Below are 102,194 nucleotides of genomic sequence, written 5' to 3' on the forward strand. Positions count from 1 at the left end.
ACACGTGAATGTGCAAAATACATGCTGAAACGTAAACAAGGATCTATTATTATGATTGGCTCTATGGCTGGATTATTTGGTATTGATAAGGTGGTTGCCTATGGCACATCTAAAACGGCCATAACAGGTATTGTTAATTCATTGGTAACAGAATACTCAAAAAATAATGTCCGTGTAAATGCTATAGCTCCTGGGTGGATTGAATCAAATATGTTTTTGAATGCTATAAATAACGATCCCGAAAGAAAACAACAAATTACCAATAGAATTGCCATGGACCATTTTGGTAAACCAGAAGATATTGGAAACACAGCCGTGTTTTTAAGTTCGGAAGCGGCTCGTTATATTACAGGAGTCGTATTGCCTGTAGATGGTGGTGCAACTGTTAATTTTTAGTATGATTATGAAACCTACATATATTGATGATTATTCTAAAAGTATAGCTTTTAATAATCAAAGTCGTTTAGTTTATGGTACCTCGGCATTAGGTGGTGTCTGGGGATCTGTTAAAGAATCAGAATCTATAGACGCTCTATTGTATGCATTAGAAAACGGTATCTCTGTTTTAGACACCGCACCTTCTTATGCCAATTCAGAATTATATGTTGGCAAAGCTTTAAAACAATGGAAAGGGACACGACCTTTTATTAGCACCAAAGTTGGTCGTCTAAAAGGAGAAGATGCTTACGAGTTTAAGTTAGACTACTCCAAAGAAGCGATGACTAGAAGCTTACACCAAAGTCTGGAAACACTTGGATTAGACTACATCGATCTCCTTTTTTTACATGAACCACAGTTGGTTCCTTTAGAAAACATGGAAACCATTTTAGATACTTTAAAAGGGTTTAAACAAGATGGATTAGTAAAGAAACTTGGCGTTGGCGGCAACCCTTCAGAAACATTTAAGCCATTTATCACCCATAATAATTTTGATGTTGTATCTGGTTTTTTAAGAATGGATGCCTGTAACCTTAGTGCATTTAATGGCGAAATTCAGCAATACAAAAAAGAAGGCATTGCATATTATGCAGCATCAGCATTACATTTTTCTTTATTGGGAAACCGATTTGAACAATACAAAAAAGATGGTGCAGATGGTGAGTGGATCACCCAAAGTGATTTAGATAATGCTATAAAAGTAAAAACCATTGCAGATCGATTAAACATGTCTATCGCTACATTGGCGCAGCGCTATCTGTTTTCGATAGCCGAGGCCGACAGAGTGGTCATGGGCGCAAGAAATTTACAGCAAATCCAATCCACAATCGCCGATTGGAAATTAGGAAAATTACCAGAAGATATATTTAATGAAATTACCGAAACCGTTATAGCATGAAAGTAATTAGACTTAATGAACCAGGAACATGGGAATCATTTCAAGCTTCAGAATTAGACAAAACACTATCAGAAGGTGAAGCACTACTTAAGGTAAGAAAGATAGGCGTTTGTGGTACAGATTTACACGCATTCAAGGGGAGTCAGCCCTTTTTTAATTATCCTAGAATTTTAGGGCATGAACTAGCTGTAGAAGTTGTAGGTATTGGAAAAGGCGTATCCAACGTAAAAATAGGAGATTCGTGCTCGGTAGAGCCCTATTATAACGATATTATTGGTCAAGCAGTTCGAAGAGGTAAATCTAATTGTGGTGAGCATTTACAGGTCTTAGGCGTACATGTGGATGGTGGTATGCAGGAATATTTTAAATATCCAGCAAAGTTTCTTCATCCATCAAATATATTATCAGAAGATCAATTAGCCATGATAGAACCTCTAGCTATAGGGTGTCATGCCGTTGATAGAGCTCAAATATCTCATGAAGATACTGTCTTGGTCATTGGAGCTGGCCCTATAGGGTTAGGAACTATTCAGTTTGCTCAGTTAACAGGAGCCAGAGTCATTGCTATGGACATAGACGATGCCAAATTAGAAAAATGCAAGGAAATCACTAAAATAAGTGATACCATCAATGCACTTGGAGATGTAGAAGCATCATTAACCGAATTATTAGATGGCGATTTACCAACCATTGTACTTGATGCAACGGGCAGTGAAAAATCTATGATGAATACTTTTAAATATGTAGCGGCTGGTGGCACTATCGTTTTTATAGGATTATTTTTAGGGGATGTGGTTTTTAACGACCCCTATTTTCATAAAAAAGAATTAACACTAAAAGCAAGTAGGGCTGCTTTAAGTTCAGATTTTAGTCGTATTATTAGGTTAATAGAATCGGGTAAAATAGATCCAACACCTTTTATTACACATAGAATAAAGTTCGACGATGTGCCATCCGAATTTGAAAAACTATATACTTATAGTGGAGATTTAATTAAAGCAATTATTGAATTTTAAAAAGACTAATATAATTTAACAAAAATACACAGATGAATATTTCTTTTATTGATATAGCCATTATTGCAGTTTACCTTATAGGCATTGTAATTATTGGTATTTGGGCAGCAGGTGGGTTTAAAAAGCAAACGTCCAATAGCTATTTTCTCGCAGGCAGGTCTTTAGGCTGGGGTGTTGTAGGAGCTTCTCTTTTTGCTTCCAATATTTCTACAGTTCATATCGTAGGCTTTGCCGAATCTGGTTTTACCTCGGGGCTTTCCGATGGTATTTTTGAATGGATGGCCATTCCCTGTCTCGTATTCCTCGGAATATTTATTGCGCCTTTCTACTTCAGAAAAAAAATAGCGACTATACCAGAATATTTTGAAAGTAGGTTTGATGGTGCATCCAGAACATTTATGGTCGTATTTGCCATTCTCACCGCCTTGCTTATTCATATTGGTATTAGCTTGTATGCTGGTGCTACCATAATGAAAGAATTTTTTGGTTTAGACCAACTATGGGGTGTTTTAATTATATCTATCCTTACAGCAATTTATACCATTTTTGGAGGATTAAAAGCTGTAGCCGTAACAGAATCTATACAATCTGTGATGCTTCTAGGAGGAAGTATATTAATTACTGTTTTTGGTATATTAATGTTACCTGAAGCAGGAGTTACAGATTTTGAATCCTTTAAAGCTCATATTAAACCAGGAAGTCTTTCTATGCTTAGAACAGATGCTGTAGTGGCAGAAACTGGAGGTATTCCATGGTATGCTGTTTTTCTAGGGTATCCTGTATTGGGAATATGGTATTGGTTTACAGACCAGACTATTGTACAGCGTGTTCTTGGATCTAAATCTGAAAATGATTCTAGAATTGGTCCTATGTTCACAGCCCTTTTAAAATTAGCTCCTGTGTTCTTTATGCTTTTACCTGGTTTATTGGCTTATGTGCTTTTTAAGGATACTATAAATGCCGCAGGAACAGGGCAAACCTATTCTATACTTATAGCAGAAATATTGCCTATTGGATTAGTCGGTATTGTAATTGCCTCACTCCTAGCCGCTTTAATGAGTTCTGTAGCGGCAGCCTTAAATAGCTCTTCTACCTTGGTATCTATAGATATTATACGTAGATTAAAACCTGATACCGAAGATGATAAGCTCGTATGGATAGGAAAAATAACTGCTTTTGTAGTGATGGTTATAGCGATTCTATTTTCATTAGTGGCTGGAGCAAAAGGAGGATCGATTATCACGATTGTAAACTCTATAGGGTCTAGTATAGCCCCTTCTATTTCTGCTGTTTTTATATTAGGATATTTCTGGAAAAGAGGTACAAAAGAAGCTGCCAAATGGACTTTCCTATTTGGTCTTATTTTAGGAGTCCTAATGTTTAGTTTAGATTTTGCGGATGAAAATGGTGTTAAGCTTATTACCGATGAATGGGGAATTATCTTTATGATGCAAGCATGGTGGGGATTTGTAGCATGTTGTATTATTTTTGTAATAGTGAGTTATTTAACCCCAAAACCAACCGAAGCACAAATGGCTTACACCTTTGTACGCTCAGATTATTTTAGAAAAATCAAATCTGTTTTCGACTATAGGATTATAGGTATTTCCATTATGATATTGCTTATTATTTTATGGGGTATTATTGAAAATATAGCATAAATTAATTTTATAAAAAGTAAGATGATGAAAAAACACATAATTTCTTTACTATTATTGCTAATAGCGTTATCAAGTTGTAAAAAACAAGTTAATAACCAAGAAAATAAACCTCAAGAGATCGATGATAAAAGTGAGGTGACTTATTCCGATAATCAATTTAGGCGATTCACCTATTTTTTTCAATCTCAAAATTCTCAGGTTTTGGATGTATTTAAAACCGATGGTTGGAAAAAATGCAAGGAAGCCCTTGTCCATGGAGCTATTTATGATTTTAACCTATATCAAAAAGAAACCGATTTTTTTATAGTGATAGATACAGATCCATCTTACAACAGTAAAAAAATGTATGAAGCTTTAAATCAAGTTCAAGAGTTTAGCACTTTCAAAATAAAATTGGAACAAACTGGGGTTACTTTTCCTAAACATGATAGTGGTTTAGAGCGTATCTACAAACTTGATCAAAAATTAACATATACCTCACAAGAAGGACAACTTAAAACTAAAATTGGTGAGAAAAAGCGTTTTGTTTGGACTTTACTATTGCAAAAAGATCCAGAAATGATGGCGGAATACAAAAGAATTCATGGTATTGGCCAGGCATGGCCAGAGATTACGGCAAATATGAAATCTATAGGCGTAAAAGACATGGAAATATACTTGTTTAACGAACAGGCCATCTTGATTATGGATACCCATTCAGAATTTGATTTAAAGGAAGTCGGTCCCAAGTGGCAAAAACTTCCAAGAGAAACGGAATGGCAAGAATATGTTGCTAAATATCAACGAACCACTCCAGGTAGTTCTATAAGAGAAAAGTGGTTAGATATGGTTGAATTATAAAAAATTGAAAGGCACTCATGGTTGAACGTGACTTGACTGACTGACATATATAAAATTAACGTGAGCTCAACATAAAAAAGTAACTTTCGCAAACCAAACCTATGGACTGAAAGTCTGCTTCGTGACATGTTTGAATATAAAATGATAAGCATTGTGAAACTGAATTCGTGTCAAAATTTTTTAGACCTAGTAAAGCGAAACACTATAAACTTTTGTTAAATTTTATAATGATGAAGTCGTAGAAAAACAAACGAATTGTGTTATTACATAGTTTATTTGGTATTAAAAGACTGAGTTCGATTAATGATATACTGCTTTTTAATTTTCTATTATAATCCTGCAAGGCTAATAAAAGGATATTGGTAAACTCCTAACTTTTAGTGGTCTTTCAATAAATACATTAATCGAGGTTAGAAGAATTTTTCTGTTACTTAAAAAGTTATCTACTATATAAAAAAGAGGCTACCTTATGGGCAGCCTCTTTCTTAAAAACTAAACTAACTCAACTAAAACTTATACGTTTTTTTTATTAATAATATTATTATCAATTGCCTGGAAATCCTTCCCAACGCCATTCATTAATACCGTCTCGGATTCTATTACGAAATGTTAATGTTTCTTCAATCTCAAAATCTTTACCTCCATCACTATACTTATATTTTAAAGTAAATATTCTTTTTACAGGATCCCATAAACTAAAGCCATTTTCTTCTACTTGATAATCAGAAGAAGGGTCTGCAATAATAGTTACTGAATTATCTTCGGGGTTTACTTTAAGCTTCATAGAATAATTATCACCCTGTCTGTTTGCCACACCATTAATTTTAACCGTGTCCATCATAATCGAGCTTAATTCACGTATTTCTATATTATCTGTTAGATCAAAATAATTTCCATAAACATAAGCGGTATCAAGTACTTTAGTAGCTGTAAAAAACTCTTTTAAGCTCCCTACTTGGTAAAAATTCCCCTCATAAGTGTTCATTAACTTTATAGGAATAATCGTTTGTCCTTTGCCTTCTAAAATAGAATCTACAGATGCTGAAACCATTTTGAAAGGAAGTGCATAATTAAAGTCCTTTAATAATTGATCATTTGCCATTTTTAAAGAATCAAACTTTACTGGTAATAAACCTAAATATTCGCCTTTAGGTATGGTAATTTTACTTGAATTTCCCAAAGTATAATAATCACTTGGCAATAACGTATAAGATGTACCATCTAACAACGTTTCGTCAATTTCAAATGTAACGTCTTCATCATTATTATTTTCTCTAACCCCTCCAAGATATGCACCAACCTTAATCTCAAGTCCTTCTCCTGAGACAGCTGATCTTGGCAATTCAGTATACGGAAAATATACTGTTTTATATCCTGCGGTATCAACTATATAATCTTCATAAGGATCACATGATAATAGTATGGATAGCAATAACAAAATCAACACACAACTTTTATATTTCATAATTTTCATATTTTTTTATAATTATTTAGTTAACTATTCCCAACCTGCATTTTGGATAAGTGCATTTGAAGATAATATTTCACCTCTTGGTATTGGGTTATAATACATACGATCAGAGAAATTTCGAGACTCCACTTCTTTAGCTTCATAGATAAATGAATCATCCGCTTGCTTGGTTACATTCACTCCCATAACTGAGGCATTAAGTTCATCTAACGGAAGCATCCATCGTCTTACGTCGTAATAATATTCGCCTTCAAAAGCAAACTCGATACGTCTTTCATTTCGAACAAGATCTCTGTAAGTATTTAAAAAATCGTCTGCTTCGTCTAAATATAGATCACTAGCAAGACCACTCTCTGGTCTATTTCTAATAACTTCAATAGCTTCTCTTGCAGAAAATGCCATACTTGCATCCTTACCATTTACACCATAAGCTTCAATAGCCGCTTCAGCAAAATCCAAATATAAGCCAGCTCTACTAAAAACGGCATACACTTTAAAATCTTTGTTTGGTTCAGACGACTGATCACTGTCTAAATTTATATCGGCACTTAAATATTTCTTTAAATAATAGCCTGTGCGGGTAGCTTGCTTATTAATACCACCATGAATATCCTTCCCTCCTGCAAAAATTTCAATGAAGGCATTTCTATAATCATTTTGTCCATTGTAAAAAATAAAACGTTCAAAACGGGCATCTCTATTATCATAAGGGTTAACTCCATTATAGGTTGAACTTGGGTGATTAATTGGGTAGCCATTACTATCTGGAAACGCATCTACTAAATTTTGGCTCGGATTCCCTACTCCCTTACCAAACATGGATGGTGGATAATGATTATTTTCTAAATTCCCATTGTTACTAAAACTGCGTCTCCATAAATGGTCAATATTATCTGTTTCATCAAAATTACCATAAGCCTGAAGAGATTTAAGCCCGCCTCCATCGATTTCAATAATTGCATCATAAGCGGTTTGCGCAGCTTCTTCCCATGAAATTTGCCCATAAGCTGGACTGGCTGCAAAAAGTGCCATTCTTGCTCTTAAAGCCCAAATCATCTCTCTAGAGACCCTACTAGTAAACAGAACACCATCTACATCTCCATCACCTTGATAACGCAACACATCTATATGCGCATAAGCACTATCCAAATCTTTCTTTATACTATTATAACTCTCAAGATAAGTACTTCTCGATATATTATTAACATTGTCAGTGGTTAACAACTCATCTATAATTGGAATTCCAAGCATGGTACCATCTGTTGCCGAAGGTCCTGCGAAATTTTTAAGTAATAGCCACTTATAATATGCTCTTAAACCAAAAGCCTCTCCTCTTAATCGTTTCTTTAATCCTTCTGCTAAAACATCATTATAGGCATCATACTTGATATCAAACCCATATTTAAAGTATTCATTAATTCTAAAAATATTGTTGATAGCCGTACTCCACTCTACACTTACAGGAGAAGCTTCTGCTGTTAAACCAGAAGCTGCTTCCCTCCTTGCTCCATAAACTTCTACGGCATTATTTGTGTAATATTCTAATTCAATCCAAGGGGTATTTCTTACTCCTGAATATGCAGGATTTAAAAACTCTCTAGCCCTACTTGCATCTCTAAAAACCTCTTCAGACGATAAATTATTACTTGGTACAATTTGAGTAAACTCATCTGAGCAAGAACTACCTATTGCTGAGATAATTACCAAAAAAAGTATTCTATATTTTTTCATTCTTTTAAATTTTTAAAATTAAAACGTCACTTGTATCCCCAACTCAAAAGCCTTTAAAACAGGATGCTCTAAATATCCTTTATTTCTACTTGGCATATATCTATCTTTGTTAGAAGATATGACAAAAGGGTTTTTTGAAGCTGCAGAAAATGAAAAGTCTTTAACACCTATGTTCTTTAAAAACGCCTGCGGTAATGAATACGCCACCATAATACTTCTTACATTAAAGTACCCAGCATTTTTTAACCAGAACGATGAATTTCTATAGTTATTAGAATTAGACAATGTAGTTAATTTTGGTAAACTATTGCTTACTGGCCAACTATTGGCAATTTCTTTTGTATAATTATTAGTACCTCTATTCCAATGTAAAGTTTCAACATAATCACCTCCAAGAACACCATCACCATGTACACTAAAACTCCAATTTTTATATTGCATCATGTAATTAACACCATATGAGAACCTTGGGGCATTACCAATTTCATGAATATCCTTCTCATCAATAACGCCGTCGTTATTAAAGTCTTTATACCTAATATCCCCAGGTTTTACTTCGCCAAATAATTGTGGAATAGCATTGGCAACCTCCGTATCGTTTTGAAAAATGCCGTCTGCTTCGAGTCCTAAAATACGACCGCCTTTATTGCCTGTAATATTTCTTTGTTCTTCACCAGCTGGATAGTTTATATAATCAAATTCTGTTGCATAACTTTCCCCATACATCGCATTGACACCAAATTTGTAACTTAAATTCCCTATCTTATTATTATAGGAAATACTTCCATCAATTCCTCTAAATCTGGTATCGCCTTTATTAACTAACGGTGAAAAATTAGACGGTAAAATAGCATAAAACCCATTAAAGAACCCTATTTGATCATAATTACGAATATTAAAATAGTTTAACTGTCCATTAATCTTAGAGTTAGCCATCTGAAAATCAACACCTATGCTTAAATACTCTTGTTTAGGCGTTCTAATATCACCAGACGCAGTAAACACACGAATATTCCCACCACCACTAGACGTTTTTCCATTGATACCAAATTGACCTGACCCTAAACCTCCATATAAATTTTCCGAAATAAAGAACTGACTAACAGGTCTTGATTGTACACCAAAATTAGCTCTTAGTTTTAAAAAGTTTAACCATGACGTACCAGCAAAGAAGTTTTCTTTATGCATTAACCAAGCAAACCCAGCGTCATAATTTATTTTGCTCCTTTCATCTTGTGACAATTGTCGAATAGGAGAATTCATCAATTTACCCTCTAAAACATATTTTTGCTTTAATAAATAATTAACTCTAAGTCCTAAATTTCTAAAAATAGTGTTTTGAACTAATTGACTTCCTGTTATCTCTTGGTTAGAAAAAATCACATCAGCTATAACTTTATGGTCATCACTAAAATCTCGATTATAATGTAAGTTTGCATTAATAAATTGACTCCTATCAACACGGTCTCCCGCTCTCACCCAATCATTTTCATTATTTCCACGAGTATAATTTCTAAAAGTCGTTGTATAGCTTCCATCATTATTTAACGTAAATACGGGCTCTGCCATATTCACTCTAGGGTCTCTTCGCTTAGACAATATATTTAACGTATACATACCAACTAAGGCTTTAAATGTTAAGCCTTTTGTTAATTCACTTAAATCTAAGTCTAAACCAATACGTGCAAATGCATCTCTGCGTTCGTCCTCTATTATAGATCCATGTGCTAAACCTACCAGCAAATTAGTTCCATATTCTGGTGTTCTGCCATATATAGTATCATTAATTTTATAAGGTAAAGCATTTGCAGGATAATTATACATCGTATTAAAAGCACTATTAGCATTTAAAGCAGGTTCTTTTCTCTTATTAAAACTACCTCCAATACCTAAATTTACAGCACCTTTTTCACTAAATTTAATTTGCACATTATTATTCAATCGTAAGCGTGTTAATTTTCTACCATCTCCAACACTTTCAATACCATTTGTATTATAAAACCCTAAATGCGAAAAATACTGGACATTCTTATTTCCTCCAGAAAAATCACCTGTTACATGACTATAAGTAGATACACCATCAACTAAATCATCATAATAATTATTATTAGGGTTTCTTACCGGATTTTCACCAGTAGTATAATCATTAATATCATTTTGGCTATAAATAGGTGCAAATCCATCATTTACAAGTGCCGTATTATAGTTTTTGGCATAATCTTGCGCATTCATAACATTTGGCAAAAATGTTGGTGTTCTAACACCCGTTCTAGATTTAAATTTAATCGAACGTCCACCCGGCAACCCATGTTTAGAATTTACAATTATAGCGCCTGGTGCTCCTAAAGTACCAAACATGAAGGAAGACCCATAATCTTTTGCTATAACAACATCATCTACTTCTGCAGGGGTAAGTACTATATTTGTAACTGGAACCCCATCAACTAAAATTTGTCCAGCTCCTTGTCTTCGAATGCTATTTCCAAAACCCTCTGCTGTAGGTAATGCATCATTATAATTAGACGTTAAACCTGATAATCTTCCAGCCAAAGCCTCTTGCACAAAAGCGGTAGGAAAATCACTCAACTCATCGCCTGTTATACGCTCTACAGAACCTGTAATACGTTCAAAAGGAAGATTTCCTAAAGAAATATTTATAGCTTCTTCTGGTTGTATAACTCCAAATTGCTTCAATACAATAGTTTCGTTTTCCAAACTTCCATTATCAATGTAAATAACAGATTCTTCATAACCTAAACGAGATATAATGAGAATATCTTCTTCCTGAATTTTTAATCTAAAAACGCCATTTTCATTGGTTAATGTCGTATTTTTAGAATTAGATGCTTGTATAAGAACATCTTTTAGTCCATCGCCTGACTTATTTGTTATTGTTGCCGAAACCTCATTTAATTCATTAACCTCTTGAGCGATACCCGCAAAAGGTTTCATAAAGAAAATGGTAATTAATACTAGATATAATGTTTTTGTTTTTATCATTGTCAAATCATTAATTGTTAACATATATTACCAACCTGGGTTTTGAGTTAAGTTAGGAATCTCATAAACTTGTAAATCAGCTTCTTTTAAAGGGTATCTATAATTTCTATCCTGAAAAACTCTATTCCTCTGAATAGGAAACTTTTCAAATCGAACCCCAGTTGGTTGTGAGGCATCATCTATAATAAGTACACCATGAAAAACTCTTCCATCTAACTCTTCTTTAGCGGTTCTCCAACGTAATAAATCAAACCAAGAATGGTATTCAAAACACAGCTCAATTTTAAATTCATTTCTCACCACTTTCTGAAAGGTTAAGTAATCTGAAGTAAATTCCGGTCGCACATCAACATGTCCTACACGGTTACGAATAATATTTAATGCTTCAACAGCCGTAAGACTCGCACCAGGAGCTGTAGCGTTTGGATTATTATAAGCTTCATTTACAGCCTCCGCATAATTTAAATAGATCTCTGCCATTCTTATATATGGCGCATTAATGTATTTAGTGGTTCTATAAGCCGTTCTATTATACTTTTCCGGCAGACATTTTTTCGCAAAATAACCCGTTATCGAGTTTCCATAACCAGAACTATTTGGGTCTGTACGATCTTTCCCTAAAGGTGTGGTTCTTAAATCCATCCTGTCTGTCTCAGCATTTTTTGGCCATGGAGCGTCATGATACAAGATATCTTTATAAAAACGAGGGTCTCTATTAGTATAAGGATCCTGCTCATTATAATTAGAACTAGTATGTGTTATTGGCCAACCATCAGCAGTTTCAAAGCTATCCACTAATTCTTGCGGGGGTCCATAGCCAGCATCACCTCCAATATTTCTCCAAGCCCAAGCGTGAGTATATATACCACTATAAGCATTTATTTGTGGATTAAACCTAGGCCAAAGTCCCTCAATAGTACCTGGTTCTGTATGAAAAATATGATTGTAGTCTCCTTGATATAAGCCTACTTTATCGGACGTTTGAGACAATTGAATAATATCCCATGCAGCGGTGGCGGCCATCTCCCATAATTCTGTATCTTTTTGATTATTTGCCGTATAATTAGGGCTCGCAGCAGTAGTTAGTGCTCTGGACTTTAAAGCCATCGCGGCTACTTTACCCATACGTCCCATATTGTTTGGGTGGTTTAAATAACTAACCTCAGGTAAAAGCCCTATCGCTATATCAATATCTGTAACAATATCTGTAATTTGTTCACGATATGTTGGTCTAGGAAGGTTTAAATCTGAATCCGGAAAAATTTTAGTTTTAATGTAAGGTAATGGTCCCCAACGTTTAGACAATTCATGATAAGCAAATGCTCTAAACAAATAGGCTTCTCCTTTTATTTGATTTTTTTCATCGGTAGACATAATATCTTCTGTAACATCGTCTATTCTATCCAGGATACTATTAGACACATAAATGGCTTCCCACATGTCATACCAGCAATCCCAAAAATCTGGATTTGCAAAACTATTATTTAATGCACTTATATAATCTCCAGAAGTTACTGCATCGACAACAGCAAGAGGCCTGTTATTATGCATCTCACCAGAGAACGTCATAACACTACCATAGTTCTTTCCTAGATTTGCATTCTGTCTGGCATTAAAATCGTAACGTGTCTCAAACATCCACTCTTGGGTGTCATACAACCTAAAAGCAAAACTGTTAATTTTGTTTTTGTCTTTCCAAACCTCATCTTCTGATACAAGTTCGACTCCTTCATCTATTCTATCCAAGTAATCTTCACAACCTGTCAATAAAAAGACAGATATAATAACTAGTATATATTTACAATTCATCATATTCATATATTTTAAAAATCAATGTTTACACCAAAAATAAATCGTTTTACTAAAGGGTACTGTCCATACCCTCCTGACACACCATTACCTCCTTCTGGGTCTCCAAAAGGTACTTTAGACCAAGTATATAAATTTTGCCCTGTCAAGCTTAATTTTAAGGCATGAATACTTAAAAGCTTTTTTAAATAATCTGACTGGATATTATATCCTAATCTTACATTTTGTAATTTTAAATACGCCGAGTTAACGGTTGTTTTATTACTTCGTTGCTCATATCTTTGTGAGCTTGCCGTGTGTCCGAAAGCAGGAAATGCTGCATTTTGATTTTCGGGACTCCACCGATCCAAATGAACGGTTTTTGCTTCTAATAAGGTTGTATTAAAATTAGGGAACAAATTGCTGGATTGGTAGGTAATACCATCCTTACCAAAAAATCGGACACTTAAGTCAAATCCCTTATAACTTAAACTTCCATTAAAAGCGTACACAATCTCTGGTTGGCTTGTTCCTTCAAGAGGTATTTTATCATTAACCTCTATTTCCCCATTTCCATTAAAATCTGCATACGAATAATATCCAGGAATGTTTCCTCCGCTAACTGCTGGAGCATTAATAGCCTCTTCAAAATTATTTATAAATCCATTACTATAATACCCTTGTAGCCAACCTATAGGTTTTCCTTCATTTTTCTGATAATATGGTGTTCCTACCCTATCTCCTCTGTATACAATTCGGCTATCAGCCAAAGTAAAGTGTCCTCCAAATGAATATTTCAACCCACTAGCGGTAAGATGGCTATAATTGGCCTCAAACTCTACTCCATGGTTTTTAGCTTCTCCTAAATTTACCCTTGGTAATGTAATTCTACCTTCATTATTTTTAGTTCCAAGACTAGCTTGATAATATGAAGGCACTGGGAGATTTATAAGAATCCCTTCTCGTCGTTCTTTATAAAAATTAAGTCCGAGCGAAAGATCGTAATCTAACAAATCTACATCAAAACCTAAATTATGTTTGTAAGACGATTCCCATGTAGCAGTAGGACTAGCAATCTTAGTTTCTGCCCACCTTGCTATTTCATTGTTTATTGGTAATCCAAATTGAGCATACCCAAATTTAAGAGGCAAGGCCTCATATCCTCCTAAAAACAAAAACCGAGGTATATTTTTTTCACTACCAGTTACACCATAATTATATCTTACCTTAAAACTGTTTAACCAAGGCACATTATCCTGTACTATTTTTTCTTTGGCTATATTCCAACCTACAGCAAATCCAGGAAAAAAACCAAAACGCTTACCCGGAGCAAACCTCTCAGACCCATTATAAGCTCCTGATAATTTAAGTAAATACTTTTCTTTAAAATCATAATCTAAAACACCAACCCAATCTTCGCTATAATTAGGAAGCTCCTTAATTTTTTTATCACGCTGTGTTCGGTTAAATACACCTGTGGCTGCTATATTATGAGAACCAAATTTACGTTTATAATTTAGCTTAAATTCATAATATAAATTTCTTAAAGTAGAATCAAAGTTTTCTCCTCCAGATGTGTGAAATTGTGGATTTGAATCATTATAATTTTGATCTGACTGTGGTCTCCATTCTTTTAGGAGCACATCATATAACCATAAATGAGAATTGAGCCCTTCTCGCTTCTGATACTGAAAAGACGTGCTGTAATTAAACTTACCAGATACACTTAAACCTTTTGTAATACCATCTAAATTTTGATTTAAATTTATTTGAATATCAACAACATCTTTTTTAAACTTCCGCATGCCGCCATAATTAATAGCTGAATAGGGATTTGATTGATAAGGGTTCTCTTTATTTGCACCAGATAAACGAATGCCCCCTGGATATAGAGATAGAGGATCTGGATGCGCTGATATGAATTCTTCGGGATAATATACAGGAAAAAAATAAGATGTTGCCTCATCAATAAACTTAAAAAGATTACCAAAATCGTTTTTTCCTAAATCTGTATTAGGGGTTTTTCGAGTTTCAGAACGTCCAGAAATATCAACCGATAATTTTGTTGATTGCGTGATATTAAAATCTAAATTCGTTCTAAAATTAATTTTGTCATAGGTGAATTCTGGACTATAATATCCATTACCAAAATCTTCAGTCTTTAAAATATCTCCTACATGGTTTACACTTAGGGAACTAAAATACTTTACAAATTCAGTACCTCCAGACACATTGACTCTAGCATTCGATTCCCAACCAATATCCCGTATTAAAACATCATACCAATCTACATCCGGGTATAATATTTGGTCTCTATCAGGGTCTAAAAAAGCATCAATATAACTTTGCGGTCTTAGTCCACTATACTGCCCAGAATTTTTTATCGCCTCTTGCCCTAAAGTTAAAACTTCATACGATGATAACTTCTTTGGAATATCGGACATCACCTTAGCAGTAACACCTCCCCCTGCACTTATTCTTGCAGGACCTTCTTGTCCTCTATTCGTAGTAATAATAATTACTCCATCTGCACCACGAGCTCCATAAACAGCTGTAGAAGAAGCATCCTTTAATATAGATATTGAAGCGATTTCACTTGGATCTAACTGTGAAAAACCACCCGTTGCTTCCACACCATCTATAAGTATTAAAGGTGAATTATCGCCATTAAAACTGGAAACACCACGAATAGTAATTTTTGCATCATCTGCTCCTGGTTGTCCTGAGGGTATTTCTGTATATACACCAGGCAATCTATCTTGAATGGCCTGTGACATATTGGTAACTCCAGTATTCAACAAATCCTCTCCCGAAACTGTTGATACGGCTCCAATAATATTTTTCTTTTTGGTTCTGGTGTATCCTAAAATCACTACCTCATCCAAAGCTTCTAAATCCGGAACCATTGACACATTAATTTCACTTTTACCATTAACAGCTATCTCTTGAGTTATGTAGCCTATGTATGTGTAGGTTAGTTTGTTTTTAGCATCAACGGTTATGGTATAGCCGCCATCAAAATCTGTAACGGCTCCATTTATACCACTACCTGTGTTTGAGCTAATAATGTTTACTCCAGTTAATGGTTCCCCATTTTCATCGGTTATTTTTCCAGAGACCTTAATATTTTGTGCCCCTATGGCTTGCCCCAGAAAAATGAAGCAACAACTTAGGAAAAATGTTAATCTATATTTCATATGTTATATTTAGTTATTGGTTTTTAAATAAATTTTATTACTCTACTCATTTTTGACTAAACGTATTCCGAACGACATTTTAGTGGTGTAATTAAAATATCTAAATGTTTTATTATAGGTATTATTAAGCTCCCAACAACCTTCTTTTCCATCATCAACCATCAAAGTAACCCTACCTTTCTCAAGTCCAGTTCTAAACCCATTCTCGTAATCTGAAGTACTTGGATAACGAAAACCAGCAGTAATTAAATCTAGACCATAAGTGTCTAAACCTTCTGCATGCCATTTACCCATTAAATCTCCTGGCGTAGTATCTTTGTAATTCTTTAAAGTATTAATATCTGTAACATTCATAACATGCCAACCTGCTGGAGCAATTAGAGGATTGCTAACAAGGGCACGGCAATACACTCTACCATGAACTTCTAACCAATTAGGCGTAAATCCATCTAAATTTTCAGCATGTTCATCGTAATATTTATCTGTTGGAAGTCCTGGATTATCAATTGTTAATAACGTTAGATCATCACCATTTGTAAGCTTTTTAGTTCTTAAATTTTGAGATAACCAAATTTGAGTTCCAATTCGTACCCAATTATAATTGTTTACTTCTTGGGCTCTAGTATCTGTTATAGTACCTGTCATTTGCGGTGTAAACGCTACTGGGAAAGAATTTGATTCTCCGCCACTACCATCTTTCGCTACCACAAGCGCGTAATACGTTTTTACATCGGTAATATCACTAGGTATTTCGCTGTTTTTAACTAAATATTCTGTTTCAGTAATATCACTTGCTACTTTGTTAACCGGAGGGTTTACCGTATCGATATAAACATCATACGATGTTGCTCCAGTTGCCGCATCCCAAACTAATAATTCATCTAACGATAACACATCTTGAACTGCAAATTCGTGAATACCAGGGAATCCAGGGCTATTACTAATAGCAGTAAAACCAGAAATTCTAGACGGTGTTGAGTTTCCTGCAGCATCTTTAGCTACGACATACCAGTAATACGCCGAGTTTATATCTAACGTTGATGGGGTATACTCACTTGTAGTAACAGTTGCTACTAATGTAGTAGGTGTATTTTGCTTGTCTATATACACATCATAACTTACAGCATCGCCTTCCGGATCGGTTACATCACTCCAATCGAGTATGGCTCCTGGTGCCACGCCTGATTTATTCACAGGAGATACTATTATAGGTTCATCTGGAGCGCCTGGGCTTAACTTTTTAAAAGAACGGATATCACTAGATGAGCTATTAATTAAATCTGTGGCATCTACTTTCCAATAATACACCTCTCCAATCTCTAGTGTTGATGCATCGACAGTAAATGATGTACTACCATCATCAACAGTTCCTACAATTTCTGTAGGAGGGTTTGTCTTTCCTAAAAACACATTATAGCTAATTGTTTCTCCTTCGCCTGCAGAGATTGGTTCCCACTCAAAAGTTAAAACATCACGAATAAAAACATCTGCTTGCGGACTCGCCAATATTGGAGTATCTGGAGCTGGAATGGACATAAATCTCCAAAACTCGCTTTCCTGTTCATGAAGGCCATTTTTCACAACAACCTTCCAATAATACACGACATCTTTACGAAGTTTATAATCAATTAAATTATAACTTGTTTCTTTTAGATTTTCAGCTTGTACAAACAGTTTTGTACTATCTAGTCCTAAATAAAAATCATATTTTAATGGTCTTCCATCTGGATCGGAGGCTTGCCACTCAAACGATGGGGCAATATCGACACCATCTGTTTTATCTGTAGGAGATAGTAACGTAATACTTGGTTTCTTTTCAACAAACACGTCGTCATCTTCACATGATATTAAAGGTATAAATACCATGACCACAATTAACAAAAGAATCTTATTTATGTATTTCATAATATATTGTTTTAAAATTTTTCTTTAACTTAATCTTTAACTAAACGTATTCCCCACATTCTACTGAATGAAGAATTTCCTTGCTTATAAAACCTAAATGTGCCATCGTCAATTACCTGAAGAGAGTTATTATCATCAGTAAGGCTATTAACTTTCAACCAATGTTCAGTCCTACCTTTATCTAATCCATCACTCCAACCATTAGCATAACGTCTACCAGCAGTAACAAGATTCAATCCGTAAACATCAGTACCAGCTGCATAATACGACCCCAATAATGCTGTTCCATTAGATGGTGATATATAGTCCCTTATTATATCAACATCTGCCTTACTCATAATATGCCAACCATTAGGAGCCATGAAAGGATGAATAACGGTAGGTTGACTATATACACGTCCATGACTAGTTTGCCAATCAGTTACACCAGAATAGTCATTATCGTGTTCATCATAATACAACCCTTCGGTAGCCGCACTAAGCGATGCAGGAGCTAATGCCAGATCATCTCCATTGGTTAATTTTTTGGTTCGTAAGTTTAGAGACATCCAAACTTGTGTTCCTATTCGAACCCATGGATACTCTATAGACTCGGTCCCTCTTATATCGGTAAAAGTACCCGTCATTTGAGGCGTAAAAGAGATGACTTGAGATTCTGCTTCACCATCTGCATTTTTAGCAACAACGCGTGCGTAATATGTTTTTACGTCGTTTATATCACTAGGGATATCACTATTTTTAACTACATATTGGATTCCAGTGACATCACTAGCAACCTTAATAACTGGAGGATTTACGGTGTCTATATAAATATCAACAGAAGCTGCTCCTAATACACTGCCCCAAACCAAGGATTCATCTAACGACAAAGTCCCATCTATTACCTCTTCATTTAGTATAGGTGTTGCTGGACCTGTTGCCCCTAAATAGTCAAAACTTAAAGTTTCTGTACTATAGGAATTCCCAGACCCATCTTTAGCCTCAATATTCCAAAAGTATCTTGTATTTGGCACTAATGATGCCGTTGGGTTGTATTCGGAATCACCTGAGAAACTAGTTATTTTATTAACAGGAGGGTTCGCTGTATCAAGATATACATCATATATTACAGTTTCGCCTTCAGGATCTATTGAGTCTGTCCAATCTAGTATAACATCTCCATTAACCGCAAAAATTAATGCTTCATTTAAAGGAGAAACACTTGAAGGCAAATCAGGGTATCCTTCCAATAATTTTAAAAATGTTCCAACTTCACTAGATGCTGTAGTTAGTGAATCGGCTACTTCTACTTTCCAATAGTATGTATCAAGGTGGTCTAACTGTGATGCATCATAATTAAAAGAGCCCGTGTTTTCTACGTTTCCAATTATCTCTGTAGGAGGATTATCTTTACCCAAGTATATATTATATTTTAAAGTTTCACCTACAGCTGACGGTGAGGTTTCCCATTCAAAATTAATAGCATCTCTAGCAAAGACTCCTGGATTTAATAATAAAGGAGAAGAAATGGTAGAAGCTGTTGTAAAACTCCAAATTTCACTCTCATTTTCGTATATCCCATCTTTAGCGACTACCTTCCAATAATAAGTTACATCTCCCTTTATTACTGTATTATTAGTAATTCTATACTCAAGGGTTTTTAAGTTTGCTGCTCTTAATCCTAATTTGGTTTTATCTGTACCAATATAAAAGTCGTATTTTAAATTCTCTGGATTTGTTCCTGAAGCACCCCAAGTAAACGTTGGATTAAATCCTATACCTTCAACCCCGTCTGTTGGTGTTTGTATAGAAATTTCAATGGTCGGAAAAGCAACATTTTTATCATCATCACTCTCACAAGAAGTCATGAAAAAAAACAATGATAACATACTTAATAGAAAAAGATTTCCTATGTATTTCATAATTATTTGGTTTAGTTTATATAGTTTAAATTATTTTAGTTTGTACAATCCTTAAGTCTTTTTACAATTACATTAACGCTCAATTAATATATTTTTAACACTAAGCTATAATTGTTTTACTACATTTGTTATTACAATTTTCGATTGGTCATTTTGCAATATAAATACATCAGATTCAAGTATTCTAGGTCAAATATTGCATTTAATTGCTTTTTACAGCGTGTACAAATATTCCTTTTTACTCTATTTTTTGTTCAGTTCCCCATGAATAGTAATGAAATAGTCATAATTAGGACATAATTTGTTCATTTAAAAAATAACTAATCTATGATATTTTTATTCTTGAAATTTGCGATTTCATAGGTATGACATTTTCAACAGAAATAGAGGCAAAACTTAGAAGTATATACTTCAATGGTTTAGTCTTTGATTTTATATCCGTTTTAATCAAAAGAGATTCCTTCATTCGTTCTCATTACTGGTTGAATTATTCGTCAACATAACTAAGGAGAAACCTTCAAGGGCAAAATCCATGCGCTCATAATTTGGATCTGTACCATTATTTGACTCCAAATTCGTAACCGAGGCCCAATTAACAGCTTCTTAATTAACACCATCCGATAACGTAATTGTTATATCCCCAAATCTAACATTCGACACAACACCATCTCTAGCGTAGTAATCAAGATATTTTAAGGATTTTCCTGTAGGAATAGCCATCTCACATTGCATCCAATTTTCATCTCTATCAGGTTTTGTGAGAAAATGATTTATAGTGTTGCTAACATTACAATCAGGAAGTGTACTTGTGGATCATAAGCAATCCATCATTCAAAATATAATTAGGATTATCACGTTTCACGCAGGGTTATTTGGTGCTCCACCAGTTGCATTTGACAAAGGCACTTCTACCAATTGCCCAAAAGACATTTGAGCCACTAATAAGCTTGTGGCAACTAAAGTTAATTTAAGTAAATTTTTTTTCATAATTTCTGTTTATTTTATGGATTAAAATTCTAACTATAAAAATGTGTTTTATACACTCTTAATTTCGAATTGTAATTTCAAAAATTTACTGTTTACCCATGTCATTAAAAGTGTTCTAAATGGTATTACATACTGTTCATTTTGAATTAATTACAGGATTAGAGCATTTTTAATGACATTAAAACCTACATCTTATTTATCTTAGGCTAAACTAAAGGTGAATCTTGTTTAAGAGTTCAAGATGTCACTTTCGAGAAATTCTGGAAGAATTTAATATTATTATGATATTAAAAAAAAGCTGCATCGTAATGATATGTTAATAGTATTTACCAGGCAGAAACCCTAAATCCTGCAGAGGAGTGGCACTTAGAAACCCATTTTGAACAGGTCGTTCCTTCCTAAATAGATGATTATAAGATTTAAAAAAGGGTTTAAGGTGCTCGTTTAAGAAATAACCATCAGGCAAGCCTTGACCCTTCGTAAGAATAAAGCACAAAAGCTTCGAAACCCAGGAGCATAGCATTGGATGGTGCATTGGCGCGACGTCGAAGTTTTGTGCTTGGTTCTTCTCGAGCATAAGCAAGAGAAGAAATTCCTATCGAAGGGGCGTCTTTTCTTTTGCTACTTTTCTTTGGACGCGCAAAGAAAAGTAAATAATAACATATAAATCTTTTTTAAAAGATGTGGGTACACCGTAGCTGTCAGACAGGCAAATAAATTTTCTTATCCGAGATTCACGTATATTTTAATAAAGTAGGAGCCATATTTTCTATCTCAACTATATAGTTACGAGAAGTGCTTGTAAATAAGTGTAATGATATAGTTAAGATAGAACAGAAGCTGCTGTATCATTCTTTAACAATAACTTCAGCAAGTGTTAAATTCCCAGTACCATTCAATTGAATTTTAACAAAACGGCCTTTAACATGAGGAACGGTTAATGTCTTTGAAGGATTAGGAAATTCTTTTTGAATGGATTTCCAAACCGTATTTCCGGCAGCATCAATTATAGAAACCGTATAATCTTTTAATGAATTCATAGCGTCGTCTGTACGATTAAAAATGGTAATTTCATTAATGCTATGTGTATCACCTAAATCTACACGCCACCAAGGTTTTTCTTCTTCTAAAGTCCATGACGTTTGTTCCATCATAGTGTTTCCTTCGGTGACCCCATCTACGGCAATTTCAGCACGTGGATAAGCTCGTTTATCTCGTACAAACTCATGAGTACTTGATTGCACACAAGGTTTCATGAAAGCCAAATTTTCCTCTACGTTATATTGATAACCCCAATTAGATCCCATTTCTAAATCTACTGGCTTCTCCCAAACATCAGCAACTTCTTTTAAACGAACAAAAACATCATCATCGATACCTCCATCAATGTTGGGAGAAATATTCAGAATGTAAACCGAATTGTGCGAATTATAACTATCCAATTTTCCTAAAATATAATCTACACTTTTATGGACCCCCATGTCGTTATTGTCGTCCCACCACCAATCGATTTGCAAAAAATCGGAAGCTGCTGTTGGTCTTAAATAATCTGGATGATACGGATAGTCTCTCCCAGCAGCATCTGCAAAAGGTACTTCTGCATGTGCTAAATTGGATTCATAAGTATGTGAAACAATTAAACATTCTGGCTGTAATTTTTTGACTAAGGTTAAGATTTCTCCATAATTGATATCATCAAAACTTGGCGTTGTTGGCCATGTGCTCCAACCATCAAAATTTATATAATCTATTTTACCGTAATTGGTTAATAATTCAGTTATTTGATTTTTAATAAATTGTACATCATTCCCAGAAGTGATTCCATTATTAATCGTATGGTGATAATCTAAAATTGAATAATAGAGTCCTATTTTTAGACCTTCTTTACGAAACGCGTCCGTAAACACTTTTACAATGTCTGTGGTATCTTTTGAAGACGCCACATCATAATCAGTAAATTCACTGTCCCATAAACAAAACCCACCATGATGTTTCGTGGTCAACCAACCACCTTCCATACGTGCCACTTTTACAGCTTTCACCCATTCTTCTATCTTTAATCCCGATGGGGCAAACATAGATGCAGGTTCCTCACCTGAAGAACGCCCATGATGTTCTTTAGAAGTAGCATTTTTGAAAGTACACATATTATAGTGGAAATAGGCCTGATAACGGGTGTTAACAAATTCATGCTGAAGTTCGGCAAGACTTTTGACTCGCTCTTTAGTTGCTACTTTATCTATATTTTCTTCTTTTGATTGACACGCAATCAAAAAAACTATAGATATAATAGTAAGATATATATATTTGGGTAAACTTGTAATATTATTGATTTTCATTTTTTAATATTTAAATTATAATTTTATCTCATGTAAACCCAAGGAATATGCACTTCCCCTAGGTTTGATTTTTTTTTTGACAAAATCAGGGTTATTCCTATCCTTGTTATACATATAATTTGCAGAATAATACAACCACATTGTTTGCCTTCATCACTAATGAATTTAGTCGGAATATTCACAAAATAAGCTTATGGACCAAAATCCTTCATGTATGTAATCATATTCCAAGAACCTGTAACATTATCAGACCCAATTATGTAATCATTTTTTTGAAGCCTTTTCATTTTTGGAGGGTAAATTAATATCTTATTCCATATCTAACTTTATCTCATGTAGACTCAAGGAATAGGCACTTCCTTTAGGCTTAATTTTTTTGACAAATTCAGCATCACTTCCGTCCTTACTATACATATAGTTTGCAGAATAACACAGCCACATCGTTTTGCCATCATCACTGATGAATTTAGTCGGAATATTCACAAAATAGGCCTGTGGGCCAAAATCCTTCATGTATGTAACCATATTCCATGGTCCGGTAACATTATCGGATTCAAGTATGTAGGTATCGTACTCTTTACGGCTTGTTATTTCTCTATGTCCATCGGTAACGCACATAAAGTATTTTTTAAGTGGTGCATTATAGGTAATCGTTACAATGCCACTATTGTTGTTCCATTCAAATACAGGTTTTATTTTAGAGAACTTTTTAGACCATTTGGCTTCCCCTTTTTTATTATAGCCACAGAAATATTCATATTTTGAGGCATCATTGATGTTTTCAACCGAAGGGGTTACCCGCGCCATAAAAACTGCGTCCGCACTATTCCATGAATTGTTGCTGATTCGTGGTGCTACATCAGGACTGATCGAACCATGACCGACCAAGTAGGCCTTTCCATCTGGAGAATGTTCCATATTCTTTCCAAAATCAACAAAATGGGGGGCTCCCATTTTTATAAAGGGGCCTTGTTTTCCCTCGTCCAGGTCCAGCTGATCTCGGGAAGGTTCTGGAAACAAGGGATCCGCTGGTGTGTGCGGCGGTTCTGTCCATGTTTTTCCATAGTCCGATGAATAACGGAACCCGACCAAAGGCCCTTGGATATACCAACCGAAATCTTTATTTATAACCTGGTTAGGACAGTCAATTGAATAGGAACCATAGTACCAAACTCCATTATAAAAAAGACTTCCACAGGGATACCTTCCTTTATAAGGCAGGGCAGAAGAAGCATGAATTCCATAGTTTTCGATATGCAGATCCATAGGGTCGTCACCTACAATTTTAGCATGTCCCCTTTTGGAGTTTTCCCCCGCACCAGACCAAACATACTTCATATCGGTTCCAATAGTACCATCTGTCCAAGGGGAATAAAGGTTTCCATCGGAGGCCCAAGTAGGGTACCATGTATCGGCTTTGGTATAGTTGGCAAAACGTCCTGTAAACAAAATTCCTTTAATCGAGGCGGAAGTTTTGAATGGAGATGACTCCGGAGCTTCACTTTCCCATACCTTAGGAGCATCTTGATTAGACAATTCATTACTTTTAAATGTCCAAATTTCATTTTTATCTTGTGCGGTTGTGTGAACAGCAATGATCAAGCAACATATGCATAATAATATTTTTTTCATTTTTTAATATTTAAATTGTAATTTTATTCTTTATTAAATATTCAGTGACTGAAATAACTAGGTAATTACCTTTTATTTACAATTTCAGCATTATATCGTCCACCTTTATCGTTCAAAAACCTATAGTACTTCAATATTCTGGATAAACATATGGTGCTTCAATTTACTAAAATTATTTGTAACACTCTGAAAGAAAACAGCATGTATTTTCACAAAAAAAACATCCTATTGACCAAATCTTTTGTTGTTTTATATGCTTGATTTTAAACATATAAACGATTAAATATCAAACACCTAATCCAAAGGGGCCAGTTCAATTTGCCAGAAACGTTGAATTCCAGGGAAATTATCAAAATCTTGAGCTTTTAATTCTATTTGATATAGACCAGATTTTTTAAAGGTTATCACACCGTAATCCTTTATAACGCTTTCGCCATACTTGGTACGTGGTTCCGTTTCAAATTTCAATGCATCTTCTCCATTCGATAAAACCATTCTTGCAGCTCTAAAACGCGTTGCAAGCTCCCCTCTTACTATATATTTACCAGGAACTTTAACATTCACCAACCAATATGCCTTATCCCACGCATTATGCCAATTTTGAAGGCCATTTTTCTGAATTTTACCATCTACGGGATTCACTATACGTTTTTGAATATGCCCCGTAGTAGTTGCATTATTACCATTTAAGTTTAAAACCTCTAATTTTGAAAACGGATCTGCTTTCAAATCAAAACCTTCAATTTTGAAAACATAAGCATGTTTAAAGGAAAGATCTCCTGCTTTTATTCCAAGCTTTTTAATAGTGAGTTTTTCATCGGCTATAGAATAATCAACTTCACCACTGCCTAATAAAGTAATTTTGGCTTTATTAGATTTTCCTTTAACCTGAATTTTATCAAATGTAAAACCTTCACCAGGCCAATCCAGACAAATAGCATATAAATTGCCATCTTTTTGAGTATAATGCACATTCATGGTATTACTTTGTGGAGCAGAGCAATATTCCATGTAATACCCGTTTTTACCATACATATTTGGTCCTTCTCCAGCCACACGCCAAGGACGGGTTCCGTAAATAGCTTCACCATTAATTTTTAACCAGTCACCAACTTCATATAACATTTCTTTTTGACCTCCCGGAATTGTACCATCTGCAGCAGGACAAACATTTAACAACATAACACCATTTTTACTAACAACTCTAATTAATTCATGTAGCAACCATCGTGAAGATTTGGTTTTTAATCCTTTTCGATAACTCCAATAATGTCCACCTGTTGACTGATCGGTTTGCCATAATTCTGGCAATAAATCTCTTGGGCTACCACTTTCATAATCATGCACACCTACCCCTTTAGGTAATTGATCCAATTTACGAGTAATGATTACCTCTTTGCCCCATTCTTTCTCTTTTGAATAATAGTAGGAAGCAAATTTTTGACGATACTCCATCGGAATAGCTCGCAACCCCCAATCGAACCAAATTTGATCTGGTTGGTAATTGTCAATAACTTCTTTTAACTTTCCAAACCAACGTTCGTAGCTTTGTTCTAAAGGTAATTTACCGTACAAATCTGCATATTTAGGGTCGGCTGTATGAGTCCCTTCTACGGTTTCATAATATCCATCAATATTAAACCCATGGTGAAACGATGTGATGACCTTCATATCATTCTTACGAATTTCACGAACCAATTCGCCAACAACATCTCTTTTTGGTCCCATTTTCTTTGTATTCCAACGGTTAATTTTACTACCCCACATTGAAAAACCATCGTGATGCTCTGCAACTGGACCTGCAAATTTAGCACCTGCACGCTTATATAAATCAGCCCACTCTTTTGGGTTCCAATTTTTTAATTTAAACATCGGTATAAAATCGTGGTAACCAAATTTATCTAAAGAACCGTAAGTTTCGATATGATGTTTTTGTACCTTATGATTGTCTTGATACATATAGCGCGGATACCACTCACCCTCGAAAGCAGGTACACAATACACGCCAAGGTGCGCATAAATACCAAATTTAGCATCTTTAAACCATTCTGGGATGTTATGCTGTTGAAGCGTTTCCCAACTCATTTCAATAGTTTTATCTTTTGTTTGTGCGAATGAACAAACAAAAAACAAAACTAAAAACCATGTCATACCTACTTTTTTCATTTTGTCTATTATTTTATAATATATTATTTAAAAATTTCTACAACTATTGATTCAATCAAAACTACTAAACCTTGACCTTGATTAGGTATAATAAACCATCAGTTTGGTGCATAGATTGTTCATATCTTAAACCCGCTTTGTGCATTGGAAAATCTATTACAGCTCCCAGCTACTGTAAAATATAGCGCTTTGCTACATTTTTAAGTTTTACCGTAGTGGTACTATGCTAAAACTTATAAAATGTCATATTTTATTGCATCTGAAAGCTTCATCACGAAGTTCCAATGCATAAAGCGGGTTAAAACAACATGCCATTAATAATGGATTTTAAAAATTGACATTCTATTCCGTTATATCGAATTGACTTTAATAGCACATAGCGAGCTATTTTTTGAAAACGAGCCGATATGTTTTTGGGATAGTGTCAAAATGGATGAAGCTTTGTAAATGAATACTTGACTTGACTCTAAATGAAGCAACTATTTTGCTGACAATGACAAATCGATAGCTCCTGCTCGTTTCATTTTCTTTTGTGTTAATTGAATTCTATAAACAAAATCTCCCCAAGAATTTTTAAGTAGCGTATCTTCCACATGTATTTCTTCAATAAACACATCAAATCCTTTGGGATACGACATTACAATTTTATTTCGATCTCTCCCCGCTTCAGAAGTAAATAGATACAATTTACTGCCAGCTACTTTTTCAGGCTTAACGTCTGTCATAAAATTTAATACAATAGGCTTAATTTGTTTAGATAATTCATAAGCATCTGTAATATTTACCGATTTTAACTTCTTATCTAAATGAATAGTCCTATCCCATTTAGTTACATGAGCTGCTTCTGGGTAAGCAGAAGAGATATCGAGAGAATATGTAGACTGAGGTAAATTGTAATTTACATCGGTAGCTTTATACTTCATACCTGGAGCTTGCATCTCACCATTAATAGTTGGTAAATTATGGTATTGAGATTGAGTAATCCAAATTTCATAACGTTGGTTGCTAAACGACTTCTGAGTATAGGTTTCCAATCCTAAATCTAATAAAACAGGTTTACCATCGTAATACACAATAAGGTTACCAACATCATTGTGGTTATGACTCTCTTTATTATGACCTCCTTTAGCAGCAACGTAAAACCCTTTTCCTTTTGGAGCATCTTCTCTTACTATCATTATCTGAGATTTAGGAAACCAAAAATCACTAATTACTGGTTTCTTAGCGGTTTCATTTTCAAACTTTTTGTGTGTTTGAATCATTCTTATCTGTCGAGCTATATTACTATTTAGAACACGATTATTTCCATCCAGTTTTTGATTATCAGACTTATCTTCTTTATTCTTATTTACTAACCAGGATGCGAATTGCACCATGGTTTTGTCTTTAATTTTATTTCCATATTCAAAAATTAAAGCTGCATCTGGTTTTACTTTGGCAGTGGCATCTGCAAAGTTCACATAGTAGTCATCTTCGATATGCACTTTGTATATATATTTTCCAATATTCTTAATTAGAGTTTTATCCCATATAGCTACCTCTCCATTTGTAGCTTTCTCTAACAAATCTAAACAGTCAAATAATGACCCTCCCGCTCTATTCCAATAAGCAGGCCCTTCATCACATGCACCATCAATGGGATATGGCTTTAGAAATCTATCTAATAACGTCATGACTTTATAAACAGCAGCCGTTCTTTTTTCGGGGTTTTCTTCTAAAAACATAACACAGGTCAGCCAATTGGAACAAATCCATGGTGTCCAATTATTGAGATTTTGACCATTGTAACCCATCCAATGAAAATCTTCATGTTCTAGATTTGGTTTTAAAATTCTTCTATCTACTTCTAAAGCAATTCTTTTGTTAATCACGGGAGACACACTGTCTAATTCTTTTTTGAGTAGAAAATATGTCCAAGATAAGAGCACTCCAGTTTCTGCAGCAAAAAGGTCTACATATTCAGCCTCAATATTTGGTAACCCAACTTGATTATATTGATAATAATGTGCAGGAAAACCCCACCAGCTTTCTTCACAAATAGCCCATATACCATCTATAATCTCATTTAAAAAACGTCCTTTTCGCTCCATACATTCCGCCAATACAGCATTGGTTAATCTATTTCTCCTTTCGAACCATAGCGCCTGATAATTGGAGCGATTTCCGTTGATTGAATACTCTAAAGTTAAAGTCGCTGACAATAAAGGAATTGGTTTTTCTAAATAGCTTTCCGCTTCAGTTATAACCTTTTTTTTAAACGATTCAGGAACGTTATTCCATTTAATGTCTTTTCCTATAAATGAGGCCCATTCATTAGTATTTATAAGTCTCTTTGATAGTTTTTCACTACTACAATTTTCAGTTAGAAGGTTTCCATTGTCCTGAGCATATATTCCCAAACAAAAAAACAACATGCTTAATGTAAATACCATCAACTTAATTTCTTTTACTATTTCTTTCTGAATATTACCTTTCATATTTAACTCATTTTGATTTTTTCTATTTCCTGAAAAATGCTTAAATGATTACTTTTTATAATTTTTTTTTCTCAGCAACGCCTCCAAAAAATAATAATCTGCGTAATTTATTGGTACATCAATTTCAGAATTTCTTGGCATATTTCCTGTTGAATGGTCAAGTAAAAATCCAGCGTTACTTCCGGTTTTATTTAAATATGCTTCACTTGAAAGAGACTTCATAATAGTATCAGCAAATTTTAAATATTCCATTTTATTTTGAGAATACTCCATAAGCTCATATAATGCTGAAGCTGTAATAGCCGCAGCCGATGCATCTCTGGGTTCATTAGGAATATTTGGTGCATCCATATCCCAATAAGGTATTTTATCATCTGGAAGATTTGAATAAGACATTACCAACTTAGCTATCTTTTCAGCTTGTTCTAAATAACGTATATCTTTAGTATATCTATACATTACTGTAAAACCGTACAACCCCCAAGCTTGTCCTCGAGCCCAAATACTCTCGTCTGCAAACCCTTGATTTGTTATTTTTTTGATGACTTCTCCAGTTTCGGGTGCGTAATCCACCACATGGTACGAACTATTATCTGGTCTAAAATGATTTTTTATTGTGGTATTGGCGTGGTTTATAGCCATATTTTTATATAAACTATCACCCGTTACTTCACTTGCCCAAAGCAACAATTCCATATTCATCATATTATCAATAATCACTGGATAATGATATAAACTTTTACTATGATCCCAGGATTGAATACATTGAACTTTTTCATTATATCTACTGGATAAGGATTTAGCCGTTTGAATTAAAACATTCTTATAATCAGAATTATTTGCAAACTGATAACCATGTCCGTAACTACAATACATCATGAAACCCACATCATGCGTTCTTGTATTATATTGCTCTTTTTCCAGCAACTCAGTATACTTTTTAGCACGTTTCTTCCATAAGGAATTACCTGTTAACTTATACATTAACCATAATTCGCCCGGAAAAAACCCACTAGTCCAATCGCTTGAAGAAACCATAAGAAGTTCATCACCTTCTATGGATCTTGGTACAATTAAATTTCCATCATTTTTTGATTCAACCATTTCAAAACCATATTCCAGTTGTTTTTCGGTTTTAGAAATAATCGCATTTATTTTATCATCTGTTGTTTTAGTCTTTTCATTACAGCCACTAATAAAAAGACAAGCAATTAAAAGTTTTAAGAGTATGTTTTTCAATGGTTTCATCTTTATTATATATTAATTTTATTCAAAGGAAATACCTTCATTTGTTCTTATTACTGGTTGAATAGTGCCATCATCATTAAAATTAAGATAATCAGCACATACTTTTCTAGCCTTTCCATAAATCATGCGTCGATAGATAATATCCATTTCCTCTTAAAATCCACTATTGAAGAATGATTATTTTCTGATCGTATAGAATCCACAATCATAGGCCAGCACACAATACACACCAAGATGTGCAATAAATTCCAAATTTGACATCTTTAAACCATTCTGGAATGTTATGCTGTTGAAGCGTTTCCCAACTCATTCCCATAATTTCATCTTTATTCCCATAAAAAACTCTATAACTATGCAATCAAAACAACTAAACCTTGACCTTGATTAGATGTAATAAACCCATCTTGTTTGGTGCATAGATTGTTCATAGTTTAAAATGATATCAATAATTATGGACTTAAAAATCGACATTCTGTGACGTTATATCACAAATCGACTTTGATAAACTAAAAACTCTTTTCAAAGGTTGGTCTAATATTTAATCCGCATTATATATATTTTATTCACCTAACTCTTTTGATATTTGAATGTCATTTTTTCGATTCTCAGGTAAAACCTGAAGATTTATCAATTTCCCATTTTTTAATTCTGCTTCCACAACCGTATTATTGGGTGCATTCAGTTTAAATTTCACGTCCCATTCTTTTGGCCATGTTGGAAATAAATAAATTTTTTCTCCATCTGTTTGCATGAGCATTTCCTGAAGATTAATCATTCCAGCCCCCCCATGATCTACATCGGGTACCCAATCTGGCCCAGGTCCCCAAAAAGCAGGGAAACGTCTTCCGGAATTAGCCAATTTATCCACAACCAAATGTGCTGCTTCATCAACTAAACCAAGCCTTGCAGCAAATATGCCAACCTGACTCCAACAATTGGTAAATGTCTTTTTGTCTTTAGATTCACCATAATTCCAAGTATTTATAGCTACCTCTAAATCCGGTTTATGCAAGCCATAAATCCCATATGGAAAAACCGTATAAAGTTCAGGAATTTCTTGATTCGCAACATATTCCCAACTTTCGGCTGGTTTAATAACTTTATGCCCTTCTTTTATATCGAATGGAATCTCTGGGATTCTTTTTAGTAAGGATTGGTAATACTCTTTTTCTGTTAAAGAAATATAATTATCAGGAAGTTTTAACATCCTAGAAGAAACTACCTTAAGAGCAGCAATTACATCGGCAGGGTTTCGTGCCATTTTATACATTTCTGCAGCGGTTGACGGATAAAAAACCAGTTTTCCGTTTTCATTCAGAGGTTTTCCTGTTCTGTTTTTCTCACGATACTGGTAATGTTCATCAAAAAATTTAATTGAAGACTTTATAAAAGGCAAATATGAACTGATATCTTTCCCTGAAAAGTAGTAATAATCTAAGATCATAAGTGAAAACTCTAGTTGGTTTACATAGTGATAATTCACATAAGTATTGGTTTGTACTCCAAATTCTGTTTCTGGATTCCGTTTTCTTGAACCAGATTCAAAGCCCCAACCACCAGCAAAAGGTAACCCGAAATTCTCTAGTTGTTCCGTAAAACAAGCCCCTTCATGCCCCCAGTAAACTGAAGTTCTAACCTCTGCAGAGGATAATGCATTTTTATAAAAGTCAAATTGTGGTAACATCATTTCAAAATCACCTGATTTTAGCATAGGCCAATACACCAACCTTTGATTTTGCGCCGTAAAACTTCCACCTCCCCATGCCCTAAAATCTGGGTCTAAATCATATTTTCCTTTACGTAAAAAAACGGGGTCAACTGTAAAAAGGCTTCCATTAAATTTTGACGGGTATTTTCCGTAAGCATTACACCCTAGCATATAACGAAACAACTGATAATTACGCCCCACCTGCCATGCAGGATTTTTTAAATTAGATTCTGACTCATTAATAATTACATATCCCTTTTTCCAAAATTTATCCCACCAAGCTATCGTTTTGGACTCAGCTTCTTTATCCTTTAATCCTAATTGATTGGTTTCAAATAACTTTTGTCTCCAATCTTCTATAGATTTGAACTGACCCGTATTTAATGTTACTAATAGCTCATTACTTGTTACTGGTTTTTTGGTTTGCAATTTCCAACCCGTAAAGTCTGTACTTACATATTTACCTTCTGTGTTCCCTTTTGGCTCCATATCTGAGCCTGTCATCATACCACCAAATGTTCGTCCTATTTGTGTGTTGTTTATGTGTTCGCGAACACTTTCTAATCCTTGCTGCTCAATGCAAAAATCAATCAGTAATTTATCCGCCCTATTTCGATGCATCCAAAGCACCGAATTGGCTTCAAAACCGATGGAATCTTTATATTTTATAACCTCTCCCGGATAACCAGTATAGCTAAAGGTGCCATGTCGAGTTCCTAACGGCAAAATTTCATCTTTAGTTCGCCATGATTCATAAGCTGCAGAAATAGTAATAGGCTGTTTAGAATCTGTTTCAACATGAATAACCGGATTAAAAACATCTACCCAAAGATGTATTGCAACGCTATTTTCTCCATTTTCAGTTTCAATAGTTATATTTCCAGTTTGTAAATTCAATCTTTGTTGAAATGAAGTAGCTCCTTCAAACGGATTTGGATCCATTTTAATTCGAAATCTACCATGTTTCAACATCTGGTTGTTTTCATCAAATGTACCGGATTGAGCTACATAAAATAGTACTTCATTATTTTCAACCCAGACATTTAATCCCACATCGCCACCACCAAGTGGCATAGATTCCGAAGAGTTTTTACTTTGAGAATTCCATGCTACATCATAGTTTTTAGGTAAACTATATCTTTCTGGTTTTTTAATCGATTGGCAAGAAATAAAAGAAGCAAAAAGAATAAGATAAATGATTTGTTTATTAGTTTTCATATTAACTTTTTATTTTAAAATAAGATGTTTAAAAATTTATTGTATCTAACTATATTAAAATAGCATTCCACTCAAGTTTTCGCAATATAAATATATCATTTTCAACATATTAGATAACAAATTCAAAACTAATGAATCTCTTTAATATCTGAATAAGGATTGTAAAAATCAACGTCTGATTTCTCTATATTACAAATCCAACCTTAACCAACTATGGCCTTTTTCAGTAATAGGTTTGATATCTTTTATCTCCTTCCAAAAATCCATCTCAGGATACCCTATTTTTATGGTGTATAGACTTTTAGAAAAGACTTTAGAATCAAATTTATTACCATTTATACGTAAAATATATTCTAGTTCATTGTTATCTTGATTAATAATTTGTAATACTGGATTAGGTTTCCCATTAACTACTATGGTTGGTAACCAAGCAACTGATTTACGGCCATAATTATCTAATTGATTAATGGTACGAGGCCAACCATAATGTTGATCCATATCCTCAGGGTTATCATTACCCAACATTTTCCAAGATTCTATTGTAATATCTCTCGTTTTTTGGTTGAAATTCAGAAAGCCAAAGCCCGATGTTTTGTTGTTTTCAAACTTGTACCTATTTGAGTCCTTTACATAATTTCCAGGATAACCAACCGCATAAACCCGATTATAATTTCCAAAAAAATCAGTATAATCTCCTGTATTTGGCAATCCATGTTTTGGTCTATTTTTGGGTTTGACACCCAGATCGTCTGGACGAAACCAACGGGAGTAACAAATAGAAATAGCAGGTGTACAAAACCCCCAACCAGAATCACCATAATCATCAATACCATACTGCAATAATGAAGGCAAATGCTGATCTCCTGCTATGTGAAATGCAAATCCTTTTCTAACAATTTTAATGGTCTCATCTCGTGCTTTTTTTGGCCAGCCACCCGAATCCATATCACCATACAAGGTTTTGTTGAACTTACCATAATGCGTCGTAGCATTTGCAAGTACTGTTTGACTTAATAGTACCTTCATATCAATACCATTCCAGTCTTTTACCCAATTTTTAAGAAATAATTCTTGTCGCTCACCCATTAATTGTAAACCGGGTTTATCCAAATCTGACGGCGTAATTTTTGGATCTTTAATCTGCTCCAAACGTCCATCCCAATTTGCAACTTCGTCTGGCCCCGACTTAAAAACGCGATCGGTTGTAATGGCAAAACTTACCCGACCATATTTTAACTGGGTATACCATACACTCATGCCATTAGCAATTGGTGTAGCGTCATATGGATCGGGAAGATGTGAACATTGCGTTCGATTTACCATATTTATAGTTCGAATACTCTGATCGAAACCAACATGGTCATGTGTCCCTCTGGTATTGTCATTTTTTAACTTACCACCACCACCCCAAAGGTTGCCCTGGAAAATATCGTGGTCATCTGGTGTACAAATAGTAGGGGTATTTCTCATTAAATCCCTAAATACCCAACCAAACATATACCACTTACCTAAATAACTGTTATTGGCTTTTCCTTCCGGATGTCTTTTAATATTATATCCTCCATTGACTTCATAGATTTGATCCCCTGAAAAGTATAGAATATCTGGTTTTTTTAATTCCAGTTTTTTACGAATTGGAGTATATGGAAAGCCTGTGTAGAACTGACAGGTTAGAGCCCCCATGGCCAACGGCTTATCTACTGGATCCTTTTTTATCACCCCTTGATATTCTTCCACTTTAGGATTTCCATGAACGTCGTAGTATGGGTATACTATCTTATAGTTGCAATTGGCAGTATCATCCCAATTTTTTACTTTAAAACTTGCGCATCTAGCACTGGTATCTATTCTCTCGGTTGTTATTTTTTCCCAGTCACTTCCTTGCTTTTGAATATGCAATTCCGCTATTTGATTGTCTTTTTTAGAAATGGGCGGGAACTGCGCTGTTAGTTTTAGCGTTTTATCACTTAACGTATGCATTGCCCATAGTATAGGACCAAATTTATTATCAGCGGTATGATTTATTTTTTCTCCTATCAACTCTAAATCATCAAACCAAAACTTAGACCCTTTTCCTTTTGATTTTTCAGTTTCGAAATTGTTCACCAACTGAATAATACCAGAAATATCTCCATTAATATGCGATTGAAGCTCTGCTTGGATAGTATTCTCATAATCCAAAACTTTCAATGTTACTGTATATCCTTTTTCAGCAGGGCTTCCTATAATTTGAAGTTTAAAATTACTATAATCAAATGCTTCTTTTAAATCTGTTGTCGATTCGTTAATAAAAGCATATCCTTTTGTGTTAACACCTATATTTATTCCTTTACCAAAATAAATAGCTGCCCGAAAATCACTATCAGTATCATCCTTCGAGCCCATTACAATTCCAGCTGATCCAGGTTGTTTTCCCTTCTGTAGCAATCCCATTTTAACTGAAATTTTAAATGAACTTTTATTCTGATTTAAGGAGTAGGACAAAACTGTTAAGGTAGCTTGTTTAACATCACTTAAACATTCTACCCTACCATTATTAACTCTCCAGTCTTCCAAAGGAACACTCCAAAAATCCTCTCCTACCCATACCCTGTTGTTTATTTTATTAAAGTTATAATCTACCTTAAAACCCTTATTATTACAGGAGTAAAAAAACAACACGAACACAACCAGCAACCATTTATTTTTAAACAAATTCATATCATCAAATTAAATTACTCATTACTTCTTATATAATAATCGCTTCATCTAATACCACGGTTACAGATCATAATTTTTCAATGTAAAGTGAAGCTCCTCCTCCTTTTGCTAACTTTAAATTTATATTATCCCTTTTCTTTCCTGTTAGTTTTCTAATGTTATAGGTTTCTCGTTCATCTAAAAAATGCGTAGTTTCAGCATCTTCATATATGGTTATATTATAATTTTCATCATCTGAAAGAAAGCTTAAATCAACATTTAGCTCACGACTTTCCCTATTAGTAAGTGCTCCAACAAACCAACTATGACCTGCTTGTCTCGCAACCACTATATATTCACCTATTTCGCCATCCATGATCTTAAAACTATCAAATTGTGCAGGCATTTTTCTAATGCAGTCGAATAAATCGTCTTTTTTTAAATATTCTTCAGGGGCATCGGGCATAATGTTCATCCCAGTATAAACAACAATCAGTTTAGCAACTTCGGCAGATACCGTTCCAGGTATTTCTTGAAACACTCTTACTCTTTCTATGCTTTTATTAAAATCAAACCAACCATCGCAATTGTCAATCGCACCAGCCATCATATTAACAAACGTTGTAGTCACGATAGTCTCGGGAAAATACGAACGCAATGCATCTGCTTGGGAATGGCAAAATTCCTTTGTAATTAAATTTGGCCATGTTCTATCATCACCACTAGGAGCAACAGGACCATCATGAAAATTGACCATCAACCTGTATTTTGCACAAAGCGCTACAACGTTTCTGGTATGGCGTACTTTTTCTTCCATGGAACCACTCATAAAACCATATTTAACACCCATTGCTCCCCAATCTGAAAACTGTTTTAAAATACGTTCTAAACCAAACTTTTTAGCGCCAACATCATTAAGGTAAAGTATCACGCCCACATTTTTAGTTTTTGCGTATGCCATACAAGCTTCAATATCGATGCCGTCTCGTGCCTTTGTGGGATCTGATTTTTCCTCAAACTCAGGACCATACCAATCGGCATCTATTAATAGATATTGAATATTATTTTCTGCGGCAAAATCAATAAATCGATAATGAGATTTTGTGTTTAGACCATACTCAAATCCATCAGAAGCTTTGTAGCCCCAAACACGCCAGTCCCAAACTGCACGGCCTGGTTTAATCCATGATGTATCTTCAATTTTACAAGGCTCGTTAAGATTTACCAGCAAGTTAGAATTCACTAAATCTCCTGGTTTTTCGCCTATGATAAAAGTTCGCCAAGACGTTTTAACAGGAAGTTTGTCTTTGGTTTTATCAACTTTTATTCCTACCGAATTATCTTTATCACTCTTCTGAATTTTAAAAGGGGCATACCTAACTATTTCTGCTTCATGGATACCAACATAAGTATGAGGACTACATTTGGTAACTAATGGTATTTTATAAGAAGTATCTTTGCTTTTAGACCAAATTGTTGGACCAATATTATGATGTTCGCCATTATAACCCCAAAACGTAAAATCCGACTTAAAATGTAATCTAGTTGATTCACTATGTATTTGAACCGAATCCCTTTGCTCTTGTTTTGGTATGTTGTAGCGATAAGCGAAGCCATCATTATAACATCTAATAACGACACTGAATTCGGTGGTGTTTTCGCCACGCTTTACACCATACAAGGTTAACTCATTATAATTATTTTCAACTTGTTTTGATTTTCCTATTACTGGACGCCATATTTCTTGAAAATGTCGTTTTTCAATTTTTTTTACCTCGAAATTTTCAAAAATATTCGAATGATCTATAACCAATCCCAAAGGTGACTTGTTAATTATAGTATCTCCCTTAAAAAGCTGTGTAATGAAGAGGGCATTTTTAGATATGTCAAAATGCATCTCCAAATTTCCATCTGGACTAAACATTTTGGGCTGTTCCTTTTTACAAGCCACCAAAAATGTAAAGGATGCTATGAGTATGAAAATATGTTTTGTAAACTTCATAGATAAATTTAATAATTATTAATCTGTCATTTCAATGGCATTTTTCAGTTCAATACGAATTGGATAAGCATAATTGTAAACTGGTTTATTTTTTGGAAGTATAACAGTAAATCCATACTTATCTATTTTCCAATCCAGCTCTTTTTCTACGCCAATCAGAGATACTTTCTGAATACTTCCCTCAGGAATAGTTCGACTATTAATTGATTTTATAGTTATTTCACCAGATATCCAATCCAATAAAGTAGTATATAATACGGTTTTCGCTTTATTTCGGGTAAAACGAACATTTGTCGCTGTTTTCCCATTTCCTTTTTCTCCATAAACGTTCCATGGACGTGTAGCATAAATAGCCTCTCCACAAATATTTAGCCATGATCCCATTTCTTTTATAAGTCTTTTTTGATCTTCGGGAAAAGAACCATCAGCTTTTGGCGCGAACGACAACATTAAAACACCGCGTTTACTAACAATATCTACTAATTCATCAATAATAGTGTTCGTGCTTTTTATTGGGACACCTGACGAATATCCCCAGGTATTGCCATTATAAACACAGTCGTCGGTTTGCCAAACCATGGGAGCTATTTTTCCTTCTCCACCACGTTCATGGTCCTTTACAGCAGCACCATATGGGAATGCCTTATTTTTATAATTAAGTACTACACCTGGATTTCCATATTTTCCAGTACCCCATTCAATAGCTTTATTATAATAGTGTTTCCCAAATTCTCTCCGACGGGTTTCAAACTCTGGAATATTCATGCCCCAGTCGAAATAATACAAATCAGGTTGGTATAAATCACAAAGTTCCTTGGTACGTTCCAACCAACGGTTTAGGTCTCTTTCACTAGGTTTTACAGTTCCCTTTACCCTTTTTAACCACGAATCTCTTCCTTCTCCAGGAATATATCGTATCGTATCCAATACTGGGCTTAAAATGGGGGTTCCATACAAATCCTGGTTTGCAATATCTACTGCATCGTGATTATTTAAATGATTAAATTGAAAAAAAGCATAATTCCAGGCAGAATGATTTGACACACCAAATTTTAAACCACGTGATGTAACCGCCGTTTTCAATTCGCCAACCAAATCGCGTTTTGGTCCCATATCTACCGAATTCCATTTCGTTAGCTTGGTATCCCACATACAAAACGAATCATGATGCGTTCCCATCATGCAAAAATATTTTGCACCGCCCTGAACACATAAATCCGCCCATTCGTTTGCATCAAAATTTTCAGCTTTAAACATGGGAATGAAATCTTTGTAACCAAACTTAGATTGATCTCCATAAGTTGTTTTATGATGCTCAAAAACCAATTCCGGTTTTAAAAAATCACGTTCCTGTCCCTTATGACAATACATCCAACGACCATACCATTCGGCTGCATGTGCTCCCATAAAAGCTGGTACGGAATAAACACCCCAATGTACCCAAAACCCAAGTTTTGCGTCTTCATACCATTCTGGAGCTTCATAATTTTTTAGCGATTGCCAATTTGCTTTATACTCTTTCTGAGCAAAGACCTGTCCAATTAGCATCATTGCAAAAAGTGTAACAATTGTTCTTTTCATTAGTGAATTTTTAATTCGTTTTTATTGTACCTGATACCTATCATGTTTTTATCGTTTTTAAAGACCTTCAATAACGCAATTTTAGCCAATAATTCAGCCTCTACTACACTTCTATTACCATGAAATCTTTTTATTCAACCATCCAAGTCAGTTGATTTTAACGATTCTGAATTTCCACCTATCATTATTTTAAATGTTCACGGTTCGACTTTCCAATCTCCAATATTCCAATTGTTGTTTTCCTATTTCAAACATCACTGTTTTTTGTTTCCCCAGGTTTTAAATAAACCCGTTTAAAATTTCGAAATTCCTTTGCTGGCTTCCAACACGTTCTGAAATCAAATCGCGAACATATAATTGAACAACCTCTTCTTCCGAAAATCACCTGTGTTTTTCACAGACACAGACACTGCGGTTTTTCCATCCACAGAAATGGTATCTGCTACATAGTGCTTAGCTGTAACTATAATATGGTTTTCGTCAAAACATTCTGTTCCCTTTCCCTGCAATCCTTTTATATAAGCCGCTCCAATTTTACCAACTAAATAGGAATCTTCACCATAGCTTTCTTCCGTGTACCCCCAACATACATCCCGAACAACAGCAAGCATTGGCGTATAACATTGATGAATCCCATAAGCTCTAGATTCTTCTGCCCCGATATGCCCCATACGTTCAATTAAATTTTCATCCCATGTTGAAACCATGGCTATGGCTTGTGGAAAAACGATTGCATGATTCATTTTTATGCGATGTAAACATTCATTGGCACTCAAATTTGGAATTTCAAGTCTCATATTAGCGTTTGGATATTGGGTTGCTAATTGATGTACCTTTTCTTCTAAAGTCATTTGAGAAATAAGCCTGTCTATTTTTTCATTATATTTAGTTTGACTATTAACTTTTACATATTTAGTTATGTAACAAATATCGTTAAATTCACTAAAAAAAGTGTAGACAAATTGTTCCTTATACCTCTACAATTGATTCTTTAATAACGTATTCTTGCATTAAGATTCTAAATACCAGTGATAATATAAAATATCACTTCCTTTTTATTAAGGAATAGTAATTAAGTGAAATAATCATTTTAAATATTTTTGATATTCTCATATTTATACTATGAACTCATTTAGACTTTTTCAATTTGCTGAAAAATTGCTGTTTTCAGCTCTGTTTTTGTCTTTTTTTCCTTCCGTAGCTCTGCTATGCAACTCAAAAAACTCTTCAACAGAGGCAAAAACTTCTAATTTTCGCTTAAATCCAAAAAGTCTAAATGAGTTCTATTACCCCTTACTATATCTTTTTGTTATTTTTACAAGGTTTCAAAATTAAATACTCTTATTTACAACTGGTTTTGTTACATCCTCTACCCTCCAACCTTCCATATAATCATTTTTTAAATAGCTTGTTTTTATAAAAATCAATTCGCTTTAGAAACCAAAAGTATTTCAGCATTTTTTTTCATTTTTATCTCCCATAACCCTTCTTCTAAAACCTTCATTTCAGCTTGCCCCTTAACTACCATAGGGTTAACTATGTCCGATTTAAGATAGCAAGGTTCGCCTGCCAAACTTTTGATACCAATTGATATTGTTTTTCCATCTTCTCTTGTAGCGTCTACTAGAAAAGCACCTTGAGTTCGCAAATTTTGAAATGATACATTTTTCCATTCGTCAGGTATTGCAGGGAAAATCCTAATGGTATTTTCCCAGTCTTGTATTAACATGGTTTGAACACCGTTAGCAAATGACAAAGTAGCCTCAATACATGGTGGATAATACCAAAGGCCATTTGGGTAAAGGTCATCAGCCTGCTTTCTTAAACCTTCTAAAGCTAAATCACTCCGACCAATTACAGCAGCTAAAGGTACCGCATGAGTCATTACCATTGCTGGAAGCCCTGGTGTTGCAAAAAAGCGTTCTACAGATGCGTTCAATACTTCTTTAGTATTTGGTTGATCAATATTTACCAAATAGAGCGGATATATCATTAGCAAGTGTGAGCCATGTCTATGATCAATTGGTGAACTAGCATCGGTTCCTAGTCGAAAACCATATTCATCTTTAGGGTAATCTACCAACTTCTCCAAAACAGCTTTCCATTTAGGAATTAGCGGATCATCCATTTCTAGTCTTTTACAACTTTCTAATAAAGCTTTGCAGCCCCATTTAAATAGTGCCAAATCAAAATTATTATTTTGATGTGTTCCCGTTTCCGGATTGTAAGTTGGAGGTAAGCCCAATCTCCCATCTTCTCTTTCCTCTAACATCTTGAAATATAAGTTTATGCTTCTTCTTAATAAAGGAAAAAGCTTATCTCTTAGCATTTCTTCGTCCATACTATACTTATATTGCCACCAGCAGTTGTGCAAAACCCAAGGAAGACATCCAACCAAGTTCCAATAGCGCATATCTTGGTCACGAGGACCAATCATATCTGGTGCAGTTGAAAGTGCTAAAAATGCTGCATCGTCTTGCCATTCTACAGGTCTAACATTTTTAACCAATGTTTCCTGTGCTCGATGTAATGCATCTAGCAACTCACCTGATTGTTCCAATCTATTGGCTGCTGGTAATGCCCAATGAGATGACTGAGTATTATAGTCGTTGGTTATATATGGCCAATTTCCACCCTGAAACCATAATCCTGATGTATTGACTATAGACCGTCCTTGTCTTGCCGTACTACCATAACGATAAATCTGATTCCAATACAACTTTTCCAATGCTGCATCAGGAATAGATATAAAACTCTGTGGGTAGTAATTGTGCCACCATTTTCTATGGCTTTTCGTCAAATCTTTTAAGTTCGATTTCTTAGCTTTTTGAACAGATGCAACTGCATCCGAAGTCGCTGTATTTTCAGGATAGCTATTAGCTATACTTACATATAATGTTCGTTTCGTATCATCAGTTCTTAAATCCGTCCAAGCCGTAGTATATTGCCCTCCGTAGCTTAGGTTTTGTTCCCACAATTCAATTTCCTCATGCTTTTTTTGAATCCCTTCTGGGTTGGGTTCATGTATCTTTAAGGTCTTTTCATAGTGCTCTCCATAGGTTTTTGCAAATTCTTTGATTTCTTCAGGATTACGAGGGTATCCTTTTCGCCCTGTTTCTGCCTTCTTAGAGTGCCACGACCAATTGGCTTTAGACTCACCTTTGGTTGGCCATATTTCAGTTACTATCACCATATCTTCTGCATGTACATAGTGTCTAAAACGAATCTCCCCAAGATCTGTTTTGACTATCCCATTGAGTTCTGCATTCCAAATATCCAAACGCCATTCTCCATCCAAGATATTACCAACTGTATTCAAGTTCAATGAACCAATTTCAAATCGGGTTCTACTGTAGGCTGTCCAACCAAAAGTATTATCTCTATGGTCATTAGTGTTAGCATGAAATAACTGTAATTTAATGGATTTTCCTTCTTGATATAACATAGATCCAATAGATGCATTCCCTAAATGTGGTGCTTCTTTCCATTTTTGAGGCATACTATCCCAAACCATATCATTAGGTCTTAAATATTCACCCCAGTTTATTTCCTGCTTATTAATCGTTTGTTTATTACTAGAATCACAATTATATAAAAAACATGTGACTATTATAAGTATTACAAACTTATAAGAATATAACTCATCCCTATTTTTTTTAAAATAATTAACCAACATATCTTACCTAATTTTATATTAATAACACTTTTACTTCTGTTTTCTGATATTACCCCAAATAAACTAATTTCTAATCTTTAAAACCTACTTCTATCATCTTATATATAGTACATGAAATTACATTAACCTATTACACCAAATAAGCTATATAAATGACATTAAATAATTCGTTTGTTTTCTAAGACTCTATCGCTATAAAATTTAACAATAGTTATACTTCGGCTATGCTCAAAATTCCGCTTCGTTCAGCAGCCAAGGTTATTCTGAAATTTTATGCCTCGGGTTAGTAAAAACCAAGTATTCTTCTTAACTGGGTATGATTTAAATTGTTTTAGTAAAACCCTATAGTTTATTTGGTATTACACAAACCAAAATCTCTTTTTTTAACAAATACAAGTCTCGTTATATTAAAAAATGGGACTCATATAATCTAAGTCCCATTTTTAACTAACTCAAATAAACTAACAACTGAAAATTTTCAATTTAAAATAACTTAATATGACTCCGTTTTTAATTATAGCCTGGGTTTTGTTCTAAAACCGCCTCAGTATTTCTTTCGATTTCCTGATTGGGGATAGGCCATAAGTTTTGATGGTCATTTATACCATTGGATGCGTATTTACCATTGTGCATTGGATCGTATTTTCTTACTCTTTCAACTATTTTATCCATTCGCATTAAAGTTAAAAGCCGTAGTTCCTCTGCAAAAAGTTCTCTTGCCCTTTCATCAAGAATATAATCCATATCTACATCACCAGGTGATACTGGGTCTGCATTCACTCTTGCTCTTACGATGTTTATATCTCCTGCAGCACTAGCAGCATCTCCTTTAAGTAGATAAGCTTCTGCTCTTAGTAAATATGTTTCAGGTAATCGCATCATATAACGATCTCGATACGAACTATTTGCAAAGTTTGTAGTTAATCCAGTTGCAGGGTCTTGTATAACCTCTTCAGGAAAATTACCTAAAGGTGCGCCTTTTGCAATAATCACATTCCACCATCTATTATATGGATCAGGGAAGTCATCATCAATTGCACCACTAGCAATAATTGGTTGTCCAAAAAATGCAGACGCAGGATTATTAGCAACTATATCACGAATAATATTAAACTCAGAATTTCTCATATCAGCATTAGAATTCTGCCAAACATCAATTAACCAATAATCTGTAGGTGCCCACCAACCAATACCACGACCACCAAAATTTTCATTAGGTCCGGTAAAAAGATTTTCACCGTTATCATCTTTTAACTGCCAATATAAAGGCATTAAAAATCTAGGTAAGTTATCTCCCCTACCCCCACCTGGAGTAAGATATTCATATTGACTGACCCAAATACTTTCGGTATTACCTGAGCCTCTATTTTGGTTATCTCTTCTAAAAAGGTCCCAATAGACATCTCCAGGTTCTCCGCTTCTAGAACCAAAACGATTCTGCATCAATGCATAACCAGAATTTTCAATAACCTCAGTAGCTGCAGAAATTGCTTTATCATAATCTTGAACTATAATGTACATTTCTGTCAACAGATGGTTAGCAGCACCCTTGGTTACCCTTCCATCTGCTACATCGTCCGCTCCTGGTAAATCAGGAACAGCTTCTGTTAAATCTTGGATAATTAAATTCCATACATCTTGTCTAGAGGCTCTTACATAATCCCTTACAGGACTAGTTGCTTCTTCTAAAGTCAACGGAACACCTCCAAAAATAATACCCAACCCTCTGTAAGACCAAGCTCTAAAAAATTTCGCTTCAGCGATATGTGCAGCTCGTTCCTCTTCAGAACTATACTCTATCGCACCTATTCTTCCTAAAATAACATTGGCATTAAAGATAATCTTATAAAAACTTCTCCACATCCAATCTACTTCACCAGCTTCAGGGAAAACTCTATCTGCCCATGAATTTAATGCATGTGTAGGGTTTATCGCATCATACGCATAATCCGCAGTATACTGGAAAATAAAACTTCTATCATTATTTTCGAACAACATATTTCTTACGTTTTCGTGCATTTTGGCAATTGCAGATTCTATTTGAGTCGGCGAAGTATATGAATTCTCAGGAGAATAAAAACCGAATGCCTCTTCCTTTAAGAAATCTTGTTCATTACAAGAACCTGCCGTGACCAAAACTAAACCAATCAATATTAATTTTTTTAAACTTTTCATAATCACGATTTTTTAAAATTCTACATTTAACCCTAGTGTATAACTTTTCATTGTAGGCACTCCATTTGCACTTGCTCCAAAGCCGCCACCCGTTTCTGGATCCCATCCTTTCCATTTGGTCCAGGTAACAAGGTTTTTGCCACTAATGAATACTTTTGCCCTACTAAGTCCTAGCATGCTCATAACTTTATTAGGAATATTATAAGATAAAGTAACATCTTGTAGCCTAACAAAACTTCTTGATGAATATGGTTTGGCTCCGTTAGGGTTACCTTCTTGTGCACCAAGTTGCGAAGACGTATCCAATCTTCTATATCGTGCATTCGGATTTTCTGGTGTCCAAAAATCGTAGCCACCACTAGGAACATTAGTAAACGACAATTGATCCCTGTTTGAATGAAAAGCATCATCCCCTAAATAATAATTATCACCCCCTTGAATAGAGTTTAGAAATGCATAAAGAGTGAAATCTTTATAGGTGATTGTATTTGCAAACCCAAATCTATATGACGGGTCTTGATATCCAATAATTTTTCTGTCATTTAAGGAAGAAATATCACCATCATCATTTAGATCCGCAAGCATATATGTACCTGGGAAAAAACCCTCTGGCAAGGTTCCATTGTCCCTGTCAGATAACTGCCACATACCTATAATGTCAAAATTATAGATAGAATTTTGAGGTTCGCCAATAAAGAGACCGTTTCCTACTAAGTCATCTTCTTGTCCGTCATTGTCATTATCATTAGAAGATCCAAAAATAGAGGTTATTTCATTTCTCACCCTGTTGAAATTAAGAGATGCATTCCATTGAAAATCCTTTTTTTTCATAATTGTGCCATTCAAAGTAAGCTCAATCCCATTATTAGCTACTTCGGCAATATTAGAATTAACTTCTGGAATGCCACCTATTCTAGGAAGTGCTATAGCAAATAGAATATTTTCTGTCTTATTGTTATAATATTCAATGCTACCATTTAATCGTGAATTCAACATCTCAAAATCAACCCCAATATTGACACCTGTAGTAGTCTCCCAACCTAAAAAAGGACTTGACAAGGTCGTAATAGACAGTCCTTGAGATGGAGATCCTCCATCTCCAAATACTAGAGATGGTTCTGATGATACTCTGGCAAGAGTTTGTAGTCGATCAACCCCACGTCTACCTGATTGCCCATAAGAGACTCGAAGCTTTAAGAAATCTAACCAAGAAATATCATTGGCAAAATCTTCTTCAGTAATAGCCCAAGCAAATGCCCCAGTAGGAAAAATAGCAATTTTGTCGTTTGCACCAAAACCAGAGAAACCATCACGACGTATAGTACCTGTTAAAAAATATTTATTTTTATAGTTGTACAACACCCTTGCCATCTGGTACAGACTACTTTCCTCTTCTTTGTTCGTTTCTATTATATTAAGTGTAGGATCTCCAGCTTGCAATCTATTAAATCCTAAAATATCTAAACCAAAATTACTAGCTTCTGAATATGTTTCATTAATATGCCTTTTTTCTATACCATACACGAGTGTGACGTCTAAATTATGAACATTGTTAAAAGTTCTTTTAAATGAGATAATATTATCCAAGGTTTGATCCCAACCAATAATATGTTCTTTAAAACCTTCTCCAGTAAAGTTTACTTCATAAGGATTAAAATTAAATTCGTTTCTTGTTCGATAAGCATTTGAATAATTCAATCTATACTTAAGTCCTTTTATAGGTAAATTAATATCGGCATACCAGGTAGTTGATAGATTTAATCGTATATCAGAATTATCTTGTTCTTTAAATAAAAAAGGGTTTAAGCCATCTACCGGATTAACGATAAATTCTCCTTGATCATCTCTTATAGGTGCCCATGGCTGTACACGAAATACATCTCTTGAACTTGGGTTTACCCCAGAATAATCACTAACAATCGCATAGGTTTGAGTTCCTATTTTCAACCAGTTGTTTATTTTAGATTCCAAATTTACCCTAAAATTATACCTGGTATAATCATCGCCTACAAGAAACCCTTTTTGATCTGTAATACCAGCAGATACAAAATAATTAAAGTTTTCTTTTCTTTGTCTGATACTAAGATTATGCATATTTATCGTGCCTTGTCTAGTAAGTTGATCCCACCAATCTACATCTAAACCAGCATTATATCCATCGATCAGAAAATTAGTTTTCAAATTCTGTGCGAAATTGAAATTAGGGTCTCTCTGAAGAAAATCTGGACCTATCCTGGCGCCCTCTTCCCAAAAGATCTCTGGATAAAATTCCTCATACTCAGCTGATCGCATTGGGCGCATTTTATTAGTTGGACTTTGAATAGAATAACTTGAAGTATAATTTATAATAGGCTTTCCACTAGCAGCACCTCCACTCTTAGTTGTTATGACCATAACACCATTAGAAGCCTGAGAGCCATAGATTGCAGCGGAACTTGCATCTTTTAGTATATCTATTGATTGAATATCTGAAGGGTTAATATCAACCAAACTTCCTCTATATATAATCCCATCCAATACAATAAGTGGTAGATTTGAATTTGTTTCATTCTGACTAGTCACATTATTATTATGTAGTGTATTTCGTCCTCGAACAGATAAACTAGGATTAGCACCAGCAGTGGTAACTGCACCTATATTAATACCAGTAATAGATCCTTGCAGCGCTTGAAGTATAGAAACATTAGATGTTTCAAGGGCATTATCGAGGTTTGCACTTGATACTGCCCCTGTCAAATCTTTTTTCCTTACAGTAGATCCATACCCTATTACTACAACCTCATCTAAAGCAGCTGTGTTTTCCTCTAAAATTATATTTAAGTTAGACTGTCCAGCAACGGCTGGTACCTCTTTATCAGAGAAACCAATATAAGTTATTACCAGAATAACATTTCCGCTTGAAACATTTAACGAAAATTTACCATCAAAATCACTAACGACACCATTTGTTGTGCCTTTTTCTAATATATTAGCTCCAGCGAGCGGGACACCACTAGCATCAGTCACCACTCCAGTAATAGTATTATTTTGAGTTGTTTTTACATTTATAAGAGAGGCTTCTATCTTTGTAGAAAAACCATTAGATATTAATCCCAAACCTGATGTGTCTTCTAATTTTCGATGTCCACGTTTTACAAAAACGATCTGCTTATCATGAATAACATATTCAATTTCCTTGTCATTTAATAATAGACTTAAAATGTTACTTATTTTCGCCTTTGTTACATTAATACTTACAATTCTATTTTCATCAATAAGATCTTTATTAATAAGAAAATAAAATTTACTATTTTCCTCAATAGCATCTAGAACTTCTCCCAGTTTGACATTCGTCATATTTAAGGTCAGCTTTTTATTCTGAGAATACGAATCGTTTGCAAAAACACTTGTAACAGTAATAAAAAATAGGAATATTGATATTTTCATAATCCTTAAGATATTTCTAATACGTCGTGATTGAAAATCACCTCGTTCTGAGTTTTTTTTCATAATTTTGTATTTTTTAGTAGTTTTTAATTTGTTAACTCTGCTAATAATTTAGGCAGGGATGTGTCGTAACCACATTCCTGTTTTTTTAAGTCTTGTTATGTCATAGGCAATTTATATTTAGTTGGTTAGTGTATTTTCTATTCAACCGTAATTATTATGTTACGTTTATCGAATTGATTATCTTTATCTTTTTCCCTGGATTCTATTTTATAATCAATTGGGAAACTTATCTTTAACAAGCGTAGCACTTCTTCAACATCTTCATCTACAAAGGTTGCTCTTAACCGTAAATCTTTATTGTGTTTATTCTCTATATTAACCGATACATTATACCACCTGCTCAATCTCTTTGCAACTTCATTAATAGGATCATTTCTAAAAATAAGCTTGCCTTCTTTCCAACTAGAATACCTATACGCTTCTTCCAGTTTTGTTTTATCTACAGTATTATTTTTGGTATTTATAACCACCCTATCTTGTGGATCCATCTCCAATTCTTCACTAGTATTCAATTGTTTTAACTTCACTTTCCCTGTTTCTAAAACAACATCTACTTTTTCATTTTGATACGCCGAAACATTGAATTGTGTCCCTAAAACAGATATATTAACACTAGAGGCATATACATTAAAAGGTTTGCTCGCATCTTTTTTCACATCAAACCAAGCTTCCCCAGTTAATTTAACATCTCTTGTTTTTCCAAACTTTACTGGGTACTTAATTTTAGAGCCACTGTTTAACCAACCTATACTACCATCTGGAAGCTTAAATTGAACTCTAGACCCTAAAGGAGCACTAACTTCTGCATAAGAATCTTCATTTATAAGATCTTTATTTACTTTATTAATATGCATCATATACATTAATGCTATAGGAAGTATTAATATAGCGGCTACACGTGCATAGACTTTCCAAACTTTAGCAAAGATTTTCTTTTGCGAATTGTTATTCTTTTTTTGCTTTATTTCTTCATAAAGCCTAAGTAGAATATGATCTAGGTCATATTCAGGTACATCATGTAAGTTCTGAAATTCATTCCAATTTTCCTCAAGAAACACTTTTAACTCACCCTCCATTTCTGCATTAGAAAACAGTTTTTCTATATACAAACTATCTTTTTGGTCATAATTGCCAGAAAAATAATTTTTAATTCTTTTCTTATCAATGCTTAGTTTCATCAAAAAATATTATTTATACACACAAACAAAAAATGCTTAGTATTAAGTTAATATCCTTAATCTAAGCAATTCCCCTACTGACCTAAATAAATTTTATACTATTTGTGCTTTTCCGTGAGGTTCTTTAAGATCCCAATTGGCTTTAATAAACTTTAGAGCTGAAGTAATTTGACTCTCTACTGTTTTAGGGCTCACATTCATTTCTTTAGCTATTTCTTTAACAGACAAACCATCAAAACGGCTTTTTATAAACGTTTCTCTTCTACGATCTGGCATTTTAGAAACCAATTCCATAACCCTTTCCATCATGAAATGATAATCAATTTGACTTAAAGTGGATTGATCAAAATCAATGACCTTTTCTTTTGAATTCAAATAGGTTCTAATTTTATTTCTTTTTATAAATACTTTTTTTATCAAGTTAAACGCTATAGTAAAGATGTAAGATTTGAAATTATGTTCTGGTTTTAAAGCTCTTCTTTTTTCCCAAACTTTTGAAAAGACATCTTGAACAACGCCTTCTGCTTCGACAGGAGATTTTAAATACCCAAGTGCAAAACCATATAGGTTTTTATTATATTGATTAAACAACTCTTCAAAAGCTTTTATTTTTCCTTCTTTAAGACTTTCTACTAAAGCTCTATCATTATTTAGAATAAACAAGTCTTTTTTCATAAAAAATTAGTCTTAACTATAAACTAAATTTATATTATTTAACGTGAGTTCGATATATTATAATGATAATTAGTTCTTTAAATATTTTAGCAAGGAACCTATGTCATTCCGAACAAGGAGGAATCTCATCCTTATGAGATGTCTCGAAAGTTTATCTTGAGCGAAGTCGAAAGGCTCATGCTTCGCTTAGTCGACATGACAAAACATTGTTTGTCAGTAATATAAAACCATTTGTCTATTGAAATTTATATCGAGTTCACGTTAATTTATAGTTTGATACATCCAAAATTAGTCATTAAACCAAAGAGGTTAAGTGGATAAATTGTTCAAAATGGTCGACAAAATGTTCAAAAAGCCTAGTTTTCCAATACTCCTATATGAGTACAGTCATACTCCAGTATATTCTTAAAACATTCTAAAGATTCTTTTATCATATCTTTTCCTTTATACCCTAATGCCATAAGGTAATGACAATGAATCTTATTTTTCTGAACTAAATCGTCCTCCCAAATCAACAAATCCGGAAGTGAGACAGCAAAATAATCTATTTTCACTTTATCTTCCATGTGTTGCTTTCCAAAATCGATTAATTTATTAAAACGCTTAATCGCTTCTTCTTTTTGTTGAAGTTTTAATAACGCCATACCTTGATAAAATATCGTATCTGGTTGCTGATCGTTATAAAACCATGCTATTGCTGGTTCACTTAACCCTGCAGACGCTTGCTTCCAATTTATTTTGGCTTGATTTAATTCTCCTATACCCTCATAGGCACAACCTAACCAAAAATCAATATCGTTCTCTTGAGCACCTTGTAATTTTCCTTCTCCTAAATTTAAAGGGTAAATCTTCGCTTTATTTAACCAATCTATAGCTTTGGTAAAATCTTTATTTTCAATAGCCTGTTTACCTAAACCAACAAGACAAGAAGTGTATGCTTTTGTTATTTTTCCTTCACCTCCTTCCCAGGGGTGGAAAGTTCTTTCCATAATTAAATTAAAGGCTTTTAAATAATCGCCGTTTAGAATGTTTAAATAAACCCATTCAATATATACATCATCTCGCTGCTTTACCAATTTTAAATGCTCTTCGAGAGTATTTAATCTAAAATCCACAGACTTATTAAGCTTTTTATATAATTGATCTAACTCCATAAGGATTCTAGCATCTTGTTTATCCAAATGAAATGCTGTTTCAAGAGCTTTTAAGGCTTTTTTAGGCTGATCAAACTTATTATAATAGGCTAAGGCTAAATTTCTATAAACCGTAGGAAAATGATCATTATTAGTTGTCGATTTTTCCCAGCATTGTAACGCTTCTTGATACTGACGTGCATTGTACCAGAAATTACCTAAATAATATGGCGCTTTGGCTCCACTAGGATTAACTTCTATGGCGAATTGTAAAGCCAATACAGACTCCAATCTGTTAGGGAAACAATAGTCTGGCAAACATAACTCTGCTTCCTTAACGCCCTCTAAGGCTTCGTGATGTTTTCCTGATTTTTCCAAAAACCAAGCTTTATAATATAAAGCCATTGGGTATTTGGCAGCCTGTTGTTCCACTCCTATTTCTAATAATTCTATAGCTTCAGAATACATCCCTGCCCAGTTATAATCTAAAGCAACTTCAATATAATTTTGAATGTTTCCTCGCATTAATTCTACCATATCATCTTTGGCAGCAGGATCTCCCAATAAAAACTTCTCATAGTACAGCCCGAAATTAAAAGCATCTAATTCTAACGATTCATCGATTAGTTTTTTGGCCTCAACTGCACTACTATTTTTTCTTAGAATTGCTGTTTTTAAATGCCTGGCTTTATGATTATGCCAATTTCTAATCAGTGATTTATTTATAGAGTCTAAACTCAAATGCCACTCATTATTTACAGCTTCTATTTGGGCTATTTGAAAATACCCACTATCCATAAAGTTTGTATTCCAGATAGATTTATAAAACGCTTCATATGCTTGCTCATCTTTTCCTTGATAGCGCAATGATAAACCTAAATTAAAAAGGGGTTCGCCATCATATGGATTTGGATTTCGAAGAATTTGTCGTTGATACCCTTTTAGGAAATGTTTTTCTGATTCAGCAAATTTTCCATTGCGGAAAAGTAATAAGCCCATAGCATTATTACAGCGAATATCCTCTGGGTCTCGACTTAAGGCTTCCTGATAATAATCCATTGGATTATAGGTCGCATGTCTATATTGTTCTAAATGTTGTCCATTTAAAAATAATTCTTCAATAGTTGAAATCTCTTTTGGAGGTTTTGCTGCTTTCGCCGCTTCTGGAATATCGTCTGATTCATTTTTTTCCGGAACCCAATCAACAAGTAACTCACCTGCTTCTGAAATCACCGAAACGTAATAGTTTTTTAAGGGAATGGTTTGGTCTATTTGCAAATCTTTAAAATAGGTCACTCCAGGTTTAAAGTTAAATCTCTCATTTAACAGCTCCTTATTGTCCTGTAAAACTTTTATGGTTACATTTGAATAAATGCCCGTAGCATAAACACTTAATAGTGCTTTATCACCTTCAAATTCAAGGTTTAGCATCGCATTTTTAGAGGCATTCTTTACAACGCCTAAATCTTGATATGGCATGAAATACTGCGTAAAGGTCTTTTCTTCATAAGGCATGATCCATGAAAAATCAGGCTGGTTATCTGTATAGACGCCACACATTAACTCAATATAAGGTCCATTTTTATCTGTTAAGTTTCTATCCCAAGCTTTACCAAAATCGCCATTTCCCCAGGTCCATTGTTTTTTACCTGGTGATACATGATGATTTGCTACGTGAAGTAATCCGCCTTTACTATCATTTTCGTACCCTCCAACAAAGTTGTATTTGGATTTTATTGCCATATAAGAGGTCGGTACAGGAATGTTTTTATATCGTGAAATATCTGTTCCCGGAGCATAATCAAATTTATAATATGTGCCCGTTGCAATGGGGAACTTTGATACATCTCGTTTTCCGTGATCGAATACTGCATTCACATCTGGAGGAAATACCGATTGATAATCGTCATTTACTGCTACCGCAGGGTTAGCCCACCATAAAAATGTTTGAGGCAAAAGCGTTCTATTATATAGCTTAGCATTTATTTCTAAATAGGCTTTATCTGGATATAATCTAAAACCTACCATACCTTTAGTGCCAAACATGCGCTCTATCTCACTACACCAAACTGTTTTACTACCATCTGGATGTGATTCAATTTTATAATCTACCGGGTCGTAAGTACTGGGTCTGTGATGCTGTGGCCAATTAAACTCTATACCTCCGGAAATCCAAGGCCCTGTTAAACCTACCAATGCAGGCTTTATAACCTCATTGTAATACACAAAATGACGTTTCTTGGTTTTATCATAAGCCATTTGTACACGACCTCCCAATTCTGGCAGAATCATTATTTTTAAATAATCATTCTCTAGAAAACATGCCAACCATTCTTTATCAATCTTCTCATCATGAATCTTTTCAATTGCAGGATGTGGATACATTTTTCCACTGCTACCCTGGTACACTCGTTTTTCTAGGAATATTGGATTTTTTTCAGGCTTACCAATTTCATAAGTTGGAATTACAACTTTTTCTGACCAAACTTTTACTTCCATGCTCTAAAATATATTTTTAATTTCTGCTTTTCAGCGAAGGCTTTATTTCAATATTGCACAATTACAATGCTATTATTTGTAAAATTACTACGTATTGTTCTTACTAGAAATAGACAATTTTATGATATTAATGGATTATTTTCTTATTTTTAAAAAAAATACCATGCGGAAAAAGGATACTTTTACTGGAGAAAAAATATTAGTTATCCCTAAAAAATCCACTAAAATTTTAAAAAAAAACCAATTTACTAAGGATTTATATGTGACTGATATTGGTTTTTTCCCTAATGCAAAATATCACTATAGGGAAAGGAATAAAGATTGTTCTGAATATATTCTTATTTTTTGTGTAAAAGGATCTGGCTGGATAGAAGTCAATGGAAAACGAGATTTTCTTTTAAAAAACCACTACCATATTATACCTCGTAATACATCTCATAAATATGCTTCTAACCATGACGACCCTTGGAGTATATATTGGGTACACTTCTCTGGAGAAAACACCAATCATTTTGTCTTACCACAAGATTACCCGCGCATTTTAAATGATAACACTAACTCTAAATTAGAAGACAGAATTCATTTATTTGAAGAAATCTACTATACTTTAGAAGAGGGCTTTTCATTAAACAATTTAGAATACAGTAGTGTACTGATAATTAACTTATTAGGATCGTTAAAATATCTGTCTTTATACAGAAAATCCAGAGAGATATACAAAAAAGATCCCATATCGAAGACCACCGTATACATGAAAGATAATTTAAATAAAAATATTACGGTACATGATCTGGCCGTTCACTGTGGTTTGTCGGTTTCGCATTTCTGTCTACTATTTAAGAAACGAACAGACCATTCGCCTATTGAACATTTAACAATTCTTAGAATACAGAAAGCATGTCACTTATTGGATTTTAGTTCTTTAAGAATTAACGAAATTGCAAGAGCAATTGGTTATGACGACCCTTATTATTTTACAAGGGTTTTTAAAAATATAATGGGGAAATCTCCATCATCCTACAGACTTAAAAAAGATTAAATTTTAAACCAATAAGATCCCAACCGTAAATACTTTTATTCGTAGTGCTTTGATTTTTTCTACTGTTATTATTGAGAGTATTCAATCTAATATAGGTGAGATATTGATCTTTTATGTAAAATCATGTAACAAATTGGTTGGCTTTTCGTTCTAATAGTCAGTCAATCAAAATAAATCGCACCATGTTAAAGCAATTTTTTATTATCTGCTCGGGCTCTGATACCGATATTTTAGACAAATGTTCTACAGGGGAACAAAATAAATATGCAGGTATAGGCGCTACTGTTTTTTTTACTGCAATTATGGCCTTTATAGCAGCTAGTTATGCTCTTTATACTGTCTTCGACAACCTCTTTATCGCTATTGCCTTTGGTTTCATTTGGGGTTTGCTTATTTTTAATTTAGACAGATATATCGTTTCTACTATTAAAAAAACAGGAAGTATAACAGATGAACTTATACAAGCATCTCCTAGAATAATATTAGCTGTTATTATTGCCATTGTTATTTCTAAACCACTTGAATTGAAAATTTTTGAAAAAGAAATCAATCAGGTATTATTAGAACAAAAGAATGAACTAACCTTAGCAAATAAAAATCAAATTGCCGAACAATTCACACCTACCATTGAGAGCTTAAATAACAACATTACAGCTTTACGACAACAAATAAACACCAAAGAAACCGAAGTAAACGCACTATACGATACTTACATAGCTGAAGCAGAGGGAACTGCAGGAACTAAATTATTAGGAAAAGGCCCAGTATATAAAGAGAAAAGAGAAAAGCATGATGCCTTGTTAGCAGAATTGCAACAACTAAAAGCTGAAAATAAAGCCAAAATCACTGCTGCAGAAACTCAAATTGCAACGCTTAAAGGTGATTATGAAACTCAAATTGTGTCTACACAACCCATTATCAATAATTTTGATGGCTTAATGGCCCGTGTAAACGCATTGGGAAAGTTACCTTGGCTACCTTCCTTTTTTATATTCTTGTTGTTCTTAGCAATCGAAACGTCTCCTATTTTAGCAAAGCTATTATCTCCTAAAAGCGCCTATGATTTTAGATTAGAAGATCAGGAAACTGCTATTAAAACTAATGTCCTTCAAAACAAAAACCAAAGAGAGGCTTTATTAAAAACTGATCATGCTATAAACGATCGTATTTATAATGACATAGAAAAAGAAGACGAATTATACACCTACAAGCGCAAAAAAGTGAGAGAACTAATGCAGCTTCAAGCGGATGCTTTTTTCAAACATCAAAAAAACGCCTTCTGATTCTACGCAGCGTTTTCCGCTTTGAAATGATTATATAAGTCTTTACAACCTAGACCAATAATCGATAAGTTTTTATTTTTTTGAATGGCTTCATTATGAAGTGCTGCAAAAGCTTTAACGCCATAACGATCCATACTTTCAACATCTTGGATACTAATGGTAAGATTATTTACCCTTTCAAAAATATTATTAAATTCATTTTGAAACACCTCTAAATTATTTCTATTTAGAATGCCTTTAATTTTGAAAAAATTGTTGCAGTTTGAAATTGTTAAATCCATAATTATAAATTTTTTAAATTGTTGAATGACAGACTTGAGGGGAAGACTAATCAACTGATAACGAATCAAAAGTATAAAAACTGAAAATTAAAATATCATTTTTTCGATCAACCGGTTTCAACCTTAGATAAAAAAATTTTCTGTGTCAATTTTATCGACAAGTAGCTATTAATTTCAAGATTTCGTTACTTTTACCCTTATAAAAACGCTTTAATTGATCAATAATGAAAAAATTAGTATTATTATTTTGTTTAGTTTCTATTTTTAATGGCTATTCTCAAACTTCTGAAGAGAAAGACAAAAAGGCCATCCTTAAAGTATTGAAAAAACAACGCATTGCATGGTCTGATAATAATATTGAAGAGTTCATGGAAAGTTATTGGAAAAGTGATTCTCTTAAATTTTATGGAAGTAATGGTGTAACTCACGGTTGGGAAAACACTTTAGATAGATACAAAAGGGCTTATCCTACAGAAGATCATACAGGGAAATTAAACTTTAAAATAAATGCTATCACTAAAATAGCTGAAGGTGCTTATTATGTTATGGGTGAATATCATTTAAAACGTGAAGTTGGAAACGCTGATGGTATTTTCATGGTTATCTTTAAAAAAATTGACGGTAAGTGGAAAATTATTGCCGACACATCCAGCTAAACGATGTCTGTAATTATAAGAAAAGCTACATTAAATGATCTACCTCTTTTATTAGAATTTGAGCAAGGGATTATTGTTTCAGAACGCCCTTTTGACCCTACAATAAAAGATGGAGGTATTTATTATTATGATATAAATGAATTAATAACAAGCCCGAATTCTGAAGTTTTTGTAGCAGAATCTAATGGAGATATTATTGCTTCTGGGTATGCCGAAATTAAAACGGATAGGCATTATTTAAAACATGTTTATCAGGGGTACTTAGGTTTTATGTTTGTTTCTGAAACACATAGGGGCAAAGGATTAAACAAAATGATTATTGATACCTTATTAGAGTGGTGCAAAGCACGAAATATTTATGAAATTAGGCTAGATGTTTATGAAGATAACGCTCCCGCTATTAAAGCCTATGAAAAAGCAGGATTCAAAAAACATATGATTAATATGCGTCTGGATATCGAAAATTTAGATCTAGAGTAGAGATCCCTTCTTTAGAATTAATACTTTATAGCTTATGCTATTGATTCGGTCTACAATATTTAGACACAAATTACAACCCTCTATTAAAGTTTCTTTACGTATTTGGTAATAATTACTATTTGTTGCGCCCCCACTTTGCCTTCAATAAATTCTGCATTCTCACGATCTAAACGAATATTTCTAACGGCGGTACCTTGTTTTGCTACCATACTAGATCCTTTAACTTTTAAATCTTTTACTAACACCACGGAGTCTCCAGATTCTAAAATAACACCATTTACATCTCTATGAATGACCTTGTTTGCTGCATCTTCATGCTCTCCAGTTACTCTTGCCAAGGCTAAAGCCTCATCATCCAAGTACATCATATCTAACAAATCTTGTGGCCATCCTTCATGACGCAATCTTTGAAGCATTCTCCATGCCATTATTTGCACAGCAACATGCTCACTCCACATACTATCGTTTAAACACCTCCAATGGTTGACATCCATATCTGTCTGGCCTTCAATTTGATCTAAACAGGTTTTACAAACCAGGATATCGTTAGCCACGTTTTCATTTAACGATGGTGGGATAGTATATTGCTTTAAGTCTTCCGTAGAAGTACATAACTCGCAGGCATTGTTGCTTCTTTCCTGTAATGTTTGTAATACACTCATGCTTTACTTTTAGTTTTTGCAATAATACGTTTTAATAAAAGGTTCTACAAATTAGGAGTGTCCATAAACAAAAAAGGGATCTAAAAGTCTTATGCTATCATTGTGAGACTTTGCAAAAGTCGTAATAATCTGTTCAATCTTAGGTTCAATTCAAAGATTACCACGTCGATTTTCTCCTCGTAATGACGAGCCATTTTTTTTAGATCCCTTTTTAATATTACTTATAAAAACTATTTAGAAAGACCGTGTACCCATGTGTATAAATAGTCTCCATGTACACCAGTAAAATAGTTTCTCCAAGCTTTTCCTTTGGTCTTTCTGACTTCTTCATCAGGAAATGCTTCCTTCATAAGCTCCTCATTTCTATCATACATTTTATCTAAATCTGCCATGGAATCTAAGAAGAATGCTTCCAGATACTCTGTTCTGTCTGAGCCCCAAGCATGAACATGCGGATAATATGCTTTTATATGTTCATTTTTATTAATTATGGCATCAAACCCTTCCTTTTTTAACGCCATAAACTCTTTTTGCGTACCATCTTCTGGAAATGAAAAATGATTTTTCCTTACGTAAGTAACCATATCCTTGGTTGGTTTTTCAGCCATAAACTTAGCACCAGGCATCGTTGCATAAATTTCGTCAGAATGCTCATCTGCATAATATGCCATCCGCTTTTTCATAAACGCTTTTCTAGCTGCTTCATCTGGCCATGCTTCTTTAATTAATTCAGTATTTCTGTCACCGAATTTCCCCATGTCTTCCCACGAGGCAAATGTTTGCACATAAACTAGTTCCGTGTTGTCTGCGGTAAATAAATGCAAGTAAGTAGATGATCCCATGATGAATTCATTTTTCATGGTTACTTTGTCTAAAAATTCTTTTTCAATGGCTTTCCATGTTTCCATATCAAAATCTTCCATATCCATGTTCCAATGCATGGTCGTTACGGCTATAAATTCAGGACGTTTTGGAGCTTCTTCTTGAGCAAAAAGAATGGCTGGACTTAACAATAATAATACTGTTAAAACAGCTGTAAAAATTTGGTTGGTTGTTTTCATAATCTGTTAAAAATTTAAAGTTAATATATTTGAATTAGTCAATACAACTTTAAGATTATGGAGCTAAAATGGATTAGGGCAACCTATAAATTTGTGCGTTATTAATAGATAAAATGGAGATCGAGAGTATCTAAATATACAACAAAAAAGATACACTTCTAATAATTAGCTATTTTTCACATGCCTAGCAAGCTATCTCTCATCTTTTTTGTCATCCCTTTGACTACCATATCATAAGAATGGTCTATAAGATGACATACTAATTTAGGTTGTAACTCACCCTCATGAAGGTATAGGGTATTCCAATGTTTTTTACTCATATGAAAACCTGGACGAATACTATTATTTTCGGCGCGAAGTTCTTCGGAATATTCTGGATCTGCCTTTAAATTTATAGATGCTTCACCAGATTCCCAACGTTTTAATGAAGTTAACACGAACATTTTCCCTAGTACTTTAAAAACAAGTGTTTCTTCATCAAAGGGAAACTCTTCTGTCGTGCCTTTTTTACTTAAACAATATTCGCGTAATTGATCTATATGCATTTTTTATTTTTTCTATCTTTCAATAAAGAATTTCTTGAAACGAACTATCCTCGCAGAGCCATAGAGGTATTTCGCTCGCTTCATACCCAATCAAGTTGAGCACAGTCAAAAAGCTCAGGATAAACTACAATAAATATTTTCTTCATCGAAACTATTGGGTTGTTAATAGATTCCTGCTTTTGCAGGAATGATAAGCTACAGCCTATTCAGGCCTCGGTCATTACTGAAGTTTTTTAACAGGTTTCTCTTCAATTTTTAATGCTGAATAGTCTAATTTCCAACCTATTGTTTCTACTATTGTTTCCATAAGCAAAATAGTTTCTAATGCTTCTTTTTGAGCTATCTGAATAAGACCACTTTCTGGAATTTTATCTTCGATATGTAATTTGGCTTCGTTATGCAGATCGGTTAAATCTGTCGCTTCAAATTTATTAAATAAACCATCCGATTTATCATAATAATTTAAATTGGTTTCTATTGATAACACTTCTGGCTGTGGAAAGTGTTGTAATAAAATTTTCTTTTTATTATTATCTGCTACCAATTCAATTTTTGATAAATCATAGCCAACATAGGCTTTTGCATTTACAACTACCAGAGCTTTCTTTTTACTGGAAATCAATTTTAAAAAGCGCTCTTTAACATCTTCATAATGATATATCTCTGCAAAATCACCTTCAACCGTTATAAATTTACAAACTGTTTTTATTTTATTTAAGAGTAATACCGATTGAGATTTTACTAATTGTTTTTTCTTAAATGACTTAAAGTAAGTAACAATTCCTAAAGTAATTAAAACGCCTATTATAATTCCTAAAAATGCTTCCATAAATATTGTTTGCCTATAAGTCCTATGTTTAGCTCATAATTTTATACAAAATGGGTTTACTAGGGGATGCATCATTTTCAAACGGTGCTATATGAAGGTTTAAAAAATACATCCCATCTTCAACAATGTTTGGCACAAAAATGAATTCTGTTATTGTTGCATCCAGCCTTATTTTACCTTTGGTATTCCAGAAGGCATTGTGAGCCAATAGCGTACATTCATCCTTCTCTTTATCTACACTAGGCATATCTATCAATAAATGTTTAACGTCTTTTTCACACAAATAAATAGCTGCATCTTCTAATAAATAAGGTGGGTTTGTATGCGAATATTGAGCTGTTAGTTTCTCTTTGGTGTTAGGAATCGTTCTTATGATAATAGCATCTCTTTTTTTACTTCCAATGGCAAACCGTAATTGTTTTTTAGAAATAACAAAGTCATCGTTTAATTTTTCCGGAGCTACGGTTATGACCTCTGCTAAAAAGAAAAATTGCTTTAAATTCTTATTTACCGAGTGTACTTTTTTAGTAATATGTCCCACGCATTCGGTATGTGTCCCATGGGCATGTGGGTTAAAAGAAATATTATTAAAATTAACACAAGCACCTTCTTCTACACTAACAACCCGCTCACCATCTTTAGCTGGCTCAATAACAGGTGCATCTATGTACCACGCATTTACATTACTTTTTGATGCCCTGAGTGGTATTGAAATATCAATAGGCAATGATAAATCTATTTGAAGTTTTTTTGAGTTATATTGTATTGTTGCAATCATTTATGCTGAATTTATCTCAGCATCTTTTAATTAAGATACTATCTCTTCAAATATAAGTTTTTAATTCTGGATTTTGTTATTGAACTCATCTTGCCTTTTTCTATTTCCTAAAAAATGGCTAAAATTCGCCCATGTTTTGTTGCTTTTTTTATGCTTAGCACTACTATACCTTGCAAACAATGCCTCATCTGAACAAATTTTCTCTCATTTTCGGTTAAAAACAAAAAGTCAAGATGAGTTCATTTAATTAAGACTCTAAAACGAATCTAAGATGAATAATTCCGAAGCGATTCCATCAACCAAAAATTTCCCTTTTTGTGTTGTTTTTAATATGTTTATACGATTTTGATGCGTATCAAAATTACTAGAAATAATAAGTAATCCATTTTTTATATATTTTTCTGATGACGCTTTTAAATGCTGAAAAAAAACTTCTCCAAACTCTTTTTCTATTTTATTTAACGATACGCCCCAAATGGTTCGTAAGCCAGTCATAATGTACTCATTATACTTATCTTTTTTAGAAAGTGTTTCAATTGTATTTGGTAGCACATTATTTTGAATGGATTGTATATACTTAGAATTATTTGACACATTCCAGCTGCGCTGGTTACTATTGAATGAATGCGCAGAAGGTCCTATCCCTATATAAGGCTTCCCTTGCCAATAGCTAGTATTGTGTTTTGAAAAATAATCAGGTTTTCCAAAATTCGAGATTTCATAATGTACAAAACCTTCGGCTTTAGTTTTATCAATTAAATGATTAAAATGCTCTAAAGCCAATGTTTCATCAATGGGAAGGTACTTGCCTTTTTTTATAAAACTATCAAGTGCTGTTTTAGGCTCAACGGTCAGGGCATAACTAGAGATATGGTTAACACCATAACTAAAAGCTATTTCTAGATTCTCATTCCATTTTTCCAAACTCATACTGGGAATACCGTAAATAAGATCAATAGTTATATTATCAAAATATTGCGTTGCAAGTTGCAAACACTTCTTAGCTTCTTCAGAATTATGAGCGCGATTCATACTTTTTAAATCATCTTCAAAAAAAGATTGGATACCAATGCTAAGTCGGTTTATTCCAATAGCTCTATAATTTTCAAAAATACGCTCCTCAATGAGGCCTCTCGACTGCGCTCGAGGTGACACATCGTTATCAATTAAATCATCTGGATTTGCTTCTAATGTGATTTCTGGATTATCAATTACCGAATAGTTTTTATAAACCGAATCTATTAATACTTGTAACTCATCGTTTGCTAACAAACTTGGAGTACCACCTCCAAAATAGATGGTTTCAATAGTTTTATTATCAAGCTCTCCTTTTCTGATTTCTAACTCTTTTACTAAAGCCTGAATGAGTTCTTCTTTCTTTTTTAATGATGTAGAAAAATGAAAATCGCAATAAAAACAAGCCTGTTTACAAAATGGTATGTGAATGTAGAGAGCCCCTCCCAACCTCCCCAAAGGGGAGGAGTTTTCACTCGCGCTTTTAAATTTTGTTGATTGTTTTTTCAAAAAACGAACTAATTTTTCTTTTTACGTAGATTTATAACAGTTGCCATTTTTGCTCCTCCTTTGGGGGCTTGGGGGCTATTTTGTTTCACAAAAGCATCCCACCCAGTATAACTTTTGCCGACGCTTACTTTTCCTGAGTTATAAAAATGACAAACCGCTGCTGCTAGGCCATCTGTTGCATCTAAATTTTTAGGTAACGTTTTTAATCCCAACATACTCTGTAACATTCTAGCAACTTGCTCTTTACTAGCATTTCCGTTACCAGTTATTGACATTTTTATCTTTTTAGGAAGGTATTCTGTAATGGGTATTTCTCTACTTAAACCTGCTGCCATGGCAACACCTTGAGCCCTACCTAGTTTTAGCATACTTTGTACATTTTTCCCAAAAAAAGGTGCCTCAATAGCAATTTCGTCAGGATTATGCGTGTCTATAAGTTCAATGGTGCGTTCAAAAATGAGCTTTAACTTTAAGTAATGATCATCGTACTTTTTTAAATCAAGTTCATTAAGTTGCAAAAACTGCATGGTTTTCCCAACCACCTTAATAAGTCCAAATCCCATAATAGTTGTCCCTGGGTCAATACCTAAAATAATTCTTTCTTTAGTCATTTTGTTCACAATAATAACAACCGCTCAGCGATATTGAAGCGCCTACCGTTAGTGTTAACAGGCTACCATTAAATGCTCCAAACCCATCTGATATTGGTTCAAAATCTTTTGCAAACCCATATATATACGAAACATCTGTATAAACAGAAAGTTTATCTGAAATTCCAAAATGCAATTCCACCCCTGCCATAACATTAACAAATGACGTTTTGTTTTGGGTAAAATTCCCCAAAGGTTTTACTGTTGAGATTCCTGGTCCAGCATGAATAAATACACCTTTATTTTGGGATAAATTAAATATTCTATTAGCATTATAAACTGCTTGTAAATTGATACGAGAGTAGTTAAGTTTAAATTCCTGTGCCTCTTTTTTGTTAGAGATCCTATTAAAGCTATAATCTAACTTTGCCCCAAGAACTGGCTTGAACATATATTGTATACCTAAATTCACAGTTGGAAAGTTAGATGTCTTCCCTTCAAAACCACTAACAAATCCACTTTCTGACGGACTGTTTAAGCCTAATCCAAATTGAGCCTTAAAGGTACTTGTATTACCTTGAGAAGAAGACATAAAATTGCTCATTACAAAAACCATTATGCAAAAGGCTTTCTTATATATTTTAAAATTACAGGTCATAACGTAATAATGATTTAATTTGCATACATAATCAGTATATGATTTTTAAACTAACATACAAAATTAAACAATTCTTTTTTGGGCTTATTAAATTAAGCATTGTTATTGGAGCTTTCTATTTTATATATCAAGAACTAGTAAATAACCCAGAATTAGATTTTCGCACTTTTATTGGTTTTGTATCAAAAAAAGACATTTTTTCACTTAAAAATACCCTTTTATTATTCTTTTTAACGTTTTTTAATTGGTTTTTTGAAATTAAAAAATGGCAAATATTGGTTTCTTCTATAAAAAAAATAAGTTTTAAAAATGCCTTCGAACAAAGCTTAGGGTCTTTAACGGCTTCATTATTTACACCTAATAGGATTGGTGAATATGGAGCTAAAGCAATCTATTACGTTTCTAATTACAGAAAACGCATTCTTCTAATTAATTTATTGGGGAATGTATTACAAATGTTTATCACCACTGTTTTTGGAGTTATTGGCCTTTGTTTCTTTGTATTTAAATATCAAATTAATATAAGTTATTATAAGTTTGTCCAGTTTCTTTTATTAGGGATTCTTATTATTCCTCTAATCATTTATGGAGTACAGAAAACAAAATTTACTATTAAAGGGTTTTCTTTAAAAAAAATTAAACATTTTGTTTTAGAGTTTCCTAAAAAGGCACTGGTTTTTGCTTTGTTTTTATCCATGTTACGTTACCTTATTTTTTCGTTTCAATTTTACTTTATATTACAACTTTTTGGAACTGAAATATCATATTTTGATGCTATGATTGTCATTACCTCCATGTATTTATTGGCTTCAATAATTCCTTCTATTTTTATATTTGATGTTATTATTAAAGGGAGTGTTGCTATTTATTTATTTGGAGTTATGGGTTTCAACGACATCACTATTTTAAGTACAATAACCATTATGTGGTTGTTGAATTTTGTTTTACCAAGTCTTTTTGGAAGCTACTATGTCATTAATTTTAATTTGCCTAAAGAAAACTAACTCATTATGATTTTAGTAAGCATCATTATTACAATAAGCTATCTGTTTTTAATAGGGTGTTTTGTTTTTGGCTTTGATAAAATCAAGTTATTTGAATTAGAAGATATGTCTTCGAGAACCACATTTTCTGTTATTATCCCTTTTAGAAATGAAGCAGAAAATTTACCTAATTTATTAAAATCTATAGAATCGTTAGAATACCCTAGTCATTTATTTGAAATTATTTTTGTTGATGATACCTCTGATGATGATTCCGTTGGCTTAATTATGAGATTTCTCACTAACGTTCGAAATGACATTAAGGTCATCAAGAATAAAAGAATTTCTAATTCACCTAAAAAAGATGCTATAACAACGGCTGTTAAACAGTCGAAAAATAAATGGATTATAACAACCGATGCCGATTGTATGCTACCAAAATATTGGTTAAATAGCTTTGATGCATTTATTCAAAAAACAAACACAAAATGTATTGCAGCCCCAATTACCTATATGAATTCCAGTAGTTTTTTAGATCAATTTCAATTACTGGATATTTTAAGTTTACAGGGAGCTACTATTGGTGGTTTTGGTATTAATAAGCCTTTTTTATGTAATGGTGCTAATTTTGGATATGAAAAGTCATTATTTCTAGAATTAAACGGTTTTGAAGGCAATACGGATATTGCTAGTGGTGATGATATTTTTCTACTTGAAAAAGTAGTTGAAACATATCCCGAAAAACTTCATTATTTAAAATGTGACAAAGCCATAGTAAAAACAAAATCACAACTATCTTGGAAGGATTTAATATCACAACGCATTCGCTGGGCTGCAAAAACAAGTGCTTATAATAATTGGTTTGGTAAATTTACCGGGCTTATTGTTTTGCTTATGAATGCTTTATTAATTTCTACTTTATTACTTGCTATTCTTAATGTTTTTAATGTTTTTAATGTTTTTAATGTTTTTAATGTTTTTAATTTTAAAATCTGGGGTTATATTTTAATACTAAAATTTAGTATCGATTTTTTCTTAATATATAAATCAGCGTATTTTTTTAATCAAAAAGCTGTTTTAAGACGCTATATTTTTGGATTTATTGTTTATCCTTTCTTTAGTTTTTATGTGGCTTTTATATCGCTTTTTAAAACCTATAAATGGAAAGGTAGATCATTTAAAAAATAGTATTATCTAGCACTAATAATTATTGGTAATATAAACTCTGTAGTAACTTGTTGTCCTCGTTTAATTCCTGGAAAAATTTTGGGCAACGTATTTAAACTATTAGCTAACAACACATCAATATTTGGTATTTCTTGTATGGTAAGACTATCTATTTTAGTTTCCAATAAGGTTATTCCTCCTGTATCTGATATTTGAAGTTTCAAATCTATCGTATCATTAACATCTTGGGTTACTACAATAATTTCGTCTTGAAGGTATTTAAATATATGGCCAGTCAAAATACTTGTAAAGCATTGTTTTTTTTCTTGTTTGTTAGACAAGGAATCACACAAAGAAAATGTTGGGTATTTATCAACTTCATTCCAATTGAACGTTTGCAATTCTTCATTTAAAATAGCTTCAGAAGAAGTTTTTTTCACATTGAAATACTCACAGGAAGTAAGTAATATAATTACTAGAAAAACACAAATCTGTTTCATGGATTAAAACTGAGACCGAAATGTACAATTTTATTCTAAAAGTTTGATATTTATAAAGTAGCAATTTGTAACAATCACATGAATACTGCGTCTTACAATTGTAAATCATAAATATTTTCATGGATATTATTTTAATTATTATGGCTGCTTTATTTATAATTTTAGGTATCGTAGGCAGCTTTTTACCTGTATTACCTGGTCCGCTTACAAGTTGGATTGGGTTATTTATACTCTCTTTTGTTGACTCTATATTAATGAGCAACTCTTTTATAATTATTACGCTTATAATTGCTATTCTTATTTGGATGCTGGATTACATTATTCCTGCGATAGGTACCAAACGATTTGGAGGTACCAAATATGGCATGATTGGTACAACGCTAGGTCTTATAGTCGGACTCTTAAGTCCTATTCCAGGCGGTATTATTATCGGCCCTTTTGTTGGAGCTTTAATAGGCGAACTTTTAAACAAAAGCGATTCTAAGACGGCAACAAAAGCAGCTTTTGGCTCATTTATTGGTTTTATAGCCTCCACATTTATCAAGTTTATTGTGGCTATTATTTACTTAGGTTTTTTTATAGGGTTTTTACTGGATACTTAAATAGCATTCTTCGCTATATCGAGTAAGGTACCACATAACTGTTACCTGTTTTTTAATTATATTGATCTCTCATAGTATGAGTATGCTACATAGTTTTTTATATTAACGTTAGTTTGATTTAATTTTTTTATAAAAAATAATATTAAATCAATGATTTTCAAGTGTTTGTCATTTCGACAGAGCGAAGCATGAGTGACGAGAAATCTCATAAGGATGGGATTCCTCCTCAATAGCTACGCTATATACGTTCAAGTAAAATATATTTTACTCTCCGTAGCGTTCGGAATGACATAGTTTCTTTATTAAAACAATTAAACAACTGATTGCTAAGTTTTAATATATCGAACTTACGTTATATTATGTAATCTCTCCTAGCGTCGACATGACAGAGGATATCTAAACAACGAATAGTTTTTAAGAAGCTGGAATGCTAGTAATAGCATAACACCATTTAATCATATCGAGCGAGGTATCACATAGTACAGGTATACTACCAGATTTCTTTTTTATGTGATGTCTCCTGTCGTCGACATTGACAGAGAGAATCTAAAACAACAAATGGTTCCTATCTAGAAATTGGGATACTCTCTTTATCATAACAAGTAAGGTATCTCATAATATGTGTATAGTGCCTAGTTCTTTTTATTATGAGATTCCTGCCTTACTGAAACAAGTTCAGCACAGGTCGCAGGAATTATAAAAAGAAGAAACCCTATGGGTCTCTCACCTCCATAGGGTCTGTAAATTGCTATTATCAACAAAAAAAATTGAGGGATTAATTAATTTTTTGAAGTGTTGATAATGTAAAGATACTTATAAGCCTTGAAATTGAACTGCGGGAAACCCGTAACACCTTTACGGGTTAATGGTACTTTTGAGCTATATCAATGGTTTTCAGAACAAAAAAAAATGCTTTTTTTAGAAAAAAACTCACATTGTATGAGCGTAAGTCTTAAACGAAGCCTTTTTTTCGTGCTTCATTCAATAACGTTTCGTCTTGTCCGTCATTAACATCAAAGACATCTCTAAGGTGTTTCTTCCTTTTTTCAACTGCACTTAAAGAAATATCTAAATGGGATGCTAAATTTTTAGTTTTTACCCCTTGAGATAATAGGTGAAGTATTTTTCTGTTTTTATCATCTATAACGATATCACTTGTAATCGCTTTTCTAATATGACTATTTACAGTACCACTATAAAATGGCGGGTTGTTAAGTACCGCTTGAAAAGCACTAGCCAGTTCGCTAGATGTTAAATCACTTTTAATTAAAAATCCTTCCGGATCTATCGTTTTAATAATATTATGAATTCTAAAAGACTCATTAAACATAGTTAATATGATAATTTTAGCTTTCGGTAAAATTCGGCGTGCATATTCTGCTAAATCTTCTCCAGAACTCATCAATCCATCTGATGAAGGTGGTAAACTAATATCAACGAATAACACATTATAAGGCGCTTCATTTTGAATTGATTTATCCATGTAAGCAATAGCTTCGTCACAATTATTCGCAATATCAATTTCGAGTTCCTGGCTTTCCTTTTTGGTAAAAAGTAATGTGTTTTGATACCCCTCAATAATCATGGGGTGGTCATCAATCATTAATATTTTTATTTTTTCACTCATAATAAATTTTGTTTTAGGTAATTGGGGCGTATATGGTTACTGTAGTTCCTACATCTTTTTTAGAAATTATATTTATACTTCCATTTATATCACTTATCCTGGAATTCATGTTCTTTCGTCCTATACCAGACTTGGCTTTATTAACATCAAACCCAGAACCATCATCACTCATTATTAGGCAAATTACATTATTTTTTAATTTAAAACTAATATTTACTTCTGTTGCATTTGCATGTTTGTGTATATTATGGAGCGCTTCTTGAATAATTCTATATATATGAATTTTATTTTTGTTAGGTACTTCATCCCAATGAATCGTGTCATCATGCTCTAAATTATAACTAAGCTTATAGGCTGCTGTTTGTGTTTCTAAGAATGTTTTTATGATATCTATAAATCCTGATCCAGAAACAAAATCGGTATTTAACTCATGCGACACTTTCCTTATATCCTGCTCTATAATTTTAAGCTCATCTATATATTGCCCTCTGGTTTTTATAGCCTCTTCACTGTTGCTCATATTTAAACTATCCAGGTTTAAACGTGTACCGAATAAACGTCCTAAAACCCCATCATGCAACTCTTCAGAAATACGCTTTTTCTCTAAAGTTCTTGCTTCCTCTATGCTTTCATTTTGAGATAGCATCAAGTTATAAATCTCTTCATTGGTTTCTTGTTGTTTCTGAATAAATTTCAATTCTTTATTTTTATTTCTTTGGGTAATAACCATATATAATAAAAATGTTGAAATTATCAGTACCACAGATATTATTAAAAGCCACATACGTTCTTTAGCAATTCGAATATTTTCTTGTTCTATTTGCTGAGTTTCAAAACGAATTCTGGCAAATTTATCTCGAATTGTCCTTTCATTTTTTTGAAGACTATCATTAAGTTTAATGTATGCATGAGAATGAACTAAAGCCATACTATCATCTTCTATTTTTGAAAGTAAGACAAGCGACTTAAGTAAATCATCGTTGTGATATTCTTCAGAAATTTCTTTTGCTTTATAACCATAATATAAAGCTGAATCTTTATTCTTATGATCATGATAATATTCAGCTAAATGTTGATTTATTATAATAGAATTATATCCCTGACTACTAATACTTTCACTTACCCTTAGCGCTTCAATATATAACTTAGGTAGCTCATCTAATTCTTCAGCTAAATACAAAGTATGTGCATAATTATCCAATACTAAAGAATAGACATATGGGTATTTGTTTATTAAATTCTTATTATTTAAAATTTGTTCGTAATAACTTATTGCCAATTTATATTTACCAGCTTTCTTATATGTATTTGCTAAGTTTATAATAGAACTATTTACGATTAACTCTTTATTCTTTATATCAATTTTCTTTTTTAATTTTAGTGATTCTTTATGATATGTTACAGCCTCATTAAATTCATCTAATTCTTTAAAAACAATTCCAAGATTATTATAAACATATGATTTAAGTTCAAGTACAGCATTATTTTGTTCTAATGATTCCAAAATTGTTAATATTTGAACAGAAATCACTTCACTTTCTGTAAACTCTTTTTCATTTTTTAAAATAACTGAAATACCGTACAATGCTTTAGCTAACTTAAAGTTGTTACCTATCTGTCTGTAGATTTTTTCCGCATTATAGTAATAAATAAACGCACTATCAGTAAATCTGGTTTTTTTTCTATATAAATCTCCTATAGAATAATTGATATCTGCAATTGAAGAAGAATCACTAGGTTTTAAATCTAAGATTGTTCGTTTTAATGAATCTATTCTATATAAATTTTGGTTTTTCTGTCCAAAAGAATAGTACCAAGTGAAAAATATCATTATATATATTATACTTGTTTTCAAAAATATAGAATTATTAAAAATAAATAGATCTCCTCAAATGTATCTATATTTTTGAATAAAAAAAACTCTATACATAATTGTACAGAGTTTTACTTAATTAATTTGTATTATATATTAGTTATCTATATCACCTCCTGTGTAAGGAGTCGGTATACCAGTATTAGTTGCTTCTTCAGTATTTTCATCTGCTCTTAATACATCATCTTCGTTTAGGTCTTGTTTTGTACAAGATACTAAAGTTAACATAAGTAGTGCTACGAATAAAGTAATTTTTAGGGCTTTCATAATATTTGATTTTAAGGTTATTACTATTTATTTTTCTTTATTTTTTAAAAACAAAATACATGTAATTCATTAAAAAACAATGCTTTACATGAGGGAAAAATGGATAATTAACTTAAAATCGAACACATAAAAAAAACGTAACGATTCTATAAAATTTTTAGAGGGAATAAAAAATGAATTAATTAGTCTTTGAATAACTTAGGGATATTTTTGGGGCGCACTCTAAGACACAGTAAAATTGATCAAACTGAGTATACCAGCGAAATAAATTCGATGAAATGCATTATTTTAACGATTAAGTGCTTATTTTTTAAATAAAGCTGTTGATAAGCTGTTAAAAACTATTTAAGTGTTGATTTCGTTTTTACCAGACTTGTTTTAACAATTTTTGTCTTTACATCTTCATTTAAATGTATTTTCTGTAATCTATCAATAAGCATTTGAGCTGCATTAGCTCCAATTATTTTAGCGTGTTGTCTTATTGTAGTTAATCTTGGTAAGGAATGATTTGAATCTGCTTTACTAGCAAAACCCATTACCGACATATCTTTTGGCACCTTAAAGCCTAAATTAACTGCTGTATTAATAGCTATAATACCAGAAGAACTATCTGCAGCTATTACCCCATCAATATTCTTATTCTTTTTTAAAAAAGATTTTATTGTTTTCTGATGATCATCTTTCTTTTTTATTTTCAAAATTAGAGGTTCTTGAGTATGATGTTCCAATATCGCCTTACTATAACCTCTTTCTCTTAATTTACCAATGCTTAGATCACTAACATTACTAACAAAGGCAATGTTTTTGCGATTTTCAAGTAATAAGCCTTTAGTGGCATTGTAAGTAGCATCAAAATCATCTACAATTACTTTATCACATAACACATCATGAGCCACTCTATCAAACATAACAATAGGCAAACCCTGACTAATGGTCTTTTTAAAATGATCTACTTCATTCTTAATTTGAGTTTCTTCTGCTACTGATAATATAAATCCGTCTACACTTCCATTTGCAAGTAATAATAGACTTTCCTTTTCCTTTTCTAAAGATTCGTTAGAGATACAGGTAATTATATTATAACCCAAATTATTTGCCTCTCTTTCGATACCAAAAAGTACTTTAGCCAGAAAATGGTTAAGTATATTAGGAATTATAACTCCGATGGTTTTAGTTTTATTTTGCTTTAAACTTAAAGCAACTTTATTAGGTGTATAGTTATACAACTCGGCAAGTTCTTTAACTCGCTTAACTGTATCTTCTCCAATTTCTTCGCTATTGTTTAATGCTTTTGAAACCGTAGATATAGAAACATTTAACTCTTTTGCTAACTGTTTTAAAGTAACCATACTATTTTACATCTAAATTATAAGTATCGCAATTTACAAAATTACTTCTTTCAAATAGCCTTATCGATAAGATTGGTTGTTTTAAGTACCCGTTATAGTAGAATTACACAAAAATGATGCTGTTACATTTCTTAGAAGAGAAATATAAGATAGGTAATATATATTTAGAATAAAAACATATAATACCTGACTAGCCTGATAGTAGTCAAATATTTAGTTAAGAATTTTGTTCAATTTAGATAGATTAAAAAACTAGAGCATTTATAGGTTTTTACAACTAAGACTTGCCTAATATTCTAAACATACCTGTTCCGCAAGTTGGGCAACTTCCTTTCATTGCTTTTCTTCCATTTTTCATAGTCACTTCACTAGCATTTTTGATTTCTTTTTTGCTTTTACACTTTACACAGTATCCTTCCATAATTTCAGTTTTATCTCGGTTAAATGTTAACTTTATAAATGTAGGTTTTATTCTTGGTGCTCGCAAATAAAAAGTAATACAATTACTACCTTTAAACATGGATTAAAAATTTATAATTTTGATTTACAAATATTTACACATCAATATTGGTATTCAACAAATCTTACTACATAATACTTTGACTTCATAATATTTCAAATAAAAATTTATGTAATTAAAGTCATCATATTAAAAAAACAGCTACTATTTACCAATACGTATAAAATATCTTGGACAAACTAGGAGTGATTTTTATAGAGTATTCTTCTCTCATACCATTTTCTATGAATAGACAATCTCATAAACGTTATACACATTAGTAAACTTTTAACATAACACGATCAAAGCTTTTTAGTCAAAAACAGTAATTTCGCTGTTTAATACAAACAAATAACCCAACAATGAGAAACATTACTCTGCTGTTTATTCTTTTTTTAAGCATAAATTTAATTTCAGCCCAAGACAAGAACATTTCAACAACACCTCAACCAAATTATCGTTTGGCATCACAGTTTTCTCCAACTAATCTTGCAAAATTAGTTCACTCAACAACTGTCAGGCCTCATTGGTTAAAAAGAGGAGATCGTTTTTGGTATCAATATAAAACTACTGAAGGCTCCAATTACTATTTAGTAAATGCGAATACAAAATCGAAATCCAAATTGTTTGACAATGAAAAAATGGCAAAATGGTTAACGGAAATAACAAAAGATCCTTATGATGCAAAACATTTACCTCGTTTCAATTTTAAATTCGTTAAAAATGAAACGGCTATTCGCTTTAGAGTAACTTCTACAGAAGAAGTTGAAGTCATAGAAGAGAAAAAGACTATCGAAAATGATTCTTCTGTTACTAAAAAAGAAAAAAAGAAGGCTCCTAAAATGGAAAAAAAGGTCTACCATCTTGAATATAAATTAGGCGGTAATTCATTAACTATCATTGACAATAAAAAGAAAGAGAAAGAACCATGGAAAAAATGGGCCACGATCTCACCTGATAGTACTATTGTATTGTTTTCCAAGAATTATAATTTGTTTTGGATGGATAAAGCTAATTTTTTGAAAGCTGTTAAAGACGAAAAAGACTCTACAATTGTGGAGAACCAATGGACCAACGATGGTGTAGAGTATTATGGTTATGGAGGTTCTAGCCGTGGAGAAAACAACGAAACCAAAGAAGAAAAGAAAGATGACAGAAAAAAAATTAATGGTATTTGGTCCCATGATTCTGAAAAATTTGTATTCACAAAATCTGACTCTAGACATATTAAAGATTTATGGGTAATCAATTCTGTTGCAAAAAAGCGCCCAACTTTAGAAACCTATAAATACCATATGCCAGGAGAAAAAGAATTCTACAAACAAGAATTATTGGTTTTTGATATGACGTCTAAAAAAGTTGTTAATATTAAACTAGACACAACGAAGCAACAAGGAATTTCTGTTTACAGAGCTCCGAAAAAACAATCGAACAGAGATGATGAATTTCAACCGTCACTATTACTTTCAAAAAAAGGAAAGATTTATTTTAACACCATAAGTAGAGATAGAAAAAAACTAGATATCTGCGTTGCAGATATTAATTCTGGAGATGTCACTGTTTTAATTGAAGAACGGTTTAACACTTATATTGAATCGAGGCCTTTGATTTTATTCAATGATGAACAAGAAATTCTCCATTGGTCTGAACGCGATGGTTGGGCTCATTTTTACTTATACAATTCTAATGGGAAATTAAAACGTCAAGTGACTTTTGGTTCTTATCATGTTAATCAGTTTACTAATTTGGATGAAAAAGAGCGTGTTCTTTATTTTACAGCAAATGGGGTTTCCAAAAACCAAGACCCTTATTACGAACATTTGTATCGCATTAACTTAGATGGCACTGGTTTACGAAATATTAATTCTGGAGATTATAATACGGCAACAAGCATGTCTGATTCTAACAAGTATTTTGTAAGCAATTATTCTAGAGTTAATACAACTCCTATGTCTGAATTGCGAAACAGTAATGGTTCTGTTATTATGACTTTAGAAGAAGCCGATCTATCTCAACTTTTTGCAACAGGATATAAATTTCCTGAACCGTTTAAAGTAAAAGCAGATGATGGCATTACAGACATTTATGGGGTTATGTATAAGCCTTTCAATTTTGACGACTCTAAGAGCTATCCTTTATTAGAGTATGTATATCCAGGCCCTCAAACTGAGGCTGTAAATAAATCTTTTTCAGTTAGAATGGATCGATTAGATCGTATGGCTCAAGTGGGCTTCGTAGTTATTACATTAGGGAACAGAGGCGGACACCCTAATCGTTCAAAATGGTATCATAATTATGGTTATGGCAACCTTAGAGATTATGGTTTAGCGGACAAAAAATATGTCGCCGAGCAATTAACAAAAAAACACCCTTACATTAATATCGACAAGGTTGGTATTTACGGTCATTCTGGTGGTGGCTTTATGTCTACCGCCGCAATGCTAGTATATCCAGACTTTTTTAAAGCAGCCGTTTCTTCTGCTGGTAACCACGATAACTCAATGTATAATAGCTGGTGGAGTGAAACGCATCATGGTGTTAAAGAAAAAAAGGATGCTGATAATAATGTATCTTATGAATATGCTATTGATAAGAATCAATCTTTAGCATCCAACCTAAAGGGTAATCTTATGCTAATTACAGGAGACATAGACAACAATGTACACCCTGGTGGCACCATTAGAATGGCAAACGCTTTAATTAAGGCTAATAAACGATTTGATTTTATGATCATGCCTGGGCAACGTCATGGTTTTGGAAATATGACGGAATATTCCTTTTGGCTAAGAGCAGATCATTTTAGCAAACATTTTTTAGGAAAGGAAGCGACAAGCATTGATATTATGGAAATGAATAGAGATACCCCTAAAAAATAACGGTTTTTCACTAAATAAAAGAGGCTGTCTAAAAAGTGTCATTCTGAATGGAATGAAGAATCTCTTTAAAATATATGACTCTGATTATGAGTGAAATAAGATTCTTCGCGTTGCTCTGAATGACAAGATTAACCACTTTTCAGACAGCCTCTTTTATTTTATAGTCAATGATTGCTCACTCTTTGTTAATTAAAAACCTCAATCTCTTCAATAATTTCTTTGACTTCAATACCAGCTATTTTATAGCTTCCTTTTAAAGCGTCAATATTGGCTTTTACTTCAGATTCATTTCCATTAAAAGTCTCATAACTAATAGATTCTTCATCATTCTCAATAGTCACCGTAGTCACTACTGCTTTAACAGTACCATCTTCATTATTAGTCATATTCACTTTAATTTCTTTAGAAATGGCAACATTTTCAAGCTCATGTCCATCAGAAGTGTAAGCGGTAACAATATCAGAAGACAATGCAATACTAGGCGCTATAACCAGTGCAACAACAGACATTAATTTTAATAAGATATTTAATGAAGGCCCTGAAGTATCTTTAAAAGGATCTCCAACAGTATCACCAACAACAGCCGCTTTATGAGCATCTGTTCCTTTTTTACCTTGCTCTTCAATAGTCTTTTTAGCATTATCCCAAGCACCACCGGCATTAGATTGGAAAATTGCCATAAGCACACCACAAGTAGTAACACCTGCAAGTAAACCACCTAACATTTCTGCGCCACCAATAAACCCAACAGCTACAGGTACTGCAATAGCTAAAAGCCCTGGAAATACCATTTCTTTAATAGATGCTTTTGTTGAAATAGCAACACATTTATCGTATTCTGCAACACCATCTGCCGCATCAAATATTTTTCTATCTTCTTCTGAAGCTTTACTCATATCTGAATCATACTTACGCATCACTTCTAGAGCTGCTTTTAATTGGGGGATGTCTCTAAACTGACGACGAACTTCTTCAATCATAGCCATAGCTGCACGCCCAACGGCATTCATAGATAATGCTGAAAACACAAACGGTAACATGCCCCCAACTAATAACCCTGCCATAATTTGAGGTTGTGACACATCAATAGCGGTTACATTTGCCGTTTTCATAAAAGCTGCAAATAATGCCAATGCTGTTAAGGCTGCAGAAGCAATGGCAAAACCTTTACCAATAGCTGCTGTTGTATTACCTACAGCATCTAACTTATCGGTACGTTCGCGAACTTCACTCGGCAACTCTGCCATTTCAGCAATACCACCAGCATTATCAGAAATTGGTCCGTAAGCATCAACTGCTAACTGTATTCCTGTATTAGCAAGCATTCCTACCGCAGCAATAGCAATACCATATAAGCCAGCAAAATGGTGTGATACCAAAATAGCCGCAGCAATTAATATAATAGGAATTGCAGTAGACATCATTCCAATACCTAAACCAGCAATGATATTTGTTGCAGCACCAGTTTCAGATTGTCTAACAATAGAATTTACAGGCCCTTTTCCAGTTCCAGTATAATATTCGGTTACTTTACCAACGGCTAAACCAGCTACTAAACCAGCTATAGTTGCCCAAAACACACCCATTGCCCCGAAAGGTAAACCCTCAACAGTTTCTGGTATTAAAGCATTAATAATAAAATAAGACGCTATAACCATTAAACCTGCTGAACCAAACTCACCAATATTTAAAGCTGTTTGCGGGTTTCCACCATCTTTTACTTTCACAAAAAACGTTCCTATAATAGACATCACAATACCAACTGCAGCTAATACTAACGGTAAGTATACAGCTCCTAGTCCATTAAAATCTGGTGTTAAAATAAAAGCTCCTAATACCATTGTACCAATAATAGAACCTACATAAGATTCGAATAAATCGGCTCCCATACCAGCAACATCACCTACATTATCACCTACATTATCTGCAATGGTTGCAGGGTTTAAAGGATGATCTTCAGGTATTCCTGCTTCCACTTTACCAACTAAGTCTGCTCCAACATCGGCTGCTTTGGTATAAATACCACCTCCAACACGAGCGAATAAAGCTATAGATGATGCTCCTAAAGAAAAACCTGAAAGCACATTTAGTACTAATGATAAATTCTCAGGACCACCCCACATATTCTGATATATCATAAAAAGACCACTTAAGCCTAAAACACCAAGCCCAACAACACCAAGCCCCATAACAGCACCACCAGCAAAAGCAACTTCTAAAGCTTTTCCTAAAGAAGTTCTTGCTGCACTTGTAGTCCTTACATTGGCTTTGGTAGCAACTTTCATTCCTATAAATCCAGCTAAGGCAGAACAAATAGCTCCAACTATAAAAGATACGGCAACCATACCATTAGATCCCTCTTCTGCATTTCCTTTAAAGTAAAGTAGAACAGCAACAGCAATTACAAATATTGATAAAATTTTATATTCAGCTTTTAGAAAAGACATCGCCCCATCGGCAATATTTTTAGCAATTCGAATCATTTTATCATCTCCTTGATCTTGTTTGGAGACCCACGCACTTTTTATAAATACATAAGCCAAAGCTAAAACTCCAAACACTGGTAAAAATTTCACTATTAATTCCATATTAATAAGTTCTTTTATTAGTTATTAGTTAATTATTTTTAAACGAAGCTAAAAATAGGAAAATATAAGTGATAAAAAAAGCCTCTATTAATTAAAGATAATACATTCAAATCCCTGTTTAAATATATTATCTTTAATACAATGACATATGTTAGTTTTTCCTTGTTTATTTAGATGAAATCACACTTTAATTATGCCCAAAATTTCTCTTGCATCAAAGTTGGAAAACAAAAAACCATCCTAAATTATTAGGATGGTTTTATAAATTTTAAATAAAAATTTTCAACTAAATAGTAAAGGTTCTTTTTTTCTTGTGCTCGCTATTTTCATAACGCAATACACATTCATGATAAATCTTTCTAGCTTCTTCAGCATTTCCCCATCCACCAGTATCAACCTTCTTCTTTTCCAAATCTTTATATACTTGGAAAAAATGCTCTATTTCCTTTAACCTATGAGGGTTTAAATCTGATATGTCTTTATTATTACTCCATATAGGATCAGAAACCGGTACACAAATAATTTTTTCATCGGGGCCTTTTTCGTCAGTCATATGGAATACACCAATTGGTCTAACCTCCATAACTACCATAGGATATGTTGGTTCTGTTCCCATAACCAATACATCTAATGGATCTTGATCTAATGCCAAAGTTTCTGGAATAAATCCATAATCCCCTGGATACATCATAGATGAAAACAACATACGGTCGAAGCGAATTTTGTGTAATGCAAAATCGTATTCATATTTATTTCTACTTCCTTTAGGTATTTCAATTAACACATCAAATGTTAAATCTTTTTTCTTACTCATAGTTTATAAATATTTTAGGGACGCAAATGTACTGAACACTTAGACTTTAACCAACAAAAAACTTGGTTGTTTTAGATTAATAATTCCTATCTTGTCGCTGACTAATTCAAATAATATTCTAGCTGACTATGAGACTTTTATTTTATTTTTTATTTACTCTATTTTCTTTATTATCTATTAAAGCCCAAACAGAGCCCTGGCAAGGTAAATTTGAGCCTATTGACAATATGATTACCCCCCCTAACACCTACAGAACTGCCAGTGGGGCTCCTGGAAGGGATTATTGGCAACAACAAGCTAATTATAAAATTAAGGCAACCCTTGACGAAACTAACAATACCATTTCCGGTAAAGAAACTATTACTTATTATAATAATTCGCCAGATGATTTAAGCTACCTATGGATACAACTTGAACAAAACGTTAATAAAAAAGGAAATGAAGATTTTGGAGGCATAAACAATAATATAAAAGACGGCATGACTTCAAGGCAAATGCAGTTCCTTACTAGAGCTATCGATTTTCCTGCTGGTTATTCTATTAAATATGTTAAAGATTCAAACGGGAAAAACATAAAAACCATGGTTAACAATACCATGATGAAGGTTAAATTGAATACGCTTCTTAAATCGGGGGAATCTACGAGTTTTTCAATAGCGTGGTCTTACCCAATTACCGACAGAAGCATGTATTCATTATCTCGGGAGGGCTATGAGTATTTTCCATCGGATGATAATACTGTTTATCTTATTGCTCACTGGTTTCCGAGAATGGCTGTTTATAATGATACAGAAGGTTGGCAAAATCAGCAATTTCAAAAACTTGGAGAGTTTGCACTGGAATTTGGCGATTATGATGTTGAAATCACTGTACCAGAAGATCATATTGTTGCGTCTACTGGCTTACTTCAAAATAGTGAATCTGTATTAACAAAAGCTCAGCGTAAAAGATTGGATGAAGCTCGAAAGTCTTTTGACAAACCTGTAATGGTTATTACCCAAAAAGAAGCAGAAGCCAATGAAAAACAGAAATCAAAAAAGCAAAAAACATGGAAATTCAGTGCTAAAAATGTTCGTGATTTTGCCTTTGCTTCCTCTCGTAAATTTATGTGGGATGCACAAGCTGTAAAGTTGCCAACCAATACTGTAATGGCTATGTCTTTTTATCCTAAAGAAGGTTTACCTGTATGGCAGGAAGAATCCACTAAAGCTGTGAGGCATGCTTTAGAAGTATATTCTGAAGCGACTTTCGATTACCCATACCCTGTTGCTATTTCTGTAAACACATCTAATATTGGTATGGAATTCCCTATGATTAGCTTTAATGGAGGTCGTCCAAAAAATGGTAAAATAAGCAATAATGCTAAACAAGGAATGATAGGGACTATTATTCATGAAGTGGGTCACAACTGGTTCCCTATGATTGTAAGTTCGGATGAGCGCAAATGGATGTGGATGGACGAAGGTTTAAACACCTTTTTACACCAAAGAACTGTAGCAGAGCGTTATCCTGATTTTAATAGTGTAACACCTAAAAGCATCGTTCCGTTTATGAGTGGTGATAAAAATATTTTACGCCCTATTATGACGACTTCAGATAGTGAACTTATGTCTCAATTTGGTGCTAATTTTTATTTGAAACCAACTGTTGGTTTGCAAATGCTTCGCAATTCGATTATTGGAAAAGAATTATTTGATGAAGCTTTTAAAGAATATGCTAACCGTTGGAAATATAAACACCCCAATCCTGCCGATTTATTTAGAACACTTGAAGATGCGACAGCTACCGACTTAGATTGGTTTTATAGAGGTTGGTTTTTTACAACCGATCATGTAGATATGGAATTAAGTCATGTAAAATGGTTTAAAGTCTATGAGGAGAATTCGAACATAGAAGATCAAAATAATACATCTAAAGTAAAAATTGATGCTTCAGGCAAAAATGTTCAAGCACAAACTAAAGATTTCTCAAGTGGTCCGGAAATGATTACTATGAACGCAACACCTGATGCTGCATACGGTCAATTTTTATCAAGAATTAACGAACCTGAATTGCGCAAACAACTTTCTGGTAAAAACATTTACGAAATCACTATTAAAAATGTAGGAGGGCTTGTTATGCCTGTTACTATTGAGTGGATATTTACTGATGGCTCAAAAGAAATTGATACTATTCCAGCCGAAATCTGGCGTAGAAACGAATACGAAATTCAAAAAACATTTATAAAGGAAAAAGAAGTAAAGGAAGTGAATTTAGATCCTAATTTTGAATATGCTGATACCGACACGAAAAACAATTCGTTTCCTAAAGTTGAAACAGCATCCGAGTTTGATACTTTTAAAAATAATAAAAGAAAGAGTTGATATTAGAAATTCAACCTATTACAATCTTTCTAGAAAATACTAAAGAGGCTGTCTAAAAAGTGGTTAATCTTGTCATTCAGAGCAACGCGAAGAATCTTATTTCACTCATAATCAGAGTCATATATTTTAAAGAGATTCTTCATTCCATTCAGAATGACACTTTTTAGACAGCCTCTTTAGTATTAATCCACATCAAACCGAACCCCAGCTACCGCTAGTTTCTAAAACTAGTGGTTATAAGAGAGAGTAAATACTATAAAAAGGACTCTTTTATGTATCCTGTCTATACATTAACAACCAAATTTAACCATTGTTAAATAAAAAATATAATTATAAGTAAAGTTATGAGTGCTGTGGTTGAAAATTATAAACAGAGGAGCTACTCTATTTCTAAAGTTGCTCCTTTGCTTCTTTTTTTCTTATTCTTACCTGCTGACTCATGACACCACTGGTAAATTACTAGCGGGAGCGATTGAGTTCTAAGTTAAAGCCCAAATCATTCAGTCAAAAATCAAGGTTTAATAATGTCTTCGACTGCGCTCAGGCTGACATTCTACTCTTAACTTAATGACATAGTGGTAGGTAGGCACATTTCATTCTGAATGATAGTTTTTAAACCTCTTTGATCTAGTCCACATCAAACCGAACACCTATTGAGATGTTATTCTGATCGACAATCTGATCTTTAAAAATAGGTGATAAATCGTATTTAACATATAATGCGACATCATCAAAAGCAATATAACCACTTAATCCGTAGACTAAATTACTGGTATTAAAGCCACGCTTTTGTTTGTCTTTGATTTTTTCTCCGTCCAACTCATACTTTAGTTTTTGACGCGTACCAATATTAAAACCTGCATATCCTCCTAAGCCTATTTTGAATTGATTTCGTGTAGAATACCTAAAATAAGTGTCTTTATCAATCTTTTTTGAAGGTCCGAACTCAAAATGAACAGGAAATACTAAATTGGTAACAGACAGTTTAGATTTTTTAAGATCTTCTGGAAATTCTTCCAACACAGTTTGATTACCTTGTTGAACAAAATATTTATTATCATCAGGTTTTAATCCATTTATTTGAAAAGAGTATCCATATTTAAAGCGTAAAAAATTGGTGTTTTTAAACACGCGTGTTTTCCATGCCCAACCTAATTCTAAAAACCGGGACCCTCCAATCTTATACGGGGAATCATCAAGCTTTTGTCCTTCAATAATAGCATTGTTAAGACCAAAAGCCAACACAAAGTCGCTAGAAGTTCGCAAATCATACTTCTTTGGCTTGTTTTTTCCTCTTACAGAAAACACCTCTTCTCCATCTACCGCAAGACCTAATTTAACTTCTTTTTCATCTCTATTCAATCCATAATCATTTCTTTCAAAAAGAGCTATTTTATTATCTATAATTCCTATGCGGTTTTCAATATTCAAGGCTGCTATTTTTGCCACTTCCATTTTCAATTTTTGAGCTTCTTCAAGTGTTATTTCGCCATTGTCCAAACGTTTATTGATAGCTTCTACTTCTATTTTCAGAAAGTCTTTTTCTTCTTTTTCAACAACTGTTTTCAAATGCCTAAGCATTTTAATGTTCTTTTCATTTTTAATAGCTGGAATTGTATCTTGTGCATTGATTAATTGCACACTTACACATAGCACGACAAGTGCTAAATATTTAGTAATGGTTTGCATAACTGTTCGTTTTTTTCTTGCTGAATTTATTTCAGCATCTGTTGATTATTAATAATTGATTTGATGATGTTTAACTTTTTATTCGTAAGATTCCTGCCTTACTGAAACAAGTTCAGCATAAATCGCAGGAACATATTAATCATTACGATGTGCTACAGTTGTTTTTAATGTACCATAACTTGTTTTTATAACTTCAAAAACTTTACTTCTAAAAGATTGATCTAAATCTGCTTCAACATCTTGAAGTAATAAATTAGCATCGACCACTCCTGTAGCTTCATTATGTAATTGATTTAACCTGATTTCCTTTTGAGCTTCTAGTAATAAAGCGTCAATAGCTTCGTCTGTAACTTTGTTATTATCCTTTAAGGCTTGTATTTTATTTGCAACCGCTTGTATCTTTTCTTGTTCAAAAGTTAAAGGTTCTAATATTACTTCAACAGGATTGACAGGATTTTTTTTACGCTTTTCTATGTTGTTTTCCAAAGTATTAGCTATTTGTTCTTTATTAAATTCCGATTTGCTAAGAATTGGCTTTTTTAATGATTCTTCAATAACTTTATCTTTATTTGTCTGAATAGTTTCTGAGGTCTTTACGCTATTAACATTAGTTTCAACTATTACTGCATTATTTTTATTGTCCTCCTTAACTTCTGGAACTGCTATTGTTTTAGGAATATCATCCACGATAATTCCATCATTAGAAAACTGGGAAATTACTAGCATACCCCCAATAATACTCGCTGCCAAACCTATCCATAAAATGGGGCTTTTACCTTTCTTCTTTTCTTGATCACTTAAACGCTCTGAAAGTTTATTCCATGCATTATTAGATGGTTGTAATGTTCTTTTATCAAGTTTATCCTTTATGCTTTCTTCAAATTTAATTGGTGCCATAGCCTGCAGTCTTATTTAATTCTTTAATGCTTTCCTGTAGCAATTTTCGTGCTTTGAATAATTGTGATTTTGATGTTCCTTCTGTAATATTCAGCATCTCTGCTATTTCGTAGTGTTTGTATCCTTCTATAGCATACATAACAAATACCATTTTATAGCCTTCGGGAAGCGCATCAATAAGTTGCTGTATTTCGGCAACTTCTATATCGGTACTAATATTATTTGTATAATCGTTGTTATACTCAAAATCTTCAACAGAAAATTCTATCTGTTTTTTTTGTCTTAAAAATGAAATAGACTCTCTAACCATAATCCGCCGAATCCAACCTTCAAAACTGCCTTCACTTTTAAAACTCTTCAAATTAGAAAACACTTTAAAAAAACCGTTAAGCATCGCTTCTTCGGCTTGTTGTAAATCTTTTATATAATACCTACATACACTTAGCATTTTTGGAGCATGTATTTCAAACAAGACGTGTTGTGCCTCACGATTATTTTTAATCGCTTTTTTTATAAGTGACGATTCGTCTTTATGCAATTGTATTACTTTCAAGAATGATTTCATTTAGCCTTCTATTTTTAAAGACGCAAATTTTGTGCTAATGGTTGCCTAAGCATTTAAATATTTCTATAAATGTAATTGAAAAGAACTAAAGCCTTAAAATTGAAATACTTGGATTTGTAAAAATTTTCGGCTATATTGATTTAACTTTGAATATTATTCATTAAATAAAACGGAATAATATATTAATAATAATATAGACGAAACAAAATGGGAATGTTTTATAATGGGGCAAATTGCGATATTTATATAGGGAAAGGAGCTGGAAAGAAACTCTTAAATGACATCCGTAATGCGAAAAAATCAATTAAAATTGTTTCTCCTTTTCTTTCTCCTTTTTTAATTACTGAATTAATAAACTTTAGAAACAGAAACTTAGAAGTTCAATTAATAACCACCGATAATATTGAAGATTTTTATGGAAATTACGAAAAGAATATACATAAACTGATAATTCAGAATAGAAAAACTGATAAAGAAGCTGTTGAAAAACGTGAAAAATGGAAAGACCTAATAAAAATATTGACTTATATAGGGTTTGGGCTTCTAACAACTTTAATTGGAATCACATATTACCTTAAAGATATAAAGGTGCTCTTTGGATTAATTCCTATTATTATTTTATTTTTAATAATTAAACTATATAAAAAGAAGATCGAAAACAAACAAATTTATTCATATTGGTATTCTCAACTATTTCCCTTTAAAGTTTACATGTCACCTGATACAACTGAAGAAAGTGATACCCGCATTCATAGCAAAATCTATTTAATAGATGACCAAATAGCATATTTAGGTTCTTTAAATTTTACATCCAGTGGAACAAAACATAATTATGAAACTAGAATACGAACAAATGATCTAAATGCCGTTAAAGAAATCAAAGAAGAGATCAATCAGCTAATGAATCATTCTCACTTACCAGAAAGAAACATACAGCTTTGGGGCAGTCAATTATATCCAGAACCAATAAATTAAAGTATTATTCTTAGCAAAGAATTGAGCAAAAAAAAACAAACTACTTCTTCCTATCAATCACATAATTCACCATAAGTTCCAATGAATTTCTATAATCAGATTCTGGATAGGTTTGAAGTATTTGTAAGGCCTCTTCTTGAAATACTTTCATCTTCTTTATAGCGTAATCCAAACCTCCATTATTTTTCACAAAAGCAATAACTTCCTTAACGCGTTTGATATCTTTATTATGGTTTTTTATAGAATTAATGAGCCAGTTCTTGTCTTTTTTTGAAGATTGGTTTAGGACATAAATTAAAGGCAAGGTCATTTTTTGCTCTTTGATATCTATACCTGTAGGTTTTCCTATTTGGGTATCTCCATAGTCAAATAAATCATCCTTTATTTGAAACGCCATACCAATAAGTTCCCCAAACTTTCGCATGGACTCTACATGTTCCGACTCTGGTTTTACAGATGCTGCCCCTAAACTACAACAAGCTGCAATTAGGGTTGCTGTTTTCTGACGAATAATTTCGTAGTAAACATCTTCTGTAATATCAAGTTTTCTGGCTTTTTCGATTTGGAGTAATTCACCCTCACTCATTTCACGAACTGCGATAGAAATGATCTTGAGTAAATCGAAGTCATTATTATCAATACTTAAAAGCAATCCTTTGGATAGTAGATAATCACCAATTAAAACGGCTATTTTATTTTTCCAAAGGGCATTTACAGAGAAAAAACCACGTCTGCGATTGCTATCATCAACCACATCATCATGTACCAAAGTCGCCGTATGTATAAGCTCAATAACTGAAGCGCCTCTATAAGTACGTTCACTAACTTCGCCATTAGACACCATTTTAGAAACTAAAAACACGAACATAGGACGCATTTGCTTCCCTTTGCGGTTTACAATATAGTGTGTAATTCTATTAAGTAATGCAACTTTACTAGACATAGAGAGTTGAAACTTTTGCTCGAAAAGATCCATCTCATAAGCTATTGGTTGCTTTATTTGCTCTACTATTTTCAATATTCAAACTTAATCTCAGCGAAATTACTAATAAAGTTAAGATATTACTACTTTAGATTCTCTAAAATTCCCTTTCTGTAAGTTTACTATTAATCTCTAAAAAAAACGCTTGATCGATAAAATATTCGTTTAAGAAAAATATTACGTAATTTAATTATATAGCTATTCTTAAAAAATAATAATAATAATACTATTCTAACGGAGAAAATGAAAAAGGACTTCGGTTTGAAGTTCTTTTTTATTTTTTATTTGCCAATTGTCCACAAGCCGCATCAATATCTTTTCCTCTACTACGGCGTACATTTACAACGATTCTATTTTTCTCTAAAGTATTGATATAGTTTTCCAAAGCTTCATTCGTAGCTTGCTGAAACTCACCATCGTCAATTGGGTTGTATTCTATTATGTTTACTTTACATGGTACATACTTACAGAACTTCACAAAGGCATCAATATCTTTTTGTGTATCGTTTATGCCTCTCCAAACCACATATTCGTAACTAATTTTTCTATTTGTTTTTTCGTACCAATATTCTAATGCTTCTTTTAAATCTACTAAGGGGAATGTTTCATTAAAGGGCATAATTGACGTACGAACAGAATCAATAGCAGAATGCAGGGATACTGCTAAATTAAATTTCACCTCATCATCTGCCATTTTTTTTATCATTTTTGGCACACCAGATGTAGATACGGTAATTCGCTTTGCAGACATCCCTAAGCCTTCTGAGGAGGTGATTTTATCAATAGCCTTTATGACATTGTTATAATTCATGAGGGGCTCTCCCATACCCATAAATACAATATTACTTAACGGGCGATTATGGTATAAACGACTTTCTTTATCAATAGCAACTACCTGATCGTAAATCTCGTCTGGATTTAAGTTACGCATACGCTTTAAACGTGCCGTTGCACAAAACTTACAATCTAAACTGCATCCTACCTGACTGGATACACAAGCCGTTGTTCTTGTTGCTGTAGGTATTAAAACTGATTCTACTATCAAGCCATCATGCAATCGAACCGCATTTTTCACCGTACCATCTTTGCTTCGTTGCATGGTATCAACCTCAATATGGTTAATAACAAAATTGTCTTCCAGCATTTTACGTGTTTCCTTAGAAACATTGGTCATATCCTTAAAGGTATGTGCCGATTTTTGCCAAAGCCACTCATAAACCTGATTACCACGAAAGGCTTTATCTCCTTGTTTTGCAAAGAATTCTCTTAAATCGTCTTTGGTTAATGAACGAATGTCTTTTTTACTTGCTGCCATAAGTGTTGCAAAAATAGTGAACGATTTTTCAAATTTCGATATTTAAGGAATAGAAACTCATTTTCAAGGGTTGTTAGCAATCGTAGAACGTTTGCTTTTTTTATAAATGCCTTATTGATGAATTCAACACAAGAAAAAAGCCTCTTAAAAGAGGCTAATCACTATTCTTAATACTGAACTAATCCAGTTTTATATAATTAACATAGCATCTCCATAACTGTAAAATTTATACTTTTCTTTTACAGCTTCTTCATATGCTTTTTTGATAAAATCATGTCCAGCAAATGCAGACACCATCATTAACAATGTTGATTTTGGGGTATGAAAATTAGTAATCATACAATTCGCAATACTAAAATCGTATGGAGGGAAAATGAATTTATTAGTCCATCCATCAATTTCATTTAGTTTACCATTTGATGATACAGAGCTTTCTATAGCACGCATAGCTGTAGTCCCTACAGCACAAACACGCTTTTTATTTTCTATACCTTTATTTACAATATTCACTGCTTTTTCATCAATTTTCAGCTCTTCACTATCCATTTTGTGTTTCGATAAATCTTCTACTTCCACTGGATTAAAAGTTCCTAAACCTACATGTAAAGTGACTTCAGCAAAATCAATACCTTTAATTTCTAATCTTTTTAGTAAGTGTTTAGAAAAGTGAAGACCCGCAGTTGGTGCAGCTACAGCACCTTCGTTTTTTGCGTATATGGTTTGGTAACGGTCTTCATCGTCTGGTTCTACATCTCTCTTAATATACTTTGGAAGCGGTGTTTCTCCAAGTTCGTTTAACTTTCTACGAAACTCTGTATAAGACCCATCATATAAAAAACGCAATGTACGCCCTCTGGATGTGGTATTATCTATAACCTCAGCTACTAACGTATCATCATCACCAAAGTATAACTTATTACCAATTCTTATTTTACGTGCAGGATCTACCAAAACATCCCAAAGACGTTGTTCCTCATTTAATTCTCTTAATAAGAATACTTCTATTCTCGCTCCAGTTTTTTCTTTATTACCATATAATCTTGCAGGAAATACTTTGGTATTATTAAGTATTAACACATCTTCTTCGTCAAAATAGTCTATTAAGTCCTTGAACATTTTGTGCTCAATGGTTTGCTCTTTTCTATTTAAAACCATTAAACGAGACTCGTCTCTATTTTCTGCTGGATACTCTGCTAATAGTTCATCTGGGAGATTGAAGCCAAAGTTTGATAATTTCATTTGTTAGTTTTTATTGTTTAATATAAAAATGCCTCTTTCAATACTATAAATCTTAGGCTGAAAAATAACCAACAATATTGAAAAATTTATTTAGTGAGTAATTTTAGTTTTTTTTGAAAGCTGCAAATATACAATCTGCGAATAGGGGTTGTCAAGTAAATGAGTGATTATTATTTAGTTATTTTAAACCCAATGGATTCTAAATCCTTCCAAAAAGCTGGATATGATTTAGAAACAACCATTGCATCTTCAATTTTTATGGCTGCTTTAAGCGCTAAAGGTGCAAATGCCATTGCCATTCTATGATCGTGATAGGTTTCAATAGAAACCAGTTCATTAATCTTATTAGAAGCTGATAGATGCAAAGATTTATCTGTAATTTCTACACGACCTCCTAATTTTTCAATTTCATTTTTTAGAGCAACCAATCTGTCGGTTTCTTTAATTTTAAGGGTATGAAGTCCTGTTAAATCACAAGACATTCCTAAAGCAAAACATGTTACTGCTATAGTTTGTGCAATATCTGGAGCATTTTTTAAATTTAAAGTTAACGGCTCTAAATTCGAAAATTCCTTCTTCAAAATAACGCTACTATTATCGTTAAAAACAGCACTGACTCCAAAGTGTTTATAAATATTTACCAAAACAGAATCACCTTGCAAAGAGTTTTCTTTGTATGACGATAATGTAATTCCTGTTCCTACTTCACTAATAGCAACAATACTAAAATAATAGGATGCTGAGGACCAATCTGACTCTACTGTTAATGTTTTTGGTTGTTGATTATTGGCTGCTGGTTTTACTGTAATAACATTTCCATTAAATGAAGATTCTACTCCAATTTCATCTAACAAACTAAGTGTCATTTGTATGTATGGAACCGATGTTATCTCACCTTCTAGAGTTAGCTCTAATCCGTTTTCAAGCTTAGAAGCAATAAGCAATAAAGCAGAAATGTACTGACTACTTACATTTGCTTTTAACGACACTTTATACTTAGTTAATTTCTTCCCTATTATTTTTATTGGTGGATATCCTTCATTTTCAACATAACTAATATCTGCTCCAAGCTCTTGAAGTGCTTCTACTAAAACTTCAATTGGGCGTTCTTTCATTCGTTTAGACCCTGTAAGTGTAACTTCTCTTCCTTCCTGTATAGAAAAGTAAGCCGTTAAAAAGCGCATGGCTGTTCCTGCATGATTGATATCAACTAAATCTGAATTTGTAGTTAAAGCATTAGTCATTAAATTACTATCATCAGAATTAGACACATTATCAAGACTAATTTTGGGATATAGTGCTTTTAAAAGTAATAATCTATTGGATTCACTTTTAGATCCTGTTATTTGAATTGAAGATTGCTTAGCAATTGTAGATTTTTGAAGTGTAATTTGCATGCCCTATTGATTCTCTTTTAAACAAGCTGCAAATTTACTTTAATTTTTCGTTATTATGGTGCCTATCATGGTCTCGTTTTGCTTTCTTCTCCATTCTTTTGTCAAATGCTTTTTGTAAATCAACACCCGTTTGGTTTGCTAAACATAAGACCACAAATAAAACATCTGCCAACTCTTCTCCTAGGTCTTTATCTTTATCACTTTCTTTTTCACTTTGTTCCCCATAACGCCTTGCAATAATGCGAGCTACTTCGCCTACCTCCTCAGTAAGTTGAGCCATATTAGTAAGTTCATTAAAATAGCGAACACCATGTTTATTTATCCAATTATCAACTATTTTTTGTGCGTTTTTAATATCCATTATATTCTAGTTAATACTATTTGTTCGTTTTCTTTTTCAATAATTTGTTTAAAATACTCTTTTAAAGCATCGTAGTACATAGGTAAAATAATCGATTGATTAATATTTTCATCTACTAACAGCTGAATTGAGGTTCCTCTATTTATTATATTAAATTTAAATAATCCTAAATTATCTGGCATACTATAAGCTACTGATTCTGGAACCGACTCTGCCTTATACCCTTCAGGCAAACTTATTGTAATTTGATATCTGGAAGCGGAAGGATATCCAAAATCAACAGGAAATTCCCTATTTTCTAATTTAAAGGGATTCTCTGCTGTTTTTAAAAAAAACATTGGTGAAAAATATATTTTATCTCCTATAATATCTGCTTGACTTTCTTTTATGAATTTAAAAGACTCCTTGACTGGTTTCGACAAATTTAACTCGTTTGTTACTTTAAATTCTGAAACCTCTAAGCCACCATGTTTGTTTTCTAATTTCTCTATAAAATCTTCTTTATTAACATTATTATAACGTTCTCTGTATCTCAAAGCATTATGACTTGTTTTAATATTTCTACAGCCACCTTTTATACTCCCATCTTCATTTAAAGTGACCATCATAAAAATATTATTCTTTGATTTTTCTTTGGGGTATAAATCTACTAATGTAGATCCTCCTTTATCTGAGATTACCCGCCCCTGCCAATTTAATGTTCTAAATGGTAAAACATTAGGAACACTATATTTATTAGTAGCATCTAGAAGAATATACCCATCTGAAAGTTTAACATAACTAACAACATAATTATAGCCTTCTCTTGTTGGAAATAACGGAATACCATTTCTCCTTGTGCTTACTAAAACCGGATAGGCATTTAAACCTGCATATTTTAACATAGACGTTAACATTAAATTTATCTCTGCAACATTTCCTACTTGATCTTTGAATGCTTTTTTAACGCCTCCACTAGTATATTTACCATAGTACCCATTCCACTTTATCCTAGATTTGACAAAATCAAAAATTAGAGCTACACGTTCCATTGGTCCAGATATAGAGCCAACTATAGCATCTAACTCATCTTTATAGTAGCTTGTTTTATTTAATTCGCCTCCAAAGTTAGAACTCTTATAAATTGTTTTTACCACATCTTCCCAAGTTGTCGAATAGTAATTAACAGTAGACTGCGGAAATTTTGTGTAAGACAACTCATATTTTATAGACGACCTATAATTATTTATACTATTTACATAAGGTTCTTCTTTTAATGCTGGTATATCTTTAAGATGATATGATGATATGCTCTTAGTAAATTCTACATCTGATGAGTTAAATGTTGTTCTTACAGCGCCATTCAGATTGCCACCAGACCTCGTTTTACTTGTAAAAGTAATTTTATCGTTTTCCTTTTCTGTTTTAGGAGTTATTGGCAAAAACCCTTTAACATTCGTTTTAAAAACAAAATACTCAGGTACCTCAAATTTAGCATCTAGTTTTTTTACCGGAATATCATACTGAAAATCAAAATCATCTACATTCCAATAAAAAGGTGATGAAATTCTATATCTAAACTCAACAACACTACCCTCTTTAATATTTGGCATAGTAAATTTTACTTCATCAAAATATTTAGATTTTTCAGTTTTAAAAATACCATCTTTTGTCAGCTTAGTTTCTTCTACTTTGCCTTCTAACAAATTATAAGTATAGGCTTTTATATTATTTACCTCTTCATTATCACTTCCACTTTTGTGTAAATTCACTTGTTCGGTAGCATAATCGAAACCTTCTTGATTATATATTTTTATTCGTTCGTGTATTTCTGTTATTAAACTAAACCCTTCTCCTTGCTTATATTGAAAAAAGGTTCTTCTATTCTTGTACAAATATGTTGCACTTGCCGAAGAATCTAGTGGGTTAAATTTTTCTTCCAACTCTTCTTTAGATATTTTTCCAAATTTATAATCTTGTGCAAATGCTGTTATTGTAAAGCATAAGCTAAATAAAATCGTTGTGATTTTCATTTAATCATTTTTTAATTAATGCTACTTTTGCGTTGTCTTGTTTATTCACTTCTTTGTAAAAAGCCCTAAATGCCTCATAATCTTCTTTAGGGAACTCACCATCGTTTATTGTAAATTCTCTTTTATATACAAGTGTACTTTCGTCTTTAACAGCTACTTCTGATTTATAACTCCCAAATTTATTTTCAATGGTTTTATTATTGGGCTTAGATTCTACTTTATAATCTTGTGGTAATTTAATTTCAACCTCATCAATATCTTTAAATCCTCTTCTTATTTTAAGAGGGTGTTTTCTATTTCTGTAACGGTCTGGTATATCTGTATTTCTATTTAAAGCATTTAGCGTAAGTAACATTCTGTCTCCTATTTTTTTAGAGTAGTTGGTTGCTTGAAAACTAACATCTTCAACAAACTCAATAGTTTCTTTATTATTAGTGATGTGCATACTACTAATTTTAATAGTATTAATATAGCCCCATCGTTTTTTATAATGTTTATCGAGGTCTCTTTCCGTTTCGGTTTCTAACCAATATTTATCATCATATTGTATGCCTTTAGAATTAATATTAACTTTAGCTTCAATAGCCCCGTTATTTGAAATCGAATAATTCCCTTTTATTTGCTGGACACTTTCTTCCGTTTTGTATTTTTTTGTGTGTTGGATTTTGCCTCCTTCTGGTGTTATAACTAATACATCTCTATCGTCTGTAAAATCGCCAATAAAACCAAAAGGTAATTTTTGACTTGTGCATTCCAACCAGATGTCTTCTTTATCTTCTTGTGGAATATTTAGAATAACATGGTTTCCTTGCATAGCAGCAAAATCTTTCTCTAAACTTCTTTGAGATTTACCCGCATATACTACAGTGTAATTAGATTTAACTCCAGCTGCTTTTAAAAGTGACATCGTGTAATTTGTTAAGGCTTTACAATCTCCATAACCTAATTTATCTACTTCTGAAGCATTAAAAGGTTTCCACCCTCCAATTCCCACTTGTACACTTATATAACGTGTTTTATCTTGTACATATTGATATATTTTCTTTGCTTTTGCAACATCATTTGGTTCATCTTTTACTAAGTCCTGTATCATATTAATGGTACTTGCAGGCAGATCATACGTGTTTTTTATTAAATCGTGATACATCCATTTACCAAAATCATTCCAATTTTCGACCTGTGTATGTACACCTTCTAATGTAAATTGTTTTGAAGCGACTAAAACCTTGGGAGACATATTAACATATGCAGGACTATATTCCTCTGGTTTAACAGCTTGGATGTTTTTTACTTCATATTTAATTTTTCCAGGAAGCGTTTCTTTTTGTAAATCTAAAGTTTCAAAGTTCTTTTCTTTTGTTCTAATTATAATATCTTCTGGAAATTCTATAGTATAAGTACTTTTTTCAACACTTACATAATACCCATTAATTGGTATAAAGGAGTGAATAAACGCCGTATTATTATTTACAACTTCACTGGTAAATTCAATTGTATATGGATACTCAATAGGTGTATATTCTAAATATTTAACCCTAGAGTCTGAATATAATGTACCGCCATCAACAGCGCTAACATCTTTAAAACTGTTCTTCTTAATCTTTTTAATTTCATTACCAAAATTATCAAAAACCAGCGCCTCTAAAGTTTTAATTTTAACATTATTATCGTAGTACACGTAAGCATCTACATCATCATTTCCTCCTTTATTAAACACAGTAACAATCCTTTTCTTGGTAATATACATTTCGCTTGATGATTTTAACGAAATATGCACATCATCAGATCGGATAACCGCATTAGCTTTTTCTTTAAGGTTTGCTGGAATTGTGTAACTAGTATATAAATTTTCTTGAGAAGTAACTGATAAAGTAATGAGTAAAATAAGAATACTCATATATATTTTTATAATCATATTTTATATGTCTTTATAAGTCAAAGGTATTTGTATCAGACTGATTATTATATGAGAAAGCTCAGTTTTTATCATCCAAAAAGCCTTTCGTTCGATAAATTAAAAATCTAACAAACAATATAAGAAAAGATGGGATAAAAATATATTTAAACTCGCTAAATAGCACTTTTATTCCCCATTCTGAAAAAAAATCTTTTATACTAAGGGGTGATACTTTTATACCTCGAAAAGAGAAGAAAAAACGACTGTTATCAAATGGAATTAAAAATCCAACACCCATCCCACCTGATGTCATAGCATCTAAAATACCATGTGAAAGGGTTGATAAAAGAATAACCAAAAACCAGACGCCTTTATTTTTTCTACCCAGAGTGATCATTAAAACAAAGGCCCATATAATCGAAAACAATATGGAATGTAAAAATCCCCGATGTCCCATGGGATGCTCGTAAGGTATACCAAATCTAAAACCTATAACATCAAAATCTGGAAGAATGGTTGAAAATACAGCACATACTATAAGCCATTTTGCATTGTGCTTATCAATGATTTTAGCTAATGTAAAACCAACCACACCATGCCCAAATATCGATGCCATTATTCTTTGTTTTTAGAATCGATTATTATTGTTACTGGTCCGTCGTTAAGTAATTCCACTTTCATATCGGCTCCAAATTGTCCTGTTTGTACATTTTTACCTAGGTTATTTTCTAACTGTTTTACAAAACTTTTATAAAGTGGAATAGCAATATCTGGTTTTGCCGCTTTAATATAACTTGGCCTATTGCCTTTTTTTGTAGAAGCATGTAAAGTAAATTGACTTACCACAATAGCATCACCATTAACATCTAATAAAGAGGTATTCATGATATTGTTTTCATCACCAAAAACACGAAGATTCACTATTTTGTTAGTCAACCATTTAATATCCTCTGTTGTATCTTCATTAACAATACCTATAAGAACCATAAGCCCTGTTGAAATAGACGCTACTTTTTTCCCTTCTATAGTGACGCTTGCTTTTGACACTCTTTGAATTACCGCTTTCATATTCCTATCCCTAACCCTTTCCTTTGGAAAGGGAACTATTTGGTTCATATTTATTTTTCCCTTTTGGGGAAATGTCCGAAGGACAATGGTGATTATTCCCAATTATCAGTTCTGTAATGCTCATCTTCTCCTTCAATAATTTGCAAATAACTTCTGTAGCGCGAAAATGCTATCTCATCATTATCCAATGCCTTTTTAACAGCACACTTGGGCTCTTGTAAGTGCAAACAATTATTAAATTTACAGTCTTGTTTCAATTCAAATATTTCTGGGAAATAATCACCAACTTCTTCCTTATCCATATCTACCACTCCAAAACCTTTTATTCCTGGTGTATCAATAATTTTTGCTCCAAAACTTAAGTCGAACATTTCTGCAAAGGTTGTTGTGTGTTGCCCTTGCATGTGCTGTGTTGAAATTTCTTTTGTCTTAATGTTTAAAGCCGGTTCAATGGCATTTACAAGTGTAGATTTACCAACCCCAGAATGTCCGGAAAACATACTAACCTTCCCTCTCATTAGTCCTTTTACCTTATCTACGTTTTTGCCAGTTTTAGCTGAAACACCTATACATTCATATCCTATCTTCCTGTAAACATGTGCAAGGTATTTAACTTCCAGAAGCGTTTCTTCATCATAAGTATCTACTTTATTAAACAACAATACTGTTTTTATAGAATATGCATTAGCTGTTACTAAAAATCGATCGATAAAGCTCGTTAATGTTGGCGGATTGTTAATGGTAATCATTAAAAAAACCTGATCTAAATTAGCAGCAATAATATGCGTCTGCTTCGATAAATTAACCGATTTCCTAACAATATAATTTGATCTATCGTGAATCTTATGTATGATACCGGACTCTTGATTATTATTGCTTTCAAGTTCAAAATCCACCATATCACCAACCGCTATAGGGTTTGTACTTTTAATGCCTTTTATACGGAATTTCCCTTTTATACGACATTCGTAAATGTGGCCTAAATCGGTTTTAACCGTATACCAACTTCCTGTAGATTTGTAAACGAGTCCTGTCATATTTCTCCAAATGTAAAATTAAAAATCTTTTTTTTGGTATAGATATTGTTTAATCTTGTAATTATTAATTTAAAAAACACCTCTATTATGAAAAAATTACTTTTAGTTTTTACTATTGCGTTATTCTCTTTTATAGACACCAATGCTCAAGTAGAGTATAAGGTTGTTACTAGTGTCGAGTCTATTGTTCCTAATGGTTTTGGGCGTTCCAGAATTATCAGTGCTAACGAAGAAAAAGATTATAAAGCATATACTAGCACACAAACTGAAGAAGACAATACTCGTAATAAATCTAAACGTGGAGACATAAGAGTTAAAGATTTTGACGAAACAAAATTGTTAAACTTTTACAACATGGGAGGAATTCGTTTTCAGAACATTGCTGCTAACGATGCCTTAATAACTTCCAAAATCAATACAATGATAGAAGAGGGTTGGGAATTAGCTTTTGTAACCAGTGCAGTAGAAAGTGATGCTGGTAAAAGTGATGGCAAAGGTATTTTTATAACACGTTATATTTTCAAAAGAAACAAGCAATAGTCTTGATATTGAACTAAAAAAGTCAACAATATTTGTTGACTTTTTTAGCAAATAATATTTGATTAAATATAATTATTCTTTTTCAATGTCCATAGTTGCTGTAGCGTTTTGCATTTCTAAATGCACTAAACTTGGTGGGTTTTTACCAGAAACGCTAATATATTCTTGATTTAAATTATTATCACTTACCATCATGGTATTTAACTTAGTTAAGTTCATTAACTCCATTGGTAAGTCTCCAGTAAATTGGTTTGTAGACAATAATAATTCTTCTAAATTCGTTAATTGTGCTATTTCAACTGGAATCTCACCGTCCATTTTATTATCCATAAGGCTTAACTTTTGCAACTTAGATAAAGCAAATATTTCTCTTGGAATGTTACCTGTTAAATAATTACTTCCTAATAAAAGTTCTTTTAAGTTAGTTAAACTCATTAATGAATCTGGAATATTACCAGCAAATTTATTACTGTAAAGCTTTAAAGCTTCTAACTTTTTTAATTCCCCAAGTTCTGGAGGAATTTCTCCTTCAAAATTATTCATAAATAATTCTAAAGATGTTAATTCTTTTAAGTTCTTCAAGCTCGATGGTAACTTTCCTGTTAATTTGTTAAAACCTAAGTTAAGCCTTTTTACATGTATTAAGTTACCTATTTCTTCTGGTAGCTCTCCTTGAAGATTATTGAATTGTAAACTAATTTCAACTACTTTATTATCTTCTACTTTTATACCATACCAAGTATCTATAGGACTTTCTAAATCCCAAGTAGCACTCCACTCAGCTCCCTTGGTCGTGTTGTATATAGCAATTAATGCATCTTTCTCTGTTGAGGAAACATTAGCAAAAGAATAAGCCGTTACAAACAAGCATATTACTAAAAGTTTTAAAGTTTTCATGTTTCGAGTAAATTTGGGATTAATTCACTCACGAAATTAGAATAAATATCGACGAAAAACTATTTTATTCGATGAAATACATTAAATTTTAACAAATATTAGTCTGAAAACTGCTCAATTTCTAACTGAATGCCCTCCCATTTCTCCATAAATTCTTGTAAATCTGTTTTCATTTTTTGATAATCATCAAAAAAACTTGGTTTAGAAGTCACAGCCTCGTAATTAATTTCAAGCTCTAAGTCGATAGCTTTTATATCGCGTTCTAATTGATTGATTTTAGCTTCGACATTACTCAGTCTATTATTTAACGATTTTAATTTTTTCTGGTCTTCGTATGATTGGTGCTTCTTCTCTTTTTCTTTAGGTAGCTCCTTAACAATAGTTCTTTTTTCAACTTCGCGAAGATTTTCAACTTTTCGTTGCTCCAAATAATAATCTATATCACCTAAATACTCCTTTATTTTATGATCTTTAAACTCGTATACCAAGTTGGTTAGATCTTGAAGAAAATCCCTATCGTGTGATACCAAAATTAAAGTCCCTTCAAATCGTTTTAAGGCTTCCTTTAATACGTTTTTAGATTTAATGTCTAGGTGGTTAGTAGGCTCATCCATTATTAAAACATTGAACGGCTGTAACATTAATTTTGCTAATGCTAAACGATTGCGTTCGCCTCCAGAGAGTACACGTACGTATTTTTCAACTTCATCGCCACGAAATAAAAAAGAACCTAAAATATCTCGTACTTTACTTCTATTCGTTTCGTTAGCAGCATCAATCATAGTATCTAAAACGGTTTTATTGCCATTTAAATACTCCGCTTGGTTTTGGGCAAAATATCCTATCTGTACATTGTGTCCCAATTTTAAATGCCCATCATGCTTTATATCTCCTACTATAATCTTCGCTAATGTTGATTTTCCTTGTCCATTTTGCCCAACAAAAGCTGTTTTACTATCTCGCTCTATAAGTAAATTTATGTTCTTAAGAACTTGATTATCTCCATAGTTTTTTGAGACATCTTCGGTTTCTACCACCACTTTTCCTGGTGTTATAGACACTGGAAAATTAAGTGTCATCACACTATTATCATCCTCATCAACTTCTATTCTATCAATTTTATCAAGCTTTTTAATAAGCGATTGTGCCATCGTTGCTTTTGATGCTTTAGCACGAAACTTCTCAATAAGCTTTTCTGTTTGCTCTATTTGTTTTTGTTGATTTTTTTGAGATGCTAATTGTTGTATTCTTAACTCTTCTCGTAGCACTAAGTACTTTGTGTAAGGTTTAGGATAGTCATAAATTCTTCCTAAAGAAATCTCTATTGTTCTATTAGTAACATTATCTAAAAACATCTTATCATGCGATACAATAACTACTGCCCCTGGATAATTCTTTAAAAATCCTTCTAACCAGATAATAGATTCTATATCTAAGTGGTTAGTAGGTTCATCTAATAAAAGAATGTCATTATTTTGAAGTAATAATTTAGCTAATTCTATTCGCATGCGCCAACCTCCTGAAAAGGTATCTGAGAGCTTATTAAAATCTGATCGTTTAAACCCTAATCCCTGTAGAATTTTTTCAGTATCACCTTGATAATTATAACCTCCTAAAATTTCATATTGATGCTGAATCTCATTAATATCGATCATTAACTGGTTATAACCTTCACTTTCGTAATCGGTACGTTCGGCTAACTGGGTGTTAATACCGGCCATTTTAGCCTCTAATTCTTTAATTTCAGTAAAAGCTTGGTAAGCTTCTTCAAGTACCGTTCTTCCTAAAACAAAATCAATATCTTGTTTTAAAAATCCAATTTTCAGTTCTTTATCTGCTGCAATTTGCCCCGTATCTGGTTCCATCTCTTTTGACAAAATTTTAAGCATCGTAGATTTACCTGCTCCATTTTTCCCAATAAGACCTATTCTATCTCCATTACCTAGTTTAAATGTAATATCTTCAAACAGGTATTCCCCTTGAAATGAAATCGATAAATTATGAATGTTCATCATAGATATGTAACTTATATTGCAGCACTTTAATTATTAAAACTTATTTTTGTTCCAGTTTTGCGACTTAAACAATCTAAATAGAAATTCCAATGTATAATCGAGTATTAGATTTTTCCATTCAGCTTGCAAAAATACATTATATATGTTTAAAAAAGGAACAAAATTATATAGCATTCTAACTGGTACTTGTCCGAAGTGCCATGAAGAATCTATGTTTAAAAACAAAAATCCTTATATACTTTCTGAGGCATTAAGTATGCATGAACATTGCAGTAATTGTAAAACAAAATATAAAATAGAACCTTCTTTTTTTTACGGTTCTATGTATGTTAGCTACCCTGTTGGGATTGCATTTGCTACAGTTGCTTTTGTTATTTCATTTTTTGTTTTTAATGCAAGTATTCATATTGTATTTACATCGATTATAGCGACTTTAATTGTGTGCATGCCTATTATTCTTAGGCTTTCCAGGAATATTTGGATTAACTTTTTCATGCATTACGATAAGTCTCTTGCTAAAAAATAATCTGTTTGGGCGCTACCACAAGGGTCGGGCTTTCACTACTCGCTCTCTTCGAGGGGCGATTTCCTATAAAGTGGCAATTTCATTTCTTCCTTGAATTATTTTACAGATAAGCAGGTTGAACAAATCCTTTCCCTTATTGTTGAACTTGAAAGCGATTTCATCTAAATAGCCCTGTAAATG

Annotated in this window: 74 protein-coding genes (1 of these 74 only partly in view); 17 read left to right on the forward strand and 57 right to left on the reverse strand. The window is 33.0% G+C overall.

The window, feature by feature from the left end:
- The 5 genes in view from EM932_RS03345 to EM932_RS03365 are tightly spaced (at most 32 nt apart) and all read left to right on the forward strand, a layout consistent with a single transcriptional unit that may run on beyond the window.
- Window positions 1-396: the 3' portion of an SDR family NAD(P)-dependent oxidoreductase gene (locus EM932_RS03345; RefSeq protein ID WP_135875479.1), read on the forward strand. The gene continues 366 nt to the left of window position 1, outside the view; the window shows 396 of its 762 coding nt (coding positions 367-762); its start codon lies beyond the left edge, outside the window; it ends in the stop codon at window positions 394-396.
- A gap of 7 nt (window positions 397-403) precedes the next feature.
- A complete protein-coding gene (locus EM932_RS03350) occupies window positions 404-1,336 on the forward strand; it encodes an aldo/keto reductase (protein WP_246040869.1) in 933 nt (310 codons plus the stop codon).
- The gene (locus tag EM932_RS03355) at window positions 1,333-2,352 is read left to right on the forward strand and encodes a zinc-binding alcohol dehydrogenase family protein (RefSeq protein ID WP_135875481.1); all 1,020 of its coding nucleotides are present in this window, start codon (window positions 1,333-1,335) and stop codon (window positions 2,350-2,352) included. Before EM932_RS03350 ends, EM932_RS03355 begins: the two co-directional genes overlap by 4 nt.
- A gap of 32 nt (window positions 2,353-2,384) precedes the next feature.
- Entirely contained in the window at window positions 2,385-4,013 is a 1,629-nt protein-coding gene (locus tag EM932_RS03360) for a sodium:solute symporter family transporter (RefSeq protein ID WP_135875483.1), read from the forward strand.
- A 24-nt stretch (window positions 4,014-4,037) separates the two neighbouring features.
- Window positions 4,038-4,853 (forward strand): L-rhamnose mutarotase, encoded by an 816-nt coding sequence (locus tag EM932_RS03365; protein WP_170179705.1) that lies wholly within the window; start codon window positions 4,038-4,040, stop codon window positions 4,851-4,853.
- Window positions 4,854-5,397: 544 nt separating this feature from the next.
- Here the strand turns inward: EM932_RS03365 and EM932_RS03370 are convergent.
- The 25 genes from EM932_RS03370 to EM932_RS03485 all read right to left on the reverse strand — a co-directional run bounded on the left by EM932_RS03370 (window position 5,398) and on the right by EM932_RS03485 (window position 54,708).
- The gene (locus EM932_RS03370) at window positions 5,398-6,318 is read right to left on the reverse strand and encodes a BT_3987 domain-containing protein (protein ID WP_170179706.1); all 921 of its coding nucleotides are present in this window, start codon (window positions 6,316-6,318) and stop codon (window positions 5,398-5,400) included.
- A gap of 33 nt (window positions 6,319-6,351) precedes the next feature.
- Window positions 6,352-8,055, reverse strand: a complete 1,704-nt coding sequence (locus EM932_RS03375) for a RagB/SusD family nutrient uptake outer membrane protein (RefSeq protein ID WP_135875489.1) — start codon at window positions 8,053-8,055, stop codon at window positions 6,352-6,354.
- An 18-nt stretch (window positions 8,056-8,073) separates the two neighbouring features.
- Window positions 8,074-11,055: a SusC/RagA family TonB-linked outer membrane protein gene (locus EM932_RS03380; RefSeq protein WP_170179707.1), complete on the reverse strand. Its 2,982-nt coding sequence runs from the start codon at window positions 11,053-11,055 to the stop codon at window positions 8,074-8,076.
- Between the two features lie 27 nt (window positions 11,056-11,082).
- Window positions 11,083-12,867, reverse strand: coding sequence for a RagB/SusD family nutrient uptake outer membrane protein (locus tag EM932_RS03385; RefSeq protein ID WP_170179708.1), 1,785 nt, complete (start codon window positions 12,865-12,867; stop codon window positions 11,083-11,085).
- A gap of 11 nt (window positions 12,868-12,878) precedes the next feature.
- Entirely contained in the window at window positions 12,879-16,040 is a 3,162-nt protein-coding gene (locus EM932_RS03390) for a SusC/RagA family TonB-linked outer membrane protein (RefSeq protein WP_135875495.1), read from the reverse strand.
- A gap of 42 nt (window positions 16,041-16,082) precedes the next feature.
- On the reverse strand, window positions 16,083-17,945 hold the full coding sequence (locus EM932_RS03395; protein WP_135875497.1) for an FISUMP domain-containing protein: 1,863 nt from the start codon (window positions 17,943-17,945) through the stop codon (window positions 16,083-16,085).
- A 29-nt stretch (window positions 17,946-17,974) separates the two neighbouring features.
- Window positions 17,975-19,846: an FISUMP domain-containing protein gene (locus tag EM932_RS03400; protein ID WP_135875499.1), complete on the reverse strand. Its 1,872-nt coding sequence runs from the start codon at window positions 19,844-19,846 to the stop codon at window positions 17,975-17,977.
- An 858-nt stretch (window positions 19,847-20,704) separates the two neighbouring features.
- Window positions 20,705-20,833, reverse strand: coding sequence for a hypothetical protein (locus EM932_RS21295; protein ID WP_262709937.1), 129 nt, complete (start codon window positions 20,831-20,833; stop codon window positions 20,705-20,707).
- 848 nt (window positions 20,834-21,681) lie between these two features.
- Window positions 21,682-23,172: an alpha-L-fucosidase gene (locus EM932_RS03405; protein WP_135875501.1), complete on the reverse strand. Its 1,491-nt coding sequence runs from the start codon at window positions 23,170-23,172 to the stop codon at window positions 21,682-21,684.
- 309 nt (window positions 23,173-23,481) lie between these two features.
- Window positions 23,482-24,804 (reverse strand): DUF4185 domain-containing protein, encoded by a 1,323-nt coding sequence (locus EM932_RS03410; protein WP_135875503.1) that lies wholly within the window; start codon window positions 24,802-24,804, stop codon window positions 23,482-23,484.
- Between the two features lie 294 nt (window positions 24,805-25,098).
- Window positions 25,099-26,970, reverse strand: a complete 1,872-nt coding sequence (locus EM932_RS03415; protein WP_135875505.1) for an alpha-L-fucosidase — start codon at window positions 26,968-26,970, stop codon at window positions 25,099-25,101.
- Window positions 26,971-27,449: 479 nt separating this feature from the next.
- The gene (locus tag EM932_RS03420) at window positions 27,450-29,447 is read right to left on the reverse strand and encodes a heparinase II/III domain-containing protein (RefSeq protein ID WP_135875508.1); all 1,998 of its coding nucleotides are present in this window, start codon (window positions 29,445-29,447) and stop codon (window positions 27,450-27,452) included.
- Window positions 29,448-29,495: 48 nt separating this feature from the next.
- Entirely contained in the window at window positions 29,496-30,695 is a 1,200-nt protein-coding gene (locus EM932_RS03425; RefSeq protein ID WP_135875509.1) for a glycoside hydrolase family 88 protein, read from the reverse strand.
- Window positions 30,696-30,900: 205 nt separating this feature from the next.
- Entirely contained in the window at window positions 30,901-31,011 is a 111-nt protein-coding gene (locus EM932_RS21395; protein ID WP_369074041.1) for an alpha-L-fucosidase, read from the reverse strand.
- Between the two features lie 243 nt (window positions 31,012-31,254).
- A complete protein-coding gene (locus EM932_RS03435) occupies window positions 31,255-33,621 on the reverse strand; it encodes a DUF5703 domain-containing protein (RefSeq protein WP_135875513.1) in 2,367 nt (788 codons plus the stop codon).
- A gap of 189 nt (window positions 33,622-33,810) precedes the next feature.
- The gene (locus tag EM932_RS03440; RefSeq protein WP_135875515.1) at window positions 33,811-36,321 is read right to left on the reverse strand and encodes an alkaline phosphatase D family protein; all 2,511 of its coding nucleotides are present in this window, start codon (window positions 36,319-36,321) and stop codon (window positions 33,811-33,813) included.
- Between the two features lie 67 nt (window positions 36,322-36,388).
- Entirely contained in the window at window positions 36,389-38,302 is a 1,914-nt protein-coding gene (locus EM932_RS03445) for a glycoside hydrolase family 97 protein (protein WP_135875517.1), read from the reverse strand.
- Between the two features lie 18 nt (window positions 38,303-38,320).
- The gene (locus tag EM932_RS03450; protein WP_135875519.1) at window positions 38,321-39,883 is read right to left on the reverse strand and encodes an alpha-L-fucosidase; all 1,563 of its coding nucleotides are present in this window, start codon (window positions 39,881-39,883) and stop codon (window positions 38,321-38,323) included.
- Window positions 39,884-40,221: 338 nt separating this feature from the next.
- Entirely contained in the window at window positions 40,222-40,734 is a 513-nt protein-coding gene (locus EM932_RS03455; protein ID WP_135875520.1) for a glycoside hydrolase family 3 N-terminal domain-containing protein, read from the reverse strand.
- Between the two features lie 572 nt (window positions 40,735-41,306).
- Window positions 41,307-43,559 (reverse strand): glycosyl hydrolase family 95 catalytic domain-containing protein, encoded by a 2,253-nt coding sequence (locus EM932_RS21160; protein ID WP_246040872.1) that lies wholly within the window; start codon window positions 43,557-43,559, stop codon window positions 41,307-41,309.
- 510 nt (window positions 43,560-44,069) lie between these two features.
- On the reverse strand, window positions 44,070-45,734 hold the full coding sequence (locus tag EM932_RS03465) for a RagB/SusD family nutrient uptake outer membrane protein (RefSeq protein ID WP_135875521.1): 1,665 nt from the start codon (window positions 45,732-45,734) through the stop codon (window positions 44,070-44,072).
- A gap of 12 nt (window positions 45,735-45,746) precedes the next feature.
- The gene (locus tag EM932_RS03470) at window positions 45,747-49,223 is read right to left on the reverse strand and encodes a SusC/RagA family TonB-linked outer membrane protein (protein WP_135875522.1); all 3,477 of its coding nucleotides are present in this window, start codon (window positions 49,221-49,223) and stop codon (window positions 45,747-45,749) included.
- Window positions 49,224-49,360: 137 nt separating this feature from the next.
- Window positions 49,361-50,401, reverse strand: coding sequence for a FecR family protein (locus EM932_RS03475; protein ID WP_135875523.1), 1,041 nt, complete (start codon window positions 50,399-50,401; stop codon window positions 49,361-49,363).
- Window positions 50,402-50,494: 93 nt separating this feature from the next.
- The gene (locus EM932_RS03480) at window positions 50,495-51,076 is read right to left on the reverse strand and encodes an RNA polymerase sigma-70 factor (RefSeq protein ID WP_135875524.1); all 582 of its coding nucleotides are present in this window, start codon (window positions 51,074-51,076) and stop codon (window positions 50,495-50,497) included.
- A gap of 356 nt (window positions 51,077-51,432) precedes the next feature.
- Window positions 51,433-54,708 (reverse strand): DUF5107 domain-containing protein, encoded by a 3,276-nt coding sequence (locus EM932_RS03485; protein ID WP_135875525.1) that lies wholly within the window; start codon window positions 54,706-54,708, stop codon window positions 51,433-51,435.
- Between the two features lie 163 nt (window positions 54,709-54,871).
- Here EM932_RS03485 and EM932_RS03490 point away from each other — a divergent pair, with 163 nt between their 5' ends.
- Entirely contained in the window at window positions 54,872-55,747 is an 876-nt protein-coding gene (locus EM932_RS03490; RefSeq protein ID WP_170179709.1) for an AraC family transcriptional regulator, read from the forward strand.
- A gap of 182 nt (window positions 55,748-55,929) precedes the next feature.
- On the forward strand, window positions 55,930-57,030 hold the full coding sequence (locus tag EM932_RS03495) for a DUF4407 domain-containing protein (protein ID WP_135875536.1): 1,101 nt from the start codon (window positions 55,930-55,932) through the stop codon (window positions 57,028-57,030).
- 2 nt (window positions 57,031-57,032) lie between these two features.
- On the opposite strand, the gene EM932_RS03500 is transcribed toward EM932_RS03495, so the two are convergent.
- Window positions 57,033-57,311, reverse strand: a complete 279-nt coding sequence (locus tag EM932_RS03500; RefSeq protein WP_135875538.1) for a hypothetical protein — start codon at window positions 57,309-57,311, stop codon at window positions 57,033-57,035.
- Between the two features lie 224 nt (window positions 57,312-57,535).
- Between EM932_RS03500 and EM932_RS03505 the strand changes: the two genes are divergently transcribed.
- Complete coding sequence (locus EM932_RS03505) at window positions 57,536-57,967, forward strand: YybH family protein (protein WP_135875540.1); 432 nt, start codon at window positions 57,536-57,538, stop codon at window positions 57,965-57,967.
- 3 nt (window positions 57,968-57,970) lie between these two features.
- Window positions 57,971-58,447, forward strand: coding sequence for a GNAT family N-acetyltransferase (locus EM932_RS03510; protein WP_135875541.1), 477 nt, complete (start codon window positions 57,971-57,973; stop codon window positions 58,445-58,447).
- An 83-nt stretch (window positions 58,448-58,530) separates the two neighbouring features.
- Here the strand turns inward: EM932_RS03510 and EM932_RS03515 are convergent, their stop codons facing one another.
- The 8 genes from EM932_RS03515 to EM932_RS03550 form a co-directional block, all read right to left on the reverse strand.
- Window positions 58,531-59,109: a PhnA domain-containing protein gene (locus tag EM932_RS03515; protein WP_135875543.1), complete on the reverse strand. Its 579-nt coding sequence runs from the start codon at window positions 59,107-59,109 to the stop codon at window positions 58,531-58,533.
- A 230-nt stretch (window positions 59,110-59,339) separates the two neighbouring features.
- The gene (locus EM932_RS03520) at window positions 59,340-60,170 is read right to left on the reverse strand and encodes a hypothetical protein (RefSeq protein WP_135875545.1); all 831 of its coding nucleotides are present in this window, start codon (window positions 60,168-60,170) and stop codon (window positions 59,340-59,342) included.
- Between the two features lie 176 nt (window positions 60,171-60,346).
- Window positions 60,347-60,715 (reverse strand): MmcQ/YjbR family DNA-binding protein, encoded by a 369-nt coding sequence (locus EM932_RS03525; protein WP_135875547.1) that lies wholly within the window; start codon window positions 60,713-60,715, stop codon window positions 60,347-60,349.
- Window positions 60,716-60,935: 220 nt separating this feature from the next.
- Window positions 60,936-61,544 (reverse strand): DUF4230 domain-containing protein, encoded by a 609-nt coding sequence (locus EM932_RS03530; RefSeq protein WP_135875549.1) that lies wholly within the window; start codon window positions 61,542-61,544, stop codon window positions 60,936-60,938.
- 28 nt (window positions 61,545-61,572) lie between these two features.
- The gene (locus tag EM932_RS03535; RefSeq protein WP_135875551.1) at window positions 61,573-62,322 is read right to left on the reverse strand and encodes a cyclase family protein; all 750 of its coding nucleotides are present in this window, start codon (window positions 62,320-62,322) and stop codon (window positions 61,573-61,575) included.
- 255 nt (window positions 62,323-62,577) lie between these two features.
- On the reverse strand, window positions 62,578-63,786 hold the full coding sequence (gene hemW / locus EM932_RS03540) for a radical SAM family heme chaperone HemW (protein WP_135875624.1): 1,209 nt from the start codon (window positions 63,784-63,786) through the stop codon (window positions 62,578-62,580).
- Window positions 63,787-63,854: 68 nt separating this feature from the next.
- Complete coding sequence (gene ruvC, locus EM932_RS03545; RefSeq protein WP_246040873.1) at window positions 63,855-64,457, reverse strand: crossover junction endodeoxyribonuclease RuvC; 603 nt, start codon at window positions 64,455-64,457, stop codon at window positions 63,855-63,857.
- Complete coding sequence (locus EM932_RS03550) at window positions 64,450-65,052, reverse strand: outer membrane beta-barrel protein (protein ID WP_246040875.1); 603 nt, start codon at window positions 65,050-65,052, stop codon at window positions 64,450-64,452. The genes ruvC and EM932_RS03550 overlap by 8 nt, the downstream gene beginning before the upstream one ends.
- 80 nt (window positions 65,053-65,132) lie before the next feature.
- Here EM932_RS03550 and EM932_RS03555 point away from each other — a divergent pair, with 80 nt between their 5' ends.
- Both EM932_RS03555 and EM932_RS03560 read left to right on the forward strand, forming a co-directional pair.
- Entirely contained in the window at window positions 65,133-66,098 is a 966-nt protein-coding gene (locus EM932_RS03555; RefSeq protein ID WP_135875555.1) for a lysylphosphatidylglycerol synthase domain-containing protein, read from the forward strand.
- A 6-nt stretch (window positions 66,099-66,104) separates the two neighbouring features.
- Window positions 66,105-67,265 (forward strand): glycosyltransferase, encoded by a 1,161-nt coding sequence (locus EM932_RS03560; protein ID WP_135875557.1) that lies wholly within the window; start codon window positions 66,105-66,107, stop codon window positions 67,263-67,265.
- A 2-nt stretch (window positions 67,266-67,267) separates the two neighbouring features.
- Here EM932_RS03560 and EM932_RS03565 read toward each other — a convergent pair whose 3' ends face one another.
- Complete coding sequence (locus EM932_RS03565) at window positions 67,268-67,684, reverse strand: hypothetical protein (RefSeq protein ID WP_246040877.1); 417 nt, start codon at window positions 67,682-67,684, stop codon at window positions 67,268-67,270.
- Between the two features lie 179 nt (window positions 67,685-67,863).
- Here EM932_RS03565 and EM932_RS03570 point away from each other — a divergent pair, with 179 nt between their 5' ends.
- Entirely contained in the window at window positions 67,864-68,346 is a 483-nt protein-coding gene (locus EM932_RS03570; protein WP_135875561.1) for a DUF456 domain-containing protein, read from the forward strand.
- Window positions 68,347-69,298: 952 nt separating this feature from the next.
- Here EM932_RS03570 and EM932_RS03575 read toward each other — a convergent pair.
- The 5 genes from EM932_RS03575 to EM932_RS21050 form a co-directional block, all read right to left on the reverse strand.
- Window positions 69,299-69,973 (reverse strand): response regulator, encoded by a 675-nt coding sequence (locus tag EM932_RS03575; protein WP_135875563.1) that lies wholly within the window; start codon window positions 69,971-69,973, stop codon window positions 69,299-69,301.
- Between the two features lie 13 nt (window positions 69,974-69,986).
- Window positions 69,987-71,804 carry a tetratricopeptide repeat-containing sensor histidine kinase gene (locus EM932_RS03580; protein ID WP_135875565.1) on the reverse strand — a complete coding sequence of 606 codons (1,818 nt, stop codon included), beginning with the start codon at window positions 71,802-71,804 and terminating at the stop codon, window positions 69,987-69,989.
- Between the two features lie 138 nt (window positions 71,805-71,942).
- Window positions 71,943-72,113, reverse strand: coding sequence for a hypothetical protein (locus EM932_RS20810; RefSeq protein WP_170179710.1), 171 nt, complete (start codon window positions 72,111-72,113; stop codon window positions 71,943-71,945).
- A gap of 341 nt (window positions 72,114-72,454) precedes the next feature.
- Entirely contained in the window at window positions 72,455-73,462 is a 1,008-nt protein-coding gene (locus EM932_RS03585) for a LacI family DNA-binding transcriptional regulator (RefSeq protein WP_135875567.1), read from the reverse strand.
- Window positions 73,463-73,739: 277 nt separating this feature from the next.
- Complete coding sequence (locus tag EM932_RS21050; protein WP_135875570.1) at window positions 73,740-73,982, reverse strand: DUF5679 domain-containing protein; 243 nt, start codon at window positions 73,980-73,982, stop codon at window positions 73,740-73,742.
- 341 nt (window positions 73,983-74,323) lie between these two features.
- On the opposite strand from EM932_RS21050, the gene EM932_RS03595 reads away from it, so the two are divergent.
- The gene (locus tag EM932_RS03595) at window positions 74,324-76,837 is read left to right on the forward strand and encodes a S9 family peptidase (RefSeq protein ID WP_135875572.1); all 2,514 of its coding nucleotides are present in this window, start codon (window positions 74,324-74,326) and stop codon (window positions 76,835-76,837) included.
- A 185-nt stretch (window positions 76,838-77,022) separates the two neighbouring features.
- Here EM932_RS03595 and EM932_RS03600 read toward each other — a convergent pair whose 3' ends face one another.
- Together EM932_RS03600 and EM932_RS03605 are read right to left on the reverse strand one after the other, a co-directional pair.
- Window positions 77,023-79,425, reverse strand: coding sequence for a sodium-translocating pyrophosphatase (locus EM932_RS03600; RefSeq protein ID WP_135875574.1), 2,403 nt, complete (start codon window positions 79,423-79,425; stop codon window positions 77,023-77,025).
- A 286-nt stretch (window positions 79,426-79,711) separates the two neighbouring features.
- Window positions 79,712-80,239 carry an inorganic diphosphatase gene (locus EM932_RS03605; RefSeq protein ID WP_135875576.1) on the reverse strand — a complete coding sequence of 176 codons (528 nt, stop codon included), beginning with the start codon at window positions 80,237-80,239 and terminating at the stop codon, window positions 79,712-79,714.
- Between the two features lie 128 nt (window positions 80,240-80,367).
- Between EM932_RS03605 and EM932_RS03610 the strand changes: the two genes are divergently transcribed.
- Window positions 80,368-82,602 (forward strand): M1 family metallopeptidase, encoded by a 2,235-nt coding sequence (locus EM932_RS03610; RefSeq protein ID WP_135875578.1) that lies wholly within the window; start codon window positions 80,368-80,370, stop codon window positions 82,600-82,602.
- A 627-nt stretch (window positions 82,603-83,229) separates the two neighbouring features.
- Here the strand turns inward: EM932_RS03610 and EM932_RS03615 are convergent.
- From EM932_RS03615 to EM932_RS03625, 3 genes are all read right to left on the reverse strand, one after another.
- Window positions 83,230-84,291: a hypothetical protein gene (locus tag EM932_RS03615; protein WP_135875580.1), complete on the reverse strand. Its 1,062-nt coding sequence runs from the start codon at window positions 84,289-84,291 to the stop codon at window positions 83,230-83,232.
- Window positions 84,292-84,426: 135 nt separating this feature from the next.
- Window positions 84,427-85,188, reverse strand: a complete 762-nt coding sequence (locus tag EM932_RS03620) for a hypothetical protein (RefSeq protein WP_135875582.1) — start codon at window positions 85,186-85,188, stop codon at window positions 84,427-84,429.
- The gene (locus EM932_RS03625) at window positions 85,175-85,753 is read right to left on the reverse strand and encodes an RNA polymerase sigma factor (RefSeq protein ID WP_246040879.1); all 579 of its coding nucleotides are present in this window, start codon (window positions 85,751-85,753) and stop codon (window positions 85,175-85,177) included. Before EM932_RS03625 ends, EM932_RS03620 begins: the two co-directional genes overlap by 14 nt.
- Before the next feature lie 213 nt (window positions 85,754-85,966).
- Between EM932_RS03625 and EM932_RS03630 the strand changes: the two genes are divergently transcribed.
- Complete coding sequence (locus EM932_RS03630; protein ID WP_170179711.1) at window positions 85,967-86,728, forward strand: phospholipase D-like domain-containing protein; 762 nt, start codon at window positions 85,967-85,969, stop codon at window positions 86,726-86,728.
- Between the two features lie 40 nt (window positions 86,729-86,768).
- Here EM932_RS03630 and EM932_RS03635 read toward each other — a convergent pair whose 3' ends face one another.
- The 10 genes from EM932_RS03635 to rsgA form a co-directional block, all read right to left on the reverse strand.
- On the reverse strand, window positions 86,769-87,746 hold the full coding sequence (locus tag EM932_RS03635; protein WP_135875586.1) for a polyprenyl synthetase family protein: 978 nt from the start codon (window positions 87,744-87,746) through the stop codon (window positions 86,769-86,771).
- Window positions 87,747-87,984: 238 nt separating this feature from the next.
- Complete coding sequence (rlmN, locus tag EM932_RS03640) at window positions 87,985-89,025, reverse strand: 23S rRNA (adenine(2503)-C(2))-methyltransferase RlmN (protein WP_135875588.1); 1,041 nt, start codon at window positions 89,023-89,025, stop codon at window positions 87,985-87,987.
- Between the two features lie 189 nt (window positions 89,026-89,214).
- Window positions 89,215-90,264 carry a tRNA preQ1(34) S-adenosylmethionine ribosyltransferase-isomerase QueA gene (gene queA, locus EM932_RS03645; RefSeq protein WP_135875590.1) on the reverse strand — a complete coding sequence of 350 codons (1,050 nt, stop codon included), beginning with the start codon at window positions 90,262-90,264 and terminating at the stop codon, window positions 89,215-89,217.
- Window positions 90,265-90,434: 170 nt separating this feature from the next.
- Window positions 90,435-91,661, reverse strand: a complete 1,227-nt coding sequence (locus tag EM932_RS03650) for a 3-phosphoshikimate 1-carboxyvinyltransferase (protein WP_135875592.1) — start codon at window positions 91,659-91,661, stop codon at window positions 90,435-90,437.
- Between the two features lie 34 nt (window positions 91,662-91,695).
- On the reverse strand, window positions 91,696-92,022 hold the full coding sequence (locus EM932_RS03655; protein ID WP_135875594.1) for a nucleotide pyrophosphohydrolase: 327 nt from the start codon (window positions 92,020-92,022) through the stop codon (window positions 91,696-91,698).
- Entirely contained in the window at window positions 92,022-94,034 is a 2,013-nt protein-coding gene (locus EM932_RS03660; protein WP_135875596.1) for a DUF3857 domain-containing protein, read from the reverse strand. The genes EM932_RS03655 and EM932_RS03660 overlap by 1 nt, the downstream gene beginning before the upstream one ends.
- A 4-nt stretch (window positions 94,035-94,038) precedes the next feature.
- On the reverse strand, window positions 94,039-95,949 hold the full coding sequence (locus EM932_RS03665) for a DUF3857 domain-containing protein (RefSeq protein WP_135875598.1): 1,911 nt from the start codon (window positions 95,947-95,949) through the stop codon (window positions 94,039-94,041).
- 61 nt (window positions 95,950-96,010) lie between these two features.
- Window positions 96,011-96,547 carry a metal-dependent hydrolase gene (locus EM932_RS03670; protein WP_135875600.1) on the reverse strand — a complete coding sequence of 179 codons (537 nt, stop codon included), beginning with the start codon at window positions 96,545-96,547 and terminating at the stop codon, window positions 96,011-96,013.
- Window positions 96,547-96,999 (reverse strand): D-aminoacyl-tRNA deacylase, encoded by a 453-nt coding sequence (dtd, locus tag EM932_RS03675; RefSeq protein ID WP_135875628.1) that lies wholly within the window; start codon window positions 96,997-96,999, stop codon window positions 96,547-96,549. Before dtd ends, EM932_RS03670 begins: the two co-directional genes overlap by 1 nt.
- A 92-nt stretch (window positions 97,000-97,091) precedes the next feature.
- On the reverse strand, window positions 97,092-98,036 hold the full coding sequence (rsgA, locus tag EM932_RS03680) for a ribosome small subunit-dependent GTPase A (RefSeq protein ID WP_135875602.1): 945 nt from the start codon (window positions 98,034-98,036) through the stop codon (window positions 97,092-97,094).
- Window positions 98,037-98,123: 87 nt separating this feature from the next.
- Between rsgA and EM932_RS03685 the strand changes: the two genes are divergently transcribed.
- Window positions 98,124-98,576, forward strand: coding sequence for a hypothetical protein (locus EM932_RS03685; protein WP_135875604.1), 453 nt, complete (start codon window positions 98,124-98,126; stop codon window positions 98,574-98,576).
- Between the two features lie 72 nt (window positions 98,577-98,648).
- Here EM932_RS03685 and EM932_RS03690 read toward each other — a convergent pair whose 3' ends face one another.
- Both EM932_RS03690 and abc-f read right to left on the reverse strand, forming a co-directional pair.
- Entirely contained in the window at window positions 98,649-99,473 is an 825-nt protein-coding gene (locus EM932_RS03690) for a Two component regulator three Y domain protein (RefSeq protein WP_135875606.1), read from the reverse strand.
- Window positions 99,474-99,571: 98 nt separating this feature from the next.
- Complete coding sequence (gene abc-f, locus EM932_RS03695; protein ID WP_135875608.1) at window positions 99,572-101,488, reverse strand: ribosomal protection-like ABC-F family protein; 1,917 nt, start codon at window positions 101,486-101,488, stop codon at window positions 99,572-99,574.
- Window positions 101,489-101,630: 142 nt separating this feature from the next.
- On the opposite strand from abc-f, the gene EM932_RS03700 reads away from it, so the two are divergent.
- Window positions 101,631-102,014, forward strand: coding sequence for a DUF983 domain-containing protein (locus EM932_RS03700; RefSeq protein ID WP_135875610.1), 384 nt, complete (start codon window positions 101,631-101,633; stop codon window positions 102,012-102,014).
- Window positions 102,015-102,194 lie beyond the last annotated feature (180 nt).

It is taken from the genome of Flavivirga rizhaonensis (assembly GCF_004791695.1).
GTDB classification, from domain to species: Bacteria; Bacteroidota; Bacteroidia; order Flavobacteriales; family Flavobacteriaceae; genus Flavivirga; species Flavivirga rizhaonensis.

Coding starts and splice junctions, on each gene's coding strand:
- EM932_RS03350 (WP_246040869.1), top strand. CDS start 404: ATGAAACCTACATATATTGATGATTATTCTAAAAGTATAGCTTTTAAT.
- EM932_RS03355 (WP_135875481.1), top strand. CDS start 1,333: ATGAAAGTAATTAGACTTAATGAACCAGGAACATGGGAATCATTTCAA.
- EM932_RS03360 (WP_135875483.1), top strand. CDS start 2,385: ATGAATATTTCTTTTATTGATATAGCCATTATTGCAGTTTACCTTATA.
- EM932_RS03365 (WP_170179705.1), top strand. CDS start 4,038: ATGAAAAAACACATAATTTCTTTACTATTATTGCTAATAGCGTTATCA.
- EM932_RS03370 (WP_170179706.1), bottom strand. CDS start 6,318: ATGAAATATAAAAGTTGTGTGTTGATTTTGTTATTGCTATCCATACTA.
- EM932_RS03375 (WP_135875489.1), bottom strand. CDS start 8,055: ATGAAAAAATATAGAATACTTTTTTTGGTAATTATCTCAGCAATAGGT.
- EM932_RS03380 (WP_170179707.1), bottom strand. CDS start 11,055: ATGATAAAAACAAAAACATTATATCTAGTATTAATTACCATTTTCTTT.
- EM932_RS03385 (WP_170179708.1), bottom strand. CDS start 12,867: ATGATGAATTGTAAATATATACTAGTTATTATATCTGTCTTTTTATTG.
- EM932_RS03390 (WP_135875495.1), bottom strand. CDS start 16,040: ATGAAATATAGATTAACATTTTTCCTAAGTTGTTGCTTCATTTTTCTG.
- EM932_RS03395 (WP_135875497.1), bottom strand. CDS start 17,945: ATGAAATACATAAATAAGATTCTTTTGTTAATTGTGGTCATGGTATTT.
- EM932_RS03400 (WP_135875499.1), bottom strand. CDS start 19,846: ATGAAATACATAGGAAATCTTTTTCTATTAAGTATGTTATCATTGTTT.
- EM932_RS21295 (WP_262709937.1), bottom strand. CDS start 20,833: ATGAAAAAAAATTTACTTAAATTAACTTTAGTTGCCACAAGCTTATTA.
- EM932_RS03405 (WP_135875501.1), bottom strand. CDS start 23,172: ATGAAAATCAATAATATTACAAGTTTACCCAAATATATATATCTTACT.
- EM932_RS03410 (WP_135875503.1), bottom strand. CDS start 24,804: ATGAAAAAAATATTATTATGCATATGTTGCTTGATCATTGCTGTTCAC.
- EM932_RS03415 (WP_135875505.1), bottom strand. CDS start 26,970: ATGAAAAAAGTAGGTATGACATGGTTTTTAGTTTTGTTTTTTGTTTGT.
- EM932_RS03420 (WP_135875508.1), bottom strand. CDS start 29,447: ATGAAAGGTAATATTCAGAAAGAAATAGTAAAAGAAATTAAGTTGATG.
- EM932_RS03425 (WP_135875509.1), bottom strand. CDS start 30,695: ATGAAACCATTGAAAAACATACTCTTAAAACTTTTAATTGCTTGTCTT.
- EM932_RS21395 (WP_369074041.1), bottom strand. CDS start 31,011: ATGGGAATGAGTTGGGAAACGCTTCAACAGCATAACATTCCAGAATGG.
- EM932_RS03435 (WP_135875513.1), bottom strand. CDS start 33,621: ATGAAAACTAATAAACAAATCATTTATCTTATTCTTTTTGCTTCTTTT.
- EM932_RS03440 (WP_135875515.1), bottom strand. CDS start 36,321: ATGAATTTGTTTAAAAATAAATGGTTGCTGGTTGTGTTCGTGTTGTTT.
- EM932_RS03445 (WP_135875517.1), bottom strand. CDS start 38,302: ATGAAGTTTACAAAACATATTTTCATACTCATAGCATCCTTTACATTT.
- EM932_RS03450 (WP_135875519.1), bottom strand. CDS start 39,883: ATGAAAAGAACAATTGTTACACTTTTTGCAATGATGCTAATTGGACAG.
- EM932_RS03455 (WP_135875520.1), bottom strand. CDS start 40,734: ATGACTTTAGAAGAAAAGGTACATCAATTAGCAACCCAATATCCAAAC.
- EM932_RS21160 (WP_246040872.1), bottom strand. CDS start 43,559: ATGTTGGTTAATTATTTTAAAAAAAATAGGGATGAGTTATATTCTTAT.
- EM932_RS03465 (WP_135875521.1), bottom strand. CDS start 45,734: ATGAAAAGTTTAAAAAAATTAATATTGATTGGTTTAGTTTTGGTCACG.
- EM932_RS03470 (WP_135875522.1), bottom strand. CDS start 49,223: ATGAAAAAAAACTCAGAACGAGGTGATTTTCAATCACGACGTATTAGA.
- EM932_RS03475 (WP_135875523.1), bottom strand. CDS start 50,401: ATGAAACTAAGCATTGATAAGAAAAGAATTAAAAATTATTTTTCTGGC.
- EM932_RS03480 (WP_135875524.1), bottom strand. CDS start 51,076: ATGAAAAAAGACTTGTTTATTCTAAATAATGATAGAGCTTTAGTAGAA.
- EM932_RS03485 (WP_135875525.1), bottom strand. CDS start 54,708: ATGGAAGTAAAAGTTTGGTCAGAAAAAGTTGTAATTCCAACTTATGAA.
- EM932_RS03490 (WP_170179709.1), top strand. CDS start 54,872: ATGCGGAAAAAGGATACTTTTACTGGAGAAAAAATATTAGTTATCCCT.
- EM932_RS03495 (WP_135875536.1), top strand. CDS start 55,930: ATGTTAAAGCAATTTTTTATTATCTGCTCGGGCTCTGATACCGATATT.
- EM932_RS03500 (WP_135875538.1), bottom strand. CDS start 57,311: ATGGATTTAACAATTTCAAACTGCAACAATTTTTTCAAAATTAAAGGC.
- EM932_RS03505 (WP_135875540.1), top strand. CDS start 57,536: ATGAAAAAATTAGTATTATTATTTTGTTTAGTTTCTATTTTTAATGGC.
- EM932_RS03510 (WP_135875541.1), top strand. CDS start 57,971: ATGTCTGTAATTATAAGAAAAGCTACATTAAATGATCTACCTCTTTTA.
- EM932_RS03515 (WP_135875543.1), bottom strand. CDS start 59,109: ATGAGTGTATTACAAACATTACAGGAAAGAAGCAACAATGCCTGCGAG.
- EM932_RS03520 (WP_135875545.1), bottom strand. CDS start 60,170: ATGAAAACAACCAACCAAATTTTTACAGCTGTTTTAACAGTATTATTA.
- EM932_RS03525 (WP_135875547.1), bottom strand. CDS start 60,715: ATGCATATAGATCAATTACGCGAATATTGTTTAAGTAAAAAAGGCACG.
- EM932_RS03530 (WP_135875549.1), bottom strand. CDS start 61,544: ATGGAAGCATTTTTAGGAATTATAATAGGCGTTTTAATTACTTTAGGA.
- EM932_RS03535 (WP_135875551.1), bottom strand. CDS start 62,322: ATGATTGCAACAATACAATATAACTCAAAAAAACTTCAAATAGATTTA.
- ruvC (WP_246040873.1), bottom strand. CDS start 64,457: ATGACTAAAGAAAGAATTATTTTAGGTATTGACCCAGGGACAACTATT.
- EM932_RS03550 (WP_246040875.1), bottom strand. CDS start 65,052: ATGGTTTTTGTAATGAGCAATTTTATGTCTTCTTCTCAAGGTAATACA.
- EM932_RS03555 (WP_135875555.1), top strand. CDS start 65,133: ATGATTTTTAAACTAACATACAAAATTAAACAATTCTTTTTTGGGCTT.
- EM932_RS03560 (WP_135875557.1), top strand. CDS start 66,105: ATGATTTTAGTAAGCATCATTATTACAATAAGCTATCTGTTTTTAATA.
- EM932_RS03570 (WP_135875561.1), top strand. CDS start 67,864: ATGGATATTATTTTAATTATTATGGCTGCTTTATTTATAATTTTAGGT.
- EM932_RS03575 (WP_135875563.1), bottom strand. CDS start 69,973: ATGAGTGAAAAAATAAAAATATTAATGATTGATGACCACCCCATGATT.
- EM932_RS03580 (WP_135875565.1), bottom strand. CDS start 71,804: ATGATATTTTTCACTTGGTACTATTCTTTTGGACAGAAAAACCAAAAT.
- EM932_RS20810 (WP_170179710.1), bottom strand. CDS start 72,113: ATGAAAGCCCTAAAAATTACTTTATTCGTAGCACTACTTATGTTAACT.
- EM932_RS03585 (WP_135875567.1), bottom strand. CDS start 73,462: ATGGTTACTTTAAAACAGTTAGCAAAAGAGTTAAATGTTTCTATATCT.
- EM932_RS21050 (WP_135875570.1), bottom strand. CDS start 73,982: ATGTTTAAAGGTAGTAATTGTATTACTTTTTATTTGCGAGCACCAAGA.
- EM932_RS03595 (WP_135875572.1), top strand. CDS start 74,324: ATGAGAAACATTACTCTGCTGTTTATTCTTTTTTTAAGCATAAATTTA.
- EM932_RS03600 (WP_135875574.1), bottom strand. CDS start 79,425: ATGGAATTAATAGTGAAATTTTTACCAGTGTTTGGAGTTTTAGCTTTG.
- EM932_RS03605 (WP_135875576.1), bottom strand. CDS start 80,239: ATGAGTAAGAAAAAAGATTTAACATTTGATGTGTTAATTGAAATACCT.
- EM932_RS03610 (WP_135875578.1), top strand. CDS start 80,368: ATGAGACTTTTATTTTATTTTTTATTTACTCTATTTTCTTTATTATCT.
- EM932_RS03615 (WP_135875580.1), bottom strand. CDS start 84,291: ATGCAAACCATTACTAAATATTTAGCACTTGTCGTGCTATGTGTAAGT.
- EM932_RS03620 (WP_135875582.1), bottom strand. CDS start 85,188: ATGGCACCAATTAAATTTGAAGAAAGCATAAAGGATAAACTTGATAAA.
- EM932_RS03625 (WP_246040879.1), bottom strand. CDS start 85,753: ATGAAATCATTCTTGAAAGTAATACAATTGCATAAAGACGAATCGTCA.
- EM932_RS03630 (WP_170179711.1), top strand. CDS start 85,967: ATGTTTTATAATGGGGCAAATTGCGATATTTATATAGGGAAAGGAGCT.
- rlmN (WP_135875588.1), bottom strand. CDS start 89,025: ATGGCAGCAAGTAAAAAAGACATTCGTTCATTAACCAAAGACGATTTA.
- queA (WP_135875590.1), bottom strand. CDS start 90,264: ATGAAATTATCAAACTTTGGCTTCAATCTCCCAGATGAACTATTAGCA.
- EM932_RS03650 (WP_135875592.1), bottom strand. CDS start 91,661: ATGCAAATTACACTTCAAAAATCTACAATTGCTAAGCAATCTTCAATT.
- EM932_RS03655 (WP_135875594.1), bottom strand. CDS start 92,022: ATGGATATTAAAAACGCACAAAAAATAGTTGATAATTGGATAAATAAA.
- EM932_RS03660 (WP_135875596.1), bottom strand. CDS start 94,034: ATGAAAATCACAACGATTTTATTTAGCTTATGCTTTACAATAACAGCA.
- EM932_RS03665 (WP_135875598.1), bottom strand. CDS start 95,949: ATGATTATAAAAATATATATGAGTATTCTTATTTTACTCATTACTTTA.
- EM932_RS03670 (WP_135875600.1), bottom strand. CDS start 96,547: ATGGCATCGATATTTGGGCATGGTGTGGTTGGTTTTACATTAGCTAAA.
- dtd (WP_135875628.1), bottom strand. CDS start 96,999: ATGAAAGCGGTAATTCAAAGAGTGTCAAAAGCAAGCGTCACTATAGAA.
- rsgA (WP_135875602.1), bottom strand. CDS start 98,036: ATGACAGGACTCGTTTACAAATCTACAGGAAGTTGGTATACGGTTAAA.
- EM932_RS03685 (WP_135875604.1), top strand. CDS start 98,124: ATGAAAAAATTACTTTTAGTTTTTACTATTGCGTTATTCTCTTTTATA.
- EM932_RS03690 (WP_135875606.1), bottom strand. CDS start 99,473: ATGAAAACTTTAAAACTTTTAGTAATATGCTTGTTTGTAACGGCTTAT.
- abc-f (WP_135875608.1), bottom strand. CDS start 101,488: ATGATGAACATTCATAATTTATCGATTTCATTTCAAGGGGAATACCTG.
- EM932_RS03700 (WP_135875610.1), top strand. CDS start 101,631: ATGTTTAAAAAAGGAACAAAATTATATAGCATTCTAACTGGTACTTGT.